The organism is Blastococcus sp. SYSU D00695 (assembly GCF_054050555.1).
Genome location: NZ_JBJGZP010000018.1, coordinates 1 through 90,188, shown reverse-complemented (window position 1 = coordinate 90,188; position 90,188 = coordinate 1). Strand labels below are relative to the sequence as shown.

The following is a 90,188-nucleotide window of genomic DNA, read 5'->3' as shown; positions in this document are numbered from 1 at the left end:
CTGGTGTGCCGGGTCCTGGTGTGCCGGGTCCTGGTGTGCCGGGTCCTGGTGTGCCGGGTCCTGGTGTGCCGGGTCCTGGTGTGCCGGGTCCTGGTGTGCCGGGTCCTGGTGTGCCGGGTCCTGGTGTACCGGGTCCTGGTGTACCGGGCCTGGTGTGCCCGCCACGTGGACGTGCCGCCGGGTCGACTCGTCGACCGGCCGCCGGGTCGACTCGTCGACGGGTCGGGGCCGGTACGTGTCGACGTGTCGACCGCGCTCCTGGTCGACGTGTCGACACCGTGCCGCTCGGTGGCGCGCCGGGTGGAGCGACCTCCGCCCGGCGCCGGCGGCGCGGACCCACCGGAGTCGACACGCCGGAGGGCCGTAACCGTCGCCCGGCGAGGACGTTGAGACAGCGCGGGTGCGGGGCACCCCGGCACCGGCCCGATCCTCGCGGTGGAGGCCGGCGACGACCGGCGGCACGGGGGAGCCGGTCGTCCGGGACCCCCACCCCGGCGCGGGGTGCTCCCCGGGCCCGGGGCCGGACCGGCGAGGCCGGCCGGCCCCGGGCGCGGGCCTCGGTGCCGCCGCTGCACCCCGGACCGCCTGCCGTCTCGGCACGGTGCCTGGCGGGGCCCGGTTAGGCTCGCTCGGTGGCGGGTGGTCGGGTCGGTGTCATGGGTGGGACGTTCGATCCCATCCACCACGGTCACCTGGTGGCCGCGAGCGAGGTCGCGGGGCTGTTCGGGCTCGACGAGGTCGTCTTCGTGCCGACCGGGCAGCCGTGGCAGAAGAGCGACCGGGACGTCAGCCCGGCCGAGGACCGCTACCTCATGACCGTCATCGCCACCGCATCCAACCCGCGCTTCTCGGTGAGCCGCGTGGACCTCGACCGTGGCGGCCCCACCTACACGATCGACACCCTGCAGGACCTCCGCGCGGAGCGCCCCGACGCCGAGCTCTTCTTCATCACCGGTGCCGACGCCCTGGCCCAGATCCTCAGCTGGCGCGACAGCGACCGGTTCCTGGAGCTGGCCCACTTCATCGGCGTGACCCGGCCGGGTTTCCAGCTGGCCGACAGTCACCTGCCGCCGGGCGCCGCCAGCCTGGTCGAGGTGCCGGCGCTGGCGATCAGCTCCACCGACTGCCGTGACCGCGTCGGCCGCGGCATGCCCATCTGGTACCTCGTGCCCGACGGCGTCGTGCAGTACATCGAGAAGCGGGGCCTGTACCGGAGCACGCCGCGGACCCGGCCGGGTCCTTCGGGCCCGCGCCCGAGCCTCACTGGCGGGGACCCGGCCCGCCCCTCGATCCCGTCCGGCGGCACGCCTGCCGCCCACCCGGCCGGCGGCACGCCGGCCACCGAACCCCAGGAGGTACCCCGATGACCGCCTCGGTCGAGGCGCGGGAGACCGCGCAGCTGGCCGCCCAGGCCGCCGCGGACAAGCTCGCCACCGACGTGTCCATCGTCGACGTCAGCGACCGGCTCGCGATCACCGACGCCTTCGTCCTGGCGTCCGCGCCCAACGAGCGGCAGGTGCAGGCCATCGTCGACGAGGTCGAGGAGCGTCTGCGCGAGCACGGCGTCAAGCCCGTCCGCCGGGAGGGCGTGGCCGAGGCCCGCTGGGTGCTGCTGGACTTCGTCGACGTCGTGGTCCACGTGCAGCACGCCGAGGAGCGGGCCTACTACGCGCTCGAGCGGCTGTGGAAGGACTGCCCCACCATCCCCTTCGTCGACCGCGACGCGCCGCCGGCCGCGGACGGGGCGCCCGCGGCGGCAGCCGCCCCGGCGGGCACGTTGTCGGCCGACGACGTCGATCCGGGCAGCGCCGACCCGACGGCCCTGGCGCCGGAACCGGCCGCCGGGCAGCAGGCCACCCCGGACTCCGACGCGCAGACCCCGAACACCGCCCCGGACCCGGCTCCCGGGCAGTGAGCGCCGCGCCCGAACCGCCCGTCCGGGTGTCGCGACTGGTCCTCTGGCGGCACGGGCGCACCGAGTGGAACGCCGAGGGGCGCTTCCAGGGCCAGCAGGATCCGCCGCTCGACGCGGAGGGACGGCGCCAGGCGACCGTGGCCGCGGCGCACCTCGTGTCGGCGTTGCAGCTCACCGCGGACGCCACGGTCGTCGTCTCCAGCGACCTGGAGCGTGCCGCGCAGACCGCCGGCGCGCTGACCGGACTCCTGGGCCTCCCCCTACAGCTCGACGCCCGGCTGCGGGAGCACGGCCTCGGCAGCTGGGAAGGACTGACCCGCGACGAGGTGGCCGCCCGGCACCCCGAGCAGTACGACGACTGGCTCGCCGGTCGGCCGGTCCGGGACCGGGGCGGCGAGGACGCCGCCACGGTCACCGCGCGGGCGGTCGCGGTGGTGCGCGACCTGCCGCCCTCCCGCGTGGCCGTGCTGGTGACCCACGGCGGCACCAGCGGCCGGCTGCTGGAGGCCCTGCTCGACCTGGAGCCGGGCAACCGGCGGGTCTTCGGTCCGCTGGCCAACTGCGCGTGGACCGAGCTCGCTGCGCAGGGCGGCCGCTGGCGGGTGCTGCGGCACAACTGGACCCCGCCGGCCCACGACCCGGCGCTCCAGCGGGGCGACGGCGCCGCCACCGGTCTGCTGCGCGCGGGCGCCGTCCCGGAGGAGGCGCCGCCCCCGCCGGGGGATGCCGACGCGGTCGCCTGAGCAGGCCGGACCCGCGCAGTTCGGCGTCCGGCCGGCGGGTTCCGGCTAGCCTCGCGGGATGCCGGTCGCCGTGGTCACCGACTCCACGGCCTACCTGCCCGCGGAGCTGGTCGAGCGGTACGCGATCGCGGTCGTGCCGCTCTACGTCGTCCTCGCCGGCCGTTCCGGGCGGGAGGGCACCGACATCTCGCCGCAGGACGTGGCCCGCGCCCTGACGACCCGGGGCCAGCAGGTGTCCACCTCCCGGCCCACCCCGGGGGACTTCCTCGCGGCCTATCGCCGGTGCCTGGACGGTGGTGCGGACCGGGTGGTGTCGGTGCACCTGTCCGCGGAGCTCTCCGGCACGTGCGACGCCGCCCGGCTGGCGGCCGCCCAGGTCGGGGAGCACCTCGTCACGGTCCTGGACTCCCGGTCCGCCGCCATGGGCACGGGTTTCGCCGTGCTCGCCGCGGTCCGGGCGGCGCAGGCGGGCGAGGACGCACCGGGCGTCGTCGAGGCCGCGCGGGCCACCGCGGCGGGGACCCGGACCCTGTTCGTGGTCGACACGCTCGAGCACCTCCGCCGCGGGGGGCGCATCGGCTCGGCCGCCTCCCTGCTCGGCACCGCCCTCGCGGTCAAGCCCGTGCTGCACGTGGCCGACGGTCGGGTCGTGCCCCTGGAGAAGGTGCGCACCTCCGCCCGTGCCCTGGCGCGCCTGGTGCAGCGGGCGGTCGAGGCGGCCGACGGGCGGGAGGTCGACCTGGCCGTGCACCACCTCGCCTCGCCCGAGCGGGCGCAGAAGCTCGCCGGGGACCTCCGCGCGGCCCTGCCCGACGTCGGGGACCTGCTGGTCAGCGAGCTCGGCGCGGCCATCGGCGCGCACGTCGGGCCCGGTGCGGTGGGCGTCGTCGTGTCGCCACGCTCGCCCGCGGAGGACGAGGAGCAGCAGGCGCACTGAGCGGGTGATCGGCACGGGGGACACCCTGCGCCGTCCCGGCGACGGACCCGCTCCCGCCGTCCACAGGCCCGGTGCCCGTCCACAGCCGCCCGCGCGGCGGTGCCCCGCGCCCGCAGCGTCCCTAGCGTCCGCCGGGTGCGCCTCTCCTCCCGCCTCCCCGCTCGCCGGGGCGACGACGCCGACGTCATCCGGGCTCGGCTGCGGGTCCTGCTCGACGAGGGGAACCGGACCGGGGGCTGGCTGCCCGACGACCTGACCGACCCGACCGACGACCTCCCGGCCCCGGCTCCGGCGCGCGTCCCGGTCGACGGCCCACGCCCCGCCGAGCCGGAGGACCGGGACCAGCCGGAGGCGTCGCTCCCTCCCCGGATGGGTCGCCACCGTGCGCCCGGGCCGGCCGTCCGCGTGGCCCCGACCCGAGGGAACGTGCGAGCGCTGCTGGTGACCGCGGTGGCGGGCGCCGTGCTCCTGGTCGGCTGGACCTGGCTGGACCGCCCGCGGGCGGAGCCCGTGGAGGACCGCCCGGCCGCCGCGGTTCCGAGCGCGCCGGCTGCGGCCTCCCCGTCGGTCGGGCCCGCGGCGGACACCGCACCGACGGTCACCGTGTCGGTCGTGGGCCGGGTCGCCCGGCCGGGCCTGGTGGTGCTGCCCGAGGGCTCGCGGGTCGCCGACGCGGTGGCGGCCGCGGGCGGGCTGCTGCCCGACACCGACCCGGCCACGGTCAACCTCGCCGCGGTGGTGTCCGACGGGCAGCAGATCGCGGTCGGCGTCCCCGGGGCCCCGGCTCCCGGGGCGGCGCCCGGCGCGGCCCCCGCACCGGCCGCGTCCGGCGGGCGGACGTCGCTGAACACCGCGACGGCCGCGGAGCTGGACGCGCTCCCCGGCATCGGCCCGGTGCTGGCCCAGCGGATCGTCGACCACCGCGCCCGGAACGGGCCGTTCACCGCGATCGAGCAGCTTGAGGACGTCCCGGGCATCGGGCCGGCCACGTACGACGAGCTCGTCGATCTGGTGACCGTGTGAGCGGTCCGGCCGCACCGGTCGACCGTCGCTGGTCGTGGACCGACCTCCGGCTGGTCCCGGCCGCGGCCGTCGTCTGGTGCGCCACTCTGGCCGCGCCGCTGGCGGGGTGGCCGCTGTTGGCCCTGCTGGCGGTCGCGGCGGCCGGTGCCGCGGGTGTGCTGGCCCGCGGCCGGTCCGGGCGCGCACGCGGTGGGGCCGCCGCGCTGGCGGCCCTCGTGCTGGTCTCGGCCGGGGCGGCGGTGCGCTCCTGGGACCGGCAGGGCTCGCCCCTGCTGCAGGACCCGGCCGCGCTCGGCACCGTGGAGGTGGGCCTGGAGGTCGACGGCGACCCGCGGCCGATCGCCGGCGGAGGTCCCCCACGGGTGGTCGTGGAGGCGACGGCCACCGCGCTGACGCGTGCCGGCAGGACCGTCGCACTCGACGACCCGGTCGTCGTCCTCGCCCCCGCCGACGGCTGGCTGCACCTGCTCCCCGGCCAGTCGGTGCGCACCCGCGCCGTCGTCGGCCCGGCGGAGCCGGTCGACGGCGTCGTGGCCCGCGTGTCCGCCCGCGGCAGCCCGGAGCTGCTCGGTGGACCGCCGTGGGCGCAGCGCGCGGCCGGGGGGCTGCGCACCGGGCTCGCCGCGTCGGCGGACCGGACCCTGGACCCGGTCCCGGCCGGGCTGCTCCCCGGGCTCGTCGTGGGTGACACCCGCGGCCTGGACCCGGTGCTGGCGGAGGACTTCCGCCGGGCGGGCCTGTCGCACCTGACCGCCGTCTCCGGCGCGAACGTGGCCATCGTGCTGGCCGGCGTCCTGGCGCCGCTGCGCCGTCGCGCGGTCGGCCGCCGGACCCAGGCGGTGGTCGCGGCCGTGGCGCTGGTCGGGTTCGTGCTGCTCGCCCGTCCCACGGCCAGCGTGCTGCGGGCCGCGGCGATGGGCGCCGTCTCGCTGGTCGCCCTGGCCTCGGGCCGGTCACGGGCCGCGGTGCCGGCGCTGTGCGCGACGGTCGTCGTGCTGCTGCTGGCCGATCCGCGCCTGGCCCGGGACGCGGGCTTCGCCCTGTCCGTGGCCGCGACGGCGGCCATCGTGCTGCTCGCCCCGCGCTGGTCGGGGCGGCTGCGGGCCCGGGGCTGGCCCCGCCCGCTCGCCGACGCGGTCGCCGTCAGCGCCGCCGCCGGCCTGGCCACCGCACCGCTGGTGGCGGGGCTCAGCGGACAGGTCAGCCTCGTGTCGCTGCCGGCGAACCTGCTGGCCGCCCCCGCGGTGGCCCCGGCCACCGTCCTCGGACTGCTGGCTGCCGTGGCCGCCCCCGTGGTGCCGCCGGTCGCCGACGGGCTGACGTGGCTGGCGGGCTGGCCCGTCCGCTGGCTGGTGCTGGTCGCCCGGTCCGCCGCGGAGCTGCCCGACGCGGCCACCGGCTGGCCCGCCGGCACGGTCGGCGCCGCGGCCCTGACCGGGGTGCTCGCCGTCGGCGCGCTCGCGTTGTGGCGCTGGCCGCGGCTGCGCGCCCTGGCGCTGGCCCTCGTCGCCGGAGTGGTCCTGGTCGGCTGGCCGCTGCGCCAGGTGACCGGCGGCTGGCCGCCCCCGGCCGCGGTCCTCGTGGCCTGCGACGTGGGGCAGGGGGACGCGCTCGTCGTGCCCACCGGGCCGGGGGAGGCCCTCCTGGTCGACGCCGGGCCGGAGGTCGCCCCGGTGGACCGCTGCCTCGACCGGCTGGGGATCGACCGCCTCCCGCTCGTGCTGCTCTCCCACCTCGACGCCGACCACGTCGGCGGGCTGGCCGGAGCCCTCGACGGGCGCGAGGTCGGGGTGGTGGCCACCGGGACGCTCTCCCCGGCCGACGACCGCGCGGCGGCGCTGACCCGAGCGGTCCGCCGGGCCGGCGCGCAGCAGCAGGTGCTCGTGCCGGGAGACCGGCGACGGGTCGGCTCGGCGACCCTCGAGGTGCTGGCCCCGGAGCCCGAGATCGCCACCCGGGGCGCCGAGCCCAATGACCTGTCCGTGGTGGCGCGGGTGACCGCGCGCGGCATCAGCGTCCTGTTCACCGGCGACCTCAGCGCCCGGGCCGAGCAGCGGTTGCTGCGCCGGGGGATCGACCTGCGGGCCGACGTGCTCAAGGTCCCGCACCACGGCAGCGCCGACAACGACCCCGGCTTCCTGGCCGCGAGCGGTGCCCGGGTCGCCATCGTGTCCGTCGGTGCGGACAACACCTACGGCCACCCCACCCGGCGCCTGCTCACGTGGCTGAGCCGCGACGGGATGCGCGTCTACCGCACCGACCGCTCGGGTGACGTCGCGGTGACCGGGGCGGCGGGGGAGTGGGCCGTGGTCCCGCGCGGGTCGGACGGCGGCGCACGTGCCGCCGGCCCCGCCGTGCCGGGAACGCCCCCGCCGGTCCTGCCCGCCGGGGAGTCGGGCACCGGCAAGTCGGGCGCCGTGGAGCCGGGCGCCGTGGAGTGGGGCGCCGTGGAGTCGGGCGTCGTGCCGCCGGGCGGGACGGCGGTGGCGCGGCGGGACCGTCAGCTCCTCGTGACACCATCCGGGGGTGGCCGCCGCACCCCCCGCCCCGACGTCGCACCTGCGGGTGGTCGTGGGCGAGGAGGAGCTGCTGCGCAGCCGCGCGGTGTCCGCCGTCCGCACCGCCGTGCTCGCCCGCCACCCCGACGTGGAGCAGCACGACCTGGCCGCGGCCGGCCTGCCGGTCGGTGAGCTGGCCGACGTGCTGGCGCCGTCGCTCTTCGGCGGGCACCGGCTGGTCGTCGTCACCGGCGTCCACGAGGCCGCGAGCGCACTGTGCGACGCGCTGACCTCGTACGCCAAGGACCCCGACCCGGACCTCACGCTCGTGGTCGTCCACCACGGCGGCAAGCGCAACGAGGCGTTGCTGAAGGCCTTCCGGGCGGCCGGCGCGGCCGTCGACGAGTGCCCCAAGGTGTGGCCGAACGAGCTCGGCGGCTTCGTCCGCAACGAGGTCCGGCGGGCCGGCGGGCGGATCACCCCCGACGCGGTCACCGCGCTCGTCGAGGCCGTGGGCAACGACCTGCGCGAGCTGTCGTCGGCGGCGAGCCAGCTGGTGTCCGACTTCGACGGGGACGTCGACGCGGACGCCGTCGCCCGCTTCCACCGGGGACAGGCGGAGGCCAACGGCTTCGGCGTCGCCGACAAGGCGATGTCGGGGGACACCGCGGGCTCGATGGAGGTCCTGCGCTGGGCCCTGGACGGCGGCGTGCCCCACGTGCTCATCGCGGACGCGCTGGCCGAGGCCGTCCGGACCGCGGCCCGCGTCAAGGCGGTCAACGTGCGGTCCTACGGCGAACTGATGCGGACGTTCAAGTGGCCCAGGCGCAAGGCCGAGGACGGTCTCCGGCACGCCCGCGGGTGGAGCATCGACGGGCTGCAGCAGGCAGTGGCGGTGACCGCCGGGCTCAACGCCGACGTCAAGGGCGCGGCGGCCAGCGCCGACTACGCGCTCGAGCGGGCCGTCCGGCGGATCGTCGGCATCCGCGCCGCCACCTCCGGCCTCCGATGACCACGTCCCGGCGGAGGCCGGGTGGCGGCCCGCCGTGGGTCCGCCCGCACCGTGGGTCCGCCCGCACCGTGGGTCCGCCCGCGCCGTGGGTCCGCCCGCACGGGAGTCCGGCCGCGCCGCGGGCCCGGCCGCAGCGGGCCCAGAGCGACGGCACCCCCGGCCGCCGCTCGCGCGGAGTCCCGGGCGGCGTGAGGGACGCCGCGGAGGTGACCGGTCCCCGAGATGCGACGAGCCCCCCTCCCGCGAGGCGGGAGAGGGGCTCGGACGTCGAGGTCGGTCAGCCCTGGAGGCCGGCCACCTGCTTGGCCATGCCCGACTTGCGGTTGGCGGCCTGGTTCTTGTGGATGATGCCCTTGCTGGCGGCCTTGTCCAGCATCTTGCTGGCGGTGAGCAGGGCCGTCGAGGCCGCCGCCGCGTCCCCGGAGTCGGCAGCGGTGCGGAAGCGCCGCACGGCCGTCTTGAGGGCGGACTTGACCGCGACGTTGCGCTGACGCGCCTTCTCGTTGGTCTTGATCCGCTTCATCTGGGACTTGATGTTCGCCACGCGTGAGCCTCGGTGTCTCGCTGGGAGGGAGTCTGACAATGCGTCCGGACACGGGGTCGGCACCCTGCGATCACGGACCGGCCTGCCAAGATACCAGCGTCCGGGGCGCCGGCCCACACCGCGGGGCCGCGCGGCCCCGCGCGGGTGCGCGACGCGGCAGGGGAAGCGGCTGACCGGTCGCCGTGCGGCATGGGACGATGGGCAGCACTGTGACGACTCCCGCTGCCACCGACCCGGCCCGCATCCGGAACTTCTGCATCATCGCCCACATCGACCATGGCAAGTCGACGCTGGCCGACCGGATGCTCGAGGTCACCGGGATCATCGAGGCACGGCAGATGCGCGCCCAGTACCTCGACCGCATGGACATCGAGCGCGAGCGCGGCATCACCATCAAGGCCCAGAACGTCCGCCTGCCGTGGACACCGAGCGCCGGCGACGGCACCGAGTACGTGCTCGACATGATCGACACGCCGGGTCACGTCGACTTCACCTACGAGGTGTCCCGCTCGCTGGCCGCCTGCGAGGGTGCCGTCCTGCTCGTGGACGCCGCCCAGGGCATCGAGGCCCAGACGCTGGCCAACCTGTACCTGGCGCTCGAGAACGACCTGACGATCATCCCGGTCCTCAACAAGATCGACCTGCCGGCGGCGCAGCCGGAGAAGTACGCGGCGGAGATCGCGCACATCATCGGGTGCGACCCCGCGGAGGTGCTGCGGGTCAGCGGCAAGACCGGCGAGGGCGTCCCCGAGCTGCTCGACGCGATCGTCGAGAAGATCCCGGCGCCGGTCGGGGAGGCCGGCGGGCCCGCCCGCGCGATGATCTTCGACTCGGTCTACGACATCTACCGCGGCGTCATCACCTACGTGCGCGTCGTCGACGGCCGGATCTCCGCCCGCGAGCGGATCAAGATGATGTCCACCGGCGCCACCCACGAGCTGCTCGAGATCGGCGTCATCTCCCCGGAGCCCAAGCCGGTCGACAGCCTGGGCGTCGGCGAGGTCGGCTACTTCATCACCGGGGTGAAGGACGTCCGGCAGTCCCGCGTCGGCGACACCGTGACGCTGCAGCACAAGCCGGCGGCCGAGCCGATCGGCGGCTACAGCGACCCCAAGCCGATGGTCTACTCCGGCCTGTACCCGATCGACGGCAGCGACTACCCGCTGCTGCGCGAGGCCCTGGACAAGCTGCTGCTCAACGACGCCGCGCTGGTCTACGAGCCCGAGACCTCCGCGGCGCTCGGGTTCGGCTTCCGCGTCGGCTTCCTCGGCCTGCTGCACCTGGAGATCGTCCGGGAGCGGCTGGAGCGCGAGGCCGGCATCAGCCTCATCTCCACCGCCCCCAACGTCGTCTACCGGGTCGTGATGGAGGACCGCTCCGAGATCACGGTGACCAACCCGAGCGACTGGCCCGAGGGCAAGATCGACACCGTCTACGAGCCGATCGTCAACGCCACGATCATCGCCCCCAGCGACTACACCGGCGCGATCATGGAGCTCTGCCAGAGCCGGCGCGGCCAGCTCGGCGGGATGGACTACCTGAGCGAGTCGCGGGTCGAGCTGCGCTACACGCTGCCGCTCGGCGAGATCATCTTCGACTTCTTCGACGCGCTGAAGTCCCGCACCCGCGGCTACGCGAGCCTGGACTACCAGGAGGCCGGCGAGCAGGTGTCCTCGCTGGTCAAGGTCGACATCCTGCTGCAGGGCGAGGCCGTCGACGCGTTCAGCGCGATCGTGCACAAGGACAAGGCCTACAGCTACGGCGTGATGATGGCCGGCAAGCTCCGCGAGCTGATCCCGAGGCAGCAGTTCGAAGTGCCCATCCAGGCCGCCGTCGGCTCGCGGGTCATCGCCCGCGAGACCGTCCGCGCCATCCGCAAGGACGTCCTCGCCAAGTGCTACGGCGGTGACATCACCCGCAAGCGGAAGCTGCTGGAGAAGCAGAAGGAGGGCAAGAAGCGGATGAAGATGGTGGGCCGCGTCGAGGTCCCCCAGGAGGCCTTCGTCGCCGCGCTCTCCACCAACGAGTCCACCGCCTCCAAGAAGTGACCGGCCGGCTCGCGGCCGTCTGCGTGTCGGGGACCGACCTCCCCGCGGTCCCCGACCGCACGCCGCAGCGGACCGGCATCGACAAGCGGCCGGTGGCCGGCCGGGTCGCCGTCCACCGTCTGGGCCTCGACGGCGACGTGCAGGTCAACCGCCGCTTCCACGGCGGCGAGGGGCAGGCGGTCTACGCCTACGCGCAGGAGGACGCCGACTGGTGGGCCGCCGAGCTCGACCGGGACCTGCCGCCGGGCCGGTTCGGGGAGAACCTCCGCACCACCGGCCTCGACCTGACCGGCGCCGTCCTCGGCGAGCGCTGGCGGGTCGGCACCGCGCTGCTGCAGGTCACCGACTGCCGCATCCCCTGCGCCAACTTCGAGCGCTTCTGGGGCGTGCCGCAGCTCGTCCGGCGGTTCACCCGGCACGGGGCGCCGGGCGCCTACCTGCGGGTGCTCGAGCCCGGCGAGATCGGCGCCGGCGACCCGGTCGAGGTGCTCGACCGGCCGGCGCACGGCGTCACCGTCGGGACGGCGTTCCGCGCCTACACCACCGAGAAGCAGCGGCTGCCCGAGCTCGCGCCCGCCGTGCCGACGCTGCCCGAACGCACCCGCGCCCGGGTCGCCGCCCGCATCGCGACGCGCAGCGCCGCGCCCGCCTGAGGCTCAGGACAGCAGCGCGAGGCGGATCTCCGCGGCCAGTTGCGCGGCGTCGATGCCGCGGTCGGCGATCACCCGCATGGCCAGCCCCTGGCCCTCCCGGATCAGACCGAGGGCGATGTGGCCGTCGGCGATGGCCCGCTGCCGCATCGCGATCGCCTCCCGCAGGGACAGCTCCAGCACCTTCTTCGCCCGGGGGCTGAACGGCACGTGCCCGCGCGGCGCGGTGGGGGAGGGCCGGTCGAGCGCGCCGGGTCCGAAGGTGGCCTCGACGCGTTCCCGGACGGCGTCGAGGTCGATGCCGATCGTCTCCAGCGCGCCGGCGTCGAGGTCACCGGTCAGCGTCCGCACCGCGGCCGTGACCGTGTCCTGGGTCAGGCCGTGCCGCTCGAGGACGGCGGCGGTCGGTGTCCCGGCGTCCAGCAGGGCCAGCAGCAGGTGCTCGGTGCCGACGCGCCCGTCGTGCAGCCGCCGGGCCTCGGTCTGCGCCTGGACGACGGTCGCCCGCGCCGGCGCCGTGAAGCGTTCGAACACCCCTCACTCCTTCCGCCGGAGCGGGCCGCGCCCGCTCGAGTACTTCTTGTGGACGGCCTGCCGGCTCACGCCGAGCAGGTGCGCGATCTGCTCCCAGGTCCACCCGCGGCCGCGGGCGTTGTCGACCTGGAGGGCCTCCAGCCGCTCCACCAGGACGCGGAGCGACCGGACGGCGCGCAGGCCCACGGCCGGGTCGTCGTCGGCGGCGGCCGTGGCCACCGCAGCTGTGTCCGCCATGTCTGTCAACCTAAGTTGCATCGGTGACGGTGTCAACTCACGTTGACACGTTCGGGGGCGGAGACGACGAGAGCGGTGGCACCCCGGCGGCTGCGGGGTGCCACCGCTCCCGGTGGCCGTGCGCGGTGATCAGAGCGTGAAGACGATCTTCCCGTTGGTGCGGCCCTCGAGCATGCGGGCGAACCCCTCGCGGGCCTCGGTCAGGGGCAGCTCGACGTCGATCTGCGGGCGGATCCCGGTGGTGGCGCACATCGTGATCAGGTCGGCCAGCTCGTCGCGGGTGCCCATGGTCGAGCCGATCACCGACAGCTGGGTGAAGAAGATCCGGTTGAGCTCGGCGCCGGGGTCGAAGCCGGTGGTCGCGCCCGAGGTGACGATGACGCCGCCGGGCTTGAGCGACTTGACGCTGTGCGACCAGGTCGCCGCACCGACGGTCTCCATGACGCCGTCCACCCGCTCGGGCAGGCGCGCGCCGGACTCGAAGGCCTGCTCCGCGCCCAGGGCCAGCGCGGCGGCGCGCTTGTCCTCGGTGCGGCCGGTGACCCACATCCGGAAGCCGGCGGCCCGGCCCAGGACGACCAGCGCCGTGGCGACGCCGCCGCTGGCGCCCTGCACCAGCACCGTCTGGCCCGGCCGCAGCCCGGACCGCACGAAGAGCATCCGGTAGGCGGTCAGCCACGCCGTCGGCAGGCAGGCCGCCTCGGCGTAGGAGAGGTCGGCGGGCTTGGGGATCACGTTGCGGCGCGGCACCGCGACCCGCTCGGCCATCGTGCCCTGGTGCAGCTCGGAGAACAGCGAGCGCTTCGGGTCGAGCGTCTCGTCGCCGGTCCACCCGGGGGTGCCGGTGACGACGCCGTGCACGACGACCTCGTTGCCGTCCTCGTCCAGGCCGGCGGCGTCCGTGCCGAGGATCATCGGCATCCGCTCCCGGGGGAGGCCGACGCCGCGCAGGCTGAACAGGTCGTGGTGGTTCAGCGAGACCGCCTTGACCTGCACCGTCGTCCACCCGTCCGGAGCCTCGGGCTCGGGGCGGTCGCCGATCTCCAGCACGGAGAGCGGGTCCTCCGGGGACGGGGTCGAGACGAAGGCAGCCAGCATGTCCCGGACGCTAGCCGAGCGCCCGACCACCAGCGACGCGGGTCCCGCGTGCAGGACCGCGGCCCGGCACGCCGGTCAGCGGACGACGACGACGTGCTCGCCGCGGGGCACGAACTCGCCGATCACCGGCGCCCCCGGGACCTCGCCGCCCAGCAGCAGGCCGCCGGAGGTCTGCGCGTCGGCCAGCAGCAGCGCCTCGTCCTCGCCGACGGCGGACAGGTCGGTGTGCGGCCGCACCCAGTCCAGGTTGCGCCGCGTCCCGCCGGACACGTGCCCGTCGGCGAGCGCCGTGCGCGCACCCGTCAGGTAGGGGACGGCTGCGGCGTCGACCACGGCGGTGACCCCGCTGGCCCGGGCCATCTTGTAGAGGTGGCCGAGCAGCCCGAAGCCGGTGACGTCGGTGCCGGCGCGGATCCCGGCGGCGACCGCGGCCCGCCCGGCGTCCCGGTTGAGCGCGGTCATCGACGCGACCGCCTCCTCCGACACCTCGCCGGTGGCCTTCATCCGGCTGTTGAGCACGCCCACGCCCAGCGGCTTGGTGAGTGACAGCGGCGTCCCGGCGACCGCGGCCGCGTTGGTGATCACCCGGTCGACGTCGACGACGCCGGTGACGGCCATCCCGTACTTGGGCTCCGGGTCGTCGATCGAGTGGCCACCGCCGACGTGGCAGCCGGCCTCCCGGGCCACCTCCAGCCCGCCGCGCAGCACCTCCCCGGCCAGCTCCGCGGGCAGCACGTCCCGCGGCCAGCCCAGCAGGTTGACCGCGACGACCGGCGTGCCGCCCATCGCGTAGACGTCGGACAGGGCGTTGGCCGCGGCGATCCGGCCGAACGTGTACGCGTCGTCGACCACGGGCGTGAAGAAGTCGGTGGTGAGCACGAGCCCCTGGCCCCCGGCGATGCGGACGACGGCGGCGTCGTCGCCGTCGTCGAGGCCCACCACCAGCTCGGCGGCCGGGGAGGCGGGCTCGCCGGCGGTCAGCCCGGCGACCACCTGCTCGAGCTCGCCGGGCGGGATCTTGCAGGCGCAGCCGCCGCCGTGCGCGTACTGGGTGAGCCGGATCCGTGCGGGGGCGCTGGTCACCGGCCGAATGTAGGCACGGGCCTCGGCGGCCGCGCGCCGTCGCTCAGCTGTCGCGGCCGCCCTGCAGCACGGTCAGCCGCGGCGCCGGGACCGGTGCGGGGGCGCCCGGCACCGGCACCCGCGCGGTGGCCCCGCGCCCCAGCGCGCGACCGGCGGGGTGGGTGGTCGAGGGCGCGCCGAAGAGGCCGGGGTCGCGCCGCGGGGCGGTCTCCTCCGTGAGCTCGACGGACTCGATGCGGTCCTCCCGGAACCAGCGCGGGCCCTGGCGCTCCCGGCACCACGCGACGAGGTACCAGTGGTCGGGGCCGCGGGAGAGCAGCTGCGGCTCCACCTCCCGGCGGCTGGCCCGCCCGGCGCCGTCGCGGTACCGGAGCACCACGACCCGCCGCTGGGTGACCGCCCGCTCCACCGTCGCGCGCAGTTCCGCCGAGTGCCCGGCCTCCGCGCTGACCCACAGGCTGGTGGCCAGCAGCTGGGCGCGGCGCTGGGGATCGGGCTCGAGGACGGCGAGCACCTTCTCCAGAGCGGCCCGCCCGGCCTCGGCGTAGGGACCGTCGGGCTGGGCGGCGAGGGCGACGGCCACGGCGGCGGCCTCCTCCGGCGCCAGGGTGACCGGCGGCAGGGGCGCGGTGTGGCGGGGCTCGGTGTGGCGGGGCTCGGTGCGGCGGCTCACATCCGGGATGCTGACACCGGCCACCGACACTTCCGTGGGCGCGACGCCGGTCCGCGGGATGAAAAGCGTGCGACACGCCGACGACACGCCGAGGACGGGGTTGGCAAGTACTGTGGTCGACGGAGGCGTCAGGGTGTCTGGTGGCCCCCGCGGCCTCTAAAGCCGACGTGGCCGAGCAGCTCGGTCAGGCGGGTTCGATTCCCGTCCGCCTCCGCCATCCGTCCCGCGCCGGGCCGCCGCCCGGCCCGGCGCCTACGCTCCGCAGTCGATGAGTGCCGACCCGCGCCGACAGGTCCCGCGCACCGACACGCTGCTGGGGAACCGGCAACTCGTGCCCGCGGTCCAGCGGCTGGGCCGGGACCTGGTGAAGGACGCGATCCGCAGCGTGCAGGGCCGGGTGCGGTCGGGGGAGCTGGCCCCGGCCGACGCCGTACCCGCCGTCCTCGCCGCGCTGCCGGACACGGCCGCGAGCCTGCGCCCGGTGCTCAACGCCACCGGCGTGCTGGTGCACACCAACCTCGGCCGCGCCCCGCTGTCGCCGGCGGCGGTCGCCGCCGCCGCGGCTGCCGCCGGGACGACCGACGTGGAGCTCGACCTCGGCACCGGCCGCCGCGGGCCCCGTGGCGAGGCCGCGCTCGCCGCGCTGCGCGCCGCCGTCCCGGCCGCGGAGGCCGCGCTGGTGGTCAACAACTGCGCCGCCGCCCTGGCGCTGGTCGCCACGGCGCTCGGTGCGGGACGCGAGCTGGTGCTCGCCCGCGGGGAGCTGGTCGAGATCGGGGACGGCTTCCGCATCCCCGAGCTGCTGGAGTCCACCGGTGCCCGGCTGCGCGAGGTGGGGATGACGAACCGGGTGACCGCCGAGGACTACACAAGCGCGCTCGGGCCCGGCACCGGCGCGGTCCTCAAGGTGCACCCGTCGAACTTCGTCGTCCGCGGCTTCACCCGGGCCGTGCCGGTGGCCGAGCTGGCGGCGGCGCTGGCCGGCAGCGGCGTGCCGCTGGTCGCCGACGTCGGTTCGGGCCTGCTCGCGCCCGACCCCGCCCTGCCCGGCGAGCCGGACCTGCAGACGACGCTCGCCGACGGCGCCGACCTCGTGCTGGCCAGCGGCGACAAGCTGCTCGGCGGCCCGCAGGCCGGGCTGGTCCTCGGCCGCGCGGACCTCGTGCAGCGGCTGCGCCGGCACCCGCTGTACCGGGCGCTGCGGGTGGACAAGACGACGCTCGCCGCGCTGGAGGCGACGCTGCGCGGCCCGCTGCCGCCGGTCCGGCGGATGCTGGCCGCCGACGTCGCCGGGCTGCGGGCCCGCGCCGAGGCGCTGGCCGCGCGGCTGATCGCGGCGGGCGTGGACGCGGTGGCCGTCGACAGCGCCGCCCGCGTCGGCGGGGGCGGCGCCCCCGAGCACCCGCTGCCCAGTGCCGCGGTCTCGCTGCCCGGCGAGCTCGCCCCCCGGCTGCGCGCGGGTGCACCGCCGGTCGTCGGCCACGTCGAGGGCGGCCGCACCCTGCTCGACCTGCGCAGCGTCCCGCCCGAGGCCGACGACGCGCTCGCGGCGGCCGTCCTCGCGGTGGCCGGCGCGTGACCGGCACGGACGTCGTCGCCACCGCCGGGCACGTCGACCACGGCAAGTCCACGCTCGTCCGCGAGCTCACCGGGATGGAGCCCGACCGCTGGGAGGAGGAGCGCCGCCGCGGGCTGACCATCGACCTCGGCTTCGCCTGGACGACGCTGCCCTCGGGGCGGCGGCTGGCCGTCGTCGACGTCCCCGGGCACGAGCGGTTCGTCGGCACCATGCTCGCCGGCGTCGGGTCGGTGCCCGCCGCCCTCGTCGTGGTCGCCGCCGACGACGGCTGGTCGGCGCAGACCGCCGAGCACGTCGCCGTCCTCGACGCGCTGGGCGTCCGGCACGCGCTGCTGGCCGTCACCAAGGCCGACGTCGCCGACCCCGCGCCGGTCCTCGCCGACGCGACCGAGCGGCTCGCGGCCACCTCGATGGGCGCCGTCCCCGCGGTGGCGGTGAGCGCGGTGACCGGCGCCGGGGTGCCGGCGGTGGCCGCCGCCCTGGAGACGCTGATGGCCGGGTTGCCCGTCCCCGACCGCGCCGCGCCGGTGCGGCTGTGGCTCGACCGCGCCTTCCCCATCCGGGGCGCGGGGACCGTCGTCACGGGCACCCTCGCCGCCGGCACGGTCGCGCCGGGGGACCGGCTGGCACTCGGCGACCGGCAGGTGACCGTGCGCGGGGTGCACTCGCTCGGCGAGCCGGTCGACCGCGCCGCCGCCACCGCCCGGGTGGCGCTGAACCTGCGCGGCGTCGCCGTGGAGGAGCTGTCCCGCGGGGACGCGCTGCTCACCGTCGGCGCCTTCCGCCCCACCGGCGTCGTCGACGTCGTCCTGGCCCGCGAGCCGGGCGGCCGCCTGCCCGCGGAGCTGGTGGTGCACGTCGGGTCCGCGGCGGTGGCGGCGCGGGTCCGCCCGCTGGACAGGACGGCGCTGCGGCTGCAGCTGTCCGCGCCCCTGCCGCTGCGCGTCGGCGACCGGCTGCTGCTGCGCGACCCCGGGGCCCGCCGGGTGCTCGGCGCCGACGTCCGCGACGTCGACCCGCCGGAGCTGCGCCGCCGGGGCGCCGCGCGGCGGCGGGCCGCCGAGCTGGCCGCCACCCCGGCCGGGGCCGCAGGGGCCACCGCCGAGCTCGCCCGCCGCCGGGTGGTCCGCGCCGCCGACTTCGCCGCGATGGGCTGGCCCGAGCCGCCGGGCGCCGTCCGGGTGGGGCCGTGGCTGCTCGCGCCGGGGCTGCCCGACGAGTTCGCCGCCGCGGTGCCCGCGCTGGTCGCCGCCCACCGCGCCGCGCACCCGCTGGAGGCCGGGCCGCCGGTCGCCGTCGTCCGCCGGGAGCTGGGCCTGCCCGACGACGACCTGGTGCGGGCCGTCGTCCGCCCGCCGCTGGCACTGGCCGCCGGCCGGGTGGTCGCGGCGTCGGCCGGGCTGCCGCCGGCGGTGCAGCGGGCGGTCGACGCCGTCCTCGCCCGGCTGGCGCAGGACCCGTTCGCCGCCCCGGACGCCGAGGAGCTGGCCGCGGCGCGCCTGGGGCCGCGGGAGCTCGCGGCCGCGGTGCGGGCCGGTCAGCTCGTGCGCGTCGCGGACGGGCTCGTGCTCGCGCCCGGCGTCGAGGAGGAGGCACGCCGCCGGCTCGCGGCGATCCCCGCGCCGTTCACCCTGAGCCAGGCGCGGACGGCGTGGGGGACCAGCCGCCGGGTCGCCGTCCCGCTCATGGAGTGGCTGGACGCGCGCGGGGTCACCGAGCGGCTGCCGGACGCCACCCGCCGCCTCCGCTGAGTCCGCCCGGGGCGGCCCCGCACCGCGGCAGTGTCGCGGTGCGCGCCCCGGTGCCGCGCCGCAGCGCGGCACCCGCCCCCGCACCGCGGCAGCGCACCAGGACGTCGCACCGCGGCACCCGCGGGACGTCCCCCGCGGCCCCCGCGCGAGCGGGGTGACGTCAGGGCACCCAGCGCGGCCGGCGCTTCTCCCGGAACGCGGCGATGCCCTCCTGGCCCTCCTCGCCGGCGAAGCGGCGGGCGGAGACCTCCTGCAGCGCGGCGAACGAGCCGCGCAGGCCGCCGGCGCGCAGCAGGCGCTTGGTCTCCGCCAGCGCCGTCGGCGCCCCGGCCGCCAGCGCCCCGACCTGCGCGGTGACGGTCGCATCGACCGCGTCGTCGGCCACGGCGAGGTCGACCAGCCCCGCGGTCGCGGCGAGCTCCGCGCCGAACACCTCCCCGGTGAGGGCCAGCCGGTGCGCCAGGTGCGGCACCATCCGCGGCAGGACGACGGCCGAGATCACCGCCGGCACCAGCCCCAGGCGCACCTCGCTGATCGCGAACGTCGCCGACGCCCCGGCGACCACGACGTCGCAGGCGGCCATCAGCCCGATCCCGCCGGCCCGCGCCGGGCCCCGCACCGCGGCCAGCACCGGCTTCGGCGACTCCCACAGCGCGGTCAGCAGGTCCGGGAAGGCCCGCACGCCCTGGTCCCCGGCGCCGGCCCCGGCCGCCTCGGACAGGTCCATGCCCGAGCAGAAGACCCGCCCGGTGTGGTCGAGGACGAGCACCCGGACGGCGTCGTCGGCCAGGGCGTCGTCCACCGCCGCGCGCAGCTGACCGAGCATCGCCCGCGACAGGGCGTTGCGGTTGGCGGGGGAGTCCAGCGTCAGCCGCGCGACGCCCCCCGCGACGGACACCTGCAGCACTCGGTCGGGGGTCACAGGCCGATCCTGCCGGTCCCCGGCCGCCGGCGCGGCACACTGGGAGCAGATGGACACCGCCCTGCCCCTGCTGCCCGCCCCGCCGGCCGCTCCCTTCGAGCTGCCCGAGTCGGCGCGCGGGGAGCTGGCGACGACGCCGTTCGGGCTCTACGTGCACGTGCCGTTCTGCGCCACCCGCTGCGGCTACTGCGACTTCAACACCTACACCTCCGACGAGCTGGGCCCCGGCGCCAGCCGCGCCGAGTACGCCGGCACCCTCGTCGCCGAGCTGCGCCGCGCCGCGCAGGTCCTCGGCCCCGACCGGCCCGAGGTGACGACGGTGTTCGTCGGCGGCGGCACCCCCACGCTGCTGCCCGCCGCGGACCTGGTCGCCGTCCTCGCCGCCGTCCGCGAGCTCTTCCCGGTGGCCGCCGACGTCGAGGTGACCACCGAGGCCAACCCGGAGTCGGTGACCCCGGCGTCGCTCGCGGCGCTGCGGGAGGGCGGGTTCACGCGGATCAGCCTCGGCATGCAGTCGGCGGCCGAGCACGTGCTCGCGGTGCTCGACCGCCGGCACACCCCCGGCCGCGCCGCCGAGGCCGCCCGCGAGGCTCGGGCCGCCGGGTTCGAGCACGTCAACCTGGACCTCATCTACGGGACGCCCGGGGAGACCGACGCCGACTGGGCGGCCTCGCTCGACGTCGTCCTGGACGCGCCGGTGGACCACGTCAGCGCCTACGCGCTGATCGTGGAGGAGGGCACCCGGCTGGCGCGGCGGATCGCCCGCGGCGAGCTGCCGATGCCCGACGACGACGTCCTCGCCGACCGCTACGAGCAGGCCGACGCGGCGCTGCGCCGGGCCGGGCTGGACTGGTACGAGGTGTCCAACTGGGCCGCCGGGCCGGCCGCCCGCTGCCGGCACAACGAGCTGTACTGGGCCAACGCCCACTGGTGGGGCGTCGGCCCCGGCGCGCACAGCCACGTCGGCGGGCTGCGCTGGTGGAACGTCAAGCACCCGGCGGCGCACGCCGCGCGGGTGGCGGCGGGGGAGAGCCCGGCGGCCGGGTGGGAGCAGCTCGGCGACGACGACCGCGCCCTGGAGGCGGTGATGCTGGGCCTGCGGCTGCGCGACGGGCTGCCGCTGACCCGGTTGTCGCCCGCCGGCCGGCTGCGGGCCGCCGACGCCGTCGCCCGCGGCCTGCTGGAGCCCGCGGCGCACGAGGCCGGGCGGGCCGTGCTCACCGACCGGGGCCGGCTGCTCGCCGACGCCCTGGTCCGCGAGCTCACCGACTGAGCGGCGGCCGGACCTACCGGGCCGGCTCGGCCGGCATCAGCGCGTCGAGGTCCAGGACGCGCACGTGGATGACGGTGCGCTGCTGCAGGGCCGCGCGCAGCGCCCGGTGCAGGCCGTCCTCGAGGTACATCTCGCCGCGCCAGAGGACCGCGTGCGGGAACAGGTCGCCGTAGAAGGTCGAGTCGTCGGCCAGCAGCGCGTCCAGGGCCAGCTCGCGCTTGGTGGTGACGAGCGTGTCGAGCCGGATCTGCCGCGGCGGGATCATCGCCCAGTCCTTGGTCGACAACCCGTGCTCGGGATAGGGGCGACCCTCGCGGACGGCCTTGAAGATCAGGGAACCGACCTCCGTCCGGACCGCCTCGCACCTGCCTCGACCTCCGGGCAGCCTATCGGCCGGGGAGGACCGGCGACGGGTCCGGTCCGGCCCGCCACCGGGGCGTCCCGCGCGAGCCGCGCGACGGACGACGGCCGCGGTCGTATGCTGGACTGGCACTCCGTCCGTGCGAGTGCCAGCGTCGGCGACGGTGCGACGGAGTGATCCGCCAGGCGCCGTCCCCCCTCGCACGGCACGTCCGACCGGTACGGGGAGGTGTCACCGTGGCGCACGACGAACGGCGCCTGCAGGTCCTGCGGGCGATCGTCCAGGACTACGTCTCCACCAACGACCCGGTGGGCAGCAAGGCCCTCGCCGAGCGGCACGACCTCGGTGTCTCGCCCGCCACGATCCGCAACGACATGGCGGTGCTGGAGGAGCTGGGCTACATCCACCAGCCGCACACCAGCGCCGGCCGGGTGCCGACCGACAAGGGGTACCGGCTGTTCGTCGACCGGCTGTCGGCGGTCAAGCCGCTGTCGGGGGCCGAGCGCAAGGCGATCGAGAGGTTCCTCGACGGCGCCGTCGACCTGCACGACGTGCTCGGCCGCACCGTCCGGCTGCTCGCCCAGCTGACCCGCCAGGTCGCCGTCGTCCAGTACCCGACGCTGTCGCGCAGCGCCGTGCGCCACCTCGAGGTCGTCCAGGTCGCCGGGGCGCGGCTGCTGCTCGTGCTCATCACCGACACCGGCCGCGTCGAGCAGCGGGTGGTGGAGTGCCCGGTCGACGTCGACGCCGAGACCGTCGCCGAGCTGCGGGCCATGCTGAACGCCGCGTTCACCGGCGCGAAGCTGGCCGACGCGGGCGGCAAGGTGCCCGACCTCGTGGACACCGCGCCGGCGCACCTGCGCCCGCTCGTCGCCGCCGTCAGCGCCGCCCTGGTGGAGACGCTGGTCGAGCCGGGGGAGGACCGCCTCGTCGTCGGCGGGACGGCGAACCTCACCCGGACCGCACTGGACCTGCCGGGCACCGTGCGCCCGATCCTCGAGGCGCTCGAGGAGCAGGTCGTGGTGCTGAAGCTGATCAGCGAGGTCGACACCGGGGGCAGCGTCGTCGTCCGGATCGGCGAGGAGAACGCGCACGAGGCCCTGACCGGTGCCTCGGTCGTCTCCGTCGGGTACGGCGCCCCCGACCGGGCCCTCGGGGGCCTGGGCATCGTGGGCCCGACCCGGATGGACTACCCAACGAACATGGCCGCGGTCCGTGCCGTGGCCCGCTACGTCGGCCAGTTGCTGGCCGAGAGCTGAGGCGGAAGACCCTCCATGGCAACCGACTACTACGGCGTCCTCGGCCTGGCCCGCGGCGCGTCCGACACCGACATCAAGAAGGCATACCGCCGGCTGGCGCGCGACCTGCACCCGGACGTCAACCCCGACCCCGAGGCCAAGGAGCGCTTCCAGGAGGTCAGCAAGGCATACCAGGCGCTGACCGACCCGGAGAAGCGCCGCATCGTCGACCTCGGCGGCGACCCGTTCGAGACCGGTGGCGGCGGGGGCGGCAGCCCCTTCGGCAACGCCGGCTTCGGCGGCCTGGGCGACATCATGGACGCCTTCTTCGGCGGCGGGATGGGCCAGCGCGGGCCGCGCAGCCGCACCCGCGCCGGCGGCGACGCGCTCATCCGCCTGGACCTGGACCTCGACGAGACGGTCTTCGGCACCACCCAGGACATCACCGTCGACACCGCGGTCCTCTGCGACACCTGCGCCGGGGCCGGGACCGCGCCCGGCACCCACCCCACGACCTGCACCACCTGCTCGGGTCGCGGCGAGGTGCAGAGCGTGCAGCGCTCGTTCCTCGGCCAGGTCGTGTCCAGCCGGGTCTGCCCGACCTGCGACGGCACCGGCCAGGTCATCCCCGACCCCTGCCCCAAGTGCGCCGGCGACGGGCGGGTCCGCGCCCGCCGGACGATCAGCGTCAAGGTGCCGGCCGGTGTCGAGGACGGCATGCGCATCCGGCTGACCGGGCACGGCGAGGTCGGCCCGGGCGGCGGACCCGCCGGCGACCTCTACGTGGAGATCAGCGAGCGCCCGCACCCGGTGTTCACCCGCGACGGCGAGGACCTGCACTGCCGCGTCACGCTGCCGATGACCGCCGCCGCGCTCGGCACCACGCTGTCGCTGACGACGCTGGACGGCGAGGAGGACGTCGACGTCCGCCCCGGCACCCAGTCCGGCACGGTGCTCACCCTGCGCGGACGCGGCGCCCCCCGGCTGCGGGCCACCGGCCGCGGCAACCTCATGGTGCACGTCGAGGTGGAGACGCCGACCCGGCTGGACGCCGAGCAGGAGAAGCTGCTGCGCGAGCTGGCCGCGCTCCGCGGCGAGGACCGTCCCGGCGCCGCCCCGGAGGGGCAGGGCGGGCTGTTCTCGCGGCTGCGCGACGTGCTGAAGTGAGGGCATGAGCGCGACCGAGGCGGGTGTGCCGGAACTCGACGGCGCCCCGCTGTTCCTGCTCGACGAGCTGCCCGCCGGGGACGACCTGCTGGTCGCCGGCCCGGAGGGGCGGCACGCCGTCGACGTGCTGCGGCTGGCCCCCGGCGAGCGGGTGCGGGTCGGGGACGGCCACGGCTCGGTCGCCGAGGGTGAGGTGGCGGCGGCCGGCCCCGAGGGGCTGCGCGTCCGCGTCGAGCGCCGGTTCGAGGTGCCGCCGGCGCAGCCGCGGCTGGTGCTGGTGCAGGCGCTGCCCAAGGGCGACCGCGGGCCGCTCGCGGTGGACCTGGCCACCGAGCTCGGGGTCGACCGGATCGTCCCGTGGGCGGCGGCGCGCTGCGTCACCCGCTGGCGCGACGACCGGGTGGCCAAGGGCGTGGCGAAGTGGCGGGCGGCGGCGCACGCGGCGAGCAAGCAGTCCCGCCGTCCGCGGGTGCCCGAGGTCGCCGAGCTGGCCAGCACCCGAGAGGTGTGCGGTGAGCTCGCGGAGGTCGACCTCGCGCTGGTGCTGCACGAGCAGGCGCGTACGCGCATCGCCGGCCTCGACGTCCCCGCGGAGGGGACGGTCGCCGTCGTCGTCGGGCCCGAGGGCGGGCTGACCGACGGCGAGGTGCTGGCGTTCCGCGCGGCCGGCGCCGAGCCCGTGCGGCTGGGCCCGGAGGTGCTGCGCACGTCGACCGCGGGCGCCGCGGCGCTGGCCGCCCTGTCGCTGCGTACCCGCTGGCGCTGAGCTCCCGCTCGCTTATCGCGACCCTCGCGCCACGGTCGCCGGTCGGCTCCGCACAGGGGCCGGCCGCGAGCTCGGGAGCGGTGGGGGGCGCGGGGTCCTTATAGGGTCGGTCGGCGTGACCGACTGCCTGTTCTGCCGCGTGGTCGCCGGCGAGATCCCCGCCGACGTCGTCCACGAGACCGACCGCACGCTCGCCTTCCGCGACATCAACCCGCAGGCCCCGACGCACGTGCTGGTCATCCCCAAGGACCACCACGCCACCGCGGGACTGCTCGTGGGCGCCGACCCGCAGCTGCTGGCGGAGGTCGTCGCGGCCGCGCACGCCGTCGCGGTGCAGGAGGGCCTGGTCACCGCCGACGGCGACCCCGAGCCCGGCTACCGGATGGTCGCCAACACCGGTCCGGCCGCGGGGCAGACCGTCCACCACCTCCACGTCCACGTGCTCGGCGGCCGGGACCTGGGCTGGCCCCCCGGCTGACGCGGCCGCCGTCCGCCGTGCCCGATCCGCCGCCACGCACCGCCGCGGGAGGGCTCGACCGCCGCGCTGTGCGGCGGCGGCCGCCCCCGTGACGCGGCACCCGGCCGCCGGGCCGCGACCCCGCCGGCGGTGACCCACCCCCGTCGCGGCGACGTCGCACCCCGGCACTGCCGCGGGAGCGCTCGACCGCCGCGCTGCGCGGCGGCAGTCACCCCTGTGGCGCGGCACCCGGCCGCGGCGCCGACGACGCGCACCGCGGTGCCGGCCGCTGCACCGCGGCGGCGGGCGTGTGAGGGTGGCCGGGTGACCGAGAGCCCCGTGCGCGTCGAGCGGGACGGCGACGTCGCCGTCGTCGTCCTGGACGCCCCGCCGCTGAACCTCTTCGACGAGTCGGTCTTCGCCGGCTTCGAGCAGGCCGTCGCCGAGCTGGTCGCGCTGACCGCGCCCGGGCGCCCCGACCGCGCCCGCGCGGTGCTGCTGGAGGCGCGCGGCAAGGTCGTCTCCGGCGGCGTCGACGTGCACGCCTTCCAGGCGATCGCCGAGGGCCCGGACCCGGCCGGCGAGGGGACGGCGCTGTGGGCCCGGCTGCTCCGGCTGGCGCAGACCCTCGAGGACCTGCCGGTCCCCACCGTCTTCGCGGCGCACGGCCTCACCCTGACCGCGGCCTTCGAGCTCGCGCTCGCCTGCGACCTGCTGCTGGCCGCCGAGCGGGCCTCGTTCGGGCTGGTCGAGATCGTCGTCGGGCTGACGCCGTCGATGGGCGGCCCCCAGCGGCTGGCCGAGCGCGCCGGTCCGGCGCGGGCCAAGGAGCTGATCTACACCGGTGGGCGGTACCCCGCCGCGGAGCTCGAGCGCTGGGGCGTGGTCAACCGGGTGCTGCCCGACGACGGGTTCGCCGCGGCCGCGCGGGCGTTCGCCGCGCAGGTGGCCGCCGGCCCGACCGTCGCCCACGCCGCCACCAAGCGGCTGGTGGCCACGGCGCTGCGCGACGGCGTGCGCGCGGCCGACGCGGTCACCCCGCAGGTGTCGGGCCCGCTGTTCGGCACGGCCGACCTGCGCGGCGCCGTCTCCTCGTTCCTCACCGACGGCCCCGGCAGAGCCACCTACGCGGGCCGCTGATCCGTTCGGGCGAGCCGGGTTCCGCGGGGCCGTCCACGGGTATCCTCGACCGGTCCGCACCGCCTCAGCAGGAAGGCAGGGTCGAGGGTTCTTGCCCGACTCCTCCCCGAACGTCCCCGTGCCGGGAGCCCCCACGTCGCGTGAGGCCTCGGCCTCCGCCGCCGCGGTGGACGGCGGCCCGGTCGGCGCGTCGGCACTGGCGGGCACGCAGCCCGCACCCGTCCGCACCACCATCACCGTCCCCGAGAGCGTCTCCATGGTGGGGCTGCTCGGCTCGGGCGACGAGCTCCTGCGCCTGGTCGAGGCCGAGGTCGTGGCCGACGTGCACGTGCGCGGCAACGAGGTCTCGGTGACCGGCCAGCCGGCCGACAACGCGTTCGCCGTCCGGGTGTTCGACGAGCTCATCGCGCTGCTCGCGACCGGCCAGGCGCTGCGCCCGGACTCGGTGCGCCGGGTCATCGGCATGCTGCGCAGCGGCGGCTCCGAGCGCCCCGCCGAGGTGCTCAGCCTCGACATCATCAGCCGCCGGGGCCGCACCATCCGGCCCAAGACGCTGAACCAGAAGCGCTACGTCGACGCGATCGACGCCCACACGATCGTCTTCGGCATCGGCCCCGCCGGCACCGGCAAGACGTACCTGGCGATGGCCAAGGCCGTGCAGGCCCTGCAGACCAAGCAGGTCAACCGCATCATCCTGACCCGCCCGGCGGTCGAGGCCGGCGAGCGGCTGGGCTACCTGCCCGGCTCGCTGTCGGAGAAGATCGACCCCTACCTGCGGCCGCTGTACGACGCGCTGCACGACATGGTCGACCCGGAGTCGATCCCGCGGCTCATGGCCGCCGGGACGATCGAGGTCGCGCCGCTGGCCTACATGCGGGGCAGGGCCCAGCCGTACGACGCCCAGGTGCTGACGCCGGAGGGCTTCGTCCCCATGGGCACGCTGCGCGTCGGTGACCTCGTGATCGGCTCGGACGGCCGACCCACGCCCGTGCTCGGGGTGTACCCCCAGGGCCGCAAGGAGGTCTTCCGCGTCGCCACGCAGGACGGTGCCTGGACGCTGGCCTGTGGCGAGCACCTCTGGACCGTCCGGACGGCGTCGGACAGGCGCCGGGGCCGCACCCGCACGCTCGAGACCCAGGAGATGATCGGGAAACTCCGAGCGGCGCATGCCCGCCGGTTCGAGCTCCCGGTCGTGGCGCCGGTCGAGTTCGAGCCCCGGGACGTCCCGCTCGACCCGTACGCGTTGGGTCTCCTGCTCGGCGACGGATGCCTCACCACCTCGACCACGCCGGCGTTCTCGACGGCGGATCCCGAACTGGTCGTCGCCCTCGGCGCGGCGCTCGACGGCATCGAGCTGCGCCGCACGAGCGACTACGACTACGTCCTCCACCACGTGGACGCCGGCCGAGGCGGCCTGCGGGTGGCCAACCCGGTGACTGCTGTGCTGCGCCGGCTCGACCTGGCCGGGACGACGTCCGCGACGAAGTTCGTCCCCGAGGAGTACCTGCACAACTCCGTGGAGGTCCGTACGGCGGTGCTGCAGGGGCTGCTCGACTCCGACGGCGGCCCCGTCCCCCAGCGCGGGCGGAGCTGCCGCATCCAGTACACGACCACGTCGCCCGGCCTGAAGGACGGCGTCGCGTTCCTGGTCCGGTCACTGGGGGGTGTCGTCTACACGCGCCTGCGGGAGTCGGCCGGCCGGCCGGCAGGTCGGGTGAGCGGTCGTCCCGTGGAGTACCGCGAGGACGCCTACGTCCTCGACATCCGGCTGCCCGCCGGCGTGGTGCCCTTCCGGCTGGAGCGCAAGCGCCGGGTGTACGACACCACGGGCGGTGGACGGCCGAAGCGGTTCATCGACAGCATCGAACCGGTGGGGGAGCAGGAGACGCTGTGCATCCAGGTCGCCGCGCAGGACTCCCTGTACGTGACCGATGACTTCCTCGTCACCCACAACACCCTGAACGACGCGTTCGTCATCCTCGACGAGGCGCAGAACACCACCGCCGAGCAGATGAAGATGTTCCTCACCCGGCTCGGCTTCGGGTCCAAGATCGTCGTCACCGGTGACGTCACGCAGGTCGACCTGCCCGGCGGCGCCCAGAGCGGGCTGCGGGTGGTCCGCGAGATCCTCGACGGCGTCGAGGACGTGCACTTCGCGAACCTCACCAGCTCCGACGTCGTCCGCCACCGGCTGGTCGGCGACATCGTCGACGCCTACGAACGCTGGGACGCCGCACACCAGCCGCCCGCCCGCCCGACCGGTCCGGCGCCGGCCCGGGGTCCCCGTCCGCGCCGGCAGGGGAGCTGACCGTGCCCGTCGAGGTCGCCAACGAGTCCGAGATCGCCGTCGACGAGGCGGAGCTGGCCGGCATCTGCCGGTTCGTCCTCGCCGAGATGGGCGTCAACCCGATGGCCGAGCTGTCGGTGCTGTGCGTGGACACCGAGTACATGGCCACGCTGCACGAGCGGTGGATGGGCGAGAAGGGCCCCACCGACGTGCTGGCGTTCCCCATGGACGAGCTGGACACCTCCCGCCCCGACGACCCCGAGCCCGGCCCGGCGCTGCTGGGCGACGTGGTGCTCTGCCCCGCCGTCGCCGTCCGCCAGGCCCGCGCCGCCGGCCACACGATGGACGACGAGCTGGTCCTGCTCGCCACCCACGGCGTGCTGCACATCCTCGGCTACGACCACATGGAGCCCGAGGAGGAGAAGGAGATGTTCGGTCTCCAGACCCGCCTGCTGGAGTCCTGGCGGTCGGCTCCGCGCCAGCCGGTGACCGGCGAGCCGACCGAGCCGCAGCCCCGGCCCCGGTGAGGCCCCGATGACGTCGGCCGAGATCACGCTCCTGGTCGTCGCCGTCCTGCTCGTGCCGCTGGCCGGCCTGTTCGGGGCGATGGACGCCGCCCTGCAGCGGGTGTCGGCCGCGCGGGTGCAGGAGCTGCGCCGCGAGGGAACGAAGCGGGCGGGCGCCCTGGAGCAGGTCGTCGCCGACCGCGCCCGGCACGTCTCGCTGCTCCTGCTGCTGCGCATCCTGTGCGAGATGGTCGCCGCGGTGCTGGTGACCGTCGTCCTGGCCGACCTGTGGGGCGGCGGCTGGCAGACGGTGCTCACCGCCGCCGGGGTCATGACCGTCGTCAGCTACGTGCTCGTCGGTGTCGGCCCCCGCACGCTCGGGCGCCAGCACGCCTACGGCATCGCGCTGGCCACCGCCGGGGTGGTGAACGCGCTGGGGCGGGTGCTGGGCCCGATCGCGACCCTGCTGATCCTGGTCGGCAACGCCATCACCCCCGGCCGCGGCTTCCGCGACGGCCCGTTCTCCACCGAGGTCGAGCTGCGCGAGCTGGTCGACATGGCCGAGGAGCGCGGCGTCGTGGAGTCCGGCGAGCGGAACATGATCCACTCGGTGTTCGAGCTGGGCGACACGATCGCGCGCGAGGTCATGGTGCCGCGCACCGAGGTCGTCTACATCGAGCGCGGCAAGACCGTCCGCCAGGCGCTGGCGCTGGCGTTGCGCAGCGGGTTCAGCCGCATCCCGGTCATCGGCGAGAACGTCGACGACGTGGTCGGCGTCGTCTACCTCAAGGACCTCGTGCGCCGCTCGCAGAACCTCGGCGAAGGGCGGGGCCCGCGGGTGGAGGAGCTGATGCGCCCGCCGACGTTCGTGCCGGAGTCCAAGCCGGTGGACGAGCTGCTCAAGGACATGCAGGCGCGGCGCATCCACATCGCGATCGTGGTCGACGAGTACGGCGGCTTCGCCGGGCTGGTCACCATCGAGGACATCCTCGAGGAGATCGTCGGCGAGATCGCCGACGAGCACGACGCCTTCCAGCGGCCGCCGGTCGAAGAGCTCGCCGACGGGTCGATGCGGGTCACCGCGCGGCTGCCGGTGGAGGACCTCGCCGACCTGTTCGACGTCGAGCTGCCCATCGACGAGGGCGTGGAGACCGTCGGCGGCCTGCTGGCCCGCGAGCTGGGCATGGTGCCGATCGAGGGGTCCGCGACCGAGGTCGGCGGCCTGCGGCTGGTCGCCGAGAGCACCGGTGGCCGCCGCAACCGCATCGACACCCTGCTGGTCTGCCGGGTCGCGGAGCCGGCCCGCGGGGACGCCGCCGGTGAGCCGGCCGGCCCGCGGGCCTCGGGCGCCACCCGCGCCGAGGAGCCCGCCGGCGTGGTCGAGGGCTGACGGCCACCCGCACGGCCCCGCGCGCCGGCCGCCGTCCCGGCCCTGCGGGCGGGCCCGCCGGGACGGTGGGCCAGGATGTCCCGGTGCCCGAACTGCAGCCCGAGGACGCCAAGCTCGTCACCCTCGCCCGCTCCGCGCTGGGCCGCACCGGCGCGCCGGAGGGAGCGGCCGTGCGCGACACCGACGGCCGCACCTACCTGGCCGCCACCGTGGCGCTGCCGTCGCTGAGGCTGTCGGCGCTGCAGGCCGCGGTGGCCGCCGCGGTGTCCAGCGGGGTGACCGCGCTGGAGGCGGCCGCGGTCGTGACCTCCGCCGACACCGTGGAGCCCGAGGGCCTCGCCGCCGTCCACGACCTGACGCCGTCCGCCCCGGTCCACCTCGCCGGGCCCGACGGCCGGGTGCGCTCGACCTCCTGAGCGGCGCGGGCCGCCCCGCGGATCCGGCGCGCGGCGTCGTCCGGCGGACGACGCTGTCACCGCGCAGTGGGAGACTGGGCAGGTGACCACGCCGGAGCAGCCGTACCGCAGCGGCTTCGTCGCGCTCGTCGGCCGACCGAACGCGGGCAAGACCACGCTGACCAACGCGATGGTCGGCGAGAAGGTCGGCATCGTCAGCAACCGCCCGCAGACCACCCGGCACGCCATCCGCGGGGTGGTGCACCGCCCCGCCGGGCAGCTGGTGCTGGTCGACACCCCGGGGCTGCACAAGCCCAAGAGCCTGCTGGGCCGCCGGCTGAACGACGTCGTCCGCGACACCCTCTCCGACGTCGACGTCGTGGTGTTCTGCGTGCCGGCCGACCAGCCCGTCGGCGGCGGCGACGCGTTCATCGCCCGCCAGCTGAAGGAGGTGACGGCGCCCAAGGTCGTCGTCGTCACCAAGACCGACGCGGCCGGCAAGAAGCAGGTGGCCGAGCAGCTGATGGCCGCCAGCCGGCTGGTAGAGGCCGCCGAGGTGGTGCCCGTCAGCGCCGTCGCCGGGCACCAGGTCGAGCTGCTGGAGGACCTGCTGGTCGGGCTGCTGCCCGAGGGCCCGCCGCTGTACCCGCAGGAGCAGACCACCGACGAGGACGTGGAGCGCCAGCTCGCCGAGCTCGTCCGCGAGGCGGCGCTGGAGAAGGTCTTCCAGGAGGTGCCGCACTCCCTCGCGGTGACCATCGAGGAGATGACGCGCCGCCCCGACCCCAAGCGGGAGGGTGGCGAGCTGGTCGAGGTGCACGCGCTGCTGCACTGCGAGCGCCCCAGCCAGAAGCCGATGCTGCTCGGGAAGGGCGGGTCGGTCGTCAAGGCGATCGGCAGCGAGGCCCGCGCCGGCATGGAGACCCTGCTCGGCGCCCGCGTCCACCTCGACCTGCACGTCACCGTGCTCGGCGAGTGGCAGGACGACCCGAAGAAGCTGAACCGGCTGGGCTACTGAGTGAGCACCACACCGCAGTCGCTGTACCGCGACGAGGGCGTCGTCCTGCGCACCCAGAAGCTGGGGGAGGCCGACCGGATCGTCACCGTGCTCACCCGGCGGCACGGCAAGGTGCGGGCGGTCGCCAAGGGTGTGCGCCGCACCAAGAGCAAGTTCGGCGCGCGGCTCGAGCCGTTCAGCCACGTCGACCTGCAGCTGTACACCGGCCGCACCCTCGACGTGGTCAGCCAGGCCGAGTCGATCCGCTCCTACGGGCAGGCCGTCGTCGGCGACTACCCCTGCTACACCGCCGGCACCGCCGTGCTGGAGACCGCCGACCGGCTCACCGCGGAGGAGAAGGAGCCCTCGCTGCGGATGTTCCTGCTCGTCGTGGGGGCGCTGCGGGCGCTGGCCGAGCGCAGCCACCCCGCGCCGCTGGTGCTCGACGCGTTCCTGCTGCGGGCGATGTCGGTGGCCGGCTGGGAGCCGGCGCTGGGCGCCTGCGCCCGCTGCGGGGAGGAGGGGCCGCACCGGCACTTCTCGGTGCCCGCCGGCGGCTCGGTCTGCCGGGACTGCCGCCCCACCGGCTCGGCGATGCCCAACCCGGTCACCCTGGAGCTGCTGGAGGCGCTGCTGTCCGGCGACTGGGCGCGTGCCGAGGCCAGCGAGACCGCGCAGCGGCGGGAGGGCAGCGGCCTGGTCGCGGCGCTGCTGCAGTGGCACCTGGAGCGCGGGCTGCGCTCCCTGGCCCTGGTCGACCGCTCGTGAGGCGGCAGGCCCCCCGGCGCGCGGTCAGGGCGCCCGACCCGCACCCGTCCGGCGCGCGGCCACCGGAGATCCCGGCCGACAAGGTGCCCGGCCACGTCGCGATCGTCATGGACGGCAACGGCCGCTGGGCCAAGCAGCGCGGCCTGCCCCGCACCGCCGGCCACGAGGCGGGGGAGTCCTCGCTGTTCGACTGCGTCGAGGGCGCCATCGAGCTCGGCGTGAAGGCGATCAGCGCCTACGCGTTCTCCACGGAGAACTGGCGGCGCAGCCCCGAGGAGGTCCGCTTCCTCATGGGCTTCAACCGCGACGTCATCCGCCGCCGCCGCGACGAGATGCACGAGCTCGGCGTCCGGGTCCGCTGGGCCGGCCGCCGCCCGCGGCTGTGGCGCAGCGTCGTCAAGGAGCTCGAGATCGCCGAGGAGCTCACGAAGGACAACGACGTCCTCACCCTGACCATGTGCGTCAACTACGGCGGCCGCGCCGAGATCGCCGACGCCGCCGCCGCCATCGCCCGCGACGTCGCCGCCGGCCGGCTGGACCCGGGGAAGGTCACCGAGGCCACCGTCGCCCGCTACCTCGACGAGCCGGACATGCCCGACGTCGACCTGTTCGTGCGCAGCTCGGGGGAGAACCGGACGAGCAACTTCCTGCTGTGGCAGTCGGCCTACGCCGAGTTCGTCTTCCTCGACACCCTGTGGCCGGACTTCGACCGCCGGCACCTGTGGGCCGCCTGCGAGGAGTACGCCTCCCGCCAGCGCCGCTTCGGCAGCGCGTAGTCCCTGGTCCGGCGGTGCCCGGGCCCGTCCGGAGACGGTCCGGCAGCGGTTCACCCCACCGCGACGGATCCCGTTGACAGGGGCACGGGCGTCCCCCGACAGTGGCGGCTCCCCCGAGCAAGGACGGAACCACCCCCGTGAGCGAGAGCACGATCACGCCCCAGCACGCCCAGCCGCCGTCGGCGCCACCGCAGCCCGGTGACCTCAACGACCGCCTGATCGCCACCGACGTCTGGACCGACCAGATGGTGGCCGAGGCCGGCATCCCGATCATCGACGTCCCCTTCGTCACCTTCGGTGGTGGCATCGGGTCGTTCGTGACCGTGGACTACCTCCGCATCTGCGGTGTGCCGACCGACGCGATGCGCGTGCTCACCCCGCTGAAGACCCCGTGGGAGAGCTACGAGTACCTGACGACGGTCTCGCAGATCCCCCGGAGCGAGCGGCTGCGGTCGGACTCGGCGTCCACTCCCGACAACATCTGGGGCTTCCCGAGCTACGCGCTGCGCGAGGGTCCCAAGCAGTGGTGGAACGTCTTCGTCGAGCCGATCTTCAAGCGGTACTACACGCCGAAGGCCGGGCACGCGTTCACGTCGATGGAGCGGGAGATGCACCGGATCCGCTATCCGGAGATGGTCGTCCACGGCCAGGTCCGGATGGTGCGCCGGCGGGCCGGCGGCGGGTACTTCACGATCCTCACCCCGCCGGAGGGGGCGGCCCCCACGCGGCGCATCGCCTACCGCAGCCAGTGGGTGCACGTCGCCGTCGGTTACCCGGGCCTGAAGTTCCTGCCCGACCTGCAGGAGTACCGGCAGCAGAACAACGACTTCGCGAAGGTCGTCAACGCCTACGAGCCGCACGAGCACGTCTACGAGCGGGCGCACAAGCGGCCCGTGACCGTGCTCATCCGCGGCGGCGGCATCGTCGCCTCCCGGGTGCTGCAGCGGCTCATCGACGACCGGGACCAGCGGGGCCTGCAGACGCAGATCGTGCACCTGTTCCGCACCTACGTGGACAAGGCCCACGGCCCCAGCATCTTCAAGCGCCGCCGCGGCGCCGACGGCTGGGCCTACCAGGGGTTCAACTACCCCAAGTCGGTGTGGGGCGGCCAGCTCAAGCAGCAGGTCCGCAAGAGCCACGGCGAGGAGCGGGCCCGCCTGTACAAGGAGATGGGCGGCACCAACACACCGCTGCGCGACGACTGGCTGGAGCAGCTGGACCGCGGCCGGCGCGAGGGCTGGTACCGCGTGATGATCGGCCAGTTCCAGAGCGTGCGGCCGGCCGGTGACCTCGTCGAGGTGGCCGTGAACAGCGACCAGGGCCCGCAGCTGGGCACGTTCGACTTCGTCATCGACTGCACCGGCCTGGAGGCCGACATCCGCGAGCACCGCGTGCTCGCCGACCTGCTCGACCACTCCGGCGCCGGCCGCAACCCCGTCGGCCGCCTGGACGTCGGCACGAACTTCGAGCTCCTGGGCACGCAGAACGGCGGCAAGATCTACGCCTCCGGCAGCGCCACCCTCGGCGGCCCGTTCCCCGGCGTGGACACCTTCTTCGGGCTGCAGATCGCGGCGCAGGAGATCGCCGACGACCTGATCAAGCAGGGCTTCGCGAAGAAGCTCGGCCCCGGCCGATCGACCAGCCAGTGGTGGAAGTGGGTCCGCAACAGGCAGATCTGACGCCCGCCCCCGATCGACCCCACGACACGAGAGAGACCACGTGCTCCCCACCCTCAACGGCCGCATCCAGACCCGGATCTTCCTCCTGGTCGTCGTCGGCGGCCTGTGGACCCTGATCATCACGCCGGTCCTGCCGACCGGCGTCGGCATCGGCGCCTCCTACGGCGCCACCTTCTCCGTCATCCTGGTGACGACCGTGCTCGGCGTCCTCTGGGAGCTGCTGTACCACGGGCTGCAGCAGTTCCGGTGGGAGAAGGACTGGCCCACCCTGTTCGGCTTCCTCACCGGCATCCCCGAGGGCCTGCTGGTGTGGTTCCTGTTCGCCGGCGGTGTGATCCCGTGGAGCGACGGCATCCCCGGCCCCGCGTTCGTGATCCACTTCACGACCACCTGGATCATCGTGTTCCTCGTGGCCAACGGCCCGATGCGGGTGCCGTTCGTCCACTGGCGGATCAACGGCGGGAGGCTCGTCTGATGTCCTCGCCCGTCGTCCCGCCCGTCGTCCCGCCCGCCCCCGCGGCTCCCGCCGCGGGAGTCGGCGTGCCCCCGTTCGACCAGGTCGGGGTCGCCGTCACGCCGGGGCAGGACCTCGTCGTCCGGCTGCCCGGGATCGTGCTCGTCGTCGCCGTCGAGTCCTCGGCGTCCGCGCCGGCGCCCGCCGCCAGCAGCGGCCTGGGCGGCTGGGGTGCGGCTCCGGCCGCGCCGGCCGCCGCGCCCGCGGGTGACCGCCGGGTGGGGGAGCTGGTCGCCCTGTGCCGCCGGGTCTCCGCCGCCGGACGCCGGGCCCCCGGCCGCCGCCTGCACGAGGAGCTGCGCGCGTGGCTGCCGACCGCGGACGGCATGCCGTCGTTCGCGGTGGCCAGCGCGACCGAGGAGGGCCTGGCGCTCGCCCTGCTGGGGGACGGCGTGGCCGAGGTGCCCGAGCTCGGGCTGCGGCTCACCAGCGCCCAGGGGGAGCAGCCGCTGCCCGACGGCCGGGCCTACCTGGACCGGCTGGTCGACTGGCCGCCGGCGGCGCTGCGGCTGAGCGTCGGCGCCGGCGACGGCGACATGGGCCCGCACCCGCTGGCCGACCTCGAGGCCGGCGTCGTCCCCGGGGCGGCGGCGGTGCTGTCGCCCGCCCCGGTGCCCGCCGCGCACGTGCCGCCGGCTCCGCCGGTCACCGGGGGGACCGTGCTCGCGCAGCTGCCGGCCATGCCGCTGCCGGCGCGGGTCACCACCCCGCCGGTGCCGCCGCCGGCCCCCGTGCCGGCCCCCGTGGCCGACCACGCCGGTCACGACCACGCCGGTCACGACCACGCCGGCCATGACCACGCGGGTCCCGACCACGCCGGCCACGACCACGGTGCGCCCGCGGTCGCCGAGGCCCCGGCGCCGGCCGTCGCCGCCCCGGCGGTCGAGCTCCCGGCGCCCGCCCGGTCGGTGTCGTTCCTGCAGCCGCCGGCGGCCGACGAGGTCGAGCCCCCGCGCGAGCCGCTGCCCGTCGTCACCGACGAGCAGCCGCCGGCCGCCCTCGCGCCGCAGGAGGAGGGCGACACCCGCCCCAAGGTCAAGGGGATCCTCTGCAAGAACGGGCACCTCAACGACCCTCGCGTGCTGTTCTGCGCCCAGTGCGGCATCCGCACCACGCAGCAGACCGCGGTGTTCGTCGAGGGCGTGCGCCCGCCGCTGGGCCTGCTGGTCTTCGACAACGGGGCCACCGTCAGCCTCGACGCCGACTACCTGCTCGGCCGCGAGCCGGAGACCGACGAGCGGGTCCGCGAGGGCAGCCACCGCCCGCTGCTCGTCGTCGACCAGACCGGCGGGGTCAGCCGGCACCACGCCGAGATCCGGCTGGAGGGCTGGGACGTCGTCCTGACCGACATCGGCTCGGCGAACGGCACGCTCTTCGCGCGGCGCGGCGAGCTGGCCTGGACCTCTCTCATCCCCGGCCAGCCGGTCCAGCTGACGCCGGGCATGACGGTCCGCATGGGCGGCCGGCAGTTCGCCTTCGAGTCCCCGCACGGCGGGTACTGACCGCTCCCGCACCACCTCGGCGCCCGCGTCCCCGTCCTGGGGGCGCGGGCGCCGTCGTGTTCCCCGGGGGCGGTGCGCGTCTGCCCCCGTTCCGGCGCGGGCCGGCGTCCACCCCGCGGGCGTCCTCGGGACCCTGCCGGCGGGATCGGACCGGCATCGTCGGGAGACCGGGCGCACAGTGCAGCGCCGGACGGTCCCGCGCCGGCCGGCGCAGTCCGGCAGGACCCGCCGTCGCCCGGGACGACAGCGGCGCCCGCCCCCCACCAGGGGAGCGGGCGCCGCCGGCTGGGCGCGGGCCTCAGGCCGGGGCGCTGCCCCCGATGCCCGCCAGGGTCTCGTCCATGTCCCGGTCGCTGTCGGCCGTGCCGGCGTGCACGACCAGGACGGGGGTGAGCTCGTCGGACGGGGGCACCGGGGCCCCGGCCGGCGCCACGAGCAGCGACGGCAGCGCCGGGGGCTCGTCGGTGGTGACGGTGACGCCGGCCCGGCGCAGCGAGTCGGCGACCCCCGCGGCCCGGCGCTCGGCACGCCAGCCGTCGCCCCCCTGCAGCTGCAGCGCGGTCGCCCGGCCGAGGGACGCCTGCGCGGCCAGGCGCAGCGCGGCGCGGCCGTTGGCGTCGCCGTCCTGCACCACCGAGACCGGCCCGCGCGGGCTCAACCCCGGCTCGCCCAGCTCACCGCTGACCACCACGACGGTGCCCTGCAGGGAGGCCGGCCACGGCCGGGCGTCCGTGGTGCCCTCGGGCACGCCCCAGCCACTGCGGACGAGCACCACGTCGGCGGCCGAGCTGGCGGCCAGGTCGGCGACCTCGGCCCACGGGTCGTCGCTGAACCGGGAGGCGATCGACGCCTTGAGCCCCCGGCCCTCGACCTGCCGGGCGAGGGCCCGCAGCTCCTCGCCGGCGGTCGCCATCAGCAGCAGGTCCGCGCCGAGACCGCTGGCGACCTCGGGCTTGGGCCGGCTGCGGCGCACCACGCGGGTGAGCACGATCTGCGCCGGCGCCTCGCGCCCGACGAGGTCACAGGCGAGGTCGACGAGGCCCGCGTCGCGTTGCGGGTCGTCGACGACGACCTGGACGGTGTAGGCCTCCTCGAGGCCGAGCGCGGCGCGTTCGGCGGCGGCGATGTCGCGCTCGAGGATCCGCTTCGGGTAGATCAGGTTCAGCAGCGGCGAGGTCATCACCGTGGTCACGACCGCCATGATCACCATGAGGGTGAACATCTGGTCGTCGAGCACCCCGTTCTCCCGGCCGAGGTTGAGGATGACCAGCTCGGTCAGCCCGCGGGTGTTCATCAGCACCCCGAGCGCCGTCGCCTGCCGGCGGGGGACCCGCTGCGCGCGTGCGGCGGCGAACGCGCCGAGGAACTTGCCGGAGATCGCGACCAGGAGGATCAGCGCCAGCTCGCCCAGCCCGGTCAGGTCGATCGCGCCGACGTCCACGCCCAGGCCGGTCACCACGAAGAAGACCGGCAGCAGGAGCAGCACGCTGACCTGCTCGAGGCGGTCGATGACGGCGTGGTTGAGCGCGGCAGCGCCCTGCCGCGGCATGACCACGCCGAAGACGAAGGCGCCGAAGATGAAGTGGATGCCGATCTCCTCGGTCACCCATGCGCTGCCGAGGATGCCGATCAGGACGACGGCGAGCATCTCCGGGGTCAGCCGGCCGAACCGCTCGTACCGGGTCACCAGCAGCTTCAGGAGCGGCTTGACCACGAGGAACATGACGAGCGCGAAGACGAGCGACCACAGCAGGATGCCCAGCACGCCCCCGACGCTGCCGGCCGACACCACGGCGACGACGACGGCGAGCAGGGCCCACGCCAGGACGTCGTCCACGGCGGCGCAGGCCAGCGCGAGCACCCCGGTGGGGATCTTGTGCATGTTGCGCTCGGCGAGGATCCGGGCCAGCACCGGGAACGCCGTGATCGACATGGCCACGCCCATGAAGAGCGCGAAGCCGGCGAACTCGATCGCACTCGTCACGCCGTCGTCGTCGGTGAAGACGTCGTGCCGGCTGTACAGCAGCGTCGCCAGCAGCACGCCGAGGGCGAACGGCAGCAGGATCGACGACATCGAGACGGAGACGGCGATCCGCTCCCGGCCCCGGATGAACGACAGGTCGACCTCCAGGCCGACCAGGAACATGAACAGCACCAGGCCCAGTTGCGCCAGCACCTGCAGGTACGGGCGGACGTCAGGGGGGAACAGCAGCTCGTCGAGGTTGCCGGGCAGGGCGCCGAGCAGGGTCGGGCCGAGCAGGATGCCGGCGACGATCTCGCCCATGACGGCGGGCTGCCCCACCGCGACGGCCAGCCGGCCCATGAGCCGGGCGACCACCATGATCACCGCCAGGTCGAGGAAGACGTACGCGGTGATCTCACCGACGGTGTGGTCCACAGGTGCTCCGGATGCGCGGACGGCCCCGTGCTGCCGGGACCGTGAGGGAGAGGAGAGCGGGTGCTCGGCGCGACGTCGCAGCAGGCCTGCGCCGGGCGCGGATGCTAGCCGGGGGCCGGTCCCGGTGGCGGTTTCCCGCGCGCGGTCGAGGTGACTCGTCCCACCGGGAGCGATCGCCTTCCCGCGGGGGGCGGGCGCGTGCACACTGACGCGCTGCCGCACCGGCGGCGCCCCGGCCCTGCCGGGGGCAGCACAGCTCTTGGAGGTACTTGCATGGATGCCGTCGGCCTGGCGGGCGCGGCGCCTGCCACGATCGCGGACTACCAGGTGATCCGGGTCCTCGGCGAGGGCAACAACGGCCGGTTCTACCTGGCCCGGCCGCCGGCCCGCCTCGGTCTGCCCGACGAGTACGTGGCGGTCAAGGTCTTCACCGGCAGCCACAGCGAGCAGGCCTACGAGCGCGGGGTGCGGGAGCTGCGCGCGTTCGCGCAGGTGACCTCGCCCTACCTGGTGCGGGTCTACGACGCGGTGCTGCAGGACAGCTTCCTGTACGCCATGGAGTACTGCCCGCTGGGCTCCCTGGCCGCGCCGGCCCGGCCGCTCAACCGCGGGGAGGTGCTGCGGGCGGTCGCGAACGCGGCCCACGCGCTGCACGCCCTGCACGAGGCCGGGCTCACCCACGGGGACCTCAAGCCGGCCAACATCCTCCTCACCGAGGACGGCGGCAAGCTCTCCGACCTGGGGCTGGCCCGCTTCCTCACCCCGGGCGTCACGCTGACCGGCATGGCCAGCGCGGCGTCGGTGGAGTACCTCGACCCGGCGCTGCTGCGCGGGGACCGGCCCTCCCGGGCCACCGAGGTGTTCGCCCTCGGGGCCACCCTGCACCGCGCGCTGACCGGCAACGGCCTCTACGGCGAGCTGCCCGACAGCGAGCCGCTGCTGGCGATCCGCCGGGTGATGAGCGCCGAACCGGCGCTCGCCAGCGGCCTGACGAACGAGGAGGCCGCCCTCATCAGCGACTGCCTGGCCCCGGTCGGCCAGCGGCCGGCCACCGCCGAGCAGGTGGCGCAGCGGCTCGACGCGCTCGCGGCGGCGGCGCTCGCCACCGCCTGACCCGGGTCCCCCGGGCACGACGAAGGCCCCCTCTCCTCCCGGTCGGGGAGGAGAGGGGGCCCTCGTCGTGGGTCAGGGGGTGCCGAAGTCGCTGTTGGCCTGCGACCGCCACCAGTCGTAGAGCGTGGTGAGGCCGGCCTCGCCCCCACCCTCGATCGCCACCAGGCCCTCGGCGCCGGCGTCGTCCTGGGTCCAGATCAGCAGGGCGTCGCCGTCCTTGACGTAGCAGGCCAGCCGGCCCGCCCGCTGCTGGTTGATCGTGTAGTAGCCGTAGCCCTGGGTCGACGGGCAGCTGGCACCCTCGGCCAGCGGGGGGATCCCGTTGCGCTGCACGTCGGCGAGGAACACGTCGTCGAGCGTGGACTCGTCCTCGTACAGGTAGAAGACCGAGCCGCTCGGCCCCGGCTGGCTGCTGCTGGCACCGCAGACCAGGACGGCGAGCGCGCCGTCGGTCGTCTCCTCGCCGGTCGTGCAGTCGTCGCTGACGAAGCCGCCCGGGATGATCGAGCGCAGCGTGTCCTCGTCGTCGTTCCCGTTCGCCCCACCCGGCGTCGTGGTGATCGGCGTGGTGCTCGGGGGCGTGGTGGTGACCGGGGGCGGGGTGGTGCCGCCGGCCGTCCCGCCGCCGCCCTTGTCGTCGCCCCCGGACAGCGCGATGACGAGGACGACGGCCAGCACGACGAGGACGGCGACGCCGCCGAGCACCAGCGGCAGCTTGTTGTTCTTGCGTCGGTTGCCCGACGGGGAGGCGCCGCCGCCGACGTACCCGCCGCTGGTCACCGGTCCACCGGGGCCGCCGGGTCCGACCGGGCCGCCGGGACCGGTCGGGCCGTAGCCGGTCGGGCGTCCGGGCTGCTGCTGCGGCGGGAACCCGGGCGGGCCGGGGTGGGACGGCGGGCCGTAGCCGCCGGTGGGCGGGGGCGTGGGACGGCCGGTGCCCGCGACGGGGTAGCCACCGGTGCCGGGCTGGGACGGCGGCCCGTACCCGCCGGGACCGGGGTTGGAGAAGCCGACCGTCTGCGGCCGCACAGGCAGCGGGGTCAGCGAGGTGGGCGGCGCGGCGGGGATGACGGCCTCGGCGACACCGGAGTCGCGCAGCGCGGCCCGGGCCGCGGCGGCGAGTTCACCGCACGTCGCGTAGCGCTCGTCGGGGTCCTTGGCCAGGCCGCGGCGGACGACCGCGTCGAGCTTGGCCGGCAGCCCCGGACGCACGGCGGAGGGGACGGGCGCCTCGGTGTTGAGGTGCGCGTACATGAGGGTGGCCAGCCCGTCGCCGGTGAAGGGCCGGCGGGCGGTCAGGCACTCGAAGAGGACGCACGCCAGCGCGTACACGTCGACGCGCTTGTCGATCGGCTTCTCGAGGAAGCGCTCGGGCGCCATGTAGTCGAAGGACCCGAGGGCGGCGCCGGTCTGGGTGAGCGCGGGCCCGCCGGTGTCGGACGTCGACCGGGCGATGCCGAAGTCGACGAGGTACACGAACTCGTCGTCGCCGCTGCCGGTCACCAGCACGTTGGAGGGCTTGACGTCGCGGTGGACCAGGCCGTCGGCGTGCGCGGAGTCCAGCGCGCGGGCGGTCTGGCTGACGATGGACACCGCGCGGGCGGGGTCCATCGCCCCCTCCTCGGCCAGCACGGCGGCGACGTCGCGGCCGGGGACCAGGCGCATGTCGAGGAACAGTCGGCCCTCGATCTCGCCGTAGCGGTGGATCGGCACGATGTGCGGCTCGTTGAGCCGGGCCGCGAGGTGCGCCTCGCGGCGGAACCTCTCCCGGTAGCCGCTGTCGGCGGCGAGCGCCTCCGAGAGCACCTTCAGCGCGACCACGCGGTCGTGCTCGGTGTCGTAGGCGCGGTAGACCTCGCCCATCCCGCCCCGGCCGAGCATGGCCTCGATGCGGTACGGGCCGAACTGTTCCAGTTCCACGTGCTGACGTCCCTCCTGTGCCGCTGCCCGGTCGCCCGTCGGAGCCGGTACCGGGATGCGGTCGTCGGCGGAGTGTAGGGAGCAGGGCGGACGCCGACCAGCGCCCTCGCCGCCGCGGACGCCCCAGCCTGCCCCGGCGCTCCCGCCCCGCGGGGACGCCCGCGACGGTTCGTGACGTACCTGTGACAACCGGCGCGCACGAAGCGGTAGGCGCAGCCCGCGCGCGTGGCTACCTTGCTGCTCGCTCCCGGGGCCTGCCGCCCCGGCCGACCGAGACGAGAGAAGCACCATGACTCAACCCCCAGGTCAGTACGGCGGCCAGTACGGCGCGCCCGGGCAGTACGGCCAGCCCGGCCCCGGCCAGTACGGGCAGCCCGGTCCCGGCCAGTACGGCCAGCCGGGTGGATACGGCCAGCCCGGCCCCGGGTTCGGCGGTCCGGGCTTCGGCGGCCCCGGCGGTCCCGGGTTCGGTGGCTACGGCGCCCCGCCGCCGCAGAAGAAGAGCGTCCTGCCGTGGGTGATCACCGCCGCGGTGGTGGTGCTCGCCGGCGTCGGCGTCCTGCTGTTCTTCCTGCTCCGCGACGACGACGACTCGAACACGGCCGCCAGCAGCACCACCAGCGCCGCCGTGACCTCGATGGCCGTCGAGGAGATGGGCTCGGAGATGGGGTCCGACGACCCCGTCGACCTGCCCACCGGCGCCGAGATGCCCGACACGCCGATGGACCCGCCGAGCAGCGGCGGTGACGTCACCGAGACCTACGCCGGCTCGGTGGACGTGGCGGCGCAGTGGATCGTCGCGATCGCCCAGGCCGACACCGCCACCGCGTGGGCGCTGACCGACCCGGGCCTGCAGGCCTCGGCCGCCGAGGGTGCGGCGAGCGCCGGGCTCACGCCGGAGGAGTACCTGGTCGGCTACGTGCACACCAACGTCTTCGAGGGCGAGACGCCGACCGAGGCGAACCTGGTGACCGTCGAGTACGACGCGGAGACGCAGTCCGACGTCGTCGTCGTCGAGATCACGCTCAGCGGCGGCGGCAGCGTGCAGATCGCGATGTTCGTGGGCTCCAACCTGCTGGTGCACACCTTCGGCACACTGTGACGGGCCGGGCCTGAGGCCCGCACGACGGCCGGTCCCCGCGCACGCGGGGGCCGGCCGTCGCACGTCCGGGCGGGCCCGGTCTGCGACGATGCCGCGGGGCCCGCGACGGGCCCTCCGGGGAGGGGGTGCGCGGTGTTCGCGGTGACACGGCTGCGCGTGCCGGCCGACGTCCCGGGGTTCGGCGCCGACGTCGCCACCCTGCTGGCCGCCCTGTCCGCGCGGCCGGGCTTCCGCGCCGGCCACGCCGGCGAGGCCGCCGAGGAACCGGGACTGTGGGCGCTGGTGACCGTGTGGGACGGCGTCGGCGCCTACCGGCGGGCGCTGTCCGCGGCCGAGGTGAAGATCGCCGGCGCGCCGGTCTGGGTGCACGCCGTCGACGAGCCGGGAGCGTTCCTCACCGCGCCCTGACCGGGTCCCCGGAGCCCGCGCGGCGCGCGACTACCGTGGACGGGTCAACCGCCGACCGCCAGCCGGATGGAGCCTGAGAGCCCGTGGCCGAGAGCCCGACCAAGCACGACCCCGCCCGCCTCGACAAGGTGGTCAACCTCTGCAAGCGCCGGGGGTTCGTCTTCCCCTCCGGCGAGATCTACGGCGGCACCCGCTCCGCCTGGGACTACGGGCCCCTGGGCGTCGAGCTCAAGGAGAACATCAAGAAGCAGTGGTGGCGGACCGTCGTCCAGAGCCGTGACGACATCGTCGGCCTGGACTCCTCGGTCATCCTGCCGCGCCAGACCTGGGTGGCCTCCGGCCACGTCGGCGTCTTCACCGACCCGCTGACCGAGTGCCAGAGCTGCCACAAGCGCTTCCGGGCCGACCACCTCGAAGAGGCGTTCGAGGAGAAGAAGGGCCGGGCGCCGGAGAACGGCCTGGCCGACATCTCCTGCCCCAACTGCGGCACGAAGGGCGCGTGGACCGAGCCGCGCGACTTCAACATGATGCTGAAGACCCACCTCGGCCCGGTCGAGGACGAGTCGGGGCTGCACTACCTGCGCCCGGAGACCGCGCAGGGCATCTTCGTGAACTTCGCCAACGTCATGGGCGCCGCGCGCAAGAAGCCGCCGTTCGGGATCGGTCAGATCGGCAAGTCGTTCCGCAACGAGATCACCCCGGGCAACTTCATCTTCCGCACGCGCGAGTTCGAGCAGATGGAGATGGAGTTCTTCGTCGAGCCGGGCACCGACGAGACCTGGCACCAGTACTGGATCGACGAGCGCACCCGCTGGTACACCGACCTGGGCATCTCGCCGGACAACCTGCGGCACTTCGAGCACCCGGAGGAGAAGCTGAGCCACTACTCGAAGCGCACCGTCGACATCGAGTACCGCTTCGGCTTCCAGGGCTCGGAGTGGGGTGAGCTGGAGGGCATCGCCAACCGCACGGACTTCGACCTGTCCACGCACACCCAGCACTCGGGCACGGACCTGTCCTACTTCGACCAGGCCAGCAACACCCGCTGGACGCCGTACGTCATCGAGCCGGCCGCCGGCCTCACCCGCTCGCTGATGGCGTTCCTCGTCGAGGCCTACACCGAGGACGAGGCGCCCAACGCCAAGGGCGGCGTGGACACCCGCACGGTGCTGCGGCTGGACCCGCGGCTCGCGCCGGTCAAGGCCGCCGTCCTGCCGCTGTCGCGCAACGCCGACCTGTCGCCCAAGGCCCGCGACCTGGCCGCGCAGCTGCGGCGCAACTGGAACGTCGACTTCGACGACGCCGGCGCGATCGGCCGCCGGTACCGCCGCCAGGACGAGGTCGGGACGCCGTTCTGCCTCACCGTCGACTTCGACACCCTCACCGACCACGCGGTGACCATCCGCGAGCGCGACTCGATGAGCCAGGAGCGGGTGGCCCTCGACCAGGTCGAGTCCTACCTCGCGGCGCGCCTGCCCGGCTGCTGACCCCGTCCGGGACGGCGTCCTGCCCCGGTGCGGGACGCCGTCCCGACCCGGGCGGGACCGCGCTCCTGCGCGGGGCGCGGCCGGGTCCGTGCGGCGGGGCCGTCGGGGGCGCGGGTCCGGCCCGCCTACCCTGGGGGGCGTGACCACCACCCTCGAGCCGCTGACGGCGCTGCCGCCGCTGCGACTGGGGGCGCTGACGGTCGACCCCGCCGTGGTGCTCGCGCCGATGGCCGGCATCACCAACCCCGCGTTCCGCACCCTGTGCCGTGAGTTCGGGGCCGGCCTCTACGTCTGCGAGATGATCACCACGCGGGCGCTCGTGGAGCGCAACGCCAAGACCCTGCAGATGGTGCAGGCCACCCCCGAGGAGGCGGCGGCCGGCTTCTCGGTGCAGCTGTACGGCGTCGACCCGGCGACCGTCGGCCGGGCGGTGGAGATGCTCGTCGACGAGCAGGTCGCCGGCACCCGCCCGGCGCACATCGACCTCAACTTCGGCTGCCCGGTACCCAAGGTGACCCGCAAGGGCGGCGGCTCCGCGCTGCCGTGGCGCCGACGGCTGCTGGCCGACATCGTGCGGTCGGCGGTCCGGGCGGCCCGCGACGTCCCGGTGACGATCAAGACCCGCATCGGCATCGACGCCGAGCACGTCACCTACCTCGACGCCGGCCGCATCGCCCAGGACGAGGGCGCCGCCGCGATCACGCTGCACGGCCGCACCGCCGACCAGCTCTACAGCGGCACCGCCGACTGGGCGCCGATCGCGCGCCTGGTCGAGACCGTCGGCATCCCGGTGCTGGGCAACGGCGACGTCTGGGAGGCCGACGACGCCCTGCGGCTGGTCGCCGAGACCGGCTGCGCTGGGGTCGTCATCGGCCGCGGCTGCCTGGGCCGGCCGTGGCTGTTCGGCGACCTCGCCGCGGCCTTCGCCGGCCGGTCCGAGCGCGCGCTGCCGACCCTGCGCGAGGTCGCGGCGGTCATGCAGCGGCACGCCGAGCTGCTGTCGGCCGGGCAGGGGGAGCTGCACGGCTGCACCGACTTCCGCAAGCATGTCGCCTGGTACCTCAAGGGCTTCTCGGTCGGCTCCGACGTCCGCCGGGCGCTGGCGATGGTGAGCTCGCTGGAGGAGCTGGCGGGGCTGCTCGCGCAGATCCCCGACCAGCCCTACCCGGCCGTCGTCCTCGGCGGGCCGCGCGGGCGCACCAGCCCGCCCCGGCCGGTGGCGCTGCCCGAGGGCTGGCTCGCCGACCGCGACGACCCCCGGCCCCCAGCCGGCGCCGAGCTCCTGGTCGGTGGCGGGTGAGCGCGCCCCCGGAGGGTCCCTTCCTCTACGAGGAGGGGCCCGAGCAGCTGCACACCGCCCGGCCGCGCAACCGCAACGGGCTGCTGCTGGGCATCATGCTGGCCACGATCGTGGTCGGCGTCGCGATGGTGCTGCTCCTGCCCGTGGTCAAGGGGTCACCGGACGAGCGGGCCACCGCCGCGGTCACCGTCTTCTACGCGTCCCTGGCCGACGGCGACCTCGACACCGCCACGCAGATGCTGTGCCTCGCCGAACGCGCCCGGCTCGCCGACACCGAGCCCGGCGGCGACTACCTGCTGGGCAGCGACCCGGAGGTCACCGGCTCCACCGAAGCGGAGGAGGACGGCGAGTCGGTCCGGCACGTGACCGTGGAGTGGGCCGACGGCAGCACCGCCACTGTCACGGTGGTCCCCGAGGACGGCCCGCGGGTCTGCGGCATCGACGGCTGACCGGCGGGCGGACCGCGGCGCACCGCCGTGGTCCGCGACACGCGCGCGGGGACGGCGAGCGGATCCCTTCTCAGCAGCGGCGGGGGCTGCCACCATGGCGCCGCCCGCGGGACGGACCGTGTCCCGGGGCGCCCGTGTGAGAGGAAATCCGTTGTCCGAGCCGCCGTACCCGCAGCCGCCCGCCGTGCCCGGTGGGGGTCAGCCGCCCGCCGCACCCACCCAGATCGGGTTCCCGGGCCAGGTGCAGCTGGCGCCCCAGCCGCAGTACGCCCCGACGCCCGCGCAGGCCCAGTCGCTGCAGGGTGGCCCGCTGGCCGTCGGCTTCCCGAACTACCGCTCGCCGCAGCCGTCCCCGCCGTGGATGACGGGCAAGATCGTCGGCGCGATCGTCGTCCTGGCCACCGTGGTGTTCGCGGTGGTCGGGTTCATCCTGGTCAGCGGGCGGGGCGCGAACAGCCCCGAGGGCGCCGTCGAGCAGTTCGTGCAGCAGATCTCCGAGCGGGACGCCGAGGGCGCCCTCGACCTCGTCTGCGAGGACCTGGCCCGCGGCACGTCGGAGTCCGAGATCGCCTCCGGGTTCGGGTTCCTGCCCCCCGGCGACATCACGGTCGAGGTCAACGACGTCACCGACGCCACGCAGGGTGCGCTGAGCGGCAAGAACGTCAACGCCACGATCACCGTGGGCGGCCAGTCCCAGGAGGCGAACTTCTTCGTCACCGAGGACAAGGGCTGGCGGATCTGCGGCGGGGACGGCGCGTCCATCTTCTGAGCCCCTCCGCTCCCCGCAGCGCCGCGCGACCCCTCCGGTCGCGCGGCGCTGCGTCGTCCGGGCGCCGCCCGGAAAGGGGCCCCGCGGGGGCGTGGCCGGGCCTGTCCACGGGTCAGCGGGCGGGTCCGCCGCACCGCGGGGGCCGCGTGGTACCCATGACCCGTGGGGGTGCGAGTGCGGAGCCTGGTGGCGCGGTTCGTCGGCGCCGCCGTCCTCGCCGTGCTGCTGCTGGTCGCGTCCACCGCCGTCGCCATCTGGTGGACGGCCCGGCACGACAGCCGGCCGGCGTCCGACGCGATCGTGGTGCTGGGATCTGCCCAGTACAACGGCACCCCGTCGTCGATCTTCGAGGCGCGGCTCGAGCACGCCCTGCGGCTCTACGAGGACGGCGTCGCGCCCCTGATCGTCACCGTCGGCGGCAAGGCCGACGGTGACGTGACCACCGAGGCGGAGGCCGGCCGCGAGTACCTCGCCGAGGAGGGCGGGGTGCCGCGCGACGCGCTGCTCGCCGTGCCCGAGGGCGTGGACACGCTGGAGAGCATGCGCGCGGTGGCCCGGGTGTTCGACGAGCAGGGCATGCACAGCGCGGTGCTGGTCACCGACCCGTGGCACGCCATGCGCGCGGAGCGGATGGCCGAGGACGCCGGCATCGAGGCGGAGAGCTCGCCGACCCGGCAGGGCCCGGCCGTGCAGACCCGCACCACCCAGTTCTCCTACATCCTGCGCGAGACCGCCGCCTACCTCCTGTACCGGGCGACCGGTGAGAGCGTGGCCGGGGCGCCGGGGATCGGCTGAGGAGGGCACGTGCTGGAACTGGGCCGGGCGGGCTCGGCGGGAGTGGAGAAGGGCGTGCTGCCCGTGCTGCGGGACGGCGCCGTCGTGGCGCAGCTGCGGGCGTCGAACTGGAAGGAGTCGGCCACGGCCGTCGTCGGCGATCGCGAGTGGGTGTTCGCGAGGCAGAAGCGGGAGCTGACCGGCCGCTGGTCGGCCGAGCCCGAGGGCGCCGCCCGGCTGCGGGCGCGGCAGACCTCGTTCTGGAAGGGCACCTGGGAGGCCGACCTCGAGGGCACGCCCGTGGTGATCAGCGGCCTGTCGACGTGGAAGGGCACCCACCGGTTCACCAGCGGCGGGCGGACCGTCGCGGAGAGCGGCTCGACCGGCGGTTGGTCGCCGCGCCCGACGCTGGACTGCGACGAGGCGGTGCCCCTGGACCACCAGGTCTTCCTGCTCTGGCTGGAGCTGGTGGTCACCCGTCGGAACCAGTCGGCGGCGACCGGCGCGATCGTCGCCGGCGGTGCCGTGGCGGGGAGCAGCTGATGGCCGGCCGCGGCCGCATCCGGGCCGCCGACATCGCCGCCGTCCGCGAGCGCAGCCGCATCGACGAGGTCGTCGGCGAGCACCTGCAGCTCAAGCGGGCCGGCGGGGGCAGCCTGAAGGGCCTGTGCCCGTTCCACGACGAGAAGTCGCCGTCGTTCCACGTCACCCCCTCGCGCGGGCTCTACCACTGCCTGGCGGGGGAGACCGGCGTGCTCACCGAGGACGGCGTCGTGCCGATCCGGGAGCTCGCCGGCCGGACCGTGCGTGTGCTCGCCGGCAACGGTGGCTGGGTGGAGGCGCCCTTCCGTTCTTACGGCGTGCAGCGGCTCATGCGCCTTACCGTGACCCGGAACGGGCGGGTGAAAGAGCTCTACGCGACGGACGAGCACCGGTGGTTCGTCTCCTCGGCCGCTGGTCCGCGTGAGGTCCTGACCGCCGGGCTGCTGGCGGGGGACCGCCTCGTCCGCTCGCTGATCGGGAGCCGGTCCCGCGACCTGGTCGGCGCCGGAGCGCCCGGCGCGACACCGCGGCCCCGCGACCCCGATGAGTGGGTCGTCCAGTCGGTGGAGTGGAGCGATCGGGTCGAGGAGGTCTTCTGCGCCGAGGTCCCCGGCACGCATGCCTTCACGCTCGAGGACAACATCCTCACCGGGAACTGCTTCGGCTGTGGGGAGGGCGGCGACGTCATCTCCTTCATCCAGAAGGTCGACCACCTGACCTTCAGCGAGGCCGTCGAGCTGCTGGCCGGGCGCACCGGCGTCCAGCTCCACTACGAGGACGACGGCGGCCGACCCACCGGCGCCCCCGACCGGCGCGACGCCGGGCAGCGGGCTCGGCTGGTGGCCGCCAACACCGCGGCCGCCGAGTTCTACGCCGAGCAGCTGCGCACGCCCGAGGCCGCGCCCGCCCGCCAGTTCCTCGCCGACCGCGGCTTCGACCGGCAGGTGGCGCTGGACTACGGCTGCGGCTACGCCCCCGGCGGCTGGGACGCCCTGACCCGGCACCTGCGCGCGAAGGGCTACAGCCAGGAGGAGCTGGTCACCGGCGGCCTGGCCAAGGAGTCCAGCCGCGGCACGCTCATCGACCGCTTCCACCGGCGTCTGGTCTGGCCGATCCGCGACATCACCGGCGACGTCATCGGCTTCGGCGCCCGCAAGCTGATGGACGACGACCCCGGCCCCAAGTACCTCAACACCCCGGAGACCCCGCTCTACAAGAAGAGCACCGTCCTGTACGGGCTGGACCGGGCCAAGCGGGACATCGCCCGCCGGCACCAGGCGGTCGTCGTCGAGGGCTACACCGACGTCATGGCCTGCCACCTCGCCGGCGTGACGACGGCGGTCGCGTCCTGCGGCACCGCGTTCGGCCCGGAGCACATCAGCGTGCTGCGCCGGCTGCTCATGGACCAGGACGAGTTCCGCGGGGAGGTCGTCTACACCTTCGACGGCGACGCCGCCGGCCAGGCCGCGGCCATGAAGACCTTCAAGGAGGACCAGCGGTTCGTCGCGCAGACCTTCGTCGCCGTCGAGCCCGACGGCCGCGACCCGTGCGAGCTGCGGCAGGCCTCGGGTGACGCCGCCGTCCGCGACCTGGTCGCCCGGCGCACGCCGCTGATCGAGTTCGTGCTGCGCACGCTGCTGACCGAGTACGACCTGGAGACCGTGGAGGGGCGGGTCGCCGCGCTGGACCGGACGGCGCCGCTGCTGGCCCAGGTCAAGGACCACGCGCTGCGCCCGGCCTACGCCCGCCGCCTGGCCGCGCTGATCGGCGACACCGACGAGTCCGAGGTCATGGAGCGGGTGCGCCGGCTCATGGGCGGCGGCGACGCCCCTCAGCGCGGCCGGCCGCGCACCCCCAAGCGCACCCCGGACGACCTCGCGCTGGAGGTGGAGCGGGAGGCGGTCAAGGCGGCACTGCAGGTGCCGGAGCTGGCCGGCCCGTCCTTCGACGCCATCCCGGCCGAGGCCTACACCGACCCCGACCTCGCCGCGGTCGCCGCCGCCGTCGCCGAGGCCGGGGGAGCGGCGGCCACCCAGGTGTCGGGCCCGGCCTGGCTGGACGAGGTGGCCGCGCACTGCCCCCGGGAGACGGCCCGCGCGCAGCTGACCGCGCTGGCGGTCGAGCCGCTGCGCTCGGTCGGGGAGGCCGACGGCGGCTACGTGCTGGCCGTGCTCGCCCGGCTGGAGGAGATGCACGTCGTCCGGCAGGTCGCCACGCTCAAGGGCCGGCTGCAGCGGATGAACCCGGTCGAGGCCGGCGACGAGTACATGAAGGTGTTCGGCCAGCTCCTCGCCCTCGAGCAGCAGGCCATCTCGCTGCGGAAGCGGGCGATCGGCGGGCTGGACTGATGGGCCTGCGGGAGCGGGTGCGGCAGCGCTTCGCCCGGCCGCCCGAGATCGTGCGCGCCGTCGTCCTGGCCTCGCCGGATCCCGACGAGCGGGTGCTCGCCTGGGGCGAGCTGGTCCGCGGGGAGGGCTGGCTGGTCGCCACGTCCCGCGGGCTGCGCCGCGTGCCGGCCGGGCTGGCCCTCGACGCGGCCGCCGATGTCGGCGTGCTGCCCTGGTACGAGGTCGGCTCGGCCCGCTGGGCGGCGACGACGGACGGCGGCGGCAGCTTCAGCGTCGTCCCGCTCGCCGAGGTCGAGCCGGGCGTGCGGGCGCGGCAGCCGGCGCAGCGGCACGCGCTCGCCGACGCCGGGGACCTGCCCGCCGTGGTGCGACGGCGGGTGGACGAGACGGTGGTGGACAGCCGCCGCTCCCCGCTGCCCGGTGGGGGAGCGGTGCTGCTGGTTGCCCGCCGCGTGCCCGGTCAGGCCGCGCGGGAGTGGAGCGTCGTGTTCGACGACGACGCCGACCGCACCGACCCCGCCGCCCGGGAGGCGGCGCGGCGGAAGCTGGCCGAGGTCGTCGCCGCCGAGCAGCCGGACTGACGCCGGAGCTCAGCGCCCCACGGCCGGGTCAGCGCGGCGTCTCGGTGCCCATGCGGGCCTTGACGGAGTTCACCACCGAGTCGGCGTGCGCCTGGGCCATCCCGGCGACCTCCTGCAGGCGCGGGTCCTCCTTGGCCTGCGACCACAGGCGACGGATCTGCTCGTAGCGCTCGCGCCCGGCGCGCGCGCCGAGGACGTAACCGGCGCCGAAGCCGACGAGGAGGGACATCTTCGCCACGGTGGGCCTCCAGGGGGCTCAGGGAATCGGTGATCACCGTACGCCGGGCGGCCGCCGCGCGCCGGGGTGCCTGCGCGGGCGCCGCCGGCCCATGCGCTACTCTCGTCAGGCGCGCGGGTCGCTCCCGCCCATCCCCCGTAGCTCAATTGGCAGAGCATGCGACTGTTAATCGCAGGGTTACTGGTTCGAGTCCAGTCGGGGGAGCATCTGCGCAGGTCAGCGAGCTGACCATCGTCCCCGGTGCGTGGCCGGGGAGTGATCACCGAGCGGCGTCGCCGCCAGCCCGTCCGGCCTCGGACCGGGTGTTCCGTCATGGGGTCCGGCTCGGTGCGGGGAGCCCGCGCCTCCGGTCGACCCGGCGGCGCTGCACCGACCAGCCGAGGACTCCCAGGACGATCCACGCGGCGGCGCCGACCACCGCCTCGGCGGTGGTGTCGGGGACCCGCAGGAACCCCAGGGTGTCCGGCCAGATCCGGGCCAGGCCGCTCAGTGCGAGACCGGCCCCACCGAACGCGCACATCCAGATCAGCGCCCGCTCCCGGAAGCGCTGCGCGATCAGCCCGCTCAGGGCCGCGACGGCGAGCACGAAGAGGACCGCCAGGACGGCGCTGCCGTCGTCGCCCTGCAGCAGGCCGAACAGCTTCGCCCCGATCACACCGCCGGCGATCGCGCCGACCACGAGCAGCGCCGCCCGGAACACGAGGCTCGCCAGCACCCAGGCCACGACGGCAGCGCAGGCGGCGACGATCGCGACGACGCCCAGCGAGCCACCCAGGGCCTCGGCGAGCAGCCAGCCGAGCGCGAAGCCCGAGGCCAGGACCGTCAGGTGGATCGAGACCATGCCGGCGAGGCACAGCAGCAGCCCGACGGCGAGCACGCCGACCCCGCTCACCGGGATGCCCCCGCCTGCCGGGACGTCGCGGCGCGCACCGGCCGCGGGGTGCCGGCGCGTGGCCGGGATGGGCTGGGGTCCGTCATGCCTCGCCTCCGGTGGCCGGGTGGACGTCGAGCCTCCGGCGGGGGCCCGCCTGCGGCCTCACCCCGACCGGGTGACCGTTCCGCCTCCCGGTCGCGCGGTCAGGCGTCGTCGTTGGCGCAGCGGAACCCGATGTTGGAGCTGCTGGACTCCGGGGTGTTCGACGACCGCGCGGCCACCCGGTAGCGGTAGCAGTACGAGTCGTGGCAGAGGAACGATCCGCCCCGCATCACGCGCGCCTCACCCGTCGCCGGCCCGCGGGGGCCCGTCACCGGACGCCCGGCGGCGGCCCGGGAGCGCTCGGCGTAGTCGGTGGGGGAGAACCAGTCGGCGCACCACTCCCAGACGTTGCCGACCAGGGACCACAGCCCGTAGGGGTTCTGGTGGAAGGCCTTGGCCGGACCGGTCGTGAGGTAGCCGTCCTCCAGCGTGTTCGTGGTCGGGAACCGGCCCTGCCAGATGTTGAGCAGCCACTTCCCCCGCGGCCGCAGCTCGTCCCCCCACGGGAACCGTGCCCCGGGCAGGCCGCCCCGCGCGGCGAACTCCCACTCCGCCTCGGTCGGCAGCCGCTTGCCCGCCCACCCCGCGTAGGCCCGGGCGTCGTCCCAGCTGACGTGGACGACGGGGTGCGCCTGACGTTCCCCGATGCCGGACCCCGGCCCCTCCGGGTGCCGCCAGTCCGCCCCGCGCACCTCCAGCCACCACGGCGCTCCCGGCATCCGCCCGAGCACGTCCCCGGCGTCGGCGACGGTCAGGTGGAACACCGCCGAGGAGCCGAACCGCTCGGCGTCGGTCACGTACCCGGTCGCCTTGACGAACGTCGCGAACTGGGCGTTGGTGACCGCGGTCGCGTCCATCCAGAACGGCTCCAGGACGACGTCGTGCACGGGCTGCTCGCCGTCGGCGGGATGGCCCTCGCCGAACGCGTCGCCCATCCGGGACGTGCCGCCGGGGATGCGCACCTGGCGCACCGTCGACCGCCGGCCGGCCGGGGCGAGCGCGGCGGGCCCCCCGGCCGGCGCCGCGTCCGTCGTGGTGTCGCCGGGCGAACGGCTCGCGGCGCAGCAGGCGGAGGGGCCCTCCGTGGTCACTGCGTGCCGAGCTCGACCCGCAGCCGCGCCTCCGGGTCCGTGTCGAGCCCGTCCGCGCCGCGGGTGACCGTGACGCTCAGGATCTCCCCGTCGAAGGCGTTCGCGAGGCCCTGCGGGTAGTCGCGCACGACCGGCGACTCGGGGTCCATGCCGACGTTGAAGGTCTGGTCCTCGGAGAAGTAGGCCGGTACCGACCACTCGAGGCGCCCCGTGGCCACCGGCTCGCCGTCCAGCTCCAGGGTCAGGTCGCCCCCCAGCCCGAACCCGCCGCCGTCGTAGGCGAACCGCACCGTCACCAGGTTCTCCGCGCCCACCACGAGCTCGCGGGGGGAGCGGACGTAGGTGATCTCCTGGTTCATGCAGTTGTAGGCGAAGGCGGGGCGCCCGTCGGTCACGAACAGCGTCCAGCCTGCGAACCGCCCGCCCTGGGAGGCCAGCACGCCCGAGTGCCGGGCCGTGGCACGCAGCGCGGCCGTGATGGAGAACGAGGTGTTCTTGACGCTGGGGACGGCGTCCTCCCGGAGCCGGCGCGTGCGCGGCCCGTAGGTGACCGAGCGGCCCAGCGCCAGGCCCGGCCGGTCGCCCTCGTCGAGGCCCAGCCGCTCCATCATCCGGTCGTCGATGGGGAACACCCCGCACCGCTCGGCCTCGGCGCGGAACAGCGCCTGCAGCTCGGCGAGCTCCTCCGGGTGCTCGGCGGCCACGTCGCGGGCCTGTGCCCAGTCGGTCGTCGTGTCGTAGAGCTCCCACACGTCGTCGGCCAGCGGGTTGAGCTCCGCGCGCGCGGTGAGCCACGGGACGCGGTGCGCCGTCACCGCCGTCCACCCGCGGTGGTAGATGCCGCGGTTGCCCAGCATCTCGAAGTACTGGGTCGTACGGGCCTCGGGCGAGGCGGCGTCCCGGATCGCCGAGAGCATCGAGACCCCGTCGAGGGGCCCCTGCGCGACCCCGTCCACGAACGCCGGCTGCGGCAGCCCGGCGGCCTCCAGCACGGTGGGCAGCACGTCGATCACGTGGTGCCAGTGGTGCCGGATCGCGCCGCTGTCGGCGATCGCGGCCGGCCAGTGCACGATCATCCCGTTGCGGGTGCCGCCGTAGTGGGAGGCGACCTGCTTGGTCCACTGGTAGGGGGTGTCCATGGACAGTGCCCAGCCGACCGGGTAGAGCGCGTAGCTGTCGCCGGTGCCGATGACGTCGAGGTCCTCGGCGGCCCGCTCGTGGTCCTCCGGGAGGCCGTTGAACGGCACCATCTCGTTGAGGGTGCCGTACAGCCCGCCCTCCGCGGACGCGCCGTTGTCGCCCAGGACGTAGACGATGAGGGTGTCGTCGAGCTGGCCGGTGGCCCGCAGGTGGTCGACGACCTTGCCGATCTGGGCGTCGGTGTGCTCGGCGAAGGCCGCGTAGACCTCCATGAGGCGTTCCGACAGCGCGCGCTGCGCCGGCGTCAGCTCGTCCCAGTCGGGCACGCCGGGTGCCCACGGGGAGAGCTCGGTGTCCGGCGGGACGACGCCGAGCTCCTTCTGCCTCGCGAGGGTCCGGTGGCGCTGCTCGTGGTACCCGTGCCCGAACTCGCCGCGGTACCGGTCCCGCCAGGCCTCCGGCACCTGGAACGGCGCGTGGGTGGCGCCGAAGGACAGGTAGGAGAACCACGGCCTCCCGGGGGTGTAGCGCGTGACGTCGTCGATCCAGTCGATCGCGCGGGCCGCGAGGTCCTCGGAGAGGTGGTAACCGGGGTCGGCCGGCAGGTCCACGGGGGTCGTGCCCGAGTACAGCGAGGGCGTGAACTGGTCGGTCTCGCCGCCGAGGAACCCGTAGAAGGTGTCGAAGCCCTCGCGGGTGGGCCAGTGGTCGAACGGGCCCGCCGGGGTCTGGTGCCAGGGCGGGGTCTGGTGCCACTTGCCGAACGCCGACGTCGCGTAGCCGTTCCCGAGCAGGATCTGGCCGATGGTCGCCGCGCTGCGCGGTCGCAGCCCGTTGTAGCCCGGTGCGTTGGACGCGAGCTCCGGGACCATGCCCATGCCGACGCTGTGGTGGTTGCGCCCGGTCATGAGCGCGGCCCGGGTGGGGGAGCACAGCGCGGCCGTGTGGAACCGCGAGAAGCGCAACCCGCCCTCGGCGAGCGCGTCGGTGACCGGCATCCGGCAGGGGCCGCCGAACGCCGAGGACGCCCCGAAGCCCATGTCGTCGAGCACGATCAGCAGGACGTTGGGGGCGCCCGCGGGTGGACGAGGGGGTTCCACGGGGGCGAACCGCTCGGACTGGTCGCGGTGGTCCTCGGCCGCCCGGACCCCCGGTCGTTCGGTCCAGACGGGGAGCGACGTCCTGTCCAACTGCGACCCCTCCAGGGCTCCGACCGGCAGAAGTGCCTGCGTACCGGAGCGCGCCGTCCCGGTCAACGCGGCGAGCGGGTGCGCCGCGCCGGGGGACGGGCCTCGGGACCGCCCTCTGCGCACGCTGGTGGCCGCTCCCGGGGTGAGCTGTATTGATAGCGATGCGACGCCCAATTCGAAGGAAAGTCGTCCTGGACGCCTCTGAATCGCGCTGCCAGAGTCGCCTGCACCGCAATCGGCGGCGCTGATCCCGCAGTCCTCCGCGGAAGACCGGCGATCCGCCACGACGATCCAGAACGGACCTCAGCGTGAACGCTCACACCAAGGGCTGGACCCGGGACGCACTGCTCGCGAGCCAGGTGTGGTTCGGCATCGACTCCGCCACCCGGATGATCTACAAGCGCGACCGCGGCATGGACGAGCTCATGGAGCTCGAGTTCGCCTTCATGCGCAAGCACCAGGAGACGCACTTCCTCGACGGTGCGAAGAAGCTCGGGATCATCGACTGGCCCCACCCCCAGCTGGCGGCCGGGTACCACTGCCTCAGCAACATGGTCGGCGGGATCGAGACCGGCTACCTCGACGAGGGCCACCGGGCGTGGATCTTCTACTACCCGCCGGACTCCTACGCCGGGTCGCCGACCCTCCCGACGCCGATGGCCGTGGCCGTCGACATGGAGCTGCACTGGCAGAACTTCCGGGCCTGGCACGCCAACAACGGCGTGCTGCTGGGCAACCCGCGCCTGCGCGTCGTGATCACGGACATGATCGCCGACGGCGGTCCGTACAACGCCTGCTTCTTCGAGGAGGCCGACCACGACCTCACCGAGGACGAGCGCCTGGTCATCGACTACTCGATCGAGACGCCCCTGCCGGGCCCGGTGCCGGCCTGGGCCGAGGAGGCCTGGCCGCAGGAGCGGCGCAGCACCGCGCTGCGCAAGTACAACGCCGAGTACGCCGTCGGCGGGTTCGCGCAGATCGAGACGATGCAGGGCCCGGACGTGGCGATGGACATCGCGCAGAAGTCCTTCACCCAGAACTTCGTCGCCTGGGCGCGGTCGCTCATGCGCGAGTTCGGGCTCGACGAGGAGACCGACCCCGTGCGCCGGGTGGCCGGCCTCTTCCAGCGCACGTTCGGCGTCATCGGCGACGAGTTCACGGAGCTGGAGAGCGGGGACTCCGTCCTGCTGGACCACACGTTCACCCGGCTCCGGGTCCCGCAGTACGAGGGCTGGGAGACCCTGCCCCGCCGCATGGAGGAGGCCATCGCCCGCGCGTGGAGCACGGTCGCGCGCACGGTCGACGCCGACGTCGTCGTCACCGTGGAGCGCTCGCGGTCCGAGGGCGAGGCCAGCACGCACTGGCGCTTCACGCCGCGCGGCTGACCGCACCGCCCACCCCCGACGCCGGCGCGGCTGCGGCCGGCGACCCCACCCGCCACAGAGGAGAAGCAGAACGATGGATGCGGTCGAGGAGTGGCTGCGCGACGGGCCCTGGGACCTCGGGACGCTCGTCGCGCAGCGCGCGGAGCAGTACGGCGACAAGGTCCTGCTGCGCATGCCCGGCGTGACGATCACCTACCGCGAGTTCGACGAGCGGACCAACCGGCGCGCGCGGACGCTGCAGGAGCTCGGCGTCGGCCGGGGTGACGTCGTCGCCCAGATGCTGGCCAACGAGCCCGACTTCCTGGTCACCTGGCTGGCGCTGGCGAAGCTGGGCGCGATCCACATCGGCATCAACACCGAGTTCCGGGACGTCGGTCTCGCCCGGCTGCTGGACCGGCTGGGCACCAAGGTCGTGGTGACCTCGGCCGACTACGTCGGGCGGATCCACGACGTGCTCGACGAGGTCCCCACCCTCGAGGTGGTGGCGCGCACCGACCCGCAGAACCGCGGCGAGGCCGGGTCCGGTCGCGTCCGGGAGCTGTTCCTGGCCGACGTCGAGTCGAGCGACGCCTCCCCGCTGGGGATCGTCATCGACCACCGCTGGCCGTCGATGTTCAAGCTCACCTCGGGGACGACCGGCCCCTCCAAGGCCGTGGAGGTGAGCCACCACTTCTCGATCGCCTCGGCCGTGGAGGTCGCCTTCCACCACGGCCTCGACGAGACCGACACGACCTTCTCGTCCTACCCGCTGTACCACGGCGAGGCCACGGTCGCGACGTTCCTGCCGGCCCTGTACCTCGGCGCGACCTGCGCGATCCTGCCGCGGTTCAGCGTCTCGAGCTACTGGGACGACATCCGCGAGTACGGCGCCACCTTCACGACCATGATGGGCGCGGTCATGTCCTTCCTCTGGCAGCAGCCGGAACGGGAGACCGATGCCGACAACCCCCTCCGGCGGATCGGGAGCGCCCCGACGCCCTCGTTCTGGCGGGAGTTCGAGACCCGGTTCGGCCTGAGCGTCGGGCGCGTCTACGGCTCGTCCGAGGGCGGCCAGGGCGTGTGGGGCGAGCAGGGCGTCGAGCAGCGGGAGGGCACCTGCGGCATCGCCTGCAGCCACTACGAGGTCCAGGTCGTCGACGACTACGACCGCCCCGTGCCGGCGGGCGAGCTCGGCGAGATCGTCACCCGGCCCCGCTACGCCTACGGGATGATGACCCGCTACTTCCACGAGCCGGAGGCGACCGTGGAGGTCCTGCGCAACCTCTGGTACCACTCCGGCGACCTCGGGTCCCTCGACGAGGACGGTTACCTGACGTTCGCCGGGCGCAAGCGGGACGCGATCCGTCGGCGCGGGAAGAACATCTCCGCGTTCGAGGTCGAGGAGGTGCTCGACACCCACCCCGACGTCGTCGAGAGCGCGGTGATCGGGGTGCCCTCGGAGCACACCGAGGAGGAGGTCAAGGCCCTCCTCGTCGTCCACGAGGGCCGGGAGCTCGACCCCGCGGCCTTCGTCGAGTGGTCGCGCGAGCAGCTGCCGAAGTACGCCGTCCCCCGGTACGTCGAGGTGGTGGCGGAGTTCCCGAAGACGCACACGGGCAAGGTGCAGAAGAAGGTCCTGCGCGAGACGTGGCGGACGGCCGGGACCCACGACGCCGAGTCGGGGTCGCCGGTCACCACCGCCTAGGGGGACGCCGGGCCCCGGGGTGTGCGGGGAGACTGCTCTGCGTGCACCCCGGACCCGGCAGCCGCTGAGATGGAACTGCGTCAACTGCGGTACTTCGTCACCGTCGCCGAGGAGCTGCACTTCGGCCGCGCCGCCGCTCGGCTGCACATGTCGCAGCCGCCGCTCAGCGCCCAGGTGCAGAAGCTGGAGCACACGCTGGGGGTCCGGCTGCTGGAGCGCTCGACGCGCAGGACCACCCTGACGCCCGCCGGGGAGCTCTTCCTCCGGCGGGCGCGGGAGATCCTGGCCGCCGCGGACGCGGCGGCCGACGAGGCCCGCGAGGCCGACGCCGGCCGGCGGGGGCGGCTGCGCGTCGGGTTCGTGGGGTCGGCCAACTTCACCGTCCTGCCGCCGGCGATCCGCGCGTTCCGGCAGGACCGTCCGGGCGTCGAGGTGCGGCTGGAGGCACTGACCAGCGGCGAGCAGGTGGAGGCGCTGCACGCCGGCACCCTGGACGTCGGCCTGATCCGGCTGCCCGCGCTGGGGACCGGCCTGCACCTGGAGACGCTCCTGACCGAGGAACTGGTCGCCGTGGTGCCCGACAACCACCCGCTCGCGGCGCGCGACGGCGTCGGCGTCGAGGACCTGGTGGGGCAGCCGCTGGTGCTGTTCCCGTACCAGCCGATGCCCGGGTTCGTCGGTCAGGTGCTGGAGATGTTCGCCGAGGTCGAGGCGACGCCGCAGATCGTCCAGCAGGCCATCCACCACGAGACGATCCTCAGCCTGGTCGCCGCCGACATCGGGCTCTCTATCCTCCCCGCGTCGGCGACCAGTGCCCCGGCGCTCGGCGTCCGGTTCCTGCCCATCGAGTCGTCGCCGCTGTCGGAGCTGGCCATCGCGACCAGGCCCGACCTGGACTCGCCGATGGTGTCGTTCTTCGTCGACTGCCTGCGCCGCGCCGCCGCCCTCCGCTGAGGCCGCGGGCGCCGGGCCGTCGGGCCCCGGGCGCTCCCACGGCAGAGGACGGCACGTCCGTCCAAGCCGCACCGGCCTCCGGGCGACCAGGTTGGGAGGGCGGCGCCGCCCCCGGGCGGTGACCCCACGAGGACGGAGCGGCCGTCCTCCCGGCGGCCGGGCAGGCCCACAGGACAGGAGTCGACATGCGCGTCATCGCTCTCGGTGGATCCGGCGGGATGGGGCGTGCCGCCCTGCGCGTCCTGGCCGCGGAGCAGCGCGTCGACGAGGTCGTGGTCGCCGACCTGGACGAGGCCGGCGCCGCCGAGGTGGCGGCCGAGCTGCGCGACCTGGGGCAGCCGGCGACGTCGCGGCGGGTCGACGTGACCGACCGCGCCGCGCTGCTGGACCTGCTCGCCGGCGCCGACCTCGTGCAGAACTCGGTCGGGCCCTACTCCCGGTTCGGGGTGCCGGTGCTCGAGGCGGCGATCGACTCGGGCTGCCGCTACCTCGACCTGTGCGACGACGCCCAGCCGACCCTCGACATGCTGGCGCTCGACGGGCGGGCCCGTGAGGCCGGCGTCGCCGCCGTCATCGGCGCGGGCGCCAGCCCCGGGCTGATGAACGTCTTCGCCCGGCTCGCGGCCGAGGGCATGGACCGGGTCGACGACGTGACGGTCGGCTGGACGCTGGACAACGTGCACCGCGGCTGGGACATGATGCGGGCCTCGGGGGAGGCGCGCAGCAGCGGACGCGGTGGGTACGCCGCGCTGGAGCACCTCCTCGAGCAGTTCTCGCACAGCGTGCCGGTGTACGTCGACGGTGAGCTCGGCCGGCGCCGCACCCGCGAGCGCGTGCGGTTCGACGTGCCGGGGCTCGGCCGCGGGACCGGCTACTCGGTCGGGCACCCGGAGCCGGTGACGCTGCCGCGGACCCTGGGCGCCCGCGGCTCCTCGCAGAGCGTGTGCCTGATGAGCTCGGGCCGGGCCCGGCTGCTCGTCGAGGTCGCCGCCGGCCTGGAGTCCGGGGCCCTGGACATGGCCGCCGCCATCACCCGGGTGGCCGAGGGCGTCGGCGTCCCGACGACCCCGGACGACGACCCGGAGTTCCCCGACTGCGGGGACCTGCCCACCTACTTCGTCCTCCTGACCGGGGAGCGCGACGGTCGCCGGGTGCAGCAGTACACCGGGTGCCTCAGCAAGCCCGAGCCGATGTCCGTCGGGACCGGCGTGCCCTACGGGATCGCCACCGCGGCACTCACGTCGGCGGACCTGCCGGCCGGGGTGCACCCGCTGGACGCGGTGGTGGCCGACGAGCCCTACCTGTCGCAGGTCGCCCGGCTGTGGGGCGTGTCCCGGGAGGAGCTCTGCTTCACCGGCAGCGTCCCGCTCCCCGGCTGAGGCACCGGCTGCGGGGCCGCCGGCGACCAGGGCGGCCCCGTGGTCCGGACGAGGCCGGACCCGTTCCCGCGTCATGGTTAGGTGAGCCTCACCTGAGTGCCCTCACGGTGGGGGCGCCGAGACGGAGGACGACGTGCGGAGTGGACCGGGGACCCGGTGCGTGGCGGTGGCGGTGGTGGCGGCGCTGGGCGGCGTCCTCACCGGGTGCGGGTCGGACGACGGGGAGGACGCCGCCGCGACCGGGTCGCCGTTCGGCGGCGCCTTCCCCGTCACCATCGAGCACCTCTACGGCGAGACGACGATCGAGGAGGAGCCGCAGCGGGTGGTCACCATCGGCCTGTCCGACCAGGACGCCGTCCTCGCCCTCGGCGTCGTCCCGGTCGCGGTGAGCCCCTGGTACGGCGAGTACGAGCACGGGGTGTGGCCGTGGGCCCAGGACGAGCTCGGCGACGGGGAGCCCGTCGTCCTCAACGACGGCGTCCGCGACGAGGAGAACCCGCCGCTGGAGGAGATCGCCGCGCTCGACCCCGACGTGATCATCTCCCTCTACAACGGGACGACGGAGGAGCAGTACGAGCAGCTGTCCGAGATCGCCCCCGTCGTCCTGCCCACCGAGGAGTACGCCGACTACGCGATCTCCTGGCAGGAGTCCGTCCGGGTCACCGGCAAGGCCCTCGGCCGGGAGGAGCGGGCCACCGAGCTGGTCGAGGGCCTCGAGCAGCGGTTCGCCGACGTCGCCGCGGCCAACCCGGCGTTCGCCGGCCTGCAGACGGTGATCGCCGAGCGCTTCGAGCCGGGCTCCTCGGTGGTGCGCGCCTCGGCCGACCCGCGGGGCCGGTTCTTCGAGTCGCTGGGCTTCCAGGTGCCCGAGGACCTCGACGCCCGGGCCGACGAGTTCGGCGAGCTGGTGGTCTCCGACGAGCTGCTCGACGACCTCGACCGTGACCTGCTGATCTGGAACGTCGGGTTCGCGCCGGAGATGCGCGCGGAGATCGAGGGCCTGGCGCTGTGGCCGACGCTGGACGTCGTCCGCGACGGCCGGGTGCTGTTCGTCGAGGACGAGCTCATCTCCGGGGCCTTCACCTGGTCGACCGTGCTGAGCCTCGACTACGCCCTCACCGAGCTGGTGCCGCAGCTGCAGTCGGTGGTGGCCGGCACCGCCTGATCCCGGCACCGTCCGGCCCCCGGGACGGACGAGGGGGGCGCCCGGCCGGGCGCCCCCCTCGTCGTGCCTGGCCCCGGGGGCCGGCCCTGCGGCCGGCCCCCGGGTGTGCGGTCAGGCGTGCAGGTCGAAGCGGTCCAGCTCCATGACCTTGACCCAGGCCGCGGCGAAGTCCTGCACGAACTGCTCCTTCGCGTCGTCGGCCGAGTACACCTCGACGATCCCGCGCAGGACGGAGTTCGAGTTGAACACCAGGTCGGCCGCGGTGGCGGTGCGCACGACGGTGCCGTCGGCGGCCCGGCCCTCGTAGACGCCCTCGGCCTCGGACGAGGTGCTCCAGGAGACGCCCAGGTCGAGCAGGTTGCGGAAGAAGTCCTGCGAGAGGACCCCCGGGCGGTCGGTGAAGACGCCGTGCTGCGTGCCGCCGGTGTTGGCGCCCAGCACCCGCAGGCCACCGACGAGGAGGGTCATCTCCTTGGCGGTGAGCTCGAGCATGTAGGCCTTGTCGATCAGGAGGGTCTCGGGCGCGATCTTGACGCCCGGCTCGATCCAGTTGCGGAAGCCGTCGGCCCGCGCCTCCAGCCACTGGAAGTTCTCGACGTCGGTCTGCTCCTGCGAGGCGTCCGTGCGACCCGGGTGGAACGGCACGGTCACCTGCACACCGGCGTCGGCCGCCGCCTTCTCCACGGCCGCGCCGCCGGCGAGGACGACGAGGTCGGCCAGCGAGACCTTCTTCCCGGTCTGCTGCTGGAACTCGTCGCGCACGCGCTCCAGCACCGGCAGCACGTCGCGGACGCCGGCGTTGGCCGCCCAGTCGATCTGCGGCTGGAGGCGGATCCGCGCGCCGTTCGCGCCACCGCGCTTGTCGGTGCCGCGGTAGGAGGCGGCGGCCGACCAGGCGGTGTGCACCAGCTGGGACACCGTCAGGCCCGAGGCCAGCACCCGCTGCTTGAGGTCGGCGATCTCCGCCTCGCCCACGAGCTCGTGGTCCACGGCCGGCACCGGGTCCTGCCAGATGAGGTCCTCGGCCGGGACGTCGGGACCGACGTAGCGGCTCTTGGGGCCCATGTCGCGGTGCAGCAGCTTGAACCACGCCCGCCGGTACTGCTCGGCGAAGTACTCGGGGTCGTCCCGGAAGCGCTCGGAGATCGCGCGCAGCTCCGGGTCCTTGATCAGGGCCATGTCGGCGGTCGACATCGTGGGCGGGTTCTTCTTGCCCGCGACGTGCGCGTCGGCGACGAGCTCCTGCGCCTCGGGGTTCGTCGGCTGCCACTGCTTGGCGCCCGCGGGGCTGGTGGTGAGCTCCCAGTCCCAGCCGAACAGCGTCTCGAAGTAGGAGTTGTCCCACTGCGTCGGCGTCGGCGTCCAGGCGCCCTCGAGGCCGCTGGTGATGGTGTCGGCGCCCTTGCCGGTGCCGAACTCGTTCTTCCAGCCCAGGCCGTTGCCGTGCACCGGGCAGCCCTCGGGCTCGGGCCCGACGAGCGACGGGTCGCCGGCGCCGTGCATCTTGCCGAACGTGTGACCGCCGGCGACCAGCGCGACGGTCTCCTCGTCGGTCATCCCCATCCGGCGGAAGGTCACCTTGATGTCGTGACCGGAGGCCAGCGGGTCGCCGCTGCCCTTGGGGCCCTCGGGGTTGACGTAGATGAGGCCCATGGTGACGGCGGCGAGGGGGCCCTCGTCGAGGTCGAGGGGGTCCTCCCCGGCGTAGCGCTCGTCGCCCAGCCAGGTGTCCTCCGGCCCCCAGAAGACCTCCTGCGGCTGCCAGGTGTCGGCGCGGCCGAAGGCGAAGCCGAACGTCGGCAGGCCCATGTCGTCGTGCGCGACGTTGCCGGCGAGCACCAGCAGGTCGGCCCAGGAGAGCTTCCGGCCGTACTTCTGCTTGATCGGCAGCAGCAGGCGGCGGGCCTTGTCCAGGCTCGCGTTGTCCGGCCAGCTGTTGAGCGGGGCGAAGCGCTGGGCGCCCTCGCCGCCGCCGCCGCGGCCGTCGGCGATGCGGTAGGTGCCGGCGGCGTGCCAGGACATGCGGATGAACAGCGGGCCGTAGTGGCCCCAGTCGGCCGGCCACCAGTCGACCGAGGTGCGCATGAGCTCGGCCAGGTCGCGCTTGACGGCGGCGACGTCGAGCGTGGCGACGGCGGCGCGGTAGTCGAAGTCGGCGCCCAGCGGGTCGGAGTCCCGCGAGGGCTTGTTCAGCACCGACAGGTCGACCTGGTTGGGCCACCAGTCGCGGTTGCTCTGCGGCCGCCGGTTCGTGACCTGGGTCGGCGGCTTGATCGCCGGGTTCTCGCTCTCGCTGGTGCTCAGGGACTCGTTCTTGTCCGCCTCGCTCAAGGACGCGGTCTGCTCGTTGGGTTCGGTCACGTCGAGCACTCCCTCTTCTCGTTGTTCCTCGGTCTCGCGGCCGGGAGGACGACGCGCGCCCCCCGGTCTCGTGTGGGTGCGCCTGGGCGGCGCGGGGCTCGGGCTGCCGTCACCCGGCGGCGGCGACGCACGCCGGGCAGCGGCCCCAGTAGACGACCTCGGCCTCGTCGATCTCGAAGCCCGCGTCGTCGACGGCCCGCAGGCAGGGTGCCTCGCCGACGGCGCAGTCGACGTCGACGATCGTGCCGCACGAGCGGCAGACGACGTGGTGGTGGTTGTCCCCGACGCGGGCCTCGTAGCGCGCGACGGAGCCGGACGGCTGCAGCCGGCGGACGAGCCCGGCGGAGGTGAGCGCGCGCAGCACGTCGTAGACGGCCTGGTGCGACACCTCCGGCAGCCGCTCGCGGGTGGCACCGATGATCGAGTCGGTGTCGGCGTGCGGGTGGTCGTGCACCGCGGACAGCACGGCCAGCCGCGGGCGGGTCACCCGCAGGTCGGCCGCGCGCAGCGCGCGCTCGAGATCCCGTGCGGTCGGCGACACGGCGACCAGTCTGCCCGCCCCGTAGTCTGGAGTCAATCAAGAACCGGCGACCGTGGGGTGACGCTCCGGCGAACGGGGCGCGAGACCGGCCCACCTCGCCGGCGACCTCGGCGGGCTGCCGGTCCGATCGCGCCCGCGAGGTGCCGGAGGCGCCCGCAGGGTGCGGGGGAGTGGACCGGTGGTGCGTCCGCGACCGGTCAGGCCGGCGGGTAGCGCAGCGCGGCCGACAGCGCGTGCCGCGAGCGGTCGCTGAGCCCGGCGAAGAGGGCCGGCGCCTCGGCGACGGGGACGACGTCGGTGAGCAGGTGCGCGCGGACGAGGTGCCCGGCCTCCGCCAGCAGCGCGAGCGTCTCCCGGGACAGCCGCGCGCGGTCCCAGGAGGCGGCCAGCCCGCGCGGTACCCGGCCGATCTGGGCGCAGCGGACGGCCAGGCCGTTGTGGTGGAACTCCTCGCCCAGCGCGAGGTCCGGCGCGCCGCCGGTGTAGAAGGCCAGGTCCACGACCGTGGCCTGCGGGCGGGCGCAGCGCAGGGCGGTCGCCAGGGCCGCCGGGCGCCCGCGGCACTGGAACACCACGTCCGCGCCGTGGTCGCCCGGGCCGTGCCGCCAGCGCGTCTTGAGCTCCGCCGCGACGTCGGGGGTGTCGTCGACGGCGGTCAGCCCCAGCCCGGCCGCCGCGGTCCGCCGCTGCGGCGTGGGGTCGACGACGACGACCTCCGCGGCGCCGTGCACGCGGGCCAGCAGCCCGACCAGCAGCCCGATGGCGCCGCCGCCGACGACGGCCACCAGCCGGCCCGCCACCCCGTCGCGCAACTCGCGCCCGCCGGCGTCGGCCGCGGCGTGCAGCACCCCGTTGACGCAGATCGGGCCGAGGTGGGCCACGTAGACGCCGAGCAGCGGGTCGAGCCCGGCCGGCAGCGGGACGACGTGCTGGTGCACCGGGTCGCCGTGGACGACGCTCGCGTGCCCGTAGGCCATCGCCACCACGGCGCCCTCGGTGACCGCGGCCGTGCGGGTGGCGGTCACCCGGGCGACCTCCATGTAGCCCAGCTGTCGCACCGGGAACGACCGGCGCTCACCGCCGGGGCCGAACAGGCCGAGCTCGGCGTCCCACCCGGTCGCCAGGTACGGGCTGGTGCCGCGGTACCAGGTGAGCTCGGTGCCGGCCGAGACCCCGCTGTAGAGCGTCTCCGCGCGGAAGCGGCCCTCGGCCAGCGGCGGCTCGGCGGTCTCCTCCACCTCCAGCACGCCCGGCCGCGGGACGACGAGCGTCGCCACGGTGCTCACCGGGGCACCCGCACGGTCGTCCCGGTGCGGGTGGCCTCGGCGAGCGACCAGGCCAGCCGGTGCGTGGCCAGCGCCTCGGCGACGTCGACCAGCCCCGGCGGGGCGGGCGCCCCGGACAGGACGTCGACGAAGGCCCGGTCGACGGCGGTGCGCGGGTCCCCCGACGGCGTCGCGTCCTCGTCGCCGGAGCGGGTGCGCACCCGCAGCGCGGTCTCGGTGAGGTGCACCGACGTCCCGTCGGCGACCACCTCCAGGCCGGCCGCCGTCGGCGCCGGGAGCACGCAGGAGGTGCTGACCGTCCCCACGGCGCCGGACTCCAGCCGCAGGACGGCGGCCGTCGCGTCCGGCACGTCTCGGCCCTCCCGGCTCGAGGCCGCGGCGGCGCCGGTCACCTCGGCGACCTCCCCGGCGAGCACCCGGACCAGGTCCAGCACGTGGGTGGCCTGCTCGACGACCTGGCCGCCGGAGCGGTCCGCGCGGCTCCACCAGGCCGGCGGGGGCGTCGTGCCCCACCAGCGCGCGTCGACCAGGCGCACCGGCGCGCCGGTGAGCGCGTCCCGGGCGCGGGCGACGGTGTCCAGGTGCCGCCAGTGGTAGCCGGTCGCCGTCGGCAGGCCCGCCGCCGCCACCGCCGCCGCCACCCGCTCGGCGACGGCGAGGTCGGCCGCGAGCGGCTTCTCGACGAACAGCGGCAGGCCGGCGCGCAGCACCGCCTCCTCCAGGTCGCCGTGCGCGAACGGCGGCACGCAGAGCCAGACCGCGTCGAGGTCGCGGCCCAGCAGCCCGGCCAGGTCACCGGCGGCGGGGGCGCCGACGTCGCCGGCCAGCGCGGCCGCCGACGCCGGGTCGGCGTCCCAGACGCCGGCCAGCTCGACGTCGGGGAACCCGGCCAGCACGCGGGCGTGGCGGGCGCCCACGCCGCCGGCGCCGACGAGCCCCACGCGGATGACCACACCGGGATCGTGCCGCCCCGAGCGAGGTCCCGCGCGGCCAGGCAGTGACGGACGCCACAGTTCCGGGTATCCAGGTGCGACGGGGCCGAGGACAGCACCCGACCGAGAGGGCCGAGATGCGCACCGAAGTCGCCCACTGGTTGCACCGCCGCACCTACCGCGCGCAGGACTTCGACGCGCGCCGGCTCCTGGAGCGCAAGCGCGAACAGGGCCTCACGGTCAGCGTGGTGCTCCCGGCGCTGGACGAGGAGCGCACGGTCGGCGCGATCGTCGCCGCCCTGCGCCGCGACCTGGTCGACGCCGTCCCGCTGGTCGACGAGGTGGTCGTGGTGGACAGCGGGTCCACCGACCGCACCGCGCGCGTCGCGGCGGCCGCCGGCGCCCGGGTCGTGCACGTCGACGACGTCCTGCCCGAGCGCGGGCACGTGCCGGGCAAGGGCGAGGCGCTGTGGAAGTCGCTCTACGTCACGTCCGGGGACCTGCTGGTCTTCGTCGACTCCGACCTCGTCGCCTTCGACACGGGGTTCGTCGTCGGCCTGCTCGGGCCGCTGCTCACCGATCCCTCCATCGGCTACGTGAAGGCGCTCTACGACCGCCCGCTGGCCACCAGCGAGGGCCTCGTGCCCACCGGCGGCGGGCGGGTGACCGAGCTCATCGCCCGCCCGCTGCTCGGCGCGCTGTGGCCCCACCTGTCGGGGTTCGTCCAGCCGCTGTCCGGCGAGTACGCCGGGCGGCGGGAACTGCTGGACCGGGTGCCGTTCGTCTCCCACTACGGCGTCGAGCTCGGCCTGCTCATCGACCTCGCCGAGCTGGCCGGCGTCGACGCCCTGGCCCAGGTCGACCTCGGCACCCGCCGGCACGGCCACCAGAGCGACGCGGCGCTGGGCCGGATGGCCGGGCAGGTGCTGCAGACCGCGCTGGCCCGCTGCCCCGGCGTCGCGGTCCCCGAGGACACGCTGGTGCAGTACGTCCGGACCGGCACGACGGTCGAGGCGGTCACCTGGGAGGTCGGCGTCCGGGAGCGGCCGCCCATGCGCACCGTGCCCGGCTACCGCGGTGCCCGGCTCCCCGGGGCGGCGCGGTGAGGGTCCTGATGGACGCCGGCCCGTGGCTGCCGGTGCCGCCGCGGGGCTACGGCGGCCTGGAGAACGTCGTCGCCACCCTCACCACCGAGCTGCGCCGCCGCGGGCACACCGTCGTGCTCGCCACGGTCGGCGACAGCACCCAGCCGGCCGACGGCCGGGTCGCGGCCTTCCCCTCCGGCCGGTTCGCGCGGCTGGCCGCGCCCTACCCGGAGGTCACCGGGATCGCGCACGCGCACGCCTCCGCGGTGGTCGAGGAGCTCCGCCGCCGGGAGGCGGCCGGTGATCCGGTGGACCTGGTGCACACCCACCTGGAGGTCGTCGGCCCGGCGGTGCTGGCCGCGCTCGGGCCCGCGGCCCCGCCGGTGCTGCACACGCTGCACTGGGACCTGGCCCGCAACGCGGAGTTCTACGAGAGCTTCGACGGTCGCGGCAGGGTCTTCTTCGCCGGCGTCTCGGACTCGCAGGTGGCCCGCGGGCCCGAGCGGTTGCGGGCCCAGACGCTCGGTGCCGTGCCGCTGGCGGTGCCCGTCCCCGACCGGGCGCCGGTGCCGCGGGGCGAGCGCTCCGACGAGGTCCTCGTGCTGTCCCGGCTGTGCGAGCTGAAGGGCACCGACGTCGCCGTGCGCGCGTGCCGGGCGGCGGGGGTGCCGCTGGTGCTGGCCGGCCCGGTCGGCGGCCAGCCCGACCGGGCCTCCCTCGAGGCCGCCCTCGCCGACCCGGCCAGCCCGGTGGCCGGCTACCCCGACGTCCGGTGGTTCCTCGAGCACGTCGCACCCGCCCTCGACGGCGACCGGGTGCGCTGGATCGGCAGCGTGGCGGGGGAGGAGAAGGAGGAGCTGCTGCGCCGCTCGCGCGCGGTGCTGTTCCCGATCCGGTGGCCCGAGCCCGGGGGGACGGCGGTGTGCGAGGCCCTCGCCGCCGGCACGCCCGTCGTCGCCGCCCCGCTCGGGTGCCTGCCGTCCCTGGTCGACGACGGGCGGACCGGCTTCCTCGCCGCCGACGAGGCGGACTTCGCCGCGGCCCTGCGGCGCCTGGACGAGATCGACCCGGAGACCTGCGCGGCCGAGGCCCGCCGCCGCTTCGCCCCGGCGGTGATGGCCGACGGGTACGAGCGCCTGTACGCCGAGGTGCTGCGGCGCGCCGCCGCGGTCCCCGCCCCCCGGGCCGGCGGCGACCCCGGGCGGCTGCCGGCCGCGGCCCGCTGAGCGTCCCGCCGCTGCGGGTGCCCGGCGCGCGCCGCCGTCCTACGGTCGCGGCCGTGAACACCGCACGCGAGTGGACGCTGGACGGGTCGGGAGGGCGGCTGGCCGCCCGCACGTGGGAGGGGGACGGCGCGCCGCGGTACGTCGCGCTGCTCGCCCACGGGTACGGCGAGCACGCCGGCCGCTACGGGCACGTGGCCGCGGCACTGGTCGCGCACGGGGCCGTGGTGTACGCCGTCGACCACAGGGGGCACGGTCGCAGCGACGGGGAGCGGGCCGTGTTCCCCGACGTGGAGCAGGTGGTGGACGACCTGCACGCCCTCGACGAGCGGGCCCGCGCCGAGCACCCCGGGCTGCCCGTCGTCCTGGTCGGGCACTCCATGGGCGGGCTGGTGTCGGCGCGCTACGCGCAGCGGTACGGGGCCACGCTGGCCGCGCTGGTGCTGTCCGGGCCGGTCGTCGGCGACTTCGCCACGGTCGGGGTGCTGCTCGACCTGCCGGAGATCCCCGACGTCCCGCTGGACAGCACCACGCTGTCCCGCGACCCGGCGGTGGGGGAGGCCTACGAGGCCGACCCGCTGGTCTGGCACGGGCCGTTCCAGCGGCCGATGCTCGAGGCCTGGCAGCGGGCGCTCGCCGCGGTCGACGCCGGCCCCGACCTCGGGGACCTCCCGCTGCTGTGGGTGCACGGCGCGGACGACCGGCTCGTGCCGGTCGAGGGCAGCCGGCGCGGCATCGCCCACCTGGGCGGCGGGCGGCACGCGGAGCGGATCTACCCCGGCGCGCGGCACGAGGTCTTCAACGAGACCAACGCCGACGAGGTGCTGGCCGACGTCACGGCGTTCCTGGACGAGGCCCTGCCGCGCCGCTGACCCCGCCGCTGACCCGGCCGGTTGCCGCCCAGGGTGCCGCCGAGATCGGCGATCTCGGCGGCATCAAGGGCTGATGGTGCCGAGATCGCCGATCTCGGCGGGGCGGGACGGCGGGACGACGCCCGGTCGCCGCTCCCACCCCTGGATGCGGGAACGCGCCACCCCGGGAACGCGCCACCCCGGGGGGGTGACGCCGCCCGGGTCCGCTGACGGCGGAGGGTCAGTCGCCGTCGTCACCCCCGTGCGGGCCGTGCCAGCCCCGGTGGCGGCCGTGCCCGTCCCCGTGCGGGCCGTCGAGCAGGTCGGTGCGGTGGACACGGTCGGTGATGCGCTGCTCCAGGTCGGCCAGCACCTGGTCGGCGTCGGCCTGGGTGAGGCGGCCGTCGCTGACCGCCTGGTCGATCCGGTCGGTCGCAGCCCGCACCAACGCGTCGACCAGGGTCTGGACGTCGACGCCCTCCTCCTGGGCGACCGACGCCAGCGACGCCCCGTCGGCCTGCAGCGCCGTGCGGAGCTCCTCCTCGGTCATGCCGAGCGTCTCGGCAGCGGTGGACAGGCCCTCGCGCACGAACCCGGATCCGTGCCCGCCGTGGTCGCCGATGCCCGCGTCGCTCAGGGTCGCGGCGACCTCGTCGGCCTGTTCCTGCGTGATCGACCCGTCGTCCACCAGGCCGGCGAGGGCGTCGCGGATGCGGTCCTGCGACGACGCTCCCGGGGCGGGGGACTCGCCGTCCGCCAGCGCCGGCAGGGCGACGCCGAGACCGACCAGGGTGAGCGCCCCGGCGGTGCCGGCGATGATCAGCTTCTTGCGCACGGTCTCCTCCTGTCGGCTGGACCATCCGGCCGTCCCGGGTGAAGGGTCGGCGGCGGACCTGGCAGCTACCTGGCACCCACCCGTGGTGCGGCTGTGGACGTGGCGCCCTGATGCCGCCGAGATCGGCGATCTCGGCGGGGCAGCGCCACCCGATGTCCGTTCACAGGGAACGTCCAGCCGGCTCCCGGTGGAACCGCACCCGGCGCCGGGACCGTTGAGGGCTCAGGTGAGAGGAGCCGGCATGACGGACGGGACGACGCCCGGCGCGGTCGGGCTGCTGCCCCCGCGGGAGCAGGGGAGCGGGGGAGTGCTCGTCGTCGTGGCCGGCCTGCCCGGCAGCGGCAAGACCACCCTGCTGCGGCGCTGGCTCGCGGGCGCGGACCCGGGCGTGACGGGCCTCGACTCCGAGGACGTCGCGGCGCGGGTCCGGCGGGTCGCGGCGCGGGTGCCCTACCGGCTGGTGCGGCCGCTGGTGCACCTGGTCCACCGCTGGCGGGTGGTGTCCGCGGTGGCCGGGCCGGCACCCGTCGTCGTCCTGACCGACCCGTGGACCGGTCCGCGCTGGCGCAGCGTCGTCCTGGGCGCGGCCGCCGACGCCGGCCGCACGGTGCGCGTCGTGCTGCTCGACGTCCCGGCCGACCTGGCGCGGGCGGGGCAGACCAGCCGCGGGCGCCCGCTGCCCCACCGGGCGATGCAGCGGCACGCCGCGCGCTGGCCCGGACTCCTCGTCGCGGCCGGGGACGGCGCCCTGCGGGTCGACCGGGCCGGCGCCGACCACCTCGCGCTCGCCGACGTCCTGGCCCGCGACCCGGCAGGGGAGTGACGGGACCGCCGACGCCGACCGCCCCACCCAGCCACCTCCCCGGGGGCGTCCAGGCGACGCGCAGACGGGCGGCCGACCGTGGGGGCATGCGACGACCTCCCGCCCGCCGGCTCTCCCTGCGGGCCCGCCTGCTGTGCGCCTTCCTGGTGCCGCTGGCCGTCGTCCTCGCCGTCGTCGGGGTCGCGGCGACCACGGTCCTGCGCAGCGAGCTGGTCGGCGAGGTCGACGGCCGGCTCGCGGCCGCCGCCGACCGCTCCGCGCACGCCGAGCAGGGCCCGCGCGACGACGACGGCGGCCCCGACTTCCTGCTCACCCCCGGCCAGGGCGACGGCACCCTCGGCGCCCGGATCACCGGCGGGGTCGTCCAGGCGGCCGCGGTCATCGAGTCCGACGGCGAGGGCCGCCTGCTCACCAGGGCGCAGGACCAGGTGCTGGCCGGCGTCCCGGCCGACGGGCAGCCGCGGACCGTCGACCTCCCCGGCCTCGGCGGCTACCGGGTGGTCGCCACGAGCACCGGCGACGGCACGGTGGTCGTCACCGGCCTGCCGCTGGACCCGGTGCGCACCGCGCTGCTGCGCCTGGTCGCCGCCGAGGTCGTCGCCGGGCTGCTCGGGCTGCTCGCCGCCGGCGCCGCCGCCCACCTGGTCATCGGCCGCACCCTGCGGCCGCTGCACCGCGTCGCGGCGACCGCCGGCCGGGTCGCGGAGCTGCCGCTGGCCTCGGGGGAGGTCCGGCTGGCCGACCGCGTGCCCGCCGCCGACACCGACCCGCGCACCGAGGTCGGCCGCGTCGGCGGCGCGCTCAACCGGCTGCTGGACTCGGTCGAGGGCGCCATGGCCGCCCGGCAGACGTCGGAGACGCGGCTGCGGCAGTTCGTGGCCGACGCCAGCCACGAGCTGCGCACCCCGGTCACCTCCATCCGCGGGTACACCGAGCTGCTGCGGCGCACCGCCGACCTGCCCGAGGACGCCGACCGGTCGCTGCGCCGCGTCGAGGCCGAGGCGGTGCGGATGTCCGGCCTCGTCGACGACCTGCTGCTGCTGGCCCGCCTCGACGCCGGCCGCGAGATCGTGCCCGGCACCGTCGACCTCACCGCCACGGTCCTCGACGCGGTCAGCGACGCCCACGCCGCCGGGCCGGGGCACCGCTGGCGGGTCGACCTGCCGCCGGCCGCCGTCCTCGTGCCCGGCGACCCCGCCCGCCTCCACCAGGTGCTGGCCAACCTGCTGGCCAACGTCCGCACGCACACCCCACCGGGGACGACGGCCACGACCCGGCTGCGCGCCGAGGACGGCGCGGCGGTGCTGCAGGTGACCGACGACGGCCCCGGCATCCCCGAGGCCCTGCAGCCCGGCGTGTTCGAGCGGTTCGTCCGCGGCGACGCCTCCCGCAACCGCACCGGCGGCAGCACCGGCCTGGGGCTGGCCATCGTGCAGGCGGTCGTCACCGCGCACGGCGGTTCGGTCGACGTGGCGAGCCGGCCCGGGCGGACGGTCGTCACCGTCCGGCTCCCGCACGCGACGGTCGCCGAGCCCGACGCCGACGAGGAGGACGCCGCCCCCGCACCGGGTGACCCGGCCCTGCTGGTGCCCTAGCCCGGCAGGTTCCGCGCCAGCAGCTCCGCCAGGTGCAGGCCGCGGCGGCCGGCGAGGTCGTCGAGCTGGGTGCGGCAGGAGAACCCGTCGGCCAGCACCACGCCGTCCTCGGGCAGCGCCCGCACCGCGGGCAGCAGCTGGTGCCCGGCGATCGCGACGGAGACGTCGTGGTGCCCCTTCTCCACGCCCCAGTTGCCGGCCAGCCCGCAGCACCCGCCCAGCCGCTGCACCCGTGCCCCGGCGTCGCGCAGCAGCGTCTCGTCGGGAGCCCAGCCCATCGTGGCGTGGTGGTGGCAGTGCGGCTGCGCCACCACCGGCAGGCCGGTGAGGTCCGGCGCCCGCCAGCCGGGGGTGTCGCGCAGCAGCTCGGCGAGGGTCCGCGTGGCGGCGGCGACGGCCTCGGCGTCCGCGCCGGGGACGAGCTCCCTCGCCTCGCCGCGCAGCACCGCGGTGCACGAGGGCTCCAGCCCGACGACCGGCACCCCGGCGCGGGCCAGCGGGGCCAGCGCGGTGACGGTCGCGCCGATCGTGCGCCGGGCGGCGTCCAGCTGGCCGGTGGTGATCCAGGTCAGCCCGCAGCAGGTGTCCGCGCCGGGCACCTGCACCCGGTAGCCGGCGGCCCCCAGCACCGCCACCGCCGCGTGCGCGACCGACGGGGCGAAGTGGTCGGTGAACGAGTCCACCCACAGCGCGACCGGCGGGCCGTCGTGGGTCGCTGTGCCGTCCCCGCCCACCCGGGCGGCCCACTCGGCGCGGAACGTGCGCGGCGCGAACGCCGGCAGCGAGCGGCGCTGGTCGACCCCGGCGGCCCACCTCGCCAGCCGGCCGCCGAGCCGCGAGCCGATGACCGCGTTGGCCAGCCGCGGCGTGCGCGCGGCGAGGTCGGACCAGAACGGCAGCCGGCCCAGCACGTAGTGCGCGCGTGGCCGGAGGCGGTGGCGGTAGGTCTGGTGCAGCACCTCGGACTTGTAGGCGGCCATGTCGACCCCGGTCGGGCAGTCCCGCGCGCAGCCCTTGCACGACAGGCACAGGTCCAGCGCCTCGTGCACCTCCGGCGAGCGCCACCCGGTCACCGGCCCGCCGGGCGCCAGCATCTCCTGCAGCACCCGCGCGCGGCCGCGCGTGCTGTCCTTCTCCTCGCGGGTGGCGACGAACGACGGGCACATCACCCCGCCGGCCGCGCTCAGGTCGGCCCGGCACTTGCCGACGCCGGTGCAGCGGTGCACCGCGTTCGAGAAGTCGCCGCCGTCGTGCGGGTAGGCCAGCGCCAGCCCGGCACGCAGGCGCGGCGCGGCCGCCACCCGGACGTCGGCGTCCAGCGGCGCCGGCCGCACCAGCACCCCCGGGTTGAGGACGTCGTCGGGGTCGAACACGGCCTTGACCCGTTCGAACAGCGCCAGGACGCGGCCGGAGTACATCGTCGCCAGCAGCTCGCCGCGGGCGCGGCCGTCACCGTGCTCGCCGGAGACCGAGCCGCCGTGCCGGGCCACCAGCGCCGCCGCGTCGGTCACGAACGCCCGGTAGGCGCCGCGCCCGCGGTCGGGCTCGCGGCCGAACGGGAAGTCGATGCGCACGTGCACGCAGCCGTCGCCGAAGTGGCCGTACGGCACCCCCTGCAGGCCGTGCCCGTCCAGCAGCGCCTCGAACTCGCGCAGGTAGGTGCCCAGCGACTCCACCGGCACCGCGGCGTCCTCCCACCCGGCGTGCGCCGGGCGCCCGTCGGGGGTGCGGGCGGCGAGGCCGGCGCCGTCCTCCCGGATCCGCCAGATCGCCGCCGCCTGCGCCGTGTCGGTGACCACCATCGCGTCCTCGGCGCCGGCGTCGGCGACCACACCGCGGGCCGCGGCCGCCACCTCGGCGACGGAGTCCCCGGTCAGCTCCACGACCAGCCAGCCGCGGCCGCGCGGCAGGTCGGGCACCGTGGCCGCCGGCACGTCGCGCAGCCGCTGCACGATCCGCTCGTCCAGCCCCTCGACGGCGGTCGGGCCGTGGGGCAGCAGCGCCGGCGTCGCGTCCGCGGCGTCGGCCATCGACGGGTAGCCGAGCACGACCAGCCCCCGGACCGGCGCGTCGGCGACCAGCCGCACCGTCGCGCCCAGGACCAGCGCGAGCGTCCCCTCGCTGCCGACCAGCGCGCGGGCGACGTCGAAGCCGCGCTCGGGCAGCAGGTGCTCCAGCGAGTAGCCCGACACCTGCCGGCCGAAGCGGCCGAGCTCCGTGCGGATCGCCGCCAGGTCCCCGGCCACCAGGCCGCGCAGCCGGTCCAGCGCCGGGCTCGCCGGCGCGGCGCCGCCGCCGAGGAGCAGCCGCTCGCCGCCGCCGGTCACCACGTCGAGCCCGGTGACGTTGTCCGAGGTCCGGCCGTAGCCCAGCGCGCGGGACCCGCAGGCGTTGTTGCCGATCATCCCGCCGACGGTGCAGCGGTTGTGGGTGCTCGGGTCCGGGCCGAACCGCAGCCCGTGCGGCCGCGCCGCCGCCTGCAGGGCCGCCTGGACGACGCCGGGGTCGACGGTCGCCGTGCGCGCCTCCGGGTCGATCGCGCGCACCCGCGTCAGGTGCCGGCTCGTGTCGACGACGACACCCGGGCCGACCGCGTTCCCCGCGATCGACGTGCCCGCCCCGCGCGCGGTCAGCGGCACGCCCAGCTCCCGGCACACCTCCAGCACGGCGACCAGCTCGTCGGGGTGCCGCGGCCGGACCACCGCCCGCGGCAGCACCCGGTACAGCGACCCGTCGGAGGAGTACAGCGCCCGGGCCAGCCCCGACTCGTCGACGTCGGCCAGGCCCGCCCGGCGCAGCGCCGCGCCCAGCTCGGTGGCCTCGGCTGCGGCGGTGCGGCTCACCCCCGCGACCCTACGACGACCGGCCACCCCCGGGGCGTCCGCGTGTCGAAACCCGGCCGCCACCGGGCCGACACCCGGCGGCCCCGCCGCGCGTGCAGAGTGCGCGCATGGGAGCCGATCTGTACGTGGTGGGCACGCCCGCGGCCGTGCCGGGCCGGGCCGACACCGGGACCGCGGGGTCCGACCGCGTCCTCGGCCGCGCGCACGCGGTGTCCCGGCCGGTGGTCGACGGGCTGGCCGCCGCCGAGTGCGGCGAGCTGGTCACCGCGCTCGCCGACCTCGCCTGGCAGCGGGTCGGCGACGGCGCACGCTGCCCGGAGTGCCACCGCATCGCGGGCTGACGGCGCCCCCACCCTGCCGGGGGCCGCTCCGGCGGTCAGGCCGCGACGTCGGCGGGCAGGCAGCGCACGGCGAGGACGGCGACGTCGTCCTCGGCCCGGTCGGGCACCAGCCGGGTGAGCAGCCGGTCGCACAGGGCCCCGGGCGCGAGCCCGGCGAGGTCGGCGACGGCGCCGCAGATGCGCGCGAGCCCGGCGTCGATGCCGACCCGGCCGGCCTCCACCAGCCCGTCGGTGCACAGCAGCACCGTGTCGCCGGGACCGAGCGGCGTCCGGTGGTCGGTGCGCCCGGCCGACTCCTCGATGCCCAGCATCCGCTCCGGCGGGGTCTCCAGCAGGCGGGTGCCGCCGTCGGGGTGCAGCAGCAGCGGCGGCACGTGCCCGGCCGAGGACCAGCGCAGCACCCGGCCGCCGCGGGCGTCCGGCGGCTCGAGCCGGGCCACCAGCGCGGTGGCCAGCGTCCCGAGATGCAGGCCGGCCAGCAGCCGGTCCACCCGCTCGAGGGTGCCGGCGGGGCTGTCGGGGCGGTCGTAGGCCAGCGTGCGGACGGCGCTGCGCAGCTGCGCCATCGCCGACGCGGCCTCCACGTTGTGGCCCACCACGTCGCCGATGACGAGCAGGGTGGCGCCGTCGGCCTGCTCGAAGGCGTCGTACCAGTCGCCGCCGACCAGCGCGTGCGAGCTCGCCGGCCGGTACCGCACGGCGATGGACAGGCCGGCCGGCTGCGGCGGCGGGGTCAGCAGGCTGTGCTGCAGGGTCTCGGCGACCTGCAGCCGGCTCTCGTACAGCCGGGCGTTGTCCATCGCCAGCGCCGCCCGGCGGGCCACCGACACCGCGGCGGCGATCTCGGCCGCGTCGTGCGGGGGCCGGTCACCGGACGTGACGAGCGACAGCACGCCGAAGGCGGCGCCCCGGGCCTGCAGCGGCACGAACAGCGACGACGTCGGGTCCAGGCGCCGCAGGGCCGCCCGCACCTCGGGGTCCGGCTGGGCCTCCGGGCCCAGCTCGGCGCTGATCTCGCGCAGCTGCACCGGCTCCCCGGAGCGCAGCGCGGAGGTCAGCAGGGCCTGGTCGCGGGGGGCGGTCGCGCGACGGGTGAGGTACAGCTCGACGTCGCCGACGCGGGCCGGGTCGCGGTGCGCCACCCCCGACCGCGCGGGGGTGCCGTCCTCGCCGAGCACGGTCACGGTCGCCCAGTCGGCCAGCGCGGGGACCACCAGGCGGGCGAGCCGGCCGGCGGCCTCGGACACGTCCGGGTTGCCGGCCAGGGCGTCGAGGGCCCCGGCGGGCACCCGCGGCGCACCGCCGTCGCCCGCCACGTCGGGCGCCGCGCCGGCCTGCACCGTGAGGGTCAGCGGCGCCCCGGTGACCGGGTGGCGCGCGTGCCAGCTGACCGGTCCCCCCGGTCCTGCGGCGAGCGCGTCACCGAGCGGTCCGAGCACGGGGGCGAGCCACCCCGGCAGGGCCCCGTCGGCGGCCGGTGCGCTCACGCGGGTCCCCCTTCCGTCCGCTCGCCGCTGCGGCAGGGGACCGGCCGCCGAATCTACGCGAGCCGGCCACGGTCCCGGCCGCGGCGCCCGCGGCTACGGGACGACGGTGACCGGCCACTCGCCGACGCGGACCAGGCGCAGCGCGAGGCTGCCCGCCACGCGGTGCCCGGGGTGGGTCGAGGCGCCGACGACGACGGCGTCGGCGCGCCGCCGGCGGGCGACGTCGGTGAGCTCCCGGATCGGGGAGCCCACCCGCACCACGAACTCCGCCGGCGGGTCGCCCGGGCCGGTGAGCTCGGCGACCGTGCGCCCGAGCTCCGCCTGCACCGCGTCCTGCACCTGCCGCGCGGACACCAGCGCCTGCGGGTCCAGGCCGGCGCCGATCGCGGCCGCCGCCGGCATCGGCTCGCGCACGTAGACCAGCACCAGGCCGGCGTGCTGCCGGCGGGCCAGCCCCGCCGCGTAGGCGGCGGCGCGCAGCGAGGTGGGGGAGCCGTCGACGCCGGCCACGACGGTGCTGGCGTGCACCGGGCCGTCGGGGCGCTCGGGGTCCATCCCGCCGACGGTAGTGCCGCGGTCAGCCGGCCGGGCGGGCCGCCGTCCCGCCCAGCACCCGGCCGGCGACGAGGGTGACCAGCCCGGCGGCGACGACGGCGAGCAGCGCTGCCCGCAGCGAGAAGGCGTCGGCCAGCAGCCCCACCAGCGGCGGGCTGACCAGGAAGCCGATCCGCAGCAGCCAGTTGACCACCGTCAGGCCCGTGCCCGGCCGCAGCCCGGGCAGGGCGTCGGCGGCGGCGTAGACGGCCGGTACCAGCGTCGCGACGCCCAGGCCGGCCAGGGCCAGGCCCGCGAGCGCCGTCGGGAGCGTGGGGACGGCGAGCGCCAGCCCCGTGCCGGCGGCGACCAGGGCCCCGCCGGCGCGGGCGACCCGGCGCTGGCCGAACCGGTCGACCACCCGGTCGCCGGCGAGCCGCCCGACCGTCATCGCCGCCGACAGCGCGACGAAGCCCAGCCCCGCCGTCGCCACGCCGGCGCCCACCTCGGTGCGCAGGTACAGCGCGCTCCAGGACGAGCCGGCGTCCTCGACGAACGCGCCGCAGCAGGCGAGGAGCCCGAGCGCGGCCAGGGCGAGCACCGGCCCGCGCACGGTGCCGCGTCCCGGTCCGGGTGCCGCGTCGGCGGCGGGCTGCTCCCGGTCGTCCTCGTCGGGCCCGGGGAGCATCCCGCGCCCGGCGACCAGCGCGAGGCCGGCGAAGACCGCGGCCGCGCAGCCCAGGTGCACCCCCAGGGGGACGCCGAGGCCGGCGGCGGCCGCGCCGAGCAGCCCACCGGTGACCGCCCCGATGCTCCAGATGCCGTGGAAGGAGTTGAGGATCGACCGCCGGTACCGCCGCTGCACCCGCAGGCCGTGCGCGTTCTGCGCGACGTCGACCACGGCGTCCAGCGCGCCGGCCACCAGCAGGCCCGCCGCGAACAGCCCCCAGGAGGGCCCCACGCCCGCGGCCCACACGGCGAGGGCCAGCGCCGCCAGGCCCGCCGAGGCCACCCGCCCGGAACCGAACCGGCGGATCAGGGCCGCGGAGGACAGCGCGGCCAGCAGCGCCCCCAGCGGCAGCGCCGCCAGCGCCACCCCGAGCGAGGAGTTGCTCAGCTCCAGCCGGTCCTTGACCTCCGGCAGCCGCGGCACGAGCCCCGCGTAGAGGACGGCGTTCACGAAGAAGCAGGCGGCGACCGCGGCCCGGGCGCGCCGTGGCGGGGCGGTGGTGTCCTCGGTCGTCGTCACCTCCCTAGCATCGCTGCCGTGCGCCGGCCCTTCCTCCTGCTGGCCTCGCGTGCCGAGGACGCCGCCGCCGACGACGAGTACGCCGGGTTCCTCCGGGCGACCGGCCTGCGGGAGGCGCAGCTGCACCGGGTGCGCCTGGAGGCCGCACCGCTGCCCGCCCTGGACCTCGACGACTACGCCGGTGTGATCGTCGGCGGGAGCCCGTTCACCGCCAGCGACCCGGTGGGGGAGAAGTCGGCGGTGCAGCGGCGGGTCGAGGCCGACCTGTCGGGCCTGCTGGACCGGGTCGTGCCGGCGGACAAGCCGTTCCTGGGCGCCTGCTACGGGATCGGCACGCTGGGCGTGCACCAGGGCGGCGTCGTCGACCGCACGTACGGGGAACCGGTCTCCTGCGTGCCGGTCACCCTGACCGCGGCCGGCCGGGCCGACCCGCTGCTGGCCGGGATGCCGGCGGTGTTCGACGCGCTGGTCGGGCACAAGGAGGCCTGCCGGGTGCTGCCGCCGACCGCGGTGCTGCTGGCCGCCTCGCCGGGCTGCCCCGTGCAGATGTTCCGCGTCGGCCGCAACGTGTACGCCACCCAGTTCCACCCGGAGCTCGACGTCGCCGGCCTCGTGACCCGGGCGCGGGTCTACCAGCACGCGGGCTACTTCCCGCCGGCCGAGCTGGACGACCTCGTGGCGCGGATCTCCACGGCCGTGGTCACCGAACCCGGCCGCGTGCTGGCGGCCTTCGTCGACCGCTACCGGTGACCGGCCCCGCGGGTCAGCCGACCGGGGTCCCGCACACGGGGAGGCCGTCGTGCAGCGGGACGAACGCCTCGCCCTCGAGCCGCACGTAGAACGAGCACTGCTCGGCGTAGGCGGTCGTGCTCTGCGGGACCGGGCGCGGGTAGAGGCCGCCGCCGTCCCAGTCGTCGGTCCGCTGCAGGGTGTCGACCAGGGCCGCCCGGTCGGCGTCGCAGCCGGCCCGCTCCAGGCCGTGCAGGAGCAGGTCGGCGGCCAGCCAGCCCTGGCCCTCGTAGAAGCCGGGGACGCCCGACGGGTTGCCGGCCTCCCGCAGCGCGGACCGCAGCGCCTGCGTCGCCGGGGTCTCCGCCTCCACCGGGGTGGTGTCGGTGGAGAGGACGACGCCCCGCCCGGCCCCGGCGGCGGGCGGGACCGCCGGCAGGTCGGCGCCGTAGCCGGTGGGGGAGAGGAACGTGCCCTCCCACCCGGCGCGGTGGAGCGCGGACACCAGCGCCAGGGCGGTGTCGGGGGTGGTCGTCGTGTACACCGCGTCGGCCCGCGACTCGAGGATGCCCAGGACGACGGCGTCGAGGTCGGCGCTGCCGATCGGGACGCTGGCGTCCTCGTAGCCGCGTCGCAGGCCCGCGGCGGCGGCCGAGGCCATGCCGGTGTCCAGGCTGCGCTGCGAGCTGGGGCCGACGTGGGCCACGCCCGCCACGGTGGTCGCTCCCTCGGCCCGCAGGACCTCGCCGGTGCCGGTGTAGACGGTCTCGTAGTCGGGGACGTACGCCGAGGCGAACAGGTTGTCGTCGGTGGCCCGCCACTCCTGGGCGCCGTCCCAGGCGCCGCCGATCACCGGGACGTGGGCGGCCTGGCCGGTGAGGAACGTCGAGGCGCCGTAGAAGAACGCGCTCACGTCGATCAGGGCGAAGACGTCCTCCTGCTGCACGAGCACGTGCGCGGCGACCAGGGCGCCCTGCGCGGAGGAGGTGTCGTCGGCCGGGACGATCTCGAGGTCCAGGTCGGCGGCGCAGCCCGCGGCGGCCTGCTCGTAGGCGTCGAACCGCGCCTGCGTGCCCCGGACCGCGTCCTGCGCGGCGGCCGCACCGGCACCGCTGAGCGAGGTCAGGACGCCCACCCGGACGGTCCGGGTGGCGCCGGAGGCGTCCGCGCCGCCACCGGCCGCCGCGCCGCGGGGCGCCTCGCCGGGGCCGCCGCAGGCGGCCAGGACGAGCGCGGCCGCGCACGCCGCGCCGGCTGCCGCCCTCCGCCTGCCGTGCATCCCCGAGCTCCCCCCGTGACGAGGCCGTCGGCCAGAGCCTGCCAGGTCGGTCGCGGCGGTCGGCGGCCCGGCCCGGACTCTGGTACGCGTTGACCCGACCGCGCCGGGGAGCCGTCCCGAGGAGGAGTCCATGACCCCCACCGACCCGCAGGGCCCGGCCGGCGGCCAGCGGCGTGCACGGGCCATCGCCATGACCGCGGGCGAGCTGCACGGGTTCCTCACCGCCGAACGCACCTGCCGGGTGGCCACGGTGGGCGCGGACGGGCGGCCGCACGTCGCCCCGCTGTGGTTCGTCTGGGACGGCGCCGCCCTCTGGCTGAACTCCCTCGTGCGCAGCCAGCGGTGGACCGACCTCGCCCGCGACCCCCGCGTCGCCGTCGTCGTCGACGCGGGGGAGGAGTACGGCGAGCTGCGCGGCGTGGAGGTCACCGGCACCGCCGAGGTGGTCGGCGACGTCCCGCGCGGGGACGCCGCCCACCCGGACCTGGCCCCGGTCGAGCGGGCGTTCGCCCGCAAGTACACCGGCAGCGACACCCACGTCCCCGACGGCCGGCACGCCTGGCTGCGGATCGTGCCCGCGAAGGTGGTCAGCTGGGACTTCCGGAAGATCCCCGCCCGCTGATCCCCCCGGGGGAGGGGGTCAGGGCGCGAAGACCGACGTCAGCGCGCCCGCGACCTCGCGGTGCCCCGCCACCAGCCGGCACCGGCCCCGCCCCGCGCGGGCCAGGTCGCGGCCCAGCTCGACGTCGTCCTCACCGGTGGTGTCCAGCAGCACGTCCAGCCGCGGCAGCCGCGCGGCCACCAGCCGCGGGTCGGGGCCGGCGTTGTGCACGCAGTCCGACAGCAGCAGCACGCGGCCGTCCCGCGCCGGCACGCCGGCCAGCTGGGCGGCCGCCGTCTCCAGCGCGAACGACACGTTCGTCAGGCCCTGGGCCGGCATCCGCACCAGCAGGTCCAGCACCCGCGCCGGGTCGGCCGGCTCGCCCATCCGGACCAGCACCGCGGCGTCGGACCAGAACGCCACCACCGACAGCCGGTCGCGCGCCAGCTCGCCGGTGAGGGCGCCGACGGTCGCGGCCGCGGTGCGGATCCGCTCGCCGCGCATCGAGCCGGACACGTCGACGACGAGCACGACGGCCCGCCGGCGGCGCACCCGCTCGCGCACGACCACGTCGTCGTCGTCGGGCAGCGGCTTGCCCACCAGCGTGTCCAGGGTGCGCTCGAGGTCCAGCTCGTCGGACCCGCCGCTCCACGGCAGGCTGGTCAGCTCGCCGACGCCGCGGCGCGGCCGGCGCTCCCGCGGCGGCCGGGCGACGGCCAGCCGGCGGGCGATCTCGCGCGCCCGCTGCCGGGCGGTGGCCTCGGCGCGGTCGGCCGCCTCGAGGTCGGCCAGCGCGATGACCGAGGCCTCGTCGTCGGTGACCCCGCGCGCGGTCCCGCCCGGGGGGACGGCGGCGCGGCGCTGCCGGCGGCGGTCACCGCCGACGAGGGACAGCCCACCGCCACCCGGGCTCGGGGCGAACAGCGACGGCTGCTCGGTCAGCTGCTTGGGCTTGCGCCGCAGCGGCCGTCGCAGCCCCGGGCGGTCCGGCCGCGGTGACCCCTTCCGCTCCAGCGGCGAGTCGAGGGCGACGGTCCTTCAACCCGGGTCGGCCGCCGCGGGGTTGATGAGGAAGTGGTCCTCCCAGATCTCGCGCAGCACCAGCTCCGGCGCCGTCTCGAGGGCCTCGTCGAGGAAGATCCGCCCGGACAGCGCCAGCAGCAGCGCGTCGAACACCACCGCCGTGTACTCCTCGGGCAGGCCGCGCGGCGGCTGCACGGAGGGCTCGTCGGGCAGCGGGACGGCCCGCATGGTGGCCAGCTGCGCGGCCACGAGGGCGAGGTCGATCGCGCCGCGCACGCTGCTGCCCTGGCGGACGTCGTCGCGCTCGCGGGTGGCGCGGGTGAGGGCCACGGCGTCGGCGATCAGCCGCGGCGACTCCACGCCGGTGCGCCGGCCGACGATGCCGCGCTCGGCCTCGGCGTCCTGGTAGTCGATGGCCAGCCGGCACAGCCGGTCGTACACCGACGTCGACAGCCGGGTGGTCCCGATGTTGTCGTAGGGGTTCATCGAGGCGACCACCCGGAACGAGGGCAGCGCCTCCACGGTGCCGACGCGGGGGACCGTGATCCGCCGCTCCGCCATGGCGGTCAGCAGCGTGTTGAGGGTGTCCTCCGGCGCGCGGTTGAACTCCTCGACGTAGAGGAAGCCGCCGGCCTGCATCGCCTCGACCAGCGGCCCGGGCACGAAGTTGTCGGCGGTGTAGTCCTCCCGCAGCACCCGCGCGGGGCTGTGGTGGCCGACCAGCCGGGTCGGCGTCAGGTCGGCGTTGCCCTCGACGAACAGCAGCGGGATGCCCCACTCGGTCGTGATCGACCGGAGCAGCGTCGACTTCGAGGTGCCGGGCGGGCCCTCCAGGAGCACGTCGCGGCCGGCGGAGACGCTGGCGAGCAGCAGGTCGACCTCGCGTTCGCGGCCGACCAGGTGGCGCGCCACGCGGCGGCGGATCTCGCGGACCGAGCCGCCGTCGGCCGAGCCGACCCGGGAGCCGGTGATCACCGTGTCCGAGCCGGGGCCCGTGGGGACCCGGTCGCCCGGGAACGTCTCGTCGGGTCCGTCGACGGCTGCTGCCAAGGGTCCTCCTCGTCCGGTGCGCCCGGGACCCCGGCCGCCGTCCACCGGCGATGGTAGGACGCCGGTCCGCGGCGACCCCGCCGACCCCGGCGGGCGGCCGTCCTCGCGCCGCGCCGACTCCCCGCGACCGCGCGATGATCGCGGGACGCGTCCGGGGACAGCGGGCGCCCGGCCCGGCGGCGCCGCCGGGTGCCTGCCGGACCACAGGAGGTACCGCATGACCGCCACCAGGCTCGCCGGGAGGGTCGCGCTGGTCACGGGTGCCGCGCGCGGGCAGGGGCGGGCGCACGCCGTCCGGCTCGCCGCCGAGGGCGCCGACGTGATCGCCCTGGACAACTGCGCGACCGCCGCGACGACCGACTACCCCGGCCCCACCGAGGAGGACCTGGCCGAGACCGTCCGCCTGGTCGAGGAGCAGGACCGCCGGATCCTGGCCCGCAAGGTCGACATCCGCGACCTCCCGGCCCTGCAGGCGCTGGTGGCCGACGGGGTCGCGCAGTTCGGGCGGCTGGACGTCGTCGTGGCCAACGCGGGCATCTGCCCGGCCAACTGGTCGTGGGAGATCCCCGTCGAGCAGTGGCAGGAGACGATCGACGTCAACCTGACCGGCACCTTCTACACGATGAAGGCCACGGTGCCGACGCTCATCGAGCAGGGCACCGGCGGCTCGATCGTCGTCATCAGCTCGGTCGCCGGCCTGCGCGGCCTGCCGTTCCTGGCGCACTACGCGGCCAGCAAGCACGGCGTCGTCGGCCTGGCCCGGTCGATGGCCAACGAGCTGGGGCAGTACGGCATCCGCGTCAACACCGTGCACCCGCACGGCGTCGCGACCGGCATGCAGCCGGCGCGGATGGGGGAGCTGATCGGGGAGAACGCGGCCACCCTCGGGCCGGTCTTCATGGGGGCCCTGCCCGACGTCATCTCGCAGCCGGAGGACATCGCCGCCGCCGTCGCCTTCCTGGCCTCCGACGACGCCCGGCACGTCACCGGCGTCGCGCTGCCGGTGGACCTGGGGACGCTCGCCCGCTGACCGGCCCGGCACCCGGCCGCCCGCGGGACCCGTCCGGGGGATGGCGCGGGCCCGGCGCTGGACGCGGCGGCGCGCGGTCCCTAGGGTGGCACTCAGTGCCATCCGGCGAGGGTGCCGGGACCGATCGACGAGGGGTGAGCTGTGGGCAAGTGGTTCGAGACCGTGGCGGAGGCGCAGCGCCGGGCGAAGCGCCGGCTGCCCAAGGGCGTCTACGGCGCGCTGATCGCCGGGTCGGAGAAGGGCCTGACCAGCGCCGACAACACGGCGGCGTTCGAGGAGATCGGCTTCGCGCCGCACAGCGCCGGCCTGGCCAACGCCAAGCAGATCGCCACCACGGTCATGGGCCAGGAGCTCGCGCTCCCGGTGATGATCAGCCCGACCGGGGTCCAGGCCGTCAACCCCGACGGTGAGGTCGCCGTCGCCCGCGCCGCCGCCGCCCGCGGCACGGCCATGGGCCTGTCCTCGATGGCCAGCAAGCCGATGGAGGAGGTCATCGCGGCGAACCCGAAGACCTTCTTCCAGCTGTACTGGGTCGGCGACCGCGACACGATGGCCGCCAAGGTGGAGCGGGCGAAGAACGCGGGCGCCGCCGGCCTCATCGCCACCCTCGACTGGTCGTTCTCGCACGGCCGTGACTGGGGCAGCCCCTTCATCCCGTCGAAGGTCAACTTCGAGGCGATGTACCGCTACGCGCCGCAGGTCGCCCTCAAGCCGGGCTGGCTGTGGAGCTTCGTCAAGACCGGCGCCATCCCGGACCTCACCGTCCCGAACATGGTCGCCACCCCCGGTGCCCCGGCGCCGACCTTCTTCGAGGCCTACGGCCAGTGGATGGGCTCGCCGATGCCCACGTGGGAGGACGTCGCCTGGCTGCGCAGCCTGTGGCCCGAGGCGCCGTTCATGCTCAAGGGCGTCATGCGGGTCGACGACGCCAAGCGCGCCATCGACGCCGGTGCCACCGCCATCTCGGTGTCCAACCACGGCGGCAACAACCTGGACGGGACGCCGGCCTCGATCCGGGCCCTGCCCGCGGTCGCCGAGGCCGTCGGTGACCAGATCGAGGTGCTGCTCGACGGCGGCATCCGCCGCGGCTCCGACGTCGCCAAGGCCCTGGCCCTCGGTGCCCGCGCCGTCATGATCGGCCGCGCCTACCTGTGGGGCCTCGCGGCCAACGGCCAGGCCGGTGTCGAGAACGTGCTGGACCTGCTGCGCGACGGCCTCGGCTCGGCCCTCGTCGGCCTCGGCCACCCGTCGATCGCCGACCTGTCCCGCGACGACCTGGTCATCCCGGCCGGGTTCGAGCGGCACCTCGGTGCCGACGACGCCGCCCCGGCGCCGGGCGCCCCGGCCGGCCGGTCCCGGCAGCGGGAGAAGCCCGCGCCGCGCTGAGCGACGCGCCTGACCACGGCGGCGGCACCCGCGACCCGGGTGCCGCCGCCGTCGTCGTTCCCGGGGCCGGTCAGCGCTCGGCGTCGCGGGGCAGGCGCATCAGGCCCTCCTGGACGACCGTGGCGACCAGCCGGCCGCGCAGGTCGCTGATCCGCCCCTGGTTGTACGAGCGCCCGTTGCCCGCCGACGGCGACACCTGGTCCACCAGCAGCCACTCGTCGGCGCGGAAGGGCCGCTGGAACCACAGCGCGTGGTCGAGGGTGGCGAACTGCAGCCCGCGCATCCCGCGGTGGGCCTGGGTCGAGGTCCCGATGAGGAACATGTCGCTCAGGTAGGTCAGCGCGCCGACGTGGACGGCCGGGTCGTCCGGCAGTCGCTCGCGGTGGCGTACCCAGAACAGCTGGCGCGGGCGCTGCTCGACCCGCTCGTGCGGCGGCTCGGGCACGCGGATCGCGTCCCAGTTCGGCCACTCGGCGGCGAAGGCGCCGTCCAGCGGGTCGACCTGCGGCAACTCCTCCGGTCGCGGCACGCGGGGCACGGCCTCCTGGTGCTCGGGCCCCTCGTCGCCGGAGTGGAACGACGCCGACATCGAGAAGATCGTCTTGCCGTCCTGCAGGGCGTTGACCTGCCGGGCGCTGAACCCGCGCCCGGTCCGCAACCGGTCGACCAGCAGCAGGATCGGCTCCTGCGGCCGGCCCGGGCGCAGGAAGTAGCCGTGCAGCGAGTGCACCGGCTGCTCGGGCCCGACCGTCTGGACGGCGGCCATCATCGCCTGGCCGGCGACCTGCCCGCCGAACGTCCGGGCCATCCGGGTGGGCACCGGGTGCCCTCGGAAGACGTCGGCGTCGATCCGCTCCACGGCGAGCACGTCCAGGATGTCGGGCACCCGTCACACCTACCAGGCGGGTCCCTCGGGCGTCCCCGTCGGGGTGCCCGGCCCGCGCTCGGGACCCGCGGAGGAGGGGTCGGCGACCTACAGTGGCCGCACACGTCTCGAAGGGGAGAGCAGCATGCGTGACGCAGTCATCGTCGAGGCCGTCCGGACCCCGGTGGGCAAGCGCCGGGGTGGGCTCTCCGGCGTCCACCCCGTGGACCTGTCCGCGCACGTCCTGCGCTCCCTGGTCGACCGGGCCGGCGTCGACCCGGCCGTCGTCGAGGACGTGGTGTGGGGCTGCGTGAGCCAGGTCGGCGAGCAGACCTTCGACATCGCCCGCACCGCCGCGCTGGCCGCGGGCTGGCCGGAGACGGTCACCGGCGTGACCGTCGACCGCCAGTGCGGCTCCTCGCAGCAGGCCGTCCACTTCGCCGCGGCCGGGCTGGTCGCCGGGCACTACGACGTCGTCGTCGCCGGGGGCGTCGAGTCGATGAGCCGGGTCCCCATGGGGACCGCCCGGATGGACATGGACCCCTTCGGCGAGGCGTTCATGGCCCGCTACGGGACCGCGCCGAACCAGGGCATCGGCGCGGAGATGATCGCCGAGAGGTGGGGCCTGAGCCGGGCGCAGTGCGACGAGCTCTCCGTCGCCTCGCACGAGAAGGCGGCGGCCGCCCGCGCCGAGGGCCGCTTCGCCGCGCAGATCGCGCCGGTGACCCTGCCCGACGGCACGGTGGTCGCCGAGGACGAGGGCATCCGGCCCGGGACGACGACCGAGGTGCTCGCCGGCCTCAAGACGGTGTTCCGGCCCGAGGGCGGCGTCATCACCGCGGGCAACTCGTCGCAGATCTCCGACGGGTCCGCGGCGCTGCTCATGACGACCGAGGAGAAGGCGCGCGAGCTCGGGCTCACCCCGATCGCGCGCGTGCACACCGCCGTCCTGGCCGGCGCCGACCCGGTGATGATGCTGACCGCCCCCATCCCGGCGACGCAGAAGGCGCTGGCGCGGTCGGGCCTGTCGCTGGACGAGATCGGCGCGTTCGAGGTCAACGAGGCGTTCGCGCCGGTGCCGCTGGCCTGGCTGGCCGAGACCGGTGCCGACGCCAAGGCGCTCAACCCCAACGGCGGGGCGATCGCGCTCGGGCACCCGCTCGGCGGGTCGGGGGCGCGCATCGCCACCACGCTGCTGCACCACATGCGCGACAACGGCATCCGCTACGGGCTGCAGACGATGTGCGAGGGCGGCGGCCAGGCCAACGCCACGGTCTTCGAGCTCCTCTGACGGCACGTCGGGGGGGGGGGGGGGGGGGGGGGCGGGGGGGGGGGGGGGGGGGCGGGGGGGGGGGGGGGGGGGGGGGGGGGGGGGGGGGGGG

Annotated in this window: 81 protein-coding genes and 2 tRNA genes; 56 read left to right on the top strand and 27 right to left on the bottom strand. The window is 75.9% G+C overall.

Annotated features, from left to right (window positions below; translation table 11 throughout):
• Window positions 1-656 precede the first annotated feature (656 nt).
• The 7 genes from nadD (at window position 657) to holA (ending at window position 8,128) form a co-directional block, all read left to right on the top strand.
• Window positions 657-1,367, top strand: coding sequence for a nicotinate-nucleotide adenylyltransferase (gene nadD, locus ACI781_RS13335; protein ID WP_456566590.1), 711 nt, complete (start codon window positions 657-659; stop codon window positions 1,365-1,367).
• Complete coding sequence (rsfS, locus tag ACI781_RS13330; RefSeq protein ID WP_456566589.1) at window positions 1,364-1,915, top strand: ribosome silencing factor; 552 nt, start codon at window positions 1,364-1,366, stop codon at window positions 1,913-1,915. Before nadD ends, rsfS begins: the two co-directional genes overlap by 4 nt.
• Entirely contained in the window at window positions 1,912-2,658 is a 747-nt protein-coding gene (locus ACI781_RS13325; protein WP_456566588.1) for a histidine phosphatase family protein, read from the top strand. The genes rsfS and ACI781_RS13325 overlap by 4 nt, the downstream gene beginning before the upstream one ends.
• A 58-nt stretch (window positions 2,659-2,716) precedes the next feature.
• Window positions 2,717-3,595, top strand: coding sequence for a DegV family protein (locus ACI781_RS13320; RefSeq protein WP_456566587.1), 879 nt, complete (start codon window positions 2,717-2,719; stop codon window positions 3,593-3,595).
• Window positions 3,596-3,730: 135 nt separating this feature from the next.
• Window positions 3,731-4,618: a ComEA family DNA-binding protein gene (locus ACI781_RS13315; protein ID WP_456566586.1), complete on the top strand. Its 888-nt coding sequence runs from the start codon at window positions 3,731-3,733 to the stop codon at window positions 4,616-4,618.
• Window positions 4,615-7,308, top strand: a complete 2,694-nt coding sequence (locus ACI781_RS13310) for a ComEC/Rec2 family competence protein (protein WP_456566585.1) — start codon at window positions 4,615-4,617, stop codon at window positions 7,306-7,308. Before ACI781_RS13315 ends, ACI781_RS13310 begins: the two co-directional genes overlap by 4 nt.
• Entirely contained in the window at window positions 7,190-8,128 is a 939-nt protein-coding gene (gene holA, locus ACI781_RS13305) for a DNA polymerase III subunit delta (protein WP_456566592.1), read from the top strand. The genes ACI781_RS13310 and holA overlap by 119 nt, the downstream gene beginning before the upstream one ends.
• Window positions 8,129-8,405: 277 nt before the next feature.
• Here the strand turns inward: holA and rpsT are convergent, their stop codons facing one another.
• Window positions 8,406-8,672, bottom strand: coding sequence for a 30S ribosomal protein S20 (gene rpsT, locus ACI781_RS13300; RefSeq protein WP_456566584.1), 267 nt, complete (start codon window positions 8,670-8,672; stop codon window positions 8,406-8,408).
• Between the two features lie 209 nt (window positions 8,673-8,881).
• On the opposite strand from rpsT, the gene lepA reads away from it, so the two are divergent.
• Both lepA and ACI781_RS13290 read left to right on the top strand, forming a co-directional pair.
• Window positions 8,882-10,720 carry a translation elongation factor 4 gene (lepA, locus tag ACI781_RS13295; protein WP_456566583.1) on the top strand — a complete coding sequence of 613 codons (1,839 nt, stop codon included), beginning with the start codon at window positions 8,882-8,884 and terminating at the stop codon, window positions 10,718-10,720.
• Window positions 10,717-11,373, top strand: coding sequence for an MOSC domain-containing protein (locus ACI781_RS13290; protein ID WP_456566582.1), 657 nt, complete (start codon window positions 10,717-10,719; stop codon window positions 11,371-11,373). The genes lepA and ACI781_RS13290 overlap by 4 nt, the downstream gene beginning before the upstream one ends.
• A gap of 3 nt (window positions 11,374-11,376) precedes the next feature.
• On the opposite strand, the gene ACI781_RS13285 is transcribed toward ACI781_RS13290, so the two are convergent.
• From ACI781_RS13285 to ACI781_RS13265, 5 genes are all read right to left on the bottom strand, one after another.
• A complete protein-coding gene (locus tag ACI781_RS13285; protein ID WP_456566581.1) occupies window positions 11,377-11,904 on the bottom strand; it encodes a Clp protease N-terminal domain-containing protein in 528 nt (175 codons plus the stop codon).
• 3 nt (window positions 11,905-11,907) lie between these two features.
• A complete protein-coding gene (locus ACI781_RS13280) occupies window positions 11,908-12,141 on the bottom strand; it encodes an RNA polymerase subunit sigma-70 (RefSeq protein WP_456566580.1) in 234 nt (77 codons plus the stop codon).
• Window positions 12,142-12,270: 129 nt separating this feature from the next.
• Window positions 12,271-13,239, bottom strand: coding sequence for a zinc-binding dehydrogenase (locus ACI781_RS13275; protein ID WP_456566579.1), 969 nt, complete (start codon window positions 13,237-13,239; stop codon window positions 12,271-12,273).
• Between the two features lie 75 nt (window positions 13,240-13,314).
• Window positions 13,315-14,322, bottom strand: coding sequence for a selenide, water dikinase SelD (gene selD, locus ACI781_RS13270; protein ID WP_456566578.1), 1,008 nt, complete (start codon window positions 14,320-14,322; stop codon window positions 13,315-13,317).
• Between the two features lie 43 nt (window positions 14,323-14,365).
• Window positions 14,366-14,995 carry a helix-turn-helix transcriptional regulator gene (locus ACI781_RS13265; protein ID WP_456566577.1) on the bottom strand — a complete coding sequence of 210 codons (630 nt, stop codon included), beginning with the start codon at window positions 14,993-14,995 and terminating at the stop codon, window positions 14,366-14,368.
• A gap of 121 nt (window positions 14,996-15,116) precedes the next feature.
• Here ACI781_RS13265 and ACI781_RS13260 point away from each other — a divergent pair.
• From ACI781_RS13260 to selB, 3 genes are all read left to right on the top strand, one after another.
• Window positions 15,117-15,212, top strand: a tRNA-OTHER gene (locus ACI781_RS13260).
• 51 nt (window positions 15,213-15,263) lie between these two features.
• Window positions 15,264-16,574 (top strand): L-seryl-tRNA(Sec) selenium transferase, encoded by a 1,311-nt coding sequence (gene selA, locus ACI781_RS13255; protein WP_456566576.1) that lies wholly within the window; start codon window positions 15,264-15,266, stop codon window positions 16,572-16,574.
• Entirely contained in the window at window positions 16,571-18,325 is a 1,755-nt protein-coding gene (selB, locus tag ACI781_RS13250) for a selenocysteine-specific translation elongation factor (protein WP_456566575.1), read from the top strand. The genes selA and selB overlap by 4 nt, the downstream gene beginning before the upstream one ends.
• 160 nt (window positions 18,326-18,485) lie before the next feature.
• Here selB and ACI781_RS13245 read toward each other — a convergent pair whose 3' ends face one another.
• Window positions 18,486-19,247, bottom strand: coding sequence for an enoyl-CoA hydratase-related protein (locus ACI781_RS13245; RefSeq protein ID WP_456566574.1), 762 nt, complete (start codon window positions 19,245-19,247; stop codon window positions 18,486-18,488).
• A gap of 49 nt (window positions 19,248-19,296) precedes the next feature.
• Between ACI781_RS13245 and hemW the strand changes: the two genes are divergently transcribed.
• A complete protein-coding gene (gene hemW, locus ACI781_RS13240; protein WP_456566573.1) occupies window positions 19,297-20,520 on the top strand; it encodes a radical SAM family heme chaperone HemW in 1,224 nt (407 codons plus the stop codon).
• 13 nt (window positions 20,521-20,533) lie between these two features.
• Here the strand turns inward: hemW and ACI781_RS13235 are convergent, their stop codons facing one another.
• Window positions 20,534-21,013 carry a type II toxin-antitoxin system VapB family antitoxin gene (locus ACI781_RS13235; protein WP_456566572.1) on the bottom strand — a complete coding sequence of 160 codons (480 nt, stop codon included), beginning with the start codon at window positions 21,011-21,013 and terminating at the stop codon, window positions 20,534-20,536.
• A 104-nt stretch (window positions 21,014-21,117) separates the two neighbouring features.
• On the opposite strand from ACI781_RS13235, the gene hrcA reads away from it, so the two are divergent.
• From hrcA to ACI781_RS13160, 15 genes are all read left to right on the top strand, one after another.
• Window positions 21,118-22,140 carry a heat-inducible transcriptional repressor HrcA gene (hrcA, locus tag ACI781_RS13230; RefSeq protein ID WP_456566571.1) on the top strand — a complete coding sequence of 341 codons (1,023 nt, stop codon included), beginning with the start codon at window positions 21,118-21,120 and terminating at the stop codon, window positions 22,138-22,140.
• A gap of 15 nt (window positions 22,141-22,155) precedes the next feature.
• Window positions 22,156-23,286, top strand: a complete 1,131-nt coding sequence (gene dnaJ / locus ACI781_RS13225) for a molecular chaperone DnaJ (protein WP_456566570.1) — start codon at window positions 22,156-22,158, stop codon at window positions 23,284-23,286.
• A gap of 4 nt (window positions 23,287-23,290) precedes the next feature.
• Window positions 23,291-24,052 (top strand): 16S rRNA (uracil(1498)-N(3))-methyltransferase, encoded by a 762-nt coding sequence (locus tag ACI781_RS13220; RefSeq protein WP_456566569.1) that lies wholly within the window; start codon window positions 23,291-23,293, stop codon window positions 24,050-24,052.
• A gap of 115 nt (window positions 24,053-24,167) precedes the next feature.
• Window positions 24,168-24,530, top strand: coding sequence for a histidine triad nucleotide-binding protein (locus ACI781_RS13215; protein ID WP_456566568.1), 363 nt, complete (start codon window positions 24,168-24,170; stop codon window positions 24,528-24,530).
• 303 nt (window positions 24,531-24,833) lie between these two features.
• On the top strand, window positions 24,834-25,649 hold the full coding sequence (locus tag ACI781_RS13210) for an enoyl-CoA hydratase/isomerase family protein (protein WP_456566567.1): 816 nt from the start codon (window positions 24,834-24,836) through the stop codon (window positions 25,647-25,649).
• A 91-nt stretch (window positions 25,650-25,740) separates the two neighbouring features.
• Window positions 25,741-27,957: a PhoH family protein gene (locus tag ACI781_RS13205; protein ID WP_456566566.1), complete on the top strand. Its 2,217-nt coding sequence runs from the start codon at window positions 25,741-25,743 to the stop codon at window positions 27,955-27,957.
• Window positions 27,958-27,959: 2 nt separating this feature from the next.
• Window positions 27,960-28,463: an rRNA maturation RNase YbeY gene (ybeY, locus tag ACI781_RS13200; protein ID WP_456566565.1), complete on the top strand. Its 504-nt coding sequence runs from the start codon at window positions 27,960-27,962 to the stop codon at window positions 28,461-28,463.
• Between the two features lie 7 nt (window positions 28,464-28,470).
• Window positions 28,471-29,832: a hemolysin family protein gene (locus ACI781_RS13195; RefSeq protein ID WP_456566564.1), complete on the top strand. Its 1,362-nt coding sequence runs from the start codon at window positions 28,471-28,473 to the stop codon at window positions 29,830-29,832.
• An 83-nt stretch (window positions 29,833-29,915) separates the two neighbouring features.
• Window positions 29,916-30,248 (top strand): cytidine deaminase, encoded by a 333-nt coding sequence (locus ACI781_RS13190; RefSeq protein WP_456566563.1) that lies wholly within the window; start codon window positions 29,916-29,918, stop codon window positions 30,246-30,248.
• Between the two features lie 82 nt (window positions 30,249-30,330).
• On the top strand, window positions 30,331-31,245 hold the full coding sequence (era, locus tag ACI781_RS13185; RefSeq protein WP_456566562.1) for a GTPase Era: 915 nt from the start codon (window positions 30,331-30,333) through the stop codon (window positions 31,243-31,245).
• Entirely contained in the window at window positions 31,246-31,992 is a 747-nt protein-coding gene (gene recO / locus ACI781_RS13180; protein ID WP_456566561.1) for a DNA repair protein RecO, read from the top strand.
• Complete coding sequence (locus ACI781_RS13175; RefSeq protein WP_456566560.1) at window positions 31,989-32,768, top strand: isoprenyl transferase; 780 nt, start codon at window positions 31,989-31,991, stop codon at window positions 32,766-32,768. The genes recO and ACI781_RS13175 overlap by 4 nt, the downstream gene beginning before the upstream one ends.
• Window positions 32,769-32,905: 137 nt before the next feature.
• Window positions 32,906-34,447: a hypothetical protein gene (locus ACI781_RS13170; RefSeq protein ID WP_456566559.1), complete on the top strand. Its 1,542-nt coding sequence runs from the start codon at window positions 32,906-32,908 to the stop codon at window positions 34,445-34,447.
• Window positions 34,448-34,487: 40 nt separating this feature from the next.
• Window positions 34,488-34,922 carry a hypothetical protein gene (locus ACI781_RS13165; protein WP_456566558.1) on the top strand — a complete coding sequence of 145 codons (435 nt, stop codon included), beginning with the start codon at window positions 34,488-34,490 and terminating at the stop codon, window positions 34,920-34,922.
• Window positions 34,922-36,463, top strand: coding sequence for an FHA domain-containing protein (locus ACI781_RS13160; RefSeq protein ID WP_456566557.1), 1,542 nt, complete (start codon window positions 34,922-34,924; stop codon window positions 36,461-36,463). The genes ACI781_RS13165 and ACI781_RS13160 overlap by 1 nt, the downstream gene beginning before the upstream one ends.
• 298 nt (window positions 36,464-36,761) lie before the next feature.
• On the opposite strand, the gene ACI781_RS13155 is transcribed toward ACI781_RS13160, so the two are convergent.
• Window positions 36,762-38,861 (bottom strand): cation:proton antiporter, encoded by a 2,100-nt coding sequence (locus ACI781_RS13155; protein ID WP_456566556.1) that lies wholly within the window; start codon window positions 38,859-38,861, stop codon window positions 36,762-36,764.
• Between the two features lie 273 nt (window positions 38,862-39,134).
• Between ACI781_RS13155 and ACI781_RS13150 the strand changes: the two genes are divergently transcribed.
• Entirely contained in the window at window positions 39,135-39,974 is an 840-nt protein-coding gene (locus ACI781_RS13150) for a protein kinase domain-containing protein (protein WP_456566555.1), read from the top strand.
• A gap of 72 nt (window positions 39,975-40,046) precedes the next feature.
• Here the strand turns inward: ACI781_RS13150 and ACI781_RS13145 are convergent, their stop codons facing one another.
• On the bottom strand, window positions 40,047-41,894 hold the full coding sequence (locus ACI781_RS13145) for a serine/threonine-protein kinase (RefSeq protein ID WP_456566554.1): 1,848 nt from the start codon (window positions 41,892-41,894) through the stop codon (window positions 40,047-40,049).
• Window positions 41,895-42,183: 289 nt separating this feature from the next.
• Here ACI781_RS13145 and ACI781_RS13140 point away from each other — a divergent pair, with 289 nt between their 5' ends.
• The 10 genes from ACI781_RS13140 to ACI781_RS13095 all read left to right on the top strand — a co-directional run bounded on the left by ACI781_RS13140 (window position 42,184) and on the right by ACI781_RS13095 (window position 51,655).
• On the top strand, window positions 42,184-42,996 hold the full coding sequence (locus tag ACI781_RS13140) for a hypothetical protein (protein WP_456566553.1): 813 nt from the start codon (window positions 42,184-42,186) through the stop codon (window positions 42,994-42,996).
• A 141-nt stretch (window positions 42,997-43,137) separates the two neighbouring features.
• Window positions 43,138-43,404 (top strand): antibiotic biosynthesis monooxygenase, encoded by a 267-nt coding sequence (locus ACI781_RS13135; protein ID WP_456566552.1) that lies wholly within the window; start codon window positions 43,138-43,140, stop codon window positions 43,402-43,404.
• 83 nt (window positions 43,405-43,487) lie between these two features.
• A complete protein-coding gene (locus ACI781_RS13130; RefSeq protein ID WP_456566551.1) occupies window positions 43,488-44,891 on the top strand; it encodes a glycine--tRNA ligase in 1,404 nt (467 codons plus the stop codon).
• A gap of 139 nt (window positions 44,892-45,030) precedes the next feature.
• Window positions 45,031-46,191: a tRNA dihydrouridine synthase DusB gene (gene dusB, locus ACI781_RS13125; protein WP_456566550.1), complete on the top strand. Its 1,161-nt coding sequence runs from the start codon at window positions 45,031-45,033 to the stop codon at window positions 46,189-46,191.
• Window positions 46,188-46,640 (top strand): hypothetical protein, encoded by a 453-nt coding sequence (locus tag ACI781_RS13120; RefSeq protein WP_456566549.1) that lies wholly within the window; start codon window positions 46,188-46,190, stop codon window positions 46,638-46,640. The genes dusB and ACI781_RS13120 overlap by 4 nt, the downstream gene beginning before the upstream one ends.
• Before the next feature lie 151 nt (window positions 46,641-46,791).
• A complete protein-coding gene (locus ACI781_RS13115; protein WP_456566548.1) occupies window positions 46,792-47,409 on the top strand; it encodes a hypothetical protein in 618 nt (205 codons plus the stop codon).
• A gap of 162 nt (window positions 47,410-47,571) precedes the next feature.
• Entirely contained in the window at window positions 47,572-48,204 is a 633-nt protein-coding gene (locus ACI781_RS13110) for a YdcF family protein (RefSeq protein ID WP_456566547.1), read from the top strand.
• A 9-nt stretch (window positions 48,205-48,213) separates the two neighbouring features.
• On the top strand, window positions 48,214-48,726 hold the full coding sequence (locus ACI781_RS13105; protein ID WP_456566546.1) for a hypothetical protein: 513 nt from the start codon (window positions 48,214-48,216) through the stop codon (window positions 48,724-48,726).
• On the top strand, window positions 48,726-51,074 hold the full coding sequence (gene dnaG / locus ACI781_RS13100) for a DNA primase (protein WP_456566545.1): 2,349 nt from the start codon (window positions 48,726-48,728) through the stop codon (window positions 51,072-51,074). The genes ACI781_RS13105 and dnaG overlap by 1 nt, the downstream gene beginning before the upstream one ends.
• Window positions 51,074-51,655 (top strand): hypothetical protein, encoded by a 582-nt coding sequence (locus ACI781_RS13095; protein ID WP_456566544.1) that lies wholly within the window; start codon window positions 51,074-51,076, stop codon window positions 51,653-51,655. The genes dnaG and ACI781_RS13095 overlap by 1 nt, the downstream gene beginning before the upstream one ends.
• 28 nt (window positions 51,656-51,683) lie before the next feature.
• Here ACI781_RS13095 and ACI781_RS13090 read toward each other — a convergent pair whose 3' ends face one another.
• On the bottom strand, window positions 51,684-51,884 hold the full coding sequence (locus ACI781_RS13090; RefSeq protein WP_456566543.1) for a hypothetical protein: 201 nt from the start codon (window positions 51,882-51,884) through the stop codon (window positions 51,684-51,686).
• Between the two features lie 140 nt (window positions 51,885-52,024).
• On the opposite strand from ACI781_RS13090, the gene ACI781_RS13085 reads away from it, so the two are divergent.
• Window positions 52,025-52,097, top strand: a tRNA-Asn gene (locus tag ACI781_RS13085).
• A gap of 106 nt (window positions 52,098-52,203) precedes the next feature.
• On the opposite strand, the gene ACI781_RS13080 is transcribed toward ACI781_RS13085, so the two are convergent.
• The 3 genes from ACI781_RS13080 to ACI781_RS13070 all read right to left on the bottom strand — a co-directional run bounded on the left by ACI781_RS13080 (window position 52,204) and on the right by ACI781_RS13070 (window position 56,200).
• Window positions 52,204-52,785 carry a hypothetical protein gene (locus tag ACI781_RS13080; RefSeq protein WP_456566542.1) on the bottom strand — a complete coding sequence of 194 codons (582 nt, stop codon included), beginning with the start codon at window positions 52,783-52,785 and terminating at the stop codon, window positions 52,204-52,206.
• A 185-nt stretch (window positions 52,786-52,970) separates the two neighbouring features.
• Window positions 52,971-53,831: a formylglycine-generating enzyme family protein gene (locus ACI781_RS13075; protein ID WP_456566541.1), complete on the bottom strand. Its 861-nt coding sequence runs from the start codon at window positions 53,829-53,831 to the stop codon at window positions 52,971-52,973.
• Window positions 53,832-53,956: 125 nt separating this feature from the next.
• Window positions 53,957-56,200 (bottom strand): arylsulfatase, encoded by a 2,244-nt coding sequence (locus ACI781_RS13070; RefSeq protein ID WP_456566540.1) that lies wholly within the window; start codon window positions 56,198-56,200, stop codon window positions 53,957-53,959.
• 398 nt (window positions 56,201-56,598) lie between these two features.
• Here ACI781_RS13070 and ACI781_RS13065 point away from each other — a divergent pair, with 398 nt between their 5' ends.
• From ACI781_RS13065 to ACI781_RS13045, 5 genes are all read left to right on the top strand, one after another.
• Entirely contained in the window at window positions 56,599-57,675 is a 1,077-nt protein-coding gene (locus tag ACI781_RS13065) for a hypothetical protein (protein ID WP_456566539.1), read from the top strand.
• 73 nt (window positions 57,676-57,748) lie between these two features.
• Window positions 57,749-59,359, top strand: coding sequence for an AMP-binding protein (locus ACI781_RS13060; protein WP_456566538.1), 1,611 nt, complete (start codon window positions 57,749-57,751; stop codon window positions 59,357-59,359).
• A 69-nt stretch (window positions 59,360-59,428) separates the two neighbouring features.
• Window positions 59,429-60,313 (top strand): LysR family transcriptional regulator, encoded by an 885-nt coding sequence (locus ACI781_RS13055; protein WP_456566537.1) that lies wholly within the window; start codon window positions 59,429-59,431, stop codon window positions 60,311-60,313.
• 185 nt (window positions 60,314-60,498) lie between these two features.
• The gene (locus ACI781_RS13050; protein ID WP_456566536.1) at window positions 60,499-61,692 is read left to right on the top strand and encodes a saccharopine dehydrogenase NADP-binding domain-containing protein; all 1,194 of its coding nucleotides are present in this window, start codon (window positions 60,499-60,501) and stop codon (window positions 61,690-61,692) included.
• A gap of 160 nt (window positions 61,693-61,852) precedes the next feature.
• On the top strand, window positions 61,853-62,857 hold the full coding sequence (locus tag ACI781_RS13045; RefSeq protein WP_456566535.1) for an ABC transporter substrate-binding protein: 1,005 nt from the start codon (window positions 61,853-61,855) through the stop codon (window positions 62,855-62,857).
• A 111-nt stretch (window positions 62,858-62,968) separates the two neighbouring features.
• Here ACI781_RS13045 and katG read toward each other — a convergent pair whose 3' ends face one another.
• The 4 genes from katG to ACI781_RS13025 all read right to left on the bottom strand — a co-directional run bounded on the left by katG (window position 62,969) and on the right by ACI781_RS13025 (window position 67,998).
• Complete coding sequence (gene katG, locus ACI781_RS13040; protein WP_456566534.1) at window positions 62,969-65,218, bottom strand: catalase/peroxidase HPI; 2,250 nt, start codon at window positions 65,216-65,218, stop codon at window positions 62,969-62,971.
• Window positions 65,219-65,327: 109 nt separating this feature from the next.
• Window positions 65,328-65,759, bottom strand: coding sequence for a Fur family transcriptional regulator (locus ACI781_RS13035; RefSeq protein ID WP_456566533.1), 432 nt, complete (start codon window positions 65,757-65,759; stop codon window positions 65,328-65,330).
• A 197-nt stretch (window positions 65,760-65,956) separates the two neighbouring features.
• The gene (locus tag ACI781_RS13030) at window positions 65,957-67,045 is read right to left on the bottom strand and encodes a zinc-dependent alcohol dehydrogenase (RefSeq protein ID WP_456566532.1); all 1,089 of its coding nucleotides are present in this window, start codon (window positions 67,043-67,045) and stop codon (window positions 65,957-65,959) included.
• Window positions 67,042-67,998 (bottom strand): Gfo/Idh/MocA family protein, encoded by a 957-nt coding sequence (locus tag ACI781_RS13025; protein ID WP_456566531.1) that lies wholly within the window; start codon window positions 67,996-67,998, stop codon window positions 67,042-67,044. The genes ACI781_RS13030 and ACI781_RS13025 overlap by 4 nt, the downstream gene beginning before the upstream one ends.
• Before the next feature lie 116 nt (window positions 67,999-68,114).
• On the opposite strand from ACI781_RS13025, the gene ACI781_RS13020 reads away from it, so the two are divergent.
• The 3 genes from ACI781_RS13020 to ACI781_RS13010 are packed head-to-tail and all read left to right on the top strand — an operon-like array spanning window position 68,115 to window position 71,157.
• A complete protein-coding gene (locus ACI781_RS13020) occupies window positions 68,115-69,083 on the top strand; it encodes a glucosyl-3-phosphoglycerate synthase (RefSeq protein ID WP_456566530.1) in 969 nt (322 codons plus the stop codon).
• 8 nt (window positions 69,084-69,091) lie between these two features.
• The gene (locus tag ACI781_RS13015; RefSeq protein WP_456566529.1) at window positions 69,092-70,288 is read left to right on the top strand and encodes a glycosyltransferase; all 1,197 of its coding nucleotides are present in this window, start codon (window positions 69,092-69,094) and stop codon (window positions 70,286-70,288) included.
• Between the two features lie 53 nt (window positions 70,289-70,341).
• Window positions 70,342-71,157, top strand: a complete 816-nt coding sequence (locus ACI781_RS13010; protein ID WP_456566528.1) for an alpha/beta hydrolase — start codon at window positions 70,342-70,344, stop codon at window positions 71,155-71,157.
• Between the two features lie 220 nt (window positions 71,158-71,377).
• On the opposite strand, the gene ACI781_RS13005 is transcribed toward ACI781_RS13010, so the two are convergent.
• On the bottom strand, window positions 71,378-71,971 hold the full coding sequence (locus tag ACI781_RS13005) for a hypothetical protein (RefSeq protein WP_456566527.1): 594 nt from the start codon (window positions 71,969-71,971) through the stop codon (window positions 71,378-71,380).
• A gap of 241 nt (window positions 71,972-72,212) precedes the next feature.
• Here ACI781_RS13005 and ACI781_RS13000 point away from each other — a divergent pair, with 241 nt between their 5' ends.
• Together ACI781_RS13000 and ACI781_RS12995 are read left to right on the top strand one after the other, a co-directional pair.
• A complete protein-coding gene (locus ACI781_RS13000) occupies window positions 72,213-72,794 on the top strand; it encodes an AAA family ATPase (RefSeq protein WP_456566526.1) in 582 nt (193 codons plus the stop codon).
• Between the two features lie 86 nt (window positions 72,795-72,880).
• Entirely contained in the window at window positions 72,881-74,389 is a 1,509-nt protein-coding gene (locus ACI781_RS12995) for a sensor histidine kinase (protein WP_456566525.1), read from the top strand.
• Here the strand turns inward: ACI781_RS12995 and ACI781_RS12990 are convergent.
• Window positions 74,386-77,232 (bottom strand): FAD-binding and (Fe-S)-binding domain-containing protein, encoded by a 2,847-nt coding sequence (locus ACI781_RS12990; protein ID WP_456566524.1) that lies wholly within the window; start codon window positions 77,230-77,232, stop codon window positions 74,386-74,388. The two genes, ACI781_RS12995 and ACI781_RS12990, sit on opposite strands and share 4 nt — an antisense overlap.
• A 107-nt stretch (window positions 77,233-77,339) precedes the next feature.
• Between ACI781_RS12990 and ACI781_RS12985 the strand changes: the two genes are divergently transcribed.
• Window positions 77,340-77,573, top strand: a complete 234-nt coding sequence (locus ACI781_RS12985) for a hypothetical protein (protein WP_456566523.1) — start codon at window positions 77,340-77,342, stop codon at window positions 77,571-77,573.
• A gap of 35 nt (window positions 77,574-77,608) precedes the next feature.
• Here the strand turns inward: ACI781_RS12985 and ACI781_RS12980 are convergent, their stop codons facing one another.
• From ACI781_RS12980 to ACI781_RS12970, 3 genes are all read right to left on the bottom strand, one after another.
• Window positions 77,609-79,060: a PP2C family protein-serine/threonine phosphatase gene (locus tag ACI781_RS12980; RefSeq protein WP_456566522.1), complete on the bottom strand. Its 1,452-nt coding sequence runs from the start codon at window positions 79,058-79,060 to the stop codon at window positions 77,609-77,611.
• Between the two features lie 93 nt (window positions 79,061-79,153).
• Window positions 79,154-79,615, bottom strand: coding sequence for a universal stress protein (locus tag ACI781_RS12975; protein WP_456566521.1), 462 nt, complete (start codon window positions 79,613-79,615; stop codon window positions 79,154-79,156).
• Window positions 79,616-79,637: 22 nt separating this feature from the next.
• Complete coding sequence (locus ACI781_RS12970; RefSeq protein ID WP_456566520.1) at window positions 79,638-80,843, bottom strand: MFS transporter; 1,206 nt, start codon at window positions 80,841-80,843, stop codon at window positions 79,638-79,640.
• Between the two features lie 18 nt (window positions 80,844-80,861).
• Here ACI781_RS12970 and ACI781_RS12965 point away from each other — a divergent pair, with 18 nt between their 5' ends.
• Window positions 80,862-81,593: a glutamine amidotransferase gene (locus ACI781_RS12965; RefSeq protein WP_456566519.1), complete on the top strand. Its 732-nt coding sequence runs from the start codon at window positions 80,862-80,864 to the stop codon at window positions 81,591-81,593.
• 13 nt (window positions 81,594-81,606) lie between these two features.
• Here the strand turns inward: ACI781_RS12965 and ACI781_RS12960 are convergent, their stop codons facing one another.
• Window positions 81,607-82,851: an ABC transporter substrate-binding protein gene (locus tag ACI781_RS12960; protein WP_456566518.1), complete on the bottom strand. Its 1,245-nt coding sequence runs from the start codon at window positions 82,849-82,851 to the stop codon at window positions 81,607-81,609.
• Window positions 82,852-82,981: 130 nt separating this feature from the next.
• On the opposite strand from ACI781_RS12960, the gene ACI781_RS12955 reads away from it, so the two are divergent.
• A complete protein-coding gene (locus tag ACI781_RS12955; protein WP_456566517.1) occupies window positions 82,982-83,473 on the top strand; it encodes a pyridoxamine 5'-phosphate oxidase family protein in 492 nt (163 codons plus the stop codon).
• An 18-nt stretch (window positions 83,474-83,491) separates the two neighbouring features.
• On the opposite strand, the gene ACI781_RS12950 is transcribed toward ACI781_RS12955, so the two are convergent.
• Window positions 83,492-84,082, bottom strand: coding sequence for a vWA domain-containing protein (locus tag ACI781_RS12950; RefSeq protein ID WP_456566591.1), 591 nt, complete (start codon window positions 84,080-84,082; stop codon window positions 83,492-83,494).
• 408 nt (window positions 84,083-84,490) lie between these two features.
• On the bottom strand, window positions 84,491-85,525 hold the full coding sequence (locus tag ACI781_RS12945; RefSeq protein WP_456566516.1) for an AAA family ATPase: 1,035 nt from the start codon (window positions 85,523-85,525) through the stop codon (window positions 84,491-84,493).
• 217 nt (window positions 85,526-85,742) lie between these two features.
• Here ACI781_RS12945 and ACI781_RS12940 point away from each other — a divergent pair, with 217 nt between their 5' ends.
• Window positions 85,743-86,555: a mycofactocin-coupled SDR family oxidoreductase gene (locus ACI781_RS12940; protein ID WP_456566515.1), complete on the top strand. Its 813-nt coding sequence runs from the start codon at window positions 85,743-85,745 to the stop codon at window positions 86,553-86,555.
• Window positions 86,556-86,696: 141 nt separating this feature from the next.
• Window positions 86,697-87,941, top strand: a complete 1,245-nt coding sequence (mftD, locus tag ACI781_RS12935) for a pre-mycofactocin synthase MftD (RefSeq protein WP_456566514.1) — start codon at window positions 86,697-86,699, stop codon at window positions 87,939-87,941.
• A 70-nt stretch (window positions 87,942-88,011) separates the two neighbouring features.
• Here mftD and ACI781_RS12930 read toward each other — a convergent pair whose 3' ends face one another.
• Window positions 88,012-88,827, bottom strand: a complete 816-nt coding sequence (locus ACI781_RS12930; protein ID WP_456566513.1) for an acyl-CoA thioesterase — start codon at window positions 88,825-88,827, stop codon at window positions 88,012-88,014.
• A gap of 124 nt (window positions 88,828-88,951) precedes the next feature.
• On the opposite strand from ACI781_RS12930, the gene ACI781_RS12925 reads away from it, so the two are divergent.
• Window positions 88,952-90,097, top strand: coding sequence for a thiolase family protein (locus tag ACI781_RS12925; protein ID WP_456566512.1), 1,146 nt, complete (start codon window positions 88,952-88,954; stop codon window positions 90,095-90,097).
• Window positions 90,098-90,188: the final 91 nt, after the last annotated feature.

Bases quoted from the DNA above. Each gene is read 5' to 3' on its own strand.
- ACI781_RS13275 (WP_456566579.1), bottom strand. From the start codon at position 13,239: ATGCTGGCTGCCTTCGTCTCGACCCCGTCCCCGGAGGACCCGCTCTCC.
- ACI781_RS12955 (WP_456566517.1), top strand. From the start codon at position 82,982: ATGACCCCCACCGACCCGCAGGGCCCGGCCGGCGGCCAGCGGCGTGCA.
- ACI781_RS12940 (WP_456566515.1), top strand. From the start codon at position 85,743: ATGACCGCCACCAGGCTCGCCGGGAGGGTCGCGCTGGTCACGGGTGCC.
- dnaJ (WP_456566570.1), top strand. From the start codon at position 22,156: ATGGCAACCGACTACTACGGCGTCCTCGGCCTGGCCCGCGGCGCGTCC.
- ACI781_RS12925 (WP_456566512.1), top strand. From the start codon at position 88,952: ATGCGTGACGCAGTCATCGTCGAGGCCGTCCGGACCCCGGTGGGCAAG.
- ACI781_RS13020 (WP_456566530.1), top strand. From the start codon at position 68,115: ATGCGCACCGAAGTCGCCCACTGGTTGCACCGCCGCACCTACCGCGCG.
- ACI781_RS13160 (WP_456566557.1), top strand. From the start codon at position 34,922: ATGTCCTCGCCCGTCGTCCCGCCCGTCGTCCCGCCCGCCCCCGCGGCT.
- nadD (WP_456566590.1), top strand. From the start codon at position 657: ATGGGTGGGACGTTCGATCCCATCCACCACGGTCACCTGGTGGCCGCG.
- ACI781_RS13000 (WP_456566526.1), top strand. From the start codon at position 72,213: ATGACGGACGGGACGACGCCCGGCGCGGTCGGGCTGCTGCCCCCGCGG.
- ACI781_RS13195 (WP_456566564.1), top strand. From the start codon at position 28,471: ATGACGTCGGCCGAGATCACGCTCCTGGTCGTCGCCGTCCTGCTCGTG.
- ACI781_RS12960 (WP_456566518.1), bottom strand. From the start codon at position 82,851: ATGCACGGCAGGCGGAGGGCGGCAGCCGGCGCGGCGTGCGCGGCCGCG.
- selA (WP_456566576.1), top strand. From the start codon at position 15,264: ATGAGTGCCGACCCGCGCCGACAGGTCCCGCGCACCGACACGCTGCTG.
- ACI781_RS13140 (WP_456566553.1), top strand. From the start codon at position 42,184: ATGACTCAACCCCCAGGTCAGTACGGCGGCCAGTACGGCGCGCCCGGG.
- ACI781_RS12985 (WP_456566523.1), top strand. From the start codon at position 77,340: ATGGGAGCCGATCTGTACGTGGTGGGCACGCCCGCGGCCGTGCCGGGC.
- ACI781_RS13060 (WP_456566538.1), top strand. From the start codon at position 57,749: ATGGATGCGGTCGAGGAGTGGCTGCGCGACGGGCCCTGGGACCTCGGG.
- ACI781_RS13050 (WP_456566536.1), top strand. From the start codon at position 60,499: ATGCGCGTCATCGCTCTCGGTGGATCCGGCGGGATGGGGCGTGCCGCC.
- ACI781_RS13280 (WP_456566580.1), bottom strand. From the start codon at position 12,141: ATGGCGGACACAGCTGCGGTGGCCACGGCCGCCGCCGACGACGACCCG.
- ACI781_RS13150 (WP_456566555.1), top strand. From the start codon at position 39,135: ATGGATGCCGTCGGCCTGGCGGGCGCGGCGCCTGCCACGATCGCGGAC.
- ACI781_RS13090 (WP_456566543.1), bottom strand. From the start codon at position 51,884: ATGTCCCTCCTCGTCGGCTTCGGCGCCGGTTACGTCCTCGGCGCGCGC.
- hemW (WP_456566573.1), top strand. From the start codon at position 19,297: ATGGACACCGCCCTGCCCCTGCTGCCCGCCCCGCCGGCCGCTCCCTTC.
- ACI781_RS13015 (WP_456566529.1), top strand. From the start codon at position 69,092: ATGGACGCCGGCCCGTGGCTGCCGGTGCCGCCGCGGGGCTACGGCGGC.
- ACI781_RS12975 (WP_456566521.1), bottom strand. From the start codon at position 79,615: ATGGACCCCGAGCGCCCCGACGGCCCGGTGCACGCCAGCACCGTCGTG.
- ACI781_RS12995 (WP_456566525.1), top strand. From the start codon at position 72,881: ATGCGACGACCTCCCGCCCGCCGGCTCTCCCTGCGGGCCCGCCTGCTG.
- ACI781_RS13220 (WP_456566569.1), top strand. From the start codon at position 23,291: ATGAGCGCGACCGAGGCGGGTGTGCCGGAACTCGACGGCGCCCCGCTG.
- ACI781_RS13095 (WP_456566544.1), top strand. From the start codon at position 51,074: ATGGGCCTGCGGGAGCGGGTGCGGCAGCGCTTCGCCCGGCCGCCCGAG.
- rsfS (WP_456566589.1), top strand. From the start codon at position 1,364: ATGACCGCCTCGGTCGAGGCGCGGGAGACCGCGCAGCTGGCCGCCCAG.
- ACI781_RS13055 (WP_456566537.1), top strand. From the start codon at position 59,429: ATGGAACTGCGTCAACTGCGGTACTTCGTCACCGTCGCCGAGGAGCTG.
- ACI781_RS13320 (WP_456566587.1), top strand. From the start codon at position 2,717: ATGCCGGTCGCCGTGGTCACCGACTCCACGGCCTACCTGCCCGCGGAG.
- dnaG (WP_456566545.1), top strand. From the start codon at position 48,726: ATGGCCGGCCGCGGCCGCATCCGGGCCGCCGACATCGCCGCCGTCCGC.